Origin of the sequence: Morganella morganii (genome assembly GCF_019243775.1) — a bacterium.
In the GTDB taxonomy this organism is placed as follows: domain Bacteria; phylum Pseudomonadota; class Gammaproteobacteria; order Enterobacterales; family Enterobacteriaceae; genus Morganella; species Morganella morganii.
The window spans coordinates 2,414,589-2,529,931 of the sequence record NZ_CP069157.1; the positions used below are offsets into that span (position 1 = coordinate 2,414,589).

Below are 115,343 nucleotides of genomic sequence, written 5' to 3' on the forward strand. Positions count from 1 at the left end.
TTCCATACTCCTACGCTATAGACATAGACAGCAGAAATCCGGGAGATATGCTTCCATGCCGCAATCATGACCGTGTACTGACACTTCAGATTCATTACTTCGAAACAGCTGAACTCATGTTTAGAAATTACAATAAACTCAATCAGAAAATGAAAAAAAATGGCCATCTGAGCCAGCGGGAAGAATTTGATACGAGAATTTATTTTTCTGCATGGTTAGGTTTTTTAGGTGTGGTCTGTGAGGGCTTTCGAAAGTTAAACATACGAGTCCTGCTTGAAAATGATCGCCCTGCCAGCTTTAAAGACTTATTACCAATTTCGGATAGCATCAGAAAACTGATGAAAGAACATTCGGATCCACTCCGGATATACAGAAATAATATTTTTCATCTCAGAGAGAATACTGAATTTATTCGCCATTTTTTTGATACAGAAGTTGAACGCCTTTCATGGGCTCGTGAGTTACATTTGCTGCTTGCAAAGTTTTTCTCTCAGTACAGAGTCTGTTGTGAAGTACATTATGTATTTAATGGGCGCAAAGGTGAAAGCGATTTGACAAAGAAAAAAGTAATACGCCGTAAAAAAACCTCTGAACATTGACGGTTCATACCAATGAATTAAGCTATTTACTTTACCTCAAAACGGTGTTCTCTTTTCTTTACGGTTCACCTGAGCAAGACTCGGGTTTACCCACTGACAATGAATAAAGTTAATCAGGTCAAGAATAAGTCATTACTAATGATAACGGGGAATATTCCCCGTTTTTTATTTATCTGCGTGACAGTACACTTTTTATAAATCCAGTGACCGTTTCCACAGCAGGAAATCAAACTGCTCCAGACGGTCTGCTTTCACCTTATATTCCCCGCCTGCCGTTTCAATCACCCGCTCAAACAGCCCTTTACTGATTTCCGGCAATGGCACACCTTCTATTACCGGACCGCAGTCGTAATCGATCATGTCTGACAAACGCTGTGCGATAGCGCTGTTGGTGGAAATCTTGACGACCGGTACGATAGGGTTTCCTGTCGGTGTCCCCAAACCGGTGGAAAAAATAACGACGTTACAGCCCGCAGCCACCAGTCCGGTCACGGCATCCACGTCATTCCCCGGTGTGCAGACCAGAGACAGTCCGCTGTCCGGCATCGGTTCCGCATAATCACACACTGCACTGATTGGCGATTTTCCGCCTTTTTTCGCCGCACCGGTTGATTTAATCGCATCGGTAATTAATCCATCAGCAATATTTCCGGGGCTCGGGTTATCCGCGATAGTGGTATTAAAGAAGTTCGCGGTTTTCTCATACTGTCCCATCAGATCGAGGAATTTCTTTTTATCCTCAAAGCGGATGCAGCGTTTTACCATATCCCCTTCCGCACCGCACAGCTCCGGGAATTCCGCCAGACCGGAAGCGCCGCCAAGTGTCACCAGCCAGTCCGACACCAGTCCCATCGCCGGATTGCCGGAAATGCCCGAGAACCCGTCAGACGCCCCGCACTTCACGCCGAGCTTAAGATATGACAGCGGTACATCTGTGCGGCTCTGAGGTTTCACCGCTTTCATGCACTCATAGGTTTGTTTCAGCGCCGTCTGCATCATCTCTTCTTCGCTGTTCCATTCCTGCTGCCGGAAATAGAGCGCCGGTTTATCAAATGCCGGATTACGTGCTGCCAGCGACTCTTTGAACATCTTGCGCTGTGCTTTTTCACATCCCAGGCTGAACACGGTAATGCCGATCACATTCGGATGATCCGCATACGCAGCCAGTACATCACACATGGTTTTACTGTCAGAGGTGGCACCACCGCAGCCGCTGGTCACAGTAATACAGCGCACACCTTCAATATGCGGAAACAGCTTAGGTTTTGTGGTCTGCGCCTGTTCACCGGCGGTCAGATCCAGAGCGAAACTTTTCAGACTGTTATTGGTGTAACCCAGCGCCTCATTCAGCGCATCCGTCAGTTTGGTGACATTGCGGTTTTCACAGAACACCAGCGGGAAAATCAGCCAGTAGTTAGCTGTTCCGACCCGGCCATCATCACGTACATAACCTTTAAATGTCCGGTCCTTCCAGGCCGACACATCCGGGATCTGCCATTCATAGTCGCCGCTCTCCTCCAGTGATACCGGGGCGGCATAATGGCGGATATTATCCACGGTAATCACTTCCCCGCGGGCAATCGGTTTTGTTGCTTTCCCGACAGCGGTGCCGTACATGGAGACAATACCGCCTTCCGGCACTGCTTCCAGGGCAAACTTGTGTTTGGCTTTCACATCCGTGACCAGAGTGATTGATTCATCACCCCACTGATACACTTCACCGGCATGCAAATCCTTCAGTGCCACAATTAAATTATCAGTTTCATCAATACGTAATATCTTTTGCATAACTCACCTTCCGGTTATTGCCGCCAAAATGACGGCAACGAATCAGGATTATTTTTGTGTGTTCTTTTTCAGTAAGGCAATCAGGAGTGCACAGCCGACTGTGATCACCGCGAGTGTGATAATCCCTGCCGTATTGCTGTTCATCAGTTTATCCATTTCCACACGGATAATCGGTGCGAGGAAAGAACAGAATGCCCCCATGGTGGTACAGAACCCGATGCCGGCAGCCAGCGCAGGACCACTCAGTAACTGCGGCGGGAATGTCCAGAACACCGGTTGTACCGACAGAAAACCGACGGCGCTGAGACACAGCGCGGCGATGGCAAAGACCGGACTGGCAAAGGCGGATAATGCCAGACCAACTGCCGCTGCCAGCATACACATCACGGAGATAGCCACACGGCGGGACGGATTTTTATCAGCCAGACGCGGGATGTAATACACACCGAACGCCGAGCATGCCCACGGAATAGCCGCCACCAGAGACGCTTTAAACCCGAGACTCTGTCCCATCAGGGAAGCCACCTGCGACGGCAGGAAAAACATCAGCCCGTAGACCGAGATCTGGATGGTGCCGTAGATAAGTGCCAGGTGCCAGACCTTGATATTTTTCAGCGCGGACAGCACAGACGTCGTTTCTGTTTTCGCATTCTCACTGGCTAACTGCTCTGTCAGGGCTTTCTTCTCTTCCGCTGTCAGGAAGCGGGCTTTCTCCGGGCTGTCATCCAGCCAGAAAAAGGCGAAGACCCCGATAACAACCGCCGGTAAACCTTCAATCACAAACATCCAGAACCAGCCAGGACGCCCCAGCCAGCCGTGTAATTCCAGCAGTGCGCCGGATAACGGCGAACCAAGCGTCAATGCCAGCGGCACGCCGAGGACAAAAATGCCAATCACCGAGCCGCGGACTTTATTCGGGAAATAGATGGAGGCCAGTAACAAAATTCCCGGATAAAAGCCCGCCTCACCCAGTCCCAGCAGGAAACGCAGCACAATAAATTGCGTCTCGTTGGTCACGAACCCGGTCATTGCGGATAACACACCCCAGATAACCGTTGTAATACTCAGCCACTTTTGTGCACCGATTTTATTGAGGATCAGGTTTGCCGGGATCCCGAACAGTGCATAAGCAGCGAAGAAAATTCCCGCCCCCAGTGCAAAGGCGGAATCGGACAGCCCGATATCCAGTTGCATGGCATCTTTCGCAAAGCCCACATTCACACGGTCAATAAATGCCACAAAATACAAAATAAACATCAGGGGTACTAAACGCTTCCACGATTTCTGAATCGCGGAATTTAAAGCAGGATTGTCATAAGCTGTGATAGTCGCCATGATAATATTCCCTGTCGGTAAGATGTTCTGTCGTTATAATCAGGAAAAATCAGCGTGCTGTTTCAGCATCCGCCAGTATCTGCATCAGCTGTTCAGTCTGCTCCGCATTCAGGCTGCTGAATGGCGCTGTGCAGTAGTCTGACTGAATAATGCCCCGCATCTGTAATGCTTTTTTAAAGGTCGGGATAAACGGTGAGTGCACGCCGTAAACGGCCATCAGCTGATCCACTTTGCGCTGATGTGCCGCTACGGCAGCCATATCACCTTGTGCAAATACCGCCATCCAGGAAGCGAAGAACTCAGGCACAATATTGGATAACCCGCCGATACAGCCATTTCCCCCCGCCAGCACAACATGGGCGAAGTTATTGTCATAACCGGCATAAACCTCAAAATGCGGGATCTCTTTTTTTACCGTCTGAATAATCTGCGACGTATGTAATGTATCGGGGATCGTATCTTTCAGCCCGATAATATTCGGATAGCGATCCGCCAGACGCAGACACACCTCCGGTGACACCGAGTAACCGGTACGTTCCGGGAAGTTATAGATAAAAATATTGGCTGACGTTTTTTCCGCGACCGCGCTGTAAAACCGGTAAACGCCCTCATCATCCAGCGGGAAATAGTACGGGCTGATAATCATGACCCCGTCCACCCCCTGCTCATGAGCATAGTTCGCCAGCGCGGCGGACTCATTCACATCCGGGCGGCTGGTCCCGGCATACACTTTCATTCCCCCTTTGTCATAACTGCCGCATAACCTGATCAGTGTTTTTGAGCTTTCCATATCCAGTGAAAAAAACTCGCCGGTACTGCCCATAACCACAAATCCGGAGACATGCCCCTTCAGAGAGTCATACACCCGCTGGTTTTGTTCGGTATCAATCCGGCCTTTGTCATCAAAAATTGTTACGGCCGGCGTGATGTAACGGCTTTCCATACCCACATTGTTCATATATACAAACCTCGTTAATAAATAAAAACACAGGTAAGTAATCATGAAACTCTGAGTGAGTCAAATTTTGTACATTCGCTGAAAAAACAGGCTAACAGGCTGTTTTAATTGCGGTTGAAAACTATATCTGCGGAAAAACCCGATCCGGATTGCGGTTATTTATTATTTATCTGTGAGGAGCAGCACATTACGGGAACAATAAAGCGGATTGTCGTGATACCGGCAGGCAATGTCACAAACGGACACCCGGACATGATTTACTTAGCGGGGCTTTGTACCTAGAATAACGGCATAAACTGTCAGGGAGGTGAATTGATGTCAACGGAGCATATGCCGACAATACGGGTGTTAGAGGTACTCAGCGTTCTGGCGGCAGAAAACACCGGGATTTCCCTCACGCAGCTGGCCGGGAAGACCGGCATCTTAAAAGGCACGCTCTACCCGATTCTGAAAACTCTGGCAGAACGCCGTTATATTAATTATGACGAAAACACCCAGCTTTATTTTCTGGGTATCGCCTGCTCGATTCTTTCCCGTTCATTCTTTGAAAAATCGTACTGGCTGAAAATGGTGCACCGCGAGATGAATAATATTGTCAACGAGTGCAACGAAGTGTGCCAGATGGGTATATTAGATGGCCCGGATGTGCTGTATATCGATAAAGTGCAGTCTGCGCAAAAAGTTCAGTTAGTCTCCAATATCGGCACCCGCTTACCGGCGGTTTATTCTGCATTAGGTAAAGCGATGATATGCCATTACAGCGATGATGATATTCTCCGCTTATATCCTGACGGCTTTACCCCGCTGACAAAATACAGTATCACCACCATTGCGGAATTACGTCAGCAACTGGAAGAGGTCAAAATAAATCATTACGCCACTGACAACCGGGAAATAAACGAAGAAACCCGCTGCTATGCCGTTTCATTACGTCAGCGCAATAAAATTATCGCCGCTATCAGTGTCTCCGTCCCGACATTCCGCAGTAATGATGAAAAAAACAACCAGATTATCAGTGTATTACTCAGCAGCCGCGAACGTATCGAGCAGGAATTGCATACATTGCAGGATGTGGAGTTTTATCAGTAAGGGTAATACAGGACGTTTTAGTCCGCGGCGTTTTTTAATTGAAAACGGAGCTGAATTGCTCCGCTCTGCAGCCTTTAACTAAAATCAAAATGCAGACGTAATTTTTTACAATGCAGGCAGCGGAATAAATATCCCTGTGCATCGCTGTCCTTATGTAACAGGCCGGATAACTCTTCAACAGAAAAACCATATTCCTGAATATCATCTTCCAGAGAAACAAATTCATCCAGCCGGTCTTTTATATCATCCCAGCAAACATACCCGATAAATTCACAGGGCTCATTGCAATGTGCCAGCCACACTTCCTGCTGCCATCCCCGGTAACCGGGTGTGCGTTTAACCAGTTCATCCAGCATTTCATCCGGATACGGGTTAGTAGTGTGTGAAAATTCACCATCGTCATCATATTCACAGTCAATTCCTTCCACGCTGGCGCTATCCTGGAATTCACCCTCAAATTTCCGGCTGGCGGAACCATCCGCAATACACCACGGGCATAATGCATCAATGTCAGCGACAGAATAAAACGGATTTTCATAGTAGGTATCAGTAGATTGCTGACAGCAATCACACTTAACTGTCTTGTCGTCTGAAAAAGCACCGGTTCCGAGCGGATCGGGATGATATTTAAAAACAGGTAATTTTCGGTTGTTTGGTGTCATGGGGAGTCCTGTTCAGAAGAAAATTAAACCATTGTAATCATTCCGGGAAGCATCAGCTATGATGACTGACACAGATTTTAAACTGATGTTTTTTATTTTCCATACAAAAAATGATCTTATCATTCAGAATGTTAACTATTAATATCATAAACATTTATGAGTAATTTAAAAAATAAATGTCTTGTTTGCATTAACAACATAACCGCATTAATATTTAATGAATCAGTATTATATTAAATAAACAAAAAATATTAAAAACAACAAGGCCGGTTAAGTCAAACCGCCTTATTATACAAAGAATTATGGACTATCAACTTAAATCATATAGCCAGAGCAACAAGAAAAAATTTTCCTCTGTTTTCCTCATCCTGGTTCCTTTTGGTATTTGGATAGCATTCATGTATTGGTCTATGTTTTTAGGCCAAAGCGTTGTGTTATTTAAATGGTTCCCTCAATGGACTATTTCCGTCATTTTTGCTGCTGTTGTGGGGATAATCGGCGGGATTTGGAGTATTTGGCGTCGCCCGATAAAACAGGTATTTAAAAGTTTTCTCTGGAGCGGATTCTTTGGCCTGATATTAATTGTCCCTGTATTCGATGTCATGGCGTATTTACTGACAAACAAAACAATTCACTATCAGACTGAATATGAAATTACATCACCGGGCCCTGCCACCAGCAGATTTGGCCGGTGCAAACACGGCATATGGATAAAAGAAGTCTATACGGAACGGTGGAAATTGCTTTGTATCGATAATGCAAAACTGGCAACTCAGAAAGGCACAGATACGGTTTGGGTCACAACAAAAACAGGTCCTATTGGTTCATATATAGTTGATTACCAGTTCTCACCTTCCAGCCCTTAACTATGATTCATAATCAGGGGAGTTTTTATCGTATTGACCTCTGCTGTTTTCAGAACAGAGAATCTAATTATAGTTGTTCCATTTTAGGGGAAGTGGACAGAGTGACCAGCTCACGCTTAAAAGCGGGCTTTAAAGCTTTTTTCGATAACGTCCTTCAGCGCCCGGTTCTCGTCCTCAAGCTCCTTAATCTTTTTAATATCAGATGCTTCCATTCCGCCGTATCTGGCTTTCCAATTATAGTAAGTGGCTTCAGAAACACCGGCTTCCCGGCAGACATCTTTAACAGTTCGTCCGGCTTCAACCGACTTAATCACAACGATGATCTGATGCTCAGTAAAACGGGCTTTACGCATAGCGATCTCCTTAGTTGGCAGATTGATTATGCCGGAGGATCTCTAAATGTGAATGGCACGATTATGCGGGATGTTTACATAAATAAACTAATGTATTCACTGATGTCAGAGGAATAACTGAACCTACTGATAGTGTCATATCTCTGGTTAAGAACAGCAATGGCTGGAAAGCCAACTAACAGTTTCCTCTAAAGATCTGTGAAGAGCAGAGCTAGGGGCTTATGAGGGCGAGTTGCTGCCCTCATCTGAATTTAATCTTTTCTTATTCAGTCGTGAAGTCAACGAGTGTTAATTATATTTGTATTTGGCATATTTTTATATATATCAAAATATAATTTCCCAAGCAAATATTTTCTATATTCCCTTTTGTCAAATCTTAACATACTACTTTCTGAGTTATTTCTAAAATAGGATATCCCAGTAGATAAAGCATATTCAAAATTTAATTTTGCAGTTGCAAATTCTATTGCTTCTATTATCATCTCTTGATATCTTTCGTTTATCAAAAAAGTATTTACTGAATTTTTAATTGAAGAATTTTCCATATCGAAAGATATATTTATTTTTATTTTTTCGGGTGATGAAATTATTCCATCTATTAATGTAAAAACGCCATCATCATGTGTTAAAACGAAATTTATAACTTCATCATCCCATAATGGATTTAAATGTTCATTTGCGAAGAAATCAATTTTGCCTTTAAGGCTTGAGTTACATGAGCTACAACTTGGGATTAAATTATTAATTACCAATGCAAGGTGAGGAAAGTCATCCTTACTATAAAAATGGTCTAATGTAGGACGAAACCCTCGATTCTTTTTTTGTATCGAAAAAGCATATGCTTGATTGCAATACGGACATGTTCTTGTTATTGATTTTTTACATAACGTATATGCATTCCATGATCCTGTTTTTCTAACAAATTTATTGTAATTAAAAACAGATCTTATTTCTTTGTCAAATTGCTTCGATATATCTGGTGTTATTAACAATCTATTTTTGTAAGCTCTGTATATATCAATACTCTCCAATATATCTTGTTTACCTGCAAGTATTAATAAATGATGTACATCCATAATAAATTTTTTAGCTTCGTCTAGTCCTTCAGAACGATGAGTAGTTTTATCCAAAAAATCGCATATCAAATTATTTAAATAATGTGTATGTGGTTTTATTGCTTGTTCCCAGTTGTTTTTAATTGAAATAATCATATATGAAGACCTTCAAGCCTTATACTGAATAATTAAGCGTTCGATTTCGCTTTTTATTAGAGGATTGTCTATGTTATTTATAAGGTAATGATCTTTTTCAGTCAGTGTTTCATTAGGTATTTTATCGATGATAGCTTCAATTTTATTTGTTGCAAATTCCCCAATGGTTTTAGTTCCAAAAGATTCATTTAGTAAAATATAAAGAGGAGATGCAAAACCACTTAACGTAGCATTTTCAATTGGTAGCCTACTTATAAAATCTTTGGGAACGTCTGTCGCTAACAATGGAGAGTGTGAGGCTAGAATAAGTTGTAAATTATCTATGCGAAGAGATGTTTTTAATAATCCTAACATTTTATTTAAATTAGAAATATATTTCCTTTGCCAATCAAGATGCAAAAAAGCGTCCCCTTCATCTATTAATAATAGTATTGATTTAATACCTCTCTCTGAAAGTTTATTAATAGAATCAGAAATGGCACCAATTTGAGCTAGAATAGCAATTTGCCCAGAACTCATATCAGAAAAGTCAATTTTAAAAATATCATTTAAATTATATTCTGTTAATAATTTTTGCCCTTCGTAAGGATCTATTTCGAATTCCAACCTTAAAGTTGATTCATTAAATCTTGAATCTTTAATAATTTCATGACCTTTCACCGCATACTTTAAAATTCTTACTAAACTATCTATTTTCCTTTCACATTCTAAATATAATTTAGTTTCCCTTAACTTTTTATTTAAACGAATATTTAAATTAAAATATTTGTTCAATAATGGAATTACTACGTTATCACTGAATTGTTTCTTTGTACTTGCCCAATCTATTATGCTGAATATGTAAAAGAGTTTTTCTTCACCTGCATTATGAAGTATTTCATCAATCAGATGGGCGGAGCAACGCTGCATAATATGATCAATTTCTGCTTGAATATTTTTATTGGCACTGTACTTTATAGTGTCTGAATTATTACCATCCATATTAGCATCAATTTTTTCACGCAATGATAAAATATCAAGGAGACCGTGATTCAGCAGTATACTATTCTGGTTAAGATCTTTATTATCCAGAGCAATATTAAGTATTAATCTTGCAACTTTACTAATATTTGTCATCTTCATGGCAACAACTTTTGGATAAATACCAAAGTCAGATATTAAGTCCTTATATCCGACAAGGTCAAATACAGTATTTTTTCCATTCGGACTTGGAGATGCGTTAATAAACCTATTATCTCTGATATCCAACTTTGGTCTAAACGGCAATGGAGTGAAATATATAACCCCCCAGCTTCTAATTTCAGAATGATCTATTCTTTCTCCGCGAGAGTTTAATATTGTACATTCGCCTATTATTTGCATATTGTTTTTAGGGAAAAAATAGTTAATTACGCTGCATAAGAATTTGGTCTTCCCTGAACCATTTATACCAATAAGTAAAGATAAAGAATCCATGTCATAAATATTAATGTCATTATCACTAATATTTCTTAGTTTTATTTTAGTGCCATTCATTGTAATTTCACTAATCATAATTTCCTTTTAATGCTATTTTTAATGAGAAGTTTAGTAATTCAAGATTTATATTAAATAAAAATATCACAAAACTTGTTCATATTGCAATTCATATTTATCTGGAATTTTATGCTCTAACATTTGGTTTATCTATGTTCATTTTTGACGATTTAAATTGATTATTTTTAGGGTGGAAATCCATACCTTTACCTGACTCTAATTGAACTTGCTTGAGACGGCTTGGAAAGCGAGTTATCTCCTCCTTGGCTGGTTGATAGTTATCACTGTTAAATTTAGCTCGTTTCTCATGCTCAGAGCGTTGAACTGTAGTGGTTTAATAAATTTAGCCACCTAAACAGAGGTGATATGCTTACCTCAGAATGACACAGGTGCCTTGATCTCTTCCCTTTCTTCAGTACCAGTATAAAGTAGATTTTCCGGCCTTTCTTCTCCTGAAAAAAGAGGTCATCTGACATGAAAAAGACACGTTATACCGAAGAACAGATAGCGTTTGCCCTGAAATAGGCTGAAACCGGTACTAGGGTAGAGGAAGTGTGCAGAAAGATCGGTATTTCTGAAGCCACTTTTTACAATTGGAAATCAAAATACGGTGGTATAGAAGCTGCCGATATTAAATGGCTTAAAGAGCCTGAGGATGAGATTGTCAGACTTAAAAAGCTATTTGCGGAAGTCAGCCTGGAAAATAATGCTATGAAGGAGCTTTTTGCAAAAAAGAGCTGGTGATGACCGAAAAAAAAGACCTGCATTCAGGAATTAACTCAGTCAGGTTTATCGGTTATAGTCGCCTGTCGGTTATTCTCACTGCCCAGAACCACTTTTTACCTGATAAATACAAACTGGAGAATTAAGAATGATCCGGTTATTGAAGCGAGTTATACCGAACTGGAATTATCACCATGGGTCGGATTCTGGAAATGTTTTCACCGGATGCAACAGAAAAAGTACTCTTTTAATCATAAACAGGTTTATTGAGCGTTTTAACGGATCATTCCGCCGAGAGTTTTTAAATGCGTATTTGTTTAAATCGCTGAGTCAGGTGAAAGAAATGGCCTAGTTCTGGATGCAGGATTACAACCGGAACCGGACACATGAAAGCCTGAATAATCTTCCGTCAGAGCTTTACCAGAAGCAACTGGAAAACTCTAATCAGAACCATTTCAGATAAGGAGAAGTGGATAATCAGAACCAACACACCAAGCCAAAGGATAAAGTGACCAAAAAATATGCAATGGACGCTAAGTGGATATCAGAAAAGACAAAGGGGCTACGCTTTCGCGTAACCCCTTGTTTTATTTGGTGGAGCTGGCGGGAGTTGAACCCGCGTCCGAAATTTCTACACCTTCGGTACTACATGCTTAGTCTGGTCTTTACATTCGCTTGCCAGCTGCGGACAGACACGCCACTAACAAACTAGCCCGATTCGTTTTAATGCTTTCTCCCCGGGCAGGAAGTCCACACGATCTCTTTTGGGTTTGACCTCTCTTGATCCCCGTCCTAAGAGCGGAGGCTAGGGAGAGAGGGCTCAGAGCAGGTTATTAAGCTGCTAAAGCGTAGTTTTCGTCGTTTGCGACTATTTTTTTGCGGCTTTTATCGTGGCCAACCGCCCCACGGCATGCACCTTGGGTTTCGCAAATCCCGTCGAATCCAGAATCAGCCCCAAGTTGTGAAACGCAGTATATCAGAAAATCAGTACGGAATACCAGTACTTAACGCCCTGCGTGCTTCATAATTCTTGCTTTGTCTAATTTCCACTCACGTTCGCGGATGTCATCGCGTTTGTCGTGTTCTTTCTTACCTTTGGCAATGCCGATTTTGACTTTGCACCAGGCGTTTTTCCAGTACAGCGACAGTGCAACCACGGTGTGCCCGTCACGGTTGATTTTGCCGTACAGGCTGTCCAGTTCACGCTGGTTAAGCAGCAGTTTGCGTGTCCGGGTCGGGTCGCAGACAACGTGGGATGAGGCCACGCTGAGCGGTGTGAAGTTGGCACCAAACAGGAAAGCTTCGCCGTCACGGAGGATGACGTAACTGTCCCCCAGATTGGCTTTACCTGCGCGTAATGATTTGACTTCCCAGCCCTGCAGCGCCAGACCAGCCTCTATCTCTTCTTCGATAAAGTAGTCGTGACGGGCGCGTTTGTTCAGCGCGATGGTGGCAGAGCCTGGTTTGTGAACTTTTTTCTTTGTCATAATGACCACTATTATACGTTATGCACACCCGAAATAAATTGCTTATTTATCCGTCGCACGGTAAATGCTGCTATTTTAAGCGCCTTTGCGGGTTTTCTGTCCCTGTACGCTGTTTTTAACATGTCAGCGGGATTTGGCAAGTGCTTTTTGTGACAAACATCTTTGTTGTCATTAAGATACATTCTGTCATCAGCGCGCGCCGTATTGTGCATTTATCTCCGCGCCGGAGCACAGTATAATACGATTTAACAGGCGGCGATAATTTCCGCCGTTTCGTGATTTTTGACCGCAGGATGTGTTATGCCGCAAATTAGCCGCTCCGCACTGGTTCCGTTCAGTGTGGAACAGATGTACAACCTGGTGAATGATGTCCGTGCGTATCCGGAATTTTTACCGGGCTGCGTGGGAAGCCGTATTATCAGCCACGAACAGGATGAGATGACCGCGTCTGTGGATGTATCCAAAGCCGGTATCAGTAAAACCTTTGTGACCCGCAATCAGCTGACCAGCAATCAGCATATCCGTATGCAGCTGGTGGAAGGCCCGTTCCGTAAACTGATGGGCGGCTGGTCGTTTATTCCGCTGAGTCCTGAGGCGTGCAAAGTTGAGCTGAATCTGGATTTTGAATTCACCAATAAGCTGGTTGAGCTGGCCTTCGGCCGTATATTTAAAGAGCTGGCCGGTAATATGGTGATGGCATTTACCAAACGGGCAAAAGAGGTTTACCGTGTCTGATATTTCTGTCGAAGTCTGTTATGCCCTGCCTGATAAACAGTTTCTGATCCCGGTGAAAATAAACGAAGGCGCCACGGTGGAAGCCGTTATTCTTGCCTCCGGTATTTTAGCGTTACGGGATGATGTGGATTTAACGCAGAATAAAGTCGGTATTTTCAGCCGTCCGGCAAAACTGACCGATATTGTCAGTGATGGTGACCGCGTGGAAATATACCGCCCGCTGATTGCTGACCCGAAAGAAATGCGCCGTAAACGGGCAGCAGAAGCCAGCCGTAAGAAAAAAGAAGAGTGAGTCTGTATTCCCGCTGATTTCCGGTTTATTTACCGGGCCGGCGGGAAATAACTGTCCAGATTATCCAGCCCCTGTTTTTCCTGTGAAAATGTCACGGTGGTCTCTGTCTGACTGCGGGTAATGGTCAGTATCCACAGACTGTCAAAATCATCACGCGGCCAGGCCGGCATATACGAATAGTCCCCGCCGGTCTGTTTCAGAATATCCCTCACCACTTTTATCAGATTATCGTGTTCCCAGACCACAAAGACCGTGTGCCCGTGATGGGCTTTATCCAGCAATGCATCGCGCAGAGCTTTGGTTTCTTTGGCGTGAAATTCCAGATGCACCGGCAGTGACAGGCGGACAGCCACCGGAGTGATGGTCTGAAGGGAACGCAGCGAGTGACCGAGCTTGCTTTGTTTCGGTGCGGCGGCATACAGGGCATCCGCCTTTCCGTAACGGGCGATCAGGAGATCCGCCAGCGCCAGTGCGCGGTTTAATCCTTTGCCGGTTAACTGGCCGCTGTCGTTATCCGGTTTTTCGCCGTGGCGCAGAAAAACCAGTGTCTGTACTGAATGAGTCATCCGGCTGATACCTGATTTGCAGAATACGGATTTAAGAAACCGGACGTCCATGACAATCCCTTTTGTTTCCGGAAGGATTCAGTGTAATCGTCCGCCGCCGGTTAGCCTACTTTTTTGCAGGAATTTTTATTTTTCAGAGAAAATGCACTTTCCTGCTTATGTCAGTATGTTACCCCGCTTATTTTATCGTCATCTTTCATTCTCAGACAGTTTGACCCGTGAAAAAGAAAATAACAGGAAAAAACGCGGTTACGCCATTTTCGCCTTCCCGGTCAGGCTTTTTCATTCCGTTGACGGGTACACTATTTCGATGCCATTAATAAGGGAATATAACAGTATTACATAAAGGATATTATTTATGCGCCAGATTACAATCCGCTTAGCCGACCCTTCCGATGCAGCGGCGCTGTGCGATATGCACCAGGATTTTACGTCTTATGCCAATACCTTACAGATGCCGTACACCTCGCGGAAGTTCTGGGAACACCGGATGAGTCAGGGTGATCAGTCTGCCACCCGGCTGGTGGCGGTTGTTGACGGCGTGGTGGTCGGGCTGCTGGGTATCAATCAGAACAGTAATCCCCGCCGCCGCCATGTGGTGAATTTTGGTATTACGGTAAATAAAAGCTACCGCGGCCAGGGTGTCGGCAGTGCATTAATGCAGGCAATGATTGATTACTGTGATAACTGGCTGGGCATCCGCCGTATTGAATTAGAAGTATTTGCCAATAATCCGGACGGCCTGGCGCTGTATGAAAAATTCGGTTTTCAGCGCGAAGGGATTGCCCGCGATTATGCATTCCGCGACGGACGCTATGTCGATGCTATTCTGATGAGCCGGATAAACGACCAACCCAAATAACCGGATAATCCGGAAAGACGAAAACGGAAACGGAAACGGAAACGGAAACGGGAAATAATGTATGGAACATAAATGGGTCTGTATTCAGTGCGGGGAAAAAGAAATTCCGCAATACGCGGAATATTGTGATGAGTGTGCGGAAAAACGGATGTCGCGGATCGGCGGCTGGTTGTGGCTGCCGTTAATCACCCTTTTTCTGTCACTGGGTGCCGGTGGTTACACACTGAGTGAGTGGTATGATTTATATCAGCAAAATGCGGGGTATATTCCTGACCGCGTATTGCAGGTCATGTATATTAATATTGCTTTTACCATACTGACCATGCTGCTGATACTGACAACGCTGTATTATTTCTTCAGGCTCTCCCGTTATCTGCCGAAGCTGTTTATTGCCTTTATTCTTTTTGCCATCGCCTCGGAAGCCATTCAGGAAATCGTGCTGGTTAATCTGCTGGATGTTAATGTTGACTTCACTCTTTATTATCCGCTGATAAGATTGGTTATTTACGCTATCATCTGGGTTTCGTATTTCCTGGTGTCTGAACGGGTAAAAAGAACATTTGTTCATTAAATTAAGGGAAACAGCATGAATAAGTTTATTTTTCCGGCAATCGTTTGTGCCGCCACACTGGTCACACTGCCTGCGAATGCAGGTAAACTGCCGGATAATCCTTATTTATCGACTGCGGTACTCAGTAGTGCGGGTAGTGTCTACAGCTCTGTGATGATAAGCGGTGCGATTTTATCGCCGATCATTTTACCGGCTCAGCTGAGTGCGGAGTCTGTGGAAAACAATAAGAAAGAAAAAGTCACCACCATCACCGGCAAAACCGATAAAAATGAAGATGTCGCCCTGCTGGTTGCCACTGAAAAACTGGAGAAAACCCCGGTGAATCCGGGTGATAAACTGACACTGGAGCCGGCTGAAAAAGGCCCCGGTGCGTATCTGAAAAAGGACGGGAAAATCATTTCCCATATGGTAACTCAGGATGATCGTGAATTAACCCATCAGGAGAAGATGCCATAATATGCGACTGCTGAAATCCGTTTTTGCGGCTGCCCTGCTCACTGCGTCCGGCCTTGCATACAGCGGCAGTCAGAACTGTGCGGATAAATCCCCGCCCACGCCGCAGGAAGCCGCACAGCGCACCGCACAGGCCAAAGTACTGAATGACTGGCTGGAGAAACAGGGCGACCGGGTCGTTCTGCTGGTCCGTCAGGGTCAGGCACTGAGTGACTACGGGCTGAGCTTTTCCCATGCCGGTTATGCCGTACGGGAAAGGAACGGTACCTGGCGGGTGTATCATAACCTCAACACCTGCGGTACTGCGCAGTCTGAGCTGTGGATCCAGGGACTTTATCAGTTTATTGATGATGACCTGGCCGAGAATACCATCGCCACCCTGCACTTCCCGCCGGCCTTACAGTCCCAGTTGCTGAAAGTGCTGCGTGACCCGGAACTGCGCAAAGCCCTGCATAATCCGGCGTATAATATGGTGGCGCATCCGTTTGCGACCGACAGCCAGAACTCCAACGGCTGGGTGCTGATGGTATTCGCGGCAGCCCGCTCTCCGGGCGTGAATTCGGTTTCTGCCGGGGTAAACTGGCTGAAATCAGAATTCTATATCGGCTCCTCCGCCGAGGCCGGATTAATCAAACGGGCACTGGCGGACAGCCTGATGCCGCATATGTCCACTGACGGGCAGCCGGTGACCGGTATTGTCACCTTTAACTCCGGCGACAGCCTGCTCGGTTTTCTCAGCCGCTACGGCAAATTCCGGGTTGAGTGCAGTCACGGCAGCTTCGGCAGCGCCGTCTGTATGGTGCCGCTGCCGGAATAATTACCACCCCGGTTATTTTATATCCTGCTGCCATCGTTTCTGATGGCAGCATTTTTTCGTCGATTTTTTGTTCTCCTTCCCGTTTATGTGATTTCCCTCCCCGCTTTTGCCGACAACCTGTCCGTTATATTAAATTTTCTTTTCCTTTTATTTTCATTAATTTAGTTGCAAACAATTACTTTACCAGGCTAATAATAAATCATAACAAGAGCATGGCCTTTTATTTTAAAAACACCTTTAGCGGCAACTGCCAACACCACGTAAGACAGGGGAAACACCATGAGCAAACACGAAACGTCATCCGCGCCTCCGGCGCATGACCACGATTTTATGTTTACGCCCATACCGATGACACACCGCCGCGAGACCTGGAAACAGGTACTGGTCTGGATAGGTTTCGGTTATGTGGCAACCGGGTTATTTATCGGCGGGGCCCTGGCTGGGGCCAACGGCGGACCGGGAATGTCATTCCCGATGGCGCTGCTGGCTATCGCCATCGGGATGGGATTGTTGTTTATTCTCACCTCACTGCTCGGCATTATGGCGCAACGCACCGGGCTGAGCCTGGCGCTGATCAGCCGTTTTTCCTATGGCCGTTTCGGTGCGAACCTGCCGATGATTGCGATGGGGCTGCTGACCCTCGGCTGGTTTGCGGCGATCACCGGGATGGTCGGGGATATCTGGGGCACGTTCCTGGGCAATCCCAGCGGGATCATTGTCTTTAACCCGGCAGAGCACGGCTACAACGGTGTGCCGATCACCCTGGAAGTCTTTCTTTCCTGTGTCATCGCCGGTCTGCTGTTTACGTACACTTCACTGCACGGCATGAAAGGACTGGAAATTATCGCCATTCCGGTATCGCCAATTATTATGATTATCGCCGTTATCACCGGTTATGCGATGTTGCAGGAGGGCGGCGGGTTATCGGTCTTTATTGAGAATTCCAACCGCAATGAAGGGCTGATGCTCTCCACCGCGATCACGATGGTGGTCGGCAGCTGGATTGCCGGGGCGGTGATGGGCGTGGATCTGTTCCGCTTTAATAAGAGTATTTCTGCGGTATTCTGGGGATCGGCAGCCTGTTTTATTTTCACCAACCCGCTGCTCAATGTGGTCGGTTATATCGGCACCATGACGGTCGGGATGCCGAACTACATTACCTGGATGATCGAGAAAAGCTTCCTGCTGGCGCTGATCGGGGTGATCACCTGGACACTGTCACTGTGGACCACCAACGATGCGGAACTCTACTGTAACTCGCTCTATACCGGGCCGGTGCTGGATTCCGTTGGTGTGAAAGTGAATAAAAACGTCCTGATCCTGACCACGGGGATTATCGGCACCGTGCTGGGGGCTATCGGTTTTTACCAGATCTTCTTTGCTGATTTTATTAACTATCTCGGCATTATGGCACCGCCGCTGGCCGGGCCGCTGCTGGCGGATTACTACATCACCCGCAAATGCCGCTACGACATCACACAGATTAACAATCAGCCGAAATACAATTACGCCGGAGTGATCAGTGCGCTGGCCGGGATGGCTTCCGGTCTGGTGATGGCACTGAACAATATTCTGTCTGACTGGCCGACCGGCCTGCTGGCATTAGTTATTACCGTTATTATTTATCTGATATTGCATCCGCTGCTGGCGGCAAAAGCCACCTCACCGGCCACAGGGAGATCATAATGAAAAAAGTTTATCTGAATGAGTTCACCACTGAAGAGCTGAAAAACCGGTTCGATAAGGGCGAAATCGACAGTGCCATTACCATTTTCGGCAGCTGTGAGAGCCACGGCCCGCATCTGCCGCTCGGTCCGGATCTGTTTGTGCCGGAAGCCGTCGCCCGCCGTGCGGCACAGCGTTTATCCCGCACGATTGTGGTACCGGGTGTGCCGTTCGGCACTTCCGCACACTATAACGGCACACCGATGGCAATTAACATCCGCTTTGAAACAGTGATTGCGATTGCGGAAGATATGTTTGAGAGCCTGATTCAGTACGGCATCAAACACATTTTTGTCTTCAATGGTCACGACGGCAATATTCCGTCGCTGGATATCGCACAGCGGAATGTCAAAGCGCGTCATAAAGATGTGGTCTTTGCGTTCCTGCCGGCCTGGTGGTCCGTACTCGGCGGCCGTCTCGGGGAAAATTTCTTCCGTGAATGGAACGGTCTGGGGCATGGCGGTGAGGGAGAATCCTCCATTACCGCTGCGGTATGTCCTGATCTGTGCGACCTGAGCAAAGCGGTGCGCCAGATGCCGGAAGACAGCATCCGCCACGGCGATAATGTGCAGATTATGTGGGATATCACCGAGGTTTCAGTGACAGGTGCCACCGGCGATCCGACTTACGCCAGTATTGAGAAAGGCGAAAAAAATGCTGGATGCCCTGACTGACCTGGTGGTGGAAAGTATTGAGGCGCTGGAAAAAACCAACTGGAATTATGATTTACGCGCTAAGTAAAGAGTAAGGAGCCCCGCAATGCGGGCCTTTTTTTCAGAGTCCGGCAAATTCAGGGATTGGCGGTCGTCCGTGTGATTCCAGAAAATCCAGTACCCGGCGCGGGGTGACATTCAGGATGCGCGCTTCAGGAAACTCAATCTCCCGCAGCATAGTCACCACCCGCTTAAAATTACCCAGATAACCGGCATAGTGGGAATCTGAGCCCAGTGAGATCCAGCCGCCGTGGTCACGCACCGCCTCAGCAATCGCACGGCAATTTTTCTCGCTGCCCGCCCGCGAATGCAGAAATGAGGAGTTATTCATCTCCAGCGCCACATTGCACTCTTTTGCCGCCTGCACCACCGCATGAATATCCAGCGGATATTTCGGGTTTCCGGGATGGGTAATAATCTGCACTTTTCCGCTGCGGATAGTGGCGATCATCGCTTCGGTATTGGCGGCCTGCCCCTGCGGCTGCAACACCGGCTCGTGAAAACCGGCGAGGATAATATCCAGCTGCTGCGCCATTTTATCGGTGCAGTCCGTCTCTCCGGCCTGATTTTTAATATTAGCCTCAATACCGTACAGCAGCCCTGCACCGTTAATCATGCGCGGCAGAACCGGCATATTGGCAAAATGCCACGGATGCGGCCCGTCCGCCATTTCCGGCCCGTGGTCGGTGATCGCAAACAGGGTTATTCCTTTCTCCGCCGCTTCGGTAAAATATTCACGGACGGTACTATAAGCATGGGTACTGGCAACCGTATGGGCATGTAAATCAACCGGATATATCACTCTGCTCTCCTTTCTGCGGTTAAGCACCTCTTAACCCTATCAGATTCTGAAACGGGTCTTCAACCCGGCACACGGATTAACACACTGGCGGGTGTCAGGGTTATCATGCACTTTTTCCGTTCTGTAACAGCTGTTCAATCAGCGCGGGCAGTTCCGGATGGTCTTCATGCCAGACCGTGATCCCGTTTGTCTCAAACAGCGCCGTTGCCACACCGTTGCCGGATTTAAGCGTGCCGTCAAATGCGCCGCTGTAGAGCAGACCGCTGCCGCAGGACGGACTATTGGCTTTCAGGATCACATGTGTGATATTGCGTTGTTGCAGATGCTCCAGTGCCCGCAGTGCGCCCTGTTTAAAGGCATCTGTGACATCTTCGCCGTCACTGCCGGTAACCCGGGCGGTGCCCGCCCAGACATCACAGCCCTCACCGCCGGTGATTTCCGCCGGGGCGCGGGGCACCGGCAGACCGCCGAGGATTTCAGGGCATACCGGAACCGCCATTCCACTGTTCTGCAGCGCTTTCAGCGGGGCATATAATTTATGGCTGCCGTCGTAACGGACTGCTTCACCTGTCAGACAGGCACTGATTGCAATCATCATATTCTCGCCGTGTTTACCGGTATAATTCAGATAGTGATAATCAATACCTGATAGTAAATAACTTATGAGCGCGGGACAAGCCGGGCAGATGTCTCCTTTTGCCGGAAAAAATGCTAAACTCTGCACGATCACCTATTTAACCGGAGTATACCTCTTTATGCACGCACCCACCCCGTCAGAAAAACCGGTGTTATCCGTTTTTGATTTTGACGGCACGCTGACCCGCCGTGACAGCTTTGTTCCTTTCCTGCGTTTTGCCTTCGGGAAACGTGTTTTTTCCCTGCGGATGCTGCGTCTGGTTCTGCCGACACTGCGCTGCTTCTCACGTAAACTGACCCGCGACGAGCTGAAAGAAGTGCTGATCACCACCTTTCTGACCGGTACCGATGCCCGCTGGGTGGAGAAAAAAGCACAGGAATTTTGTGAACGTTACTGGCATAAGATGATGCGCCCGGAAGGTCTGCGCGCGGTGGCAGCGGAAATTGCATCGGGTGCGGAAGTCACACTCTGTTCGGCATCCCCGGAGCTGGTGCTGCGGCCGTTTACAGAGCGACTGGGGATCAAGCTTATCGGCACTCAGCTGGAAGAGAAAGACGGCATTCTGACCGGGAAAATCAACGGCAACAACTGCCGCTGCGGCCAGAAAATTGCCCGGCTGCAACAGGTTTACGGCGATTTATCCGCTTACCATATGCGTGCCTGGGGCGATTCACGGGGGGGATTATGAGCTGCTGTATGCCGCAGGCGAACCTCACTGGCGCCATTTTCACCGCAATCCGGCGAAATATGAAAAACGCCGCAAACAGTTTTCATCCCGCTGAAAACAAAAACGGGCTGTATCATACAGCCCGTCAATAATCACAGCGGCCGTTATTTCGGCATTTGCTGTTCCATCATAGCTTTAGCCCGGGCTAACGCATCAATACCCTGTTTACAGGCTGCATCCTGTGCATCAGCTGGTAATTCCATAAACTGCTTTTTGAAGTGATAATGCAGCACGCCGTAACCGGCAATTTTGCCTTCACGCCGCAGCACAAAACAGACTTTCTGCTCAATCCAGCTCCGGATCACCTCACAGCGTTGCGGCTCCTGTGCCGCAACGGTATCAAGGGCAATTAACGCCGTGAGATCCTGTTCCGTTGCCGGGGATATTTCCCCGGCGCTCCGGTTATTTGTCATCATGACGTTCAGGCATCCTCCTGAACAATGCCGGTTCCGGCCGGTTCAGATTTCTGTGAGGCCAGCAATTCAAGCAGTGCATACTGTTTTGCCGTCCGTTGTTCCGCTTTTTCCGCCAGAACAGCGGCTCTCGCCGGGTCACTACTGCTGAGGCGGTTAAAACGCTGCTCCTGATGCATCACCTCCGCCAGGGATTGTGACGGCGGACGGGAATCCAGTACCAGCGGCGCTTTGCCGGTTCCGTCACGACGCGGATCAAACCGGTACAGCGGCCAGAACCCGCTGGCGGTCAGGGCTTTCATCTGGTCGTAACTGAATGCCAGATCATAACCATGCTCCTCACACGGGCTGTAGGCAATAATCAGGGACGGGCCGGGATAGGATTCCGCTTCCTGAATCGCTTTCACCGTCTGATTCATCTGTGCGCCGATGGCTATCTGTGCCACATACACATTGCCGTACATCATCATGGACACGCCCAGATCCTTGCGGGATTTGCCTTTACCCTCCTCCCCGAATTTAGTGACGGCTCCCATCGGTGTCGCTTTTGATTGCTGGCCGCCGGTGTTGGAGTAACACTGGGTATCGAGCACCAGCACATTGACATTCTCACCGCTGCTCAGCACATGGTCGAGCCCGCCAAAGCCGATATCATAAGCCCAGCCGTCACCGCCGATCAGCCAGACGGATTTCGGCAGAAGGTAATGCGCATCCTCTGACAGCTCACGGGCTCGCGGATCCGGGTTATCCGCCAGTAATGTCCGCAGTTCCGTGATAGCCGCACGTTTTTCATCCGCAGACAGTGTCTCATCCGCCAGCCGCTGCCGTAATTCATCAGGCAGTTGGGCCGCAAAGGTCATCAGCAGACGTTTCACCCGTTTTTTGTGCTGGTCAGCCGTCAGGCGGAACCCCAGCCCGAACTCGGCATTATCCTCAAACAGCGAGTTGGCCCAGGCCGGACCGCGTCCCTCTTTATTGGTGGTGTACGGCGTGGTCGGCAGGTTACCGCCGTAAATAGAAGAGCAACCGGTGGCATTGGCGATCAGCAGTTGTTCGCCGTACAACTGGGTCAGCAGTTTGATATACGGCGTTTCACCGCAGCCCGCACAGGCGCCGGAGAATTCAAACAGCGGCGTGATAAGTTGTGATGTCCGGATATCAATGCGCTCAAGCTGGGATGCGGGAGTGTCCGGCAGTTGCAGGAAGAAATCAAAGTTGGCTTTTTCCTCTGCCAGATGCGCCAGCCGCGGCTGCATATTAATGGCGCGGACGGACGGATCCTCCCGGTCTTTTGCCGGGCAGACCTCATAACAGAGATTACAGCCGGTGCAATCCTCCGGGGCGACCTGAAGGACATAATCCATCCCTTTCATATCGCGGGATTTAACCGGCAGACGCTGCAGTGTATCCGGTGCACCGCTGAAATCCGCGGGATCGGCCACTTTGGCGCGGATAGCCGCATGCGGACAGGCCGCGACACAATAGTTGCACTGGGTACAGAGAGACGGTTTCCAGATGGGGATCATCTCTGCGATATTGCGTTTTTCCCAGCGGGTGGTGCCGGAAGGCCAGGTGCCGTCCGGCGGGAATGCCGATACCGGCAGGGCATCGCCGCGTCCGGCCAGCATCATGGCGGTGACGGTTTTGACAAAGTCCGGCGCGTTATCCGGCACGACCGGCGGACGCGGCTGACTGTGCGGATCCACTGCCTGTAACGGCACGCGGTGCAGTGCTTCCGGGGTGCGGGCTATCGCCATCAGGTTATCCTGAACGACACTTTCCCCTTTTTTGCTGTAGCTGCGGATGATCGCCTGCTGTAAATAAGACTGAATTTCCGCCGCCGGTAACAGAGCGGTCAGATGGAAAAACGCCATCTGCATAACGGTATTAATCCGCGCACCGAGGCGGCATTCACGGGCAATGCGGTAGGCGTTGATAACATACAGCTGCGCCTGTTTCTCCGCCAGAATCGCCTGAACATCCTGCGGGATATGGTGCCAGACCTCATCCGCCGGATACGGGCTGTTGAGCAGGAAAATCCCGCCCGGCGCCAGTTTTTCCGCCATTTCATATTTGTCGAGGAACTGCCACTGATGACAGGCAATAAAATCCGCCTGCCGGATCAGATAGGTAGCGCGGATCGGCTGTTCGCTGATGCGCAGATGAGAAACGGTAAGGCCGCCCGCCTTTTTCGAGTCATAGACAAAAAAGCCCTGGGCGTAATTATCTGTGTGACTGCCGAGGATCTGAATGGCATTTTTGGCCGCCGAAACCGTACCGTCACTGCCCAGCCCGTAAAACAGCGCACTGAGGCGGTGTGTGACCGGCAGCTCCGCCGGAACCGGTGCCAGGGACAGCCCGGTGACATCATCAATAATACCGGACGTAAAGCGGCGTTTCGGCGAGGTTAACGTCAGTTCGCGGAAAATCGCCATCACACAGTCCGGGTCAAACTCTTTGGATGACAGCCCGTAGCGTCCGCCGATAATACGCGGCAGCTGTGCCCGTTCCCCGTTCTGATACGCTTCGGCAAAGGCGGTCATCACATCCAGATAGAGCGGCTCCGCCTGGGCACCCGCTTCTTTGGTCCGGTCGAGCACAGCAATGTGCTGCACACTGTCCGGAATGGTATCGAGGAAATGCTGTGCGGAGAACGGCCGGTAGAGATGCACTTCCAGCACGCCGACTTTTTCGCCCTGCGCAATCAGTTTGTCTGCCACTTCCTCCGCCGGACCTGCGGCAGATCCCATCAGGATAATCAGGCGCTCTGCCTGCGGATGTCCGTAATACGTAAACGGCTGATAATAACGGCCTGTCACCTCACCAAATGCAGCCATCGCATCCGTCACATGCTGATAAACCGCGTCATACCACGGGTTAGTCGCCTCACGGGCCTGGAAATAGGTATCCGGATTGGCAGATGTGCCGCGTATTACCGGATGTTCCGGCGATAGTGCTCTGTCGCGGTGAGCGCGGATCGCCTCTGCCGGGATCAGTCTGCTCAGCTCCGCACGGCTGACAGCAATAATTTTGTTCATCTCATGAGAGGTACGGAAACCATCAAAGAAATGAATAAACGGCACGCGGCTGTTCAGTGTGGCTATCTGTGAAATCACCGCAAAGTCCTGAGCCTGCTGGACGCTGTTGGCACACAGCAGAGCACAGCCGGTCTGACGCACCGCCATCACATCCGAGTGATCGCCGAAAATAGAAAGGGCGTGAGTCGCGACCGTCCGCGCCGCCACATGCAGGACAAACGGGATCAGCTGACCGGCGATTTTATACAGGGACGGGATCATCAGCAGCAATCCCTGGGAGGACGTGAAAGTGGTCGACAATGCGCCGGTCTGAAGTGCGCCGTGAACGGTGGCAATGGCTCCGCCCTCTGACTGCATTTCCATCATGCGCGGGACATCGCCCCACAAATTGGGTTCCCCGGTCGCGGACCAGTGGTCAGCATATTCGGCCATGGTGGAACTCGGGGTAATAGGATAGATGGCGATCACTTCATTCAGCTGATACGCCATCCGGGCCACCGCCTGATTGGCATCAGTGGTGATCATGCTATGTATTTCGTTACTCACAATAAGACCCTTCATTTTTATTATTTTTTACAACATAACAGAATAAAAAATGCCGGATTATCGTGATTGTGGTTTGTTATCTGTCTGTAAGCGCGGTTTACTCCGCCGCCGTCAGTACATATTCCGCCGCTTCACAGCGGTATATTTCCGTGACCTGCGGACGGTCGCGCAGTGCCGGGAGTGAATCATCACTGACACTGAGGCGGATCCCCAGACCACAGGCTTTGCCCAGTGACGGCGGGATATCCGTCACGGTGAAAGGCTGCCCGGCCGCTGTGAGATGCTTGCGCATCGCCACCACACCGAGCATATTTTCAAATAAAATCAGATAGTCATTCATGAACGGATATCCCCGGAGGTCATGACGGCCTGTTTCTGTAACTGACGGATGCCGTAAATGGCCGCACCTATAGCACCGGCAAACTGCCCGTCCGGATGCGTGATAACCTCCGCCCCCAGGTGCTGTGAAAGCCGCTCACAGAACGTCTGACTGCGGCTGACGCCGCCGCTGAACAGCACAGACGGCACAGTACTCAGCCGCTTGGCAAACCCGGCGGTACGTTGTGCCATTGAATTCACAATTCCCGACAGAATCGACTCCGGCTCCACCCCGGCAGATCGCAGGCTGATCACTTCCGATTCGGCAAAGACCGTACACATGCTGGAGATAGCATGCGGCTCAATCCCGCGGATGGTGTCATCCACCGCCGTGATATCGGTGCCGAGTGTCCGGCTGATCACATCCAGAAAACGCCCCGTCCCGGCGGCACATTTGTCGTTCATCAGAAAATCCGTGAGATGCCCCTGTTCATCAAGCCGGATCACCTTGCTGTCCTGGCCGCCGATATCAATGACCGTGCGGGTCTGCGGATGCAGCCAGCGCGCCCCGATACCGTGACAGGAGATTTCCGTGACCTGTTTGTCCGCAAAGTCCGCCAGCTTGCGGCCATAGCCGGTGAGGGTCAGATACGGTTTGGTGTCACATTCACCGCAGAGGGTTTCCCAGGCTTCCAGAATCGCGGACTGCGGCCGGAACGGAGTCGGGATCAGGAAGCGGCGCAGGATCACGCCGCCGTCTTCATCACTGAACAAAATCCCTTTGGTGGCCGTCGAGCCCGAGTCAATACCGATACTCAGCATGACGCCTCCTTATAACATCTCAATAAAAGCGGCAATGCGGGTAGCAAGCTGACCGGTGTCAGAGGTGGAATAATCTGTCTCAATCGCCATATACGGGATATCGTGTTTTTCACGGATATGCCGGTTTATCAGCAGCGATTCCACCGCATAGGTGTGACAGGCCTGGAGGATCACATCAATCACCCCGTCCACCTGATAGTCCTGCACCATCTCACTGAGCATATTCAGACGCTGTGTGTTCGGTGAAATACAGGAGCAACCGATAGCAAGGTATTTTTCGGTCAGGGCATCATAAACATCGGCCTGCGGATTTTCATCCACACACTGTTCAGTGGCTTTCGCGCCTGTGCAGTTTTCATAACCGACCACCCAGCCGCCGTTCTCTTCGATAATCCGCACCACTTTTTCCGCCGCCCCGCCAATCGGGCAGCCGGTGATCAGAATGCGCGGACGCGGATCCAGCCGTTTACCGGCAGCATATTCCGCACGCACTTTGGCGGTCAGCGTTTCCAGCTCGCCGATCAGAGCGCGTTTATCAAATTTGAAGGTGGCACCATAGACCACACTGAGGATCTCACGGCCGGTCATCGCAGGCGGATTGAGTTGCCCGAGGTGGTAAAATTCGGTTAATGCACGGCGTTCGCGGTTGCGCAGATCGATAGCATCACGGATCCCCTGCTCTGTAATTTCACAGCCGAACTGCTCTTCCAGCCGTTTCTGAAAACGGATGATTTCCGAGCGCCAGAGTGCGACAGATTCCGCACTTTCACTGTTATTCGGCAGTTGCATCACATGGACAGGTTTAAATTCCGCCATATATTCATACATTTTCTTTTTGCCGTCGCAGGTAGTTTCACCGACCACGATGTCAGAAAAATAGAAGTAGGGGCATTTATCGGTTTTACCGAATCCGTAGCTGCTTTTGATCAGAGGACATAAGTTGCGGGGTAAGGTTTTTTCCGCTTCTTCAATGGTTTCATCACTGGTTGAACAGAGGGAGACAACCGCTGCACCGGCGGCCATAGCAATCTCCTGCGGCATAAAAGTGCAATAGGTTCCCACCAGCGGGACACCCTGCTCTTTCAGTTTCATTACAGTGAGAAAGCCCTGTTGGCGGGCATCGGAGAAATCAGAAAAGATCGACGGAAGTTGTGTGACTAATGACATAAGTAGACCTACCATTATCATTATTAAAGTGTGGCGCCAGAGTAGACCTATTAATAATAAGGATAATTGAGGTAAATCATATTCAGGGTGAATATCCCTGACGGGACTAAATTAACGTGATCTTAAATCACAACGCCCGGCAACGGAATTATCTGGCACCCTGCGTTGTCAGTCAGTAAGCTTCAGGGTAATCATAAACCTGACTGATATTTTACCCTGAGAGCTTCCTGATGATGATAACCCCCCACCGTACAACCACTGATACGGCTTCCTTTCACCTGACTCAGACGTGCTGTTTATAACAGCCGGATGCTGACGGAGGATATATGTTAACAGGAATGAATCATCTGACCCTGGCGGTCGCCGATTTGGATCGCAGCCTGCATTTTTACCGCGATATTCTGAAAATGACGCTGCATACCCGCTGGAAATACGGGGCTTACCTGACCTGCGGAGAACTGTGGATCTGTTTATCGGCAGATCCGGAAATCATTCACCGGCCTATTCATCAGGGTTATACCCACTACGCTTTCACCCTTCCTCCTGAGCAGTTCCCGGCTTTCCGCTCACTTCTCGCCGCTCATCAGATAACACTCTGGAAACGTAACCGCAGTGAAGGTGATTCCGTCTATTTTCTTGACCCGGACGGGCATCAGCTTGAGGCACATTCCGGCGGGATACAGCAGCGGCTGGATGCCTGCCGTGAAGCACCGTATGAAGAGATGATATTTCCGGCACCCGGGCAGATTAATGTGTAAGATGGGATAAACCCTTATCTTACGGAGACACTGCTATGTCTGATTACCCAGCCGTTCCCGGTGTGCTGTTTGTCGCCGGTTTTGGTCCGGTGACCCGCGATCCCGCCCGCAGCAAACACTTCTTTGCGGATACTGTCGGCCTGCCGCTCAGTGAATCTGAAGGCGTGCCTGATTACCTGACCGCAGATCACAGCCTGCACGGTGTGAAACACTTCGCGCTCTGGCCGCTCAGCCACGCCGCTGTCTCCTGTTTCGGACAGGACAGCTGGCCGTCGTCACATCCGGAGCCGCAGGCATGGGTCGAGTTTGAAGTGCGCGACCTGGCAGCGGCCACGGAATTTTTACAGTCACAGGGCTACCCGCTGCTGGTGGCAAACAGAACCGAGCCGTGGGGACAGTCCGTCACCCGTCTGCTCAGCCCGGAAGGTTTACTTGTCGGGCTGACTATCACTCCGTGGCTGCGGGATAACACCGGCGAATAACCGCCGGTGCCGGCTTGCTGTGATCCGCTACTGACGCAGACTGACAGCAATCCGGTTGAAGGCATTCATCAGCCCTGCCGCGATTGTCAGATCACTCATTTCCGCATCAGAAAAATGTGCCTTCACACGCTGCCAGGTTGCCTCATCAGTATTCTGAGCCGATAACTGTGTGACAGCTTCCGTCCATTCCAGCGCCGCCCGCTCGCGATCACTGAAACGTTCACTCACGCGCCAGCCCGCCAGTGCGTCAAGTTTCTCCTGAACCATCCCCCGCTTGCGCAGTGCCGCCGTGTGCATTTCCAGACAGAATGCGCAGCCGTTAATCTGGGATACCCGCAGATACACCAGCTCAACCAGTTCAGGGGATAACGCGCTGCTTTCCAGTGCATTTTTACAGGCAATCAGCCCCGCATACGCTGCCGGACTGAGTTTCGGATAAGATAAACGTAGTGATGACATAACAGACCTGCCTTGATCAGAGTGAAAAAGTATCCCGGAAACCGGGCGCTATACCCGGCAATAATCCCTGGTGATATAACCAGTCACCCCGCTATATTATGGATAAATTCACAGTATCGTTATCGTCATTGTGTGGTGGCGGTTAAAACGGTCCTTTAAAAATAAAGAAAGCCCCGGCGGCAATAAATCCGAAGCCGATAAGGTGATTCAGCGTGATGCTTTCACCCAGATAAGCGACAGAAAATACCATAAAGACACACAGAGTGATCACTTCCTGCATAGTTTTCAGCTCGGCGGCACTGTAGTACTGATGACCGATCCGGTTGGCCGGCACCGCCAGACAATATTCCGCCAGCGCAATCAGCCAGCTGAAAAAAATCACCGCAATAAGGGGCTTACCAACAAACTTCAGGTGTCCGTACCAGGCAAACATCATAAAAATATTGGAGAGAACAAGCAGAAAAATCGGGAGAAACTTCGCCAGCATAGGGGGATCCGTCAGTAAAAAATAATATCAGCCGCTATTTTACGCCGATCTCTGATAAACGGATATATGATCAGGATGATAGTTACGGAAACAAACTTTCCCGCTATGTACTTATAAAATTTGCATTATACGCGTATTCAGCCCTTTATTCTTTCTGCTGATTTCCGGAAGATTGTACTGAACTGATTGTGCGGATAACCGCATCCTATTACACTTAATATTTGTAAAAACAACTATCCTGTTTATGCGTTTATTAACTTTCTTATTATTTTTTGTCTCTTTATCCGGTTATGCCGCCGGAGGGTCACTGAACGGCTATTACAAATGTGAGATTTCATCCGCCAGTTATCAGCGAAAACAGGGCGCAATGCGCGATTTTTATTTTCCGGATAAACAGCGTGAATCCGTCGTTCTGTTTCATAATGACCGCTTTACGGTGCTGGATACGCAACCGTCCCCCTATCATTCCCCGGCACTGACACCGATTAAACAGTTTGCCACCATGTCAAAGCAGGATTTACAGGAGATCGGCGAAGATACCCTGATTTATGCCGGTACCTTCAGCGGACTCGCTTATTTCACACCGTCACAGCGGCGCTTTGTTTTCGGCTTAAATAAACGCACCGGCGGTAATAACGGCTCATTTCTGCTGGAACTGCAAAACTGCCGCCGGACAACACACTGAGCATCAGTCACACACCCGCATCACCACTTCCCGCAGCCAGCCGAGTGCCGCATCCCCTTCACTGCGCTGGTGCCATAACATCTGAAAACTGAGCGGCGCGATAGTCAGCGGCGGCGTAAATACCTGTAATGACGGGCTGAGTATATCCGGCAGCGCCCGCTGCGCCACCGTCAGGATCAGATCAGTGCCTTCCGGTAACTGCGAGGCAATCTGCCAGTAAGGAACAGAGACCGCAATGCGCCGCCGGTAATTGAGCAGCTGTAACTGCCGGTCAATCTCATTGGCTTCATACGGCTTCATGCTCGCCAGGATATGCGGGTGCGAGAGCCAGTCCGCCATCGGCATCGTGCCGTTGGTGCAGTATTGTTTATCCGCAACACTGACCATGGTGTCCGTAAAAACCGTTTTTGTGCGGAGAGTGTAATCTGTGGCTGTAAATACCCCGAAGGCCAGATCGAGACTGCCTTCCTGTAATTTTCCCTGCATCTCCTCGCGGCTGCCCTGCCAGATTTGCAAATCGACCTGCGGCGCGGCAGTCCGCAGATAACGGATCAGTTTTCCGCTGAAAATCGCCGCCCCGTAATCGGACATGGCGATATTAAACCGCCGCGTGCAATTTTCCGGCCGGAAATCCTGCTGTGCGATCAGGTCATCGAGCTGGCTCAGTGCCTGCGTCAGCGGCGCATACAGTGCTTCTGCCTTACCGGACAGATGATAACGGCCCTGTCTGCGGATAAGCAGCGGATCCTGAAATAAATCCCGCAGTTGGTTCAGTGTGTGGCTGACAGCAGGCTGACTACGGTGCAGAGACACGGCAGCCCGGCTGACATGGCGTTCACGCAGCAGTGCATGCAGGGTAACCAGCTGATTCAAATCTAATTTCTTTATATTATTCATGATACGAATAGTGCCCTATAAAATTGATCATTTCCGGTTCTGCCGGGGATCACCTATGATTGATGTTAATAAAACGTTAACCAGGGAGGCCACTATGTCAACCTTATCATTATCCGCTATTGCTTTGATTGTTTGTGCTTTTTTTGCCGGTGCCATAGTACCGGTGCAAGCGGTCAGCAATGCAGTGTTAGCACGCCATCTGGGTCATCCGTTATGGGCCAGTCTTGTATCATTATTAATCAGTATTATTGTTTTAGCACCGTTATTATTAATATTTAAAGTTCCGAAACCGGTGCTGAGCGCAGATTTACTGCATCAGCCGTTCTGGATCTGGCTCGGCGGGATAGCCGGAATGCTGTATCTGACCTCCGCTCTGATCCTGGTACCGAAAATCGGCGGAATTACCTTTTTCGTGATGGTGATTGCCGGTCAGCTGGTGATTTCCGCGCTGATTGAACACTTCGGTCTGTTCGGAATGCCGAAACAACCGGTTCAGATAGCCAAACTCGCCGGTATCGGCCTGGTGGTGGCGGGTGTGCTGGTGATGCAGTTTGCGGGTGAAAAAAAGCCCCGCGATACTGACAGCGGGGCAGGAAATGCAACTCAAATCGAACAGACAATAAAAAGATAGGTTTGGTTTCCCGGAATATTACTGCACAGCTTCAGCTTCCTTCTCCGCTTCCGGGCGGCGCGAAGGACGCTGTAATAAGAAGACACCACTCATAATCAGCACCATCGACAGAATCTCTGTCACGCCAAGCTGCTCATTGGCGGCGAGGAACCCGACAATCAGTGCCACCACCGGCGGGATATAGGTCACGGATGAAGCCACTACAGCCCCCAGATTCAGGATCAGATAGTAATACGTCAGATACGCCACCCCGGTGCCGAGCAATCCCAGCCCGATAATCAGCCCGAGGCTGGCAGTGCTGTCCTGCGCAATGGCGGTAATGCCGGTAAATGGCGTGATGCAGGCCAGGATCACCAACGCAAGGCCAATCTGATAGGTGGTCAGCGCCAGCGGAGCAATCTGTTTATCCGCAAGGAATTTTTTGGCATACACAAAGGAAATCCCCACACTCAGTGATCCCAGAATCATATAACCCACCCCGGCGAGACTGATACTCTCCCCGCTGACCTGCCACGGCTTGGCGATCAGAATCACTCCGGCAAAGCCAAGCATCAGCCCGCACAGACGCATTACCGTGATTTTTTCCTGACGCAGAAAAATCGCCGCGACAATAAACGAGAACAGCGGAATTGCCCCGCTGAGCACACCGGAGACGCCGGAGAGCAGTAATGAGGTGCCGGAAGCAAACGCCCAGTAATAAATCACCGTGGCCAGAAGCGCCATCACAAGGAAATGTCCGGTGTATTTCAGGTGCTCGCGGCGCACTGCTTTCTGCATCCACGCCATCACCGCAATCGGTACAAAGCCGCATAATACCCGCAGAAATACAATCTGTACCGGCGAAATCCACTCACTTGCCTGGCGCATAAAAATAAAGTTCGTTCCCCAGATAATGCCGAGGAACGCGAAGGCTGCTGCCGTTTTACTGTTCATACTATTGCTACCCCTTTTTTCTGATGGGGCTATTGTTCTGAATCCGGGGCTGTGCTACAACCGATTTAAATTACCTTATGAAAGAGAAAAACTATTTCATGAACCGTTATCCGCCGATGAAAGCCCTGCTGGCCTTTGAAGCCAGCGTCCGGCTCGGCAGCTTTATCAGAGCGGCAGAATTCCTGCATGTCACACCGGGTGCGGTCAGTCAGCAGATAAAAAAGCTGGAGGATGAGCTGGGCGTGATGTTGTTTCTGCGTGAGATCCGCAAACTGACGGTGACAGAGACAGGACAGAAATACTATCGCTTAATTCAGCCCGCGCTGGAACAGATCCGCGCCGCCGGTGAAACAATCCGCTATGCGGCACGCCATACCCTGACTCTGTCCATGCCGCCCGGGCTGGCCTCCAAATGGTTCTCTCCCAGGATGAGTGATTTTGTCCGCACTTTTCCGGGATTGGATCTGCATCTGAATGCCACAGCAGCGCTGGTTTCGCTGGAAAAAGACAATGTGGATCTGGCTGTCCGCTATACTGATTTATCCCGCACGCAACCGGCACGGGTGCTGTTATCTGACGCCCCCTGCCGTCTGTTTTGCCATCCCGCTTATGCCGCGCGGCTGTCACTTCACAGCCCGGCAGATCTGAAAAACGCGGTACTGCTGCACACCACACTCTATCCTTACTGGGACAGTTGGCTGGAACACTATGCCGGGATAGCGTCCGGCGGCACACCGTTCACCGCCGGACTGCATTTTGATCAGTTCTTACTGGCGATTGATGCGGCGGTGCATCAGCAGGGTATTCTGATTGCCAATGATTTCCTGCTGGAACACGAGCTGGCACAACAGACCCTTATTCCTTTGTTTCCGGAACTGACACTGCATTCCGGCAAAGGATTTTATCTGCTGCATAACCGCCACAGTGCCGATCAGGCGATGATCAGCGCCGTCAGTGACTGGTTTTGTCATGCATTTGCTCACACAGCGGAGAATACATAATAGAACCAGAATCTGTCACTGTGTGCCTTTTTCCTCTGCACCGCAGACGGGCAAACCGCCGCGTTTGCGGAAGCCTCTGTGCGGACAGATTATGTCAACGGCTGCCGCGAACCGGCCTCCGATACCTCACCGGATAACACCGCGTCGCAGCGGTTACACCGGGCTCCCGGGTTTACTGAAACCGAACGGGTGATCTTTTACTGTCAACCACTCGCGCCACTGCTGCCGCCAGACCATACCCATCTTCCAGGATGCCTGTGCAAAGTCAGTCAGCGGGTAAAACGTGACATCCGGATGCCCCGGATCACCGGCTTCGCCGGGCAGGAGAGCGACACCTGCACCGGCCGCCACCAGGGCAATCAGTGTCCGGATATCACTGCTGTAGTGCACCGCCTGCGGGGTAACATGATTAGCATCCAGAAATGCCGTTATCTGGTGATACAGCCCCGCGCCCCGGTTTTCATGCAATGTCAGCAGCGGATTGCGGGTGATCAGTGACAATTCCTGACCGGGCTGCACTACAGTTCCGGCCGGTACCGCGAGAGATAATGTTTCCTGCTTAAAGGCTACAGCTTCCGGGCAGTGAACCGTATTTTCCGGCAGCGGCAGGCGCATAAAGGCGATATCCAGTTCACCGGAAAGTAATTTTTCAGTCATCACCTGAGAGGGGAAATCATCCAGAGACACCTGCACATCCGGCAGCGTTCTTTGCAGCCGGCTGACAAATTCAGCCGCTTCTTTAAATGCCGAAATACCGAACCCGACATTCAGCCGCGCCGGTAACTGACGGCTCAGTCGCGCCGCATGATGCATAAACTCCCGGCTCTGTGTCACCAGCGCCGTGGCTGCCGGTAATAATTCAGCGCCCTCCGCCGTCAGTTGAGCACCGTGTCGTCCGCGCACAAACAGTGTCAGCCCGAGCCTGTTCTCCAGCAGTTTTATCTGTTTGGTCAGTGCGGGCTGGGTAATGCAAAGGACGGATGCCGCCTCATGATAATGTCCGCAACCGGCCAGAGTCACAAATGCCCGCAGTAAACGCAGATCCATGCTGATTATCCTGTCTGAGATGCCGGTCATGAGCATAACCTGACCGGCATCACCGGGCAATCATCCTTTCGGCCGGGGTTCCGCCGGAGCGACCACCACAGCGTCTTCCGCAAACCGGACTGTCCGCGCATCCCGTTCATAACCCTGATGCTGTGTCAGGATCTGATACAGCTCCGGACGGCGGCCGGTTATCCAGCGCCGCCCGGTGGACAGCGGCAGCAGTGTCAGGTCGAGATCAGCCACCACCATGTCATCCTCAACAGCCTGACTTTCCGCCACAACCCGCCCGTAAGGATCAATCACCATGGCATTACCGGTGCGGACTTCATCATCATCCTGTCCCACGCCGTTACTGAACAGATAAAATACCCCGTTATCATGCGCCCTTGCCGGCAGCCAGCGCATCAGCCAGCCGCGTCCGTGCTCTCCCTGAAAAGCCGCACGTAACGCTTCCGGATGTTTATCCCGTTCTTTCCACAGTGTCAGCGGAACCGGTTTCATTCCGTACGGACTGCGTGAACAGGTGCCGCCGGTCTGGTGCGGAGCCAGAATGATATCAGCCCCCATCAGTGCGCAGGCACGCGGATTTTCCACCAGGTTGTTGTCCCAGCAGATAAGAATGGCCGCTTTCACACCCCACGGTGTATCAAATACGGTGTATTGATTACCGCTGCGGATAACCGGATGCTCAAAGGCATGCAGTTTGCGGTGCGCATGATAAGTGCCATCCGGCATACAGGCCACATAGGTGTTATAGCAATGGCCGTCACCGCCGTCTTCAATCAGCCCCGCCCCGATAATCATACCGGTTTCCCGGGCGCGGGCGCAGAGATGCCGCAGTGACGGGCTGTCCGCCAGCGGCTCGCTGAGTGCGCGGACATCCTCATCCGGCAGTTTTGTCACATGCCAGTAGCCGGTGATGCACATTTCCGGCAGCACAAGAATCTGCACCTGCTCCGTGCGGGCGCGCTCAATAAACTTATCAATACAGGCAAGATTGTATTCTTTGTCGCCGGGGCGGTGCTGAAACTGCACAGTGGCGACCCGCAGTGCGGAAGGTGTGTTAACAGGCATTATCATGTCCTCATCAGATTGAACTCTCTGCCCCTATCACATCACAGCACAGAGAGTCCGTATAATGAGTTATCTGATTCGTCCGATAACCAACAGGAATGGAAAGTGAGGATTTATTCAGCCGTGCGGCGTTTCTGCTCCGCAATCCGCTCCATCATCTCCGTCTGGCGTTCTGCCAGACCACGGATTTGTTCCTCATAGCATGCGGTAAAGTCGGCAGGCAGCCGGGTAATTTCACCTTCCGCCACCTCGACCGGAGTGCCGGATTTATCCAGCCCCCAGATAATATTGCCGTCACCGACCACTTTCATCAGTGGCAGTACACCGGTAACTTCGTAATCAGCCAGCCGCTCACAGGCCGCCGTGACGGATGCCCACTCCGGCAGATCGGGGGTATCGAATCCGAGCAATACCACGCCGCGCCAGAACGTCCATGCCGGTCCCACAGAATAGAGTTCCGCTTCCGGCCAGAACTCTTCCCGGGCCATCACGCACAGACCGTTGGTACGCTGACAGAATGCAGAGTAATACGCCGGTACCGGCACGCCGGTCAGTGCCTCTGCTGCTGCGACAGCCTGCGGCTCCGGTGCGGGGGCGGCGACCACCTGAAAATAGTCGCTGTTGAGATCTTCCAGAATTTCCCATATACGCTGATGAAACTGTTCTGCTGTCATTGTCCTTCTCCCTGCTGATGGCGGATAACGCAGGCATACACACGCTGGTGTCCGCTGTCATCCTGTTCAATATACGCCCCCTGTAATTCCGGCGCGAAGCCCGGAAAGCGGTCGGCGGTCTCTTCCAGCGCGAGGAAATAGCGCTGAACCGGGGCTTCCCAGACTTCCCCCGGCACCACACACAAGACACCCGGCGGATACGGCAGAGCCCCTTCCGCCGCGATACGTCCGGCTATCTCTGACACCGCCACCCGTTCTGTATTGCCGCGGACAAATTCAGTATGTGCCGCTTTCGGCGACATCCGTACCGCCGGGAAACAGCGGCGGCGGAACATCTCTTTCTGGCGCTGTTTAACATTATGTTTCACAAACAGATCGTGCATTTCCTGACACAGCTGCCGCAGTGTATATCCCGCATAACGCGACGGATACGTGCGGCACAGTGACGGCAGGACGCTTTCCAGCGCCGCGTCGCTGTCCAGCAACTGCTCAAACCGGGCTATCTGCCGGATCAGCCGCTGCATTTTTTCCGGCGTTTCTGCCGGGGTCAGCAAAAACAGGATGGAATTCAGGTCACATTTTTCCGCGACAATCTGATTTTCGCGCAGGTAATACGCCAGAATCGTCGCCGGAACGCCGAAATCCTCATACTCTCCGCTGCTGACATCCACCCCGGGAGTGGTCAGTAATAATTTGCAGGGATCGACAAAATACTGATCGTCCGCATAACCCTCAAAACCGTGCCAGCGCTCGCCCGGCACAAAATTGAAAAAACGCCGGTCTGCAGCGATAACACCGGTTTCCGCCTCTTCCCACGGACGGCCGTCCACAGTATCGGGGATGAAGGGACGGATATGCTGACACGTCCGCAGCAACAGTTTACGGGCTTCAATCCCCGTTCTGACACACTCCGCCCACAGACGCCGTCCGGGTTCGCCCTCATGCATTTTCGCATTCACATCCAGTGCGGCAAACAGCGGATAAAACGGGCTGGTGGAGGCATGCATCATAAAGGCATTATTCATCTGCCGGAAAGAGACATAACGCGCCTGTCCTTTGATATGTTTATCTTTTTTATGGATCTGAGACGCCTGGGAGAACCCGGCCATCTGTTTGTGAACAGATTGCGTTACCAGAATGCCGGGGTCGTTTTCATTCAGTTCCAGCAGCATCGGTGAACACATCTGCATCACCGGGATAAACTGCTCATAGCCGACCCACGCGGAATCAAACAAAATGTAATCACACAGCGGGCCGATGCTGTCCACCACCTGACGGGCGTTATACACCGTGCCGTCATACGTCCCCAGTTGGATCACCGCCAGCCGGAACGGGCGCTTATCTCCCGCTTTTTCCGGTGCGGCTTTTGCCGCCAGTGCCCGCAGGTAATCCTCATCAAAACAGTGAGCATCAATGCCGCCGATAAAACCGAACGGGTTACGCGCCGCCTCCAGATAAACCGGTGTGGCACCGGCCTGGATCAGCGCGCCGTGGTGGTTGGATTTGTGATTATTACGATCGAATAACACCAGATCACCCGGTGTCAGCAAGGCATTCAGCACCACTTTGTTGGATGACGACGTGCCGTTGAGCACAAACCAGGTTTTGTCCGCATGAAAGACTTTCGCGGCATGCTGTTGCGCGGCCAGTGCTGCCCCTTCGTGGATCAGAAGGTCACCCAGCGCTGTATCTGCATTGCAGAGATCAGCCCGGAACAGTGCATCACCGAAGTAGTCGGTAAACTGCTGCCCGGCAGGATGACGGCGGAAAAATTCCCCGCCCTGATGGCCGGGACAGGCAAAGGAGATATTCTGCTGTGCGGTATAGTGTTTCATCCGCCCGAAAAACGGCGGTAACAGGCTCTCTTCACAGGACTGTGCCGCACGCAGAAGTGTGTCACCGACCGTACGGCTGTCATCGCGGCGGAGATCGATAACCCCGCTGATACCATCCGGCAGCGCCTCTGTTTCACCGCCGCTGAGCACCATAAAAACCGGCTGGCCGAAGCCCTGTTGCCGGATCCGCGCCAACTGGCCGTTGCCGGTATCTGCCGGTGCCACCAGACACACAGACACCGCCGTGAAATCACACTCACTGAGAGAAACCGTTTCAAACGGGAGATCCGGCATGTCGCTGAGCAGCTCACTGACCGCACATTTTTTCTTGTTCATGACAACCCTGCAAAGTCATCCCCGCTGACAACAGGTGTCAGCAGAGTACGGTACGGGAACCGGCAGGCAGACCGCCGGAAAAGCGGTCATCATAACATGCGGTGAGCCGGGCGCTACAACAGATTTTCCGGCATAATGTGATGGATAAGAAAGTGCTTAAATTGCTGATATTCTTCCGGATTAATAACCTGCGGATAACTCAGGATCACCAGCTCATGCGGCGGAAATTCCGGGCGGTAAGCCGGGTGATGATGAATATAGTCATTAACAGCAAAACCACAGTGCTGATAAAAACGCAGACGGCGTTGCGCCACCTCATCCGTCAGCGGATCAATCTCCAGAACAACCCGTTGTTTCTCCTGACAAAACAGTGACAACGCCCGTTGCCCGACTCCGCTGCCGCGCATCTGCGGCGCAATAGCAATGTGCTCAATATAAAACAGGGAACCCATCTGCCAGCAGCCGGTAAATCCGGCAAAGCGGTCATTATCCCTTATCTGATACAGATAATAGCCCGGCTGAGAAAACAGTTTTTCCCGCCCTGCCCGCGTGCGCTGTTCATGCAGCGGAAAAGCAGATTCATACAGCGGACGAATATCATCAAGTGCCGGATCAGCCGGTGAGGTAACCGGAAGTAATTGCAGCATAAAAAAGGTATCCAACCTGAAAAATGAGAATTACCTCACATTATCAGTAACGCCGGGTGACAGCAATCATCCCGGCAGCACCCGCAGAATCTTATGGAGTCACTTTCTGATTTGACCGGCTGTTTTCTGCATGCGGGAACCGGGTATCCGCCAGTTGAAAACGGAAATCATCGCGGTCAATCATGCCGGTGATACTGTCCGCGTCATACAGTTCAAGCGCAAACGCGGCCATTTCGTCACTGGTATGATAACGCCCGAAAGCCCGTTCATAATCATAAGAATCGGTATTATTCGCCACCTGACCAAATTCCGTCTGTGTGGCTGCCGGTGCCAGTACTTTTGCCCGCAATTTTGCCCCGTTGCGGATAAGCTCACGCGCCAGCCCTTCTGTATACGCACTGACAAAAAACTTCGTGGCGCAGTAAGTCACCGCAGAGGGAACAATCGTATAGCCGCCCGCCGAACTGATATTGATCAGCTGCGCACCTTCCGTATGCTGATAATCCTGTACATACAGCGCCGACAACACCATCAGGGCATTCACATTGAGGGCAAGCATCTTCTCCGCTTCCGCCACCGGCTGCTCTGCCACCGTACCGTAATAGCCGAAACCGGCATTATTAATCCACGCAATAATATTCAGTGAAGACAACGAGTGATACAGCGCCGCCGCATTGCCGGGCACGGACAAATCACACACGCGGATTTCAACCATGATGTCCGGGTTCTGCTGCATCAGCTCCGCCTTCAGTGTCAGTAATGCATCCTCACGCCGTGCCACCAGCACCACATTATTACCCCGGCGTGCGAAAGCAGCCGCGATTGCCCGCCCGATACCGGCGCTGGCACCGGTGATCACCACATAATTCTGATTGTTCATACAAACCTCCTTTGACATTAGTCCGCTGAGCGTAAAAGATAGAGTTCACTCGAGGTCAAGAGGTTTCTTGCATGCATTATTCCATCAGTGAGTTTTCTGCCTTAACCGGTTTCAGTATCCATACCCTGCGGTTTTATGAAAAAGAAGGCATTTTGATCCCGCAGCGCCGGGCAAATAATCACCGTTGTTATTCCGCCCGTGATGCGGAGTGGGTGACGTTTATCACCCGACTGAAAGAAACCGGCATGCCGCTGAAATCCATCAGACATTATGCGGATTTACGGGCTCAGGGAGAGGAAACGGCACAGGCGCGTATGGATTTACTGCTGGCACACAGCGGGGCATTACAACAGCAGATAGCGGTGCTGAATGATCATTTTCAGCACCTGGAACGAAAGATAGATTACTACCGCGATTTACTGGCCACGGCAGCAATCTGAGCCGCGTCAGTCCGCAGCACTGAGGCGGAATTTCTGTACGGAGTTCTGCAGCGCCTGTGTCTGTAATTCCAGCCCGGCGGCGGTTTCAGAGACATTGCTGACCAGCGAGGCATTCTGCTGGGTCACAGTGTCCATCTGGGTGATTGCAGTGCCGACCTGTAAGATCCCTTTGGTTTGCTCCTCTGACGCAATAGCAATTTCTTTCATGATCTCCGTGACTTCACCGGAGGCACGGACAATCTCCTCCATCGTTTCCCCGCCGCCGGCGACCAGTTTAATGCCCTGATCAACACGGGACACCGCATTGGCTATCAGCCGTTCAATCTCTTTGGCGGCATCCGCACTGTTGCTGGCCAGTGTCCGCACCTCACCGGCCACCACCATAAAGCCGCGTCCGTGGACACCGGCCCGCGCCGCTTCTATCGAGGCATTCAGCGCCAGAATGTTAGTCTGGAAAGCGATACTGTTAATCACATTGGTGATTTCAGCAATTTTGCGTGAACTCTCGGAAATTTCGTCCATTGTGCGGATAACCGCAGCGATCATCTCATGGCCCTGATGTGCCGTTGAGGACGTTACTTCCGCCAGTTCGCTGGCATGATGCGCATGATCCGCATTCAGTTTCACTGTCGCGGTGATCTCTTCCATACTCGCCGCTGTCTCTTCCAGCGCCGCCGCCTGCTGCTCGGTACGCGAGGAGAGATCCGTATTGCCGCGCGCAATCTCAGAAGCACTGTCGCGCAGGGTATCACTGCCTTCACGGATAGAACTGACCGCATCCCGCAGACTGTCCTGCATCTCACTGAGCAGCGGGAACAATTTACCGACACAGTTACGCCCGGCTGCGTCACTTTCCACCGGCTGGCTGAGGTCCCCCCCCGGCAATACGGCGGAAATGCTGACGGACATTGTTCAGCGGGCGCTGCATCATCTTCACCAGATAGCGGTCAGCAAAAATCAGGATCAGCAGACCAAACAGTGTGCCGCTGATAATCACAATCCGTGTGGTGGTCATCAGGCCGTCCACCAGGGTACGGGTCTGTTCGATCCGCGTCTCCGCCACCTGCGTAAATTCAAGGCTGGCAGCACCAAATTCTTTGCTCAGCTGCGGTGTGACATCATGGGACTGCTTACGGTAACCCGCCTGATCCCCCTGCTCCGCCAGCTGCATCTGAATTTTAACTCCCTCATCATAGAGTGTCTGCCAGCGGGCAATCACCTTTTCTGACATCTGCACATCCATCGGTCCCGGGGAAATCCGTTTCATCTCCGCCAGGTGCAGCCCCATATTCTCCATCGCTTCCGCAGACGGTTTTAAATCCGGTTCTTCCCCTTCCGCTTTTTTCTGCATTTCGCGGTTCAGCCGGGAAATAAACCGGAAATACTGGTCATTTCCCTGATTCAGTACCGTCAGCTGCCGGACTAGCTGACGATCGGTCGCATTGCCGTCAGACACTCTCGACAGTGACCAGTCACTGTAAAAACTGACACATCCGAGTGTCAGACACAAAATACCGAGTATCGACAGCATGACGAACCGGATGGATAAGTTTCGAAGTAACTGCATACAGTTTCCTTTAAGGGGCGATAAAATGATCTGGCAGGGCCATACGGATACTGTTATCGGCAGAAAATTCAAAAGTTATAATTTTTTGTGATTTTTTAAAATTTTGTTGTTTTTCAGGTTAATAGCTGCACGTTTTTCGGTGGATCAAGATATTTTTCTGTCTGTATGTCTCAAATTCACACAAAAACAGACAATTCCTGATAAAAAAAATACAAACTACTGCACACTACATACAGATATTTACACTCCTTGCGGATATAAAAGGTAAATTCATTTAATATTAAAAGGTTAACTTTTGTATCGCACGATAACTGAGCGATAACACTCTTTACCGGTAATAAAAAGAATGAACATAGACGGGCTTCGCGGAAGTATTATTCAGAGTCTGGTGTTGTGGATTGAGCAAAATCTGGAATCTGATTTATCACTGGATATCATTGCCGCACGGGCGGGTTATTCCAAATGGCATTTACAGCGCTTATTTAAAGAGCACACCGGTGTCGTGATCGGAAAATATATCCGTGCCCGACGCTTATCCTGTGCAGCAAAGGCATTGCGGATCACCCGCAGCAGTATTCTCGATATTTCGGTGAAATACCGCTTCGATTCACAGCAGACATTCTGCCGCGCCTTTAAATCCCAGTTTAATACCACCCCTTCCGCCTACCGCAAGAAAGCAGGCTGGGACAGTAACGGCTTCTGTTTTCCGTTACAGGCGGAAAACCTGATTCCGTTTCAGTCTGAACTGACCGAATTACCGGAAATGCTGTTAGCGGGCTCTCATCATTATCACCGGAAACATCTGTCTGACTGGCAGACTGAAAACCGGAAATTCCGGCGTGAATTTTGGGAGAAGTTTTTTAAGGAAGTGAATATTATTCCGGCGGATTTGTATGCCATACATGCCCCGTATGAATCAACCGCAGATGACATCAGTTATGCCTATACCACGGCGGTCATTCCGTCCGTATTATCAGCGGACAGCATCCGCCGCGCATCACTTTCTCCGGTGACCTTACCGGGCGGGCATTATCTCAGAATTACCATTGATCCGGCCATGCTGAAAAATCTGCCCGCTGATTACAACAATATTATTCATGCTGCCTATTCCGGCACGCTGGCAGAAATGAACCTGCTGCGCAGACGGGGCCCGGATATTGAACACTATAAACTGCTGCCCGCAGAGCGGCATGATGAGTTCATTGCCAACGGCTTACAGTATGTGGAAGAGATTAATTACTACATCCCGGTCATGCGATAACAACGCATTATGTACGGCTTGTGTGAAGACAGAAGCCGGCTGCGGCCCGGAAATACAGGCAAACTCCTGTCCACTCCGGCGGCACAGCTCACACCAGGGTGCATGAAAACGGATCACCGAAATCCCGTCACCGTGCTCAATACCGGCAAAATTGCTTTCTGTGTAGTCCGGTATCATAGGTTCTCTCCCTTCTCAGAATGAAAAATGACGGCATTCCGCCCCTCTGCTTTTATAGCGTAACCACCGAAAAATCTAAAGTCTTCCGGATAACCGCCGATAATAACCTGTAGCCCTCCGGCAATGCACATCACAACATAATGATTGATATGAGTTTTTTTCATACTGCAATACATTCTGTCTTTTTTATCGGATAAATTACTATTCGGCCTGTAATTACTCATAATATGTGTTAATTTGCATTTACGCTTTAAACTTGTGAACAGGCATATTGTGGTAATAATTTGTAATATTTCAGATGTTTTGTATTTAAACCGATATAACATCATGAAGTATAATGATTTTTATAATTTTACATTATGAAATATATGTTTTTATTGTGTATAATTTATGTTTAAAAAAACACAGAAATTTATAATTTTACCAATCACGACACATTTTTAGTGCAAATGATGACTTTGTTTTAAAAACAAAACAACAAATCATAACAAAATAACGATAAATTGTGTTTTTACATTATTTTATTTTTGATATAAACGCATTATTGATATTTTATCAAAAAAATGAATTATTGATTAAATTTTTTATTTATTTTTTATATTTTATAAATCAATAGATTAAAAACACATATATGTAAAAATAGTAGCTATGCATAGTAAATGAAGGTAATCTTCACTTACAAAAGAAATATAAATGTAATGGTAATTTTATTTACTTATTTATCAATAAATTACAAAATTAGTAGAAAATAAAAACATCTTTTTTTGAGAACCGTAAAAATTGTTAACATCTAAAAAAGATTACAACGATCAAAAAATCATTATTGATAGTTTTTATCAATCAATAATTGGCCTTTGATCGTTATAACTAACTTTACTTAGCCTGTGTAAGCGCTAATACTTAATCCCGAAATGCAACCACGCTTTTCCTGCCATATTTAATTATGACGGAATTCGGGTCTGTATTATCTGATTAGTTATTCAGAATACCTTGCATATTATTCCCATAAGAAACCCGGTAATTTTTGAGTACGACTCATGATGAATATAAATAAAATTGTTGGAGAACAAATCAGAGCACACAGAAAAGAACAGGGATTATCCGGTTCAGAATTAGGTGACAAATTAAAATTAAGTCAGCAGCAGGTTTCACGCTATGAGCGCGGGGAATGCAATATTCCGCTTGATATGCTGTTTACTATTTCACTTGTTCTGGAAGTGCCTTTTGTAAAGCTATTTGGTGATCTTAACAACAGCCGGGATTATATGTTTTAATTTTAGCATTTTACGTTTTTTCATTTCTGATACACACAACACTCAAATTGTATCTGAAGATTAACCTCTTCAGATGTAGTGGTTTACTATTCTGTTGAGATAGTAAAATTTGAAGATGGCGTTTATTTTTTAGGAATTCAGTATTATGAAATTAAATATTATTGGTGCATCTGTTGTATCCGCTTTATTATTCTCCGCTGCTGCATCAGCAGCAGATCCGGTAATCGTAAACGGCGGTACAGTTCATTTTACCGGGGAACTTGTTAACGCAGCATGTGCAGTCAGCACTGAAAGCAGCAACCAGACTGTGGAATTAGGTCAGTACCGTACTGCTAAATTAGCAGCTTCCGGTGACATGTCTACTCCGGTTCCGTTCAAAATCAAACTGGTTGACTGTGATCCGGCTGTGGCAACCACTGCTGCTGTTGCATTCTCAGGCCAGAGCATGACCGGCGACGCTACCTTATTAGCGGTTAACTCCGGGACTAACGCACCGGCTGCACAGAACGTCGGTATTCAGATCAGTGATACCGCATCTAAAGTATTATCTCCAAGCGGTGCTGATTTCTCAGCAACTAAAACCTTAATCCAAGGTACTAACGTATTAGATTTCACTGCCCGTTATGTTGCCAAAGGCGCAACTACCCCGGGTCAGGCAAATGCTGATGCAACTTTCGTTGTTAAATACGAATAATCAATTACCGAACGTAATTAATTAAATAAATAAAAACTCTCTCTGCACAGAATTATTTTTCTTAATTCTGACGACGGATTGTGCCTGTAACAGGGAGCGGAGAGAGTTTTATATATCACCTTCTGTATTATAAGCCACCCCGAAAAATGAAATACCATACTCTATGCGTTATTTCTGACAGAGAATATTAAGAGGTACTTTTGTGATTTCTGATTATTTTAAAAATAGTGCATTGATATTGTTTTTCACACTGATGTCAGGGTTTGCTTATTCAGCGTCAAATCAGAACTCAGGAATTGCACTGGGTGCAACCCGGGTCATTTATCCTCAGGATGCAAAACAAACATCACTGTCTGTGATTAACCACAGCCCGAAAGAACGTTTTCTGATCAACTCATGGGTTGATAACGACAATGGCAAAGAGAAAGATTTTGTTATCACGCCGCCATTATTTGTGATGGAGCCTGCCAGCGAAAATATTCTGCGGATTGTTAACCTGGCTCAGGATTTACCGAAAGACCGCGAGTCTGTTTTCTGGCTGAACGTAAAAGCGATTCCGTCCGTGGATAAAGAATCACTGGAAGGAAAAAACGTGCTCCAGCTGGCTATTTTGTCACGGATTAAATTGTTCGTCAGACCGGTAAATTTACCGATCCAGACAGAAGATGCGGCAGAAAAGATTACCATCACGCAGAAAAGCGGCACGATTACGATTGATAACCCGACGCCGTATTACACCACTTTCGTCAATATTATTTTAGACGGGCGTCCGCTTGAGAATGTCATGGTCGCGCCATTCAGTACCCATCAGATTGCCGGTAAAAACGGCCGTAAACTGACTTATCAGACAATTAATGATTACGGCGGACTGCGCAAACAGCGCGAAGTGAATCTGAATTAAGACATTCATTATTTTATTGTTGTCATGCAGGGAACAGGGTGAAATGAGTAACATCAAAAAGGTTTTCACACATACGCCGGTTTATTTTGCTGTGCTTGCCGCGGTAACGTGTTTTTTCCCTGCGGGAACCGCCGGTGCGAAACCTTCCTTTAACGCCGCGTTTTTAACCGATGACCTGTCTGACGCGGATGTCTCTGATTTATCCCGCTTTGAATCGGGCGGCTATCAGCCGCCCGGTACTTACCTGGTTGAACTGTCTGTTAATAATGACTTTGTTTCCTCCTCTGAAATCACCTTTACCGAACTGAAAAATAAAGAGGGTGAGCCTTATTTATTCCCCTGCTTCAGTGCGGAGACCATTATCGGTTTCGGGGTAAATATCGCCCGTCCGGAGGAATTAACAGAGCAGGATAAACAGTGCTTCCCGTTTACCGAAAAAATTCCCGGTTCAGAATATCACTTTGATTTTCAGAAACAGCGGCTGATGCTCAGTTTCCCTCAGGCCAGTCTTTCCGGGCAGGCCCGCGGCTATATTCCGCCGGACAGATGGGAATCCGGTATTCCGGCACTGTTTATGAACTATTTCGCGTCCGGGAATAACAACTCGGATAATACCAGCAGCTACTACGTGAACCTGAACTCGGGGTTTAACCTTGGTGCGTGGCAGTTCCGTCAGTCAAGCTCCTGGAATTACAACAAAAGTAAAAACACCAGTAACAGCCAGTGGCGCAGCCTGATGAACTATGTTCAGCGGCCGATTATTGCCCTGAAAAGCCAGCTGGTTATCGGTGACGGCAACTCGGACGGCAGTGTCTTTGATTCTGCCGGGTTCCGTGGTGTGCGGCTGTTTTCTGTCGATAATATGTATCCGGACAGCCAGCAGGGCTATGCCCCGACCGTGCGCGGTATGGCAAAAACGGATGCCAAAGTGGTTATCCGCCAGAACGGCTATGTGATTTATCAGGTCTATGTCCCGCCGGGCCCGTTTGTCATAAATGACTTAAACCCGGCCACCTCCAGTGGTGACTTACAGGTCACCGTCGAGGAGAAAGACGGCACTCAGCAGCAGTATATTGTTCCCTACTCCACACTACCGGTGCTCCAGCGTGAAGGCCGTGTGAAATATGATGTGATGGCCGGGGAATTCCGCAGCGGTAACAGCAACCAGGATAAACCGAAGTTTGTCCAGGCGACCCTGCTCGCCGGTCTGACACGGGATATCTCCGTGTATACCGGGACACAGCTGGCAGACAAATATAAATCTGTACTGGTGGGTGTCGGTCAGAATATCGGCCGCTTTGGTGCCTTCTCCTTCGATGTCACCCATGCAAACAGTGAACTGGCGGACGGCTCGAATCACAGCGGGCAGTCCTTCCGTTTCCTGTACGCGAAATCCCTGAACACCACCGGGACCACGTTCCAGTTATTGGGTTACCGCTATTCCACCAAGGGCTTCTATACCTTAAACGATGTCGCGTATAAGCAGATGTCCGGCTATGAATTTGCCCCGGACGGCGAGGATGGTGATGACGGCAAGCCGATCATTATTAATTATCACAACCTGCTTTATAACAAAAAAGGGCGCTTCCAGGTCAATATCTCGCAATCATTTGACCAGTACGGCTCGCTCTATATATCCGGTAACCAGCAGTCTTACTGGAACCGCAGCGGTAAAGATGAATGGTATCAGGCCGGGTATTCCAACAGCTGGAACGGGATAAATTATTCCGTTTCCCTGAGTACCACCAAAGCGCTGGAACTCAAAGAGCGCGATAACATGCTGTCGGTGAATGTGTCCGTACCGTTCTCCTCATTCTCGTCGCGTAATGCGCGCAGTAATGATGCCTTTAATAACGCGTATGCCACCTTCTCCGCCACCAATAACTCCGGCGGCCGCGAGGCTTACCGCGTTGGCGTGAACGGCACACTGCTGGAAGACAGAAACCTGAGCTATTCCGTCTCACAGGGGCATGTCAGCCAGCAGGGTTATAACGGCTCAGCGGGCCTGGATTATCAGGGCACTTACGGCGATTTCGGGATCAGCTATAACTACGACCCGGATCAGAATCAGCTGAACTACCGGGCCTCCGGCGCAGTGCTGCTGCATGAAAACGGATTGACATTCGGCCAGTCAATCAATGACACCACCGTGCTGGTCAAAGCACCGGGTGCCGCCGGTGTGGCGGTGGAAAACTACACCGGGGTGAAAACGGACTGGCGCGGTTACGCCATTATTCCTTATGCCTCGGCATACCGTAACAACCGTATTGCCCTGAATCCGGATTCATTTAATGACAATACGGAAATTAAAAATAATGTGCAGAACGTGGTACCGATCAGCGGGGCTGTTGCCCGCGCCACGTTTGATACCAGTATCGGGATCCGGGCGCTGCTCTCGCTGACCCACAACGGCAAACCGATCCGCTTCGGCAGTATGGTGCAGGAAACCGGCTCTCAGATCAGCAGTATTGCCGATGATGACGGACGTGTGTATTTAACCGGCCTGCCGCTGACCGGGAAATTACTGGTGCAGTGGGGGAATCAGCCGGGTGACCAGTGCACCGCGAATTATGATTTTACCCGTCAGGAAATCAAAGGGCCGTTACTGCGGACCGCGCTTGAATGTAAATAGAGAGTTAATGATGAAAAAGAGATACGCAATCCCGTTATTAATGGCATTTTTACCTCTTCCGGCGCTGGCTGTGGTATGCAGTAATGCGGCGGGCGGAACCAGTGAGGTCTTTTACGATCTGACCGACAGCTTTACCTCCGCCAATAACCAGGTGGGTCAGGTAAAAGTGTTAACCAAAAACTTCAGCGAACGGGTTGAGGGAATATGCCCTGTCCACTCCGGCAATAACCGGACAATGCGCAGCTATGTCGCCAATATGCCGGTGGTGGAAACGGAAGGATCCTATAAATACCTCCAGCTGAATGACTATCTGCGCGGGGCGATGAGTATTACCGACAGCTCTGCCGGTACATTTTACCCGCCGCAGGACTATGTTCTGATGGGCACACACCCGAACGTGACCAAGGGAAAACCGTTCGGCATTATGGACAGTAATTTTACCTTCCGCCTGAAAGTCACCCGCCGTTTCGTTGACCAGGTGGTGATCCCGAAAAAGACCTTATTTACCGTCTATGTCACGACGGCAAATACTGACCCGCTGAGCACGCCGGTTTATACCATCAGTTACAGCGGCATTATTAATGTACCGCAGCAATGCAAAGTCGGGGTTAATGATATTGTGGTGATTAACTTCGGTAAAATCGGTTCACAATTATTCAGCCAGGCCGGTGCCGGTAATAAGCCCGCTACGGTGAATAAAAAAACTCGAAAATATCGCGATTCAGTGTACCAACGTGGAAGCGAAAGCCTATCTGACATTGCGTATCGAAGCGGAAAAAGTTAACGGCAATATGATTGTCTCCGATAACCCGGATGTCGGTTTTATTGTCGGTGATCAGAACGGTAATGCATTAACGCCGAATAATATCGGCAGCGTTATTCCGTTCCAGCTCGACGGCGCAGGTTCGGCCCGGACAGCAATTACCGCCTGGCCTGTCAGTGTGACCGGCAATAAACCGAAAGAAGGTGTTTTCCAATCCCGCGGTTATTTACGCGTTGACTACGAATAACAGGCACGGCAATGAAGAAACACATTAAACAGGCTCTGCTCCCCCTGCTTTGCGGTAGTCTGCTGATCCATTCAGCCGCCGCTTATGAACTCGGCCGGGTCAATATTGAGTTGTCCGGTGAAATTGTCGCTTACAGTTGCGGGGTCGAAGTTTCCCAGGCAAATAAAAAAGTCGAACTGGGGCGCTGGGCACTGAAAAATTTCCGCGCCGCCGGTGATAAAACACAATCCATGCCGTTCAGTTTTCAGTTACAGAATTGTCCGCCCTCTTCTGCCGTCACCTTTGTCTTCAGCGGTAAGAAAGATAAGCAGGACAGCTCACTGCTGGCAATAAATGAGGGAGCAAGTGCTGCGGGCTCTGTGGCGGTGGAGATCCTCGACAGTCAGAAAAACCGGCTGCCGATGGAAACCAAAAGCCCGAAAATTGCCATGGATATTAACGGCAACGGGCAGGCACAATTTTATGCCAACTATATTGCCACCGGAAACCGCCCGACACCCGGCATCGCTGACGCGGATGCTACTTTTATGATTACCTACGACTAATCACGCTATATTTCATCCGGGGTATTTCCGTCTCTGCAAAATAACCGCAGAGACGGAAAACGGATTAAAAATGATACCGGATCCCGGCATACAGCAAATGTAATTTCACATCTGTATTGGTATAACCTGTCGCAGTATTAATCCCGTTGCAGGCAACAATTCTGTTTTCTGCCGACCCGGCATCGGTATAGGTATAACCGGTATCCAGCGAAATATTCTCATTAATATTCCACGAAATGCCCGCCCCCGCAGACCATGCCAGATTAGTGACATTTTTTGATGCCCCGGCACTGAGTGCCTGCCCGGCCACATTGGTATCCCAGGAAACATCATTACGGATAAATGCCGCACCCGCGCCTGCCATCAGATATGCGCTGATATCATTATTGACCGGAATATCATAATAGACATTCACCATCAGCGTACCGGCTTTTGTTTTCATATACAGCGAAGACTCTGACGGCAGCGGAAAGGTATTATTTTTCTGGTTATGCCAGTAACCGGAAACAGACGGTGAAAAAGACATCGTATCATCCTGCTTTCCGTAGTGCTGATAGGCAAGTTCAACACGGACAGGCTGATAAGTATCACCGGTAAACTGATATCCCACCGCTATCCCCGGTGAAAAAACAGTATCCGTTATATTTTTCAGATTTTCTTTTTCGATATTATATGACAGCGCACCTGCTGTCATACCGGATCCCTGTAACGAATTATCTGTTGTTTTTAATAACCCGGCACCGGCTTTAGCCGACATATAAAAACCCGGCTGTGACGCGGAAAATGCATGTGCGGAAGCCAGCGCCAGCAGGCAACCTGTCAGTAATTTATTCTTTATCATTATGTTGTTCCTGAAAAATTAATATTAAAGATATTCCAGCGTAAAGGTTGCCTGAGAATTAGCGGTTCCTGCCCCGACAGAATTAGCGGTGGCGACATATTGCGCATAAAATACCAGCGGAATATTCGTGGCGTCCGGCCTGAGCGGATATACAATCGTTTCTGTGTTGGGTTTTATAACATCCTTATTTCTGTCGAGAACAGAAATTCCGATATTTGTGGCCGTACTGCCGACATCCAGTCTAAATAAGGTATTATTGACAGGATCCACTGTACCTGAAAACTTCACTTTTACGCCCGAGGCCAGATGGCCGCAATCAATCAGCTCAATGAAAAACTGCTTCGGCGGCACACCCCGCGGTGTTTCCTGAAATTGTTTTACTGCCCAGGTTCCCAGGTCAACGGTCTGATTCATTGTCCCCGGTGTAATAGTGCAGGCATTAGAAACCAGATTAGCTTTCATAATTAAGTTAATACTGCCGATATCCGAAACAGCTGCCGGGCTGAATACCGCTGCCAGTATAAAAGCTAAAATACCTTTTATATTCCCTGTTCCGGAAAATTTACTGTTAATACTATTCATTACCGGTCTCCTCCGGAGAGTTACGGGAAATCAATCCGTAAGTAAGCCTGTGATGTTACCGGACCCTCATCAGGTCTGACGCCGGTCACGCTGGCCGGATAAACACGGATCCGTGCATTAGCCCGCGTATTTCCGTCGAGAGAAAAAGGAATAAAACTCGACAGACTATTGGGTGTCAGTTCTTTATCACTGCTGTCAGTAACAATAAACCCGACATCACTGTTATCGGAAATAACAATATTTCCCGCAACATTATTGGCCTGTAAACGCATATTCAGGTTTGTTCCTGATGCAATATTATCGCAGGTCACCGATAAGGTACTTTCCTTCGGATTAATATTCTGTGCTCTGGCACCTGCCGTTTTAAATGCGCCGGTTGATATATTCCCGAAATCCAAAATTACTGTTTGTCCGGCATTAATGGAGCATGTCTGCGGAACCGTAATATTCAGGGATAAATACACATTTTGTACCACCTGTGGAGAAGTACAATTATCCGGTTCACAAAAACCAAACTGCCCAATCAGGATATTTTTTGAATAGGTACCGCTGACAATTTTTCTGTCTATACGAAGCCGGCTCTGCCAGTCACGGGGGGTTATTGATAAATCATCCCCGGTCTGATGAACACGGGCCACGCAACCGGGACCATAAACTCTCTCATTAAACGGAACATAAATCGTTCCGGTATTACCGATACAGGGACTATCACGGGATAATGCCACTGAAATATAGTCATCCACCTTTTTAAACTGCCAGTTGGTTGCATGAGAGGGCGGTGCCGGAATCGGATCACCATTAAATTTCGCCCATTGCATAAGATAACCATTGTGCGTTGCTTTCATTCCTAATCCCGGTGTGGTAATCGCATTACTGTTTATCTGAGCACCGGTATCATTGTCATTTGATGCCAGATTTTGCTCTATCTTAAGATAGACATCATTACATCCGGAAGTACAGGTTACCGCATAGCTGTTTGCACAAACCAGAAGTAAACCTGATAATATAATATTACGCATAATTAAAACTCACTTTACCTGATTCGTGTTATAAACAGCGGGCACTGATATTACTGATCGGGGTATTATTTCCGGCCGTTAAATGATATTCAGCCGTGCATTGTGAATCTGCACTATTTCCCCAGGCAATATTCAGTTTTCCTTTTTCCGGCAGACCTGTCATAAATGCGACACCATCGTCACCGACAATATTTGCTTTACCGGTATGCTCATCGGTAACTATTGCCCCGAACGGCACCACTTTTCCGTTTTTCTGTAACAGTGTCACCATGGCTTTCAGACCGATACGGGATTTAAAATTCGCCTTAACAATAGCGCCCTGTACCGGAACCACATAATCCACGGCATTATCCAGTTCGGCATTATCCGGTAATGTGGTGACATCCAGTGCAACCCGGTTATTCCGGTAAGCGGTAGCATTCGGAATAACGGCATAACCGCGCCAGTCGGTGAAAACACCGGTTGCATTTTCAACAGAGGTATCTTTAACACCCGGTGCTTCAACCAATATATTGGTCTGGCCGAGCGGCTGACTTAATGTAATACCATTCTGATGTGCCAGAACACCGCCGCGGACCGTATAAGTCACCTGCTGCCAGTTTCTGCCGTAGTTATAACCGGCACCAGCCTCGCCGTATCCGCCCTGATAATTAACCGATGCACTGCCGGATGCCCCTTCACCTTTATTGGCATATCCCTGCTGAACATTATAATTAAGGTTATTATCCTCAAGTAACGTTCCTGATATCCCGAGCTGCTGAGAGACTTTATTCTTATCATCCCTTGTCAGCGTATACGTGGAATAAATGTTATTCCGGGATCCGGTAATATCCGCAGCATCCCCGCCACCGAACCAGCGACTCAGCGGCACCGAAATATTAAGGGCAATCCGCTTATCTTTATCTGCCAGTCCGACCGATTTATTTTGTGACCAGTTCACGCCATAGGTGATATCTTCCCAGTTGCCGTTAAAACCAAGCTGAAATGACTGATCACTTTCACTGGTTCCCCAGTAAGTCTGATGACTGCCGGTAATATATACAGAGCCGTAACCATCAAACTGCTGGCTGATATTGATCTGATACTGTCCCTTTTTGGTATAATAAAGGTTATGATAATCAATAATTTCTGCGTCTTTAAACTCAGGGCCATCCTGGGTTTTGATATTATAGCCGCTCATCTGTTTATAACTGGTTTCGCTTAATGTGTAATACCCTTTGGTGGAATAACGGTATCCCATCAACTGAAAGTTTGTTCCCAGTTCGTTCAGTGATTTGGCATATAAAAACCGGACAGATTGCCCCTGTTTATGCTCACCATTGGGTAAGCGACTGTTGGCCTGTGTAATATCCGCTGAGATCGCCCCCCATACACCGAGGTTTTTCCCGGCACCGGCAGAAAATGCCCAGTAGTTATCCGATAACTGTGTTCCGCCATATACCGTCACACCTTCTGAAAAACCGTGGCTGATAGTTCCCTGCCAGAAATCCGGGCTATTTTGCATGGATGAACCGGAACGGTATTCCCCTGCGGTTACTTCATATTTTGTCCGGCCTTCACGCTGTAACATCGGTACCGCAGAATACGGAACCGTAAACTGTGTGATCGTGCCGTTATTTTCTTTAACCGTGACATCCAAATTACCGCTGCTGGACGTTGCATACAGATCTTTAATTTCAAATGCGCCGGGGGAAACATAAGACTGATAAATAACATAGCCGTTCTGACGGATAGTGACCTGAGCATTGCTGTTGGCAACGCCTCTGACAGTCGGCGCAAAGCCGCGCATGCTGTCCGGCAGCATATTATCGTCAGAGGCCAGTTTTACCCCTCTGAATCCCACACTGTCGAAAATGTCATTTTCCGTAAAACTGTCACCAATGGTCAGCTGACTTTTCAGCGGAATAATCGCTTTCTGCACATAGGTGCGGATATTATTCCACTGGCTGTTATCTGTACGCCGGTCAGATGTGTAATTCCAGGTACTGGTATTTCTCAGCTGCCACGCACCGAGATTAATACCGCTGTCCAGGTTTAAAAAATAGTTATTATATCGTTCATCATTTTTGGTGTTTTTACTGTGGCTGCCGGTAAAACTATAGTTCAGCAACAGGGCTTTGATTCCCTCCTGCCATTCTGATGGCGGGATATACCCTCTGATATTATTGATGAAAGCAGCCTGCGGAATATCCACACGCAGCTTTTGTTCTTCAAAATCAAAACGGGTCTGTGATTTATCGTAAGTTGAGCTAAAATCCACACAACTGTCATTCAGTAATACCGCGTTACTGGTATCAATATTGTATTTTTTAAACCAATCCGTGGTTAAGCAGGGTATTAATCCGCTATCATCTTTGCCCTCTTTTATTTCTCCGTCTTTTTCATTACTGACAAATAAAATATCCTGTGTTGCCACATACTCCCCGTTGAGAAAAACTTCAACACGGTATTCACCCGCAGCCTGCCCCAGCCCCTTATCAAACCGGCTCAAATCGGCAACTTCATTACCATTATCTGACAAAAATGCAGGGTTAAAGAATTCATCTGCATAGCCGTTCTTAATAATGACCATATTGCCGGTTATCATTGCACATGAAAGCATTAACATTATCTTGTTAAATTTAAAGCATGGCAATCCTTTCAGCAGAGTTAATTTCTGCATAAAATGCGCTCCGTATAAAATAAGATAACAGTAGTTAATATGAATTAACGTTAATTACTGGTGTATTGGCACCATAGTCATTGATTGTCTGATATGATATTCCGCCGGCAGCAGGTTGTGCTGTATTAATTATTTTTTCAGCGAATGGCGCGACCATAAAACTCTCAATTTTCTGATTGCCAATCATCATATTAACAACGGTCAGGTAATACGGTGACGGGTTAGTCACATTTATTCCGCCGCTGATTCTGTTGAACTTCAGCATTTTATAAGCGTCACCCGCTTTTACCGGTAAGCCTGCCGGGCGGACAAACATTTTGATCCTGGCCAGAACGGCAATTTGCAGGACGTTTTTATCCGCAACCTGTTCACGATCAACGGACGGTATCGCTTTACTGTTCAGCCAGAATAAACTCTCTCTGTCTTTGGGTAAATCAGCACCTGTATTAATGATTTTTATCGTATTCTCACTCTTTGGTTTACTGACAAACAAAGGGGAGTCACAGTGAATACTTTCGTTTTTTTTATCTGAAGCATCATCTATCCAGGACTGAATCAGAAAGCGATTTTTTTCATCTGTATTCGTTACCGACAGAGACACCTGTTTTGCCTCCATCGGATAAATAATACGGGTTGCACCCAGTGCAATTCCGCCTGCTGATGCCACTGCCGGAAAAAGGAATACGATGATAAAAGAAAATAGTATTTTTCTCATATAAAATGCTGACCTGTACATTATTTAAATCCCCGCAGAGAGTATTTAATTATTATTTATATGTTAAATGAAACCATACTGATGCATTGGCTTTTCCGCCGGTTACCTGCATATCCGTTGCTCTGTATCTGGCATTAAAATGTAATACATTTTCACCTTCGTGAAAGTTGATCCATTTTGAGGGTATATTGTCAGGAATAATAATATCACCATCACTATCCAGAATAGCTATTCCCACACCCTTTGCGGCTTCATCACTGTCTTCAAGTTTAATTATTTGCGGATCTTTTTCATTAATATAACCAAAGACAGAAAGCCCCACTTTACTGCTTACCGCAGTACTGCAATTGGTTATCTCCAGCTTAAACGGAATATTACCTGAATAACTGCCGGTTCCCTTAAACTGATTTGTTCTGAATTCCCCCATATCAATAACATCATTTTCGCTGTTTGTTGAAAGGGTACACCCGGCTTCCACCAGCCCACCTCTTAAATGCACCATACCCCCGTCAATAATGGTATGCGTTTTATTTCCGGCATAAGCACCGGCAGAAATACCGCACAATAAAAATACCGTGCTGATTAATTTATGCATTTTTTACTCCAATCGGCAAACAGTGACCCGGTCACCCGGGCCACTGATAACGCGCTAACGGGTTCAGCAATAAAAGGCGACTTTATTGATACTGCATTGTAAAAGTGGCATCCGCGTCCGCGCCGCCCGGTGTTACCGTGGCTTGAGTTGAAATATAATTTGCGGAAAAATTCAGAACGTTGACGCCATCCACTAAGTTTTGTGCGGTTGAAAAAACAGAACCATCCGGTTTCACCACTTTCCCCAGGTGATCAGCAATCTGAATACCGACACCTTTCGCCGCACCGGCTGAACCGCCGCCGATATTACTGGTCTGCAATGCAGTCGGGTCATCTGCGGAAGATAATCCGGAGAATGAAACAGATGCTTTGGTGGATACGCTGGTATCACAGTCTTCTAATTTAATAGAAAACGGCACATCACCGGATTTTTTCCCTTTGGCATCAAAGAATGCAGTGCGGTACTGCCCCATATTGACCGTCTGATCAGTAGAGTCAGCACTGACAGCACACGCAGCATTCACAATTCGTCCGGTAAAGTGAACAGTACCACCGGTAACGGTTGCTGCCATGCTTAACTGACTTGCGGATAATACAGCGAGAGCAACCACAGACATAACTAAACGTTGTTTATTCAACATACGCTTTAATCCTCATTGTTAATTTTATTTGATGTTAAAATATTATTATTTGCGACAGACAGGTGAGTTTTTCCTGTAAAAAACCCATTTACTCCATGTTTTTTAATATTATCAGCTTCCCTCCTTTATTCTTAATTTCTGATATTGACTCATATTTAAATCAGAATAGAACAGTCCCAGTTCTTTAAAGATTCTGACAACCTCTTCAGATGTCATTCCTAATGAGGAAAAAAAACGGAAAAGGATAACGATATTGAAATTAGTTAATCCGTTCTCATAGCGTGATATTTGCTGCTGACTGATATTCAGCATTCCTGATAATTCCTGACCACTTATGCCCAGTTCTTTTCTTCTCAGACGTAACAAGGCTCCCAAATACTTATTGGCGTCATATTCGACAAAAAATCGCACAGTGTCTAGTGATTGCATAAATATACCTTATGCTTTTACAGAATATAAATTTTATAAATACTAATTGTAGTAAATGCTGTGATGCTCTTAATTTATTTACTTGCGACTAATAATACTGAGATTCAAACACGTTAATCCAATCGTTATTTACGCCTTTAATGTTCACCAATGATAGGTTTTACCTATTGATTTGTATTAATCCAATTACTGATAATTATACAAAATCAATAAAAATAAAGTTATTACTTATATATCATATAGTTAAAAAATAAGAGCTGTCATCAAAGTGAAACATTTTGTTACATATGTTAATTCCGTAAAATTTACCTATGTCAGATTTTACATCTTAAAAACAAGCGATTAATAACGAATTACTTCAATTTAGTCCTCACATGATTGAAATTAGATAAATAAAACTACATCTGAATGAATACTCAACACAAAATATTATTTACACTGGTTTATAAATTCCGTTTATTCATAATATGTGATTACACACTTAATTGTTGTTATTTTATTCAGACAGGTTTAAATATTGAGTAGATATATCTGTTTTCTGTAAATAAAAAAACCAGTTTAATTAAGAATAAGTTTTATTAAGAAATAATTTCTTCTGTTTTAATGTTCTTAATTGCGTTAAGTTAATTAAATAATACCTCTTATATTATTTCGAACCGCATAATAATTATGCTATATAAAAGATATCTGCCCGCATATCCTTCATCGCTTTCATTCCGACAGTACCGCAATTAATAAGCAAACCATTAAATAACCATAATATAACAATGGTTAATTATCATGTATTGTATACCTTCCCGGCAGCTCTTCTGCCGGCGGGTAAATCGTGCGGTTTCCTCTGAAGTTGCATCTAAAATACTTTTTATATTTTGAAAAGTATTTTAATATTGAGTATTAATCATGTGTTTAACTTCAGGAGAACACAGATGGAACGCATCATCATTCCGACTAGCTACATTCATGTCCGCAGCACCCCGCTCTGGACCAAAGAAACCGCACCGAAATCTATCTGGCAAAGACATCTGGATAAAGGCACCCGTCAGGGCGTTTATCCTAAACTGTCTGTTATGCAGGGCACGATTGTTTACTATTCCTATGCGGATGAAACCAGCCCCGAACCAACAGACACCCTGGTAATCCAAGCCGGGCAGTTCGGTGTCTTTCCGCCGGAAACCTGGCACCGGATAGAAGCGGTTACTGACGATACTGTGTTCAATGTCGATTTTTATGTCGCCCCAGAGATCCTGACCGAGGAGTAACACAATCATGAACGACGAAAACAAAGGCTTTTTATTAGAGCTGATAAATGAAAGTAACGGCCTGAAAGCGGAGAAACTCTTTCTGAATCCGAAAAAGTTATATATCCCTGAGATTGCAGCGGAGGAAATCGCGTTGCTGGTCAGTGAATTAGACAGCAAAGAAAAGATTAATGATGCGGCACTGATGGTCACCATGACCAATAAAAATAATGGTGTGTCAGTGGATAAAGACGTGGATTCTGCTGCTGAATTAGCCGATGCTGAAAACGCGGCGCAAATCGTCAAGGATCTGATTAATATTATCCGCGGCTACGATATGGATGAAGAAACCAATATCTGCGGATGGTAACTGCTCTGTCTGTACCGTGAGGGGAAAACCGGTTTCCCCTCCGGCATTGTGCATTATCCGGCGTGACGGATATCGTCATACTCACGGGTTTTATCAAACACGCTTTTGGCAAACGGACAAAGCGGAATAATTTTCCGCTGTTCACGACGCATTTTCTCAACCACTGCCGCAACCAGCTTATTACCGACTTTCTGCCCGCGCAGGCTGTCATCCACCATAGTATGGTCAATAATCGCCAGATTATCCCCGGTATACACAAAGGTGATTTCCGCTATCCGGCTTTTGCCGTCCTCAGAAAGAATATAAAAACTGGTTTCATCTTCACGAATATCCATCACTTATCTCCTGCGGCTTAAAATAATACTATATGCAAAACCGTGCGGATGAGAATACCGATCAGTGCTGCCGGGATCACATAACGGAATAAGCGGACAAACCGCGAACTGATGCCGAGAAAAATTCCGATCCCCGGTAAATCAAATGTCTGGATGAGTAAACCGGCAGATGCATTAATCTGATTGGCGGTTACCGCGCCCTGCTGTACCAGGTCAGATATCACCCCGAAATAGGCGGTCCCCCCCGCCACACATTTCACCAGGGCGGGCAGCACAAAACTGTCCGGAATATGCATAAAATTCAGTACCGGCATCAGAATATGGTGCAGCCATTCAATTACCCCGGCGGCCTGCATTAATCCGACAATGGATAATGACAGGATAAGCATCGGGATAGCTCCGAGTGCCAGGCGGATAGCATCCGCCCCCGCGCTGTTGATAACCGACAAAATTCCCTGATTATTCTGCTCCGCATCCGGCAGCGGCTCTGAGCTTGCGGTCTCTGTTGCGGATAACCGGCGACCGGTGACATACCAGGTAAAAGCCGCCGCACACAATCCCCCTGCAACCGAGATAATAATGGAGGTTGTCCAGTGCAGCCCGAACGGCATCAGCGGATAAAACACATTCCCCTGCCCCATAGCAAAACACATCGCCAGGGTGGCGGCCATATGGCGATCAGAGACACCCCGCTTATCCATAATCGCGAGTGTTGCCAGTGGTGCGGCAAAACTGACAAAGTTTATCTGGATCAGCGCGAATGCACTCATCCCGGTTAAGCCGAAAGGTTTGAGTAAAGGTGCCAGCCAGCGGACTATCACATCCAGCACGCCTCTGACAGACAGGTATTTCATTATGATCAGCATCACGACCATAATCGGTAATAAGGTATAAAGTGCGACATCAACGGAGGATTTACCCGCTGAAATGATAATACTGATGACATCCATGGAATGAATACGGAAAGTAACTGAATCGGTTTTCCGGATTATAACCCTGTGATTTCAGAAGTAATTCAATTTCTTGAAGTGGTTCAAATAAAGCAGATAAAAACAGCCAATCCTGTATTTGCAGATAATTCATTCAGCCGGATGCTATTTTGCGGGATCAATAACCAAAAAATAACCCTGCATGACAGACTGCCACCGTCTGCTGTATCTATCCGGCTGATTTACATCATAATTCAGAAAGATGACCAGAGCAGCGACAGCGGCATCACCAGTACCAGTGCCGGAAGCAGGTTAATCACCGCAAACATTTTAATACCGCAGATCCGAAGCCCGGTCGCGATTAATAATACCCCGCCCGCTGCGGTAAAGTCCGCCATCATAGCCGGTGTGGTAAACGGCATTAATAACGCACCGCTGCCCGCCAGTACCAGCTGAATAATCAGCATCGGTGCGGCAATAACCGACACCGCAATACCCAGTGAGCAGGCAAATATCATCGCGGTGAAAAAATCCATAAAAGCCTTGGTCAGCAGAACGGTCGGATCACCGGTCATGCCTTCATGCATCGCCCCGAAAATCCCGGTACCGCTGACACAGAACAGGAATATCAGCACCACATAGTTTTCGATAAAACTTTCCTGAGCCCCGCCCCGTGCCGGAAGCCGGGTCTTTATTTTACCGGCCACCGCATTAATTTTATTTTCCAGGCAACACAGTTCACCGATAACCGCCCCCAGCAGCACCGACAACACCATCACCGGCATATTGGCACATTTTATAATCAGCAACACCCCGATGGCGAGCGAGGCCAGGCCGAATACGGAGGGCATCGATGTCCGGATACGTTCCGGCAGCCGGTGGCTCAGCCCTGCCCCGGCAATTCCGCCAATTAATACTGCGGCGGCATTAATAAAAGGTCCGGTAACCAAAGATCACTCCTGCTTTTTTTTATTTGAATCTCATTATTATACGGAACCGGTACAATACTGTACGTGTACCCGTCTGCAAAACAGACGCAATAAAATAAAAACCGGGTATTGACTCTTACGTTACGTAAGGCCGCAGTCTGAGCCGCATTACAGGAGGGAAATATGTTACTTCAGGTTGGTGAAATTGCTGAGAAGACCGGACTGACAGTATCGAACGCCTTACCCGGATTCAGATATTGCGGCAGATAGGCGTCAAACTGAAGGACATCGGTAAAATACTCGGGGGTCACGACGGGGATATGGCGAATCTGCTGAAAGAGAGAGTCAGTGTATTAACGGCGCAGATGCAGGAATAAGAAAGTGTTTCACTGCGTACCGGTGAGCGATGCGACCTCAAATTTGCCTGTGAACAATTCCGTCTTTTTCTGTCCGGAAAAGTTCCGTGCAACGATTTTCAGGCCGCCATCATTTCGTTACCCTTTTTTAATTTCCATCCGCCATTGCGCATCACCGATTTGTTCAAAATCAGTAACTTCATGGCCGGCTTCTGCCGCCCAGCGAGGAATATTTTCCGTCGCCTGAGCGCAATCGTATTTGATGACCAGTACATCACCGGTCGCTAATGTTTCAATGGCTTTTTTTGCTTCAATTAACGGAAAGGGGCACAGGTGCCCGCGGGTATCTAATTCCAGCGTATTCATAGTTTCACCTTATTACTTTATTTTCTGAGGACGTATGATCGTAAAATAACTGACAATCCAGCTGCCGGCGATAATGCAGGGAATAAACGCCCAGCCCTGCCAGGAGAACCAGGCCGTATTGACTAAGGTATTTCCCAGCATACAGCCGCCGGCCAGGCCGCTGCCGATACCCATGAGTAATCCGCCGGTCAGGCTTTTTATCATCACGGGAAAACCCGGGTTGCGGAAACGAAATTCCCGGCTGCCTTTTGCGGCGATAAACGCCCCGGCAAAAATCCCGATCAGCAGATAACCCGCCCAGTTAAAGAATTTCAGGTCGCCGGCCGTCACCAGTGAAAATAATTGTGCGCTCGGGCCGCTGATCCCTAACCCGCCGACACGTCCGTCCGCCAGGCTTGAAGGCCAGGCAAGCAGAGCAATGACACCAATTATCAGGGCAGAAACAAACGGATGCCAGCGGGCTTCAAACAGCAGGTGAGCGACCCCGGTTTTCCGGGCTTTCATTTTGGGAATGTGAACAGATTTGTATTTATTCAGGTGACGATTCACCAGAAAAACCGTCAGCAGCACCAAAACAATAATCGCGATATACGGCGGGATATTCAGTGATTGTGTGATAGTCGGGGAATCCAGCTTCGGTGTGGTAACCGGAGAAAAGACCTGTTTTACGGCAGACTGACGGATAAACCAGCTGGCAATAATAAAACCGCCGACGGCTGTAATGCTGCCTGCCAATCCTTCCGCAGCCCGGTAATAAGCACCGGTTGAGCAGGACCCGGCAAATGCCATCCCCATGCCAAAAAGTAATCCGCCGGCCAGAGTTGCCAGCCAGGGAAATGTGCCTCCGGGGATTTTTGCAATACCGAAATAAGAAAAAATGAAGAGTCCGATACTCTGGACAGAGATGACAATCAGAATAGCAATCAGCATTCTGCTGTCGCGAAAGAGATAGAGATCACGCAAACCACCGGCTAAACAAAAGCGGCCGCGCTGCATAACAAAACCCAGTAATACCCCTAAGAATAAACCGGATAGATGAGATAAACTTATCATAGACATCGCTCCTTTAAGACCGTTATCTTAGCGAAATATCTTTTTGATTATTTGAGGAAAATCACAGAAAACGGAAATATTGTTTTTATGTGCGGAGGAGATAACCGGCAGGAGGACATTTTCCGGCTGACGATGACACCAGTAATCACAGGGGACTCATCTGCATCCGGCGGCTGCAGGCTTTTTGTGTTTCATTCAGCAATGATGTGGTATAAAAAACCACAGAGTGCTGTAAAACACCCTGTGGTCACATGGTATTAAATGTATTCCGTTTATTGAATCTGGCTTTCTGCTGTTTCAACTAAACCGATTAACCGGTTCCGCATGACAGCATATTTTTCTTTGACTAGAGCTTCGGCCTCTTTCTGATTATCAATTCTGATCACTCTCGCCGCACAGTATTTAGTTTCCGGTGTTTTGGATACCGGATCCAGATTATCCTGTGTCAGTTCATTACAGGCACCAATCCACCACTGATATGTCATATAAACCGCTGGTTTATTAATCGTTTCATTGATACTGCACCGGGACATCACTTTCCCTCTGCGTGACTCCACCCACACAATATCCTGGTCTTTAATTCCCAGCTTTCCTGCGGTTTCCGGATGCATCTGCACATATCCCGGTTCGTCAGCCAGAGATGCCAGCGCCTTACAGTTACCGGTCATAGAACGGCATGAATAGTGCCCGACCTCACGGACAGTGGAAAGGATCAGCGGATATTCATCATCCGGCAGTTCCGCCGGCTTCCGCCACGGTGCGGCAAACAGCAGTCCTTTGCCTGACGGGGTATCAAAGATGTTATTCTGATAGAGGTATGGTGTCCCCGGATGATCTTCTGACGGGCACGGCCACTGAATATGTGCCAGCCCTTCCAGTTTTTCATAGGTGACACCATAAAACAGCGGACACAGTTCTCTGAGTTCATCCCAAATCTCTTTGTTGTCAGTATAAGACATCGGGTATCCCATCTCTGTCGCCAGCAGACTGATAATTTCCCAGTCCCGTTTTACATTTCCCTGTGGTTCAATGGCTTTCTCAAACCGCTGAAAGCCCCTGTCCGCGCAGGTAAAGATACCGCCGTGCTCACCCCAGCTGGTTGACGGCAGAATAACATCGGCCTGCTCCGCTGTTTTGGTCATAAAGATATCCTGCACCACCACAAATTCCAGGGCATCAAACCCATTGCGGACGAGTTGTAAATCCGCTTCTGTCTGCAGCGGATCCTCCCCCATGATGTAATAGGCTTTTACCTTTCCCTCAATGGCCAGATGCGGGACTTCCGTAATACGGTAGCCCGCCTCAGGGTCAAGGGATTCATACGGGATCCCCCATGCCTGCGCAAATTTACGTCTGACATTTTCATCTGTCACATTCTGATAGCCGGGGAACATATTAGGCAGTACCCCCATATCACAGGCACCCTGAACATTATTCTGCCCTCTGACCGGTGCAACCCCCACACCGGGTTTTCCCAGATTGCCGGTTAATAACGCCAGTCCGGAAAGGCCTTTGACGACATCCACCGCCTGCCCGAATTGTGTCACCCCCATCCCCCACATAATGGTTGCGGTTTTTGCACGCGCATAGGTTCTCATCGCCTGACGGATTTGTGAGGCCGGAATGCCGGTAATATCCTGAACCACTTCAGGGCTGTAATCCTGAACGGCTTTTTTGTACTCCTCAAATCCCTCTGTAAACCGGCTGACATAATTTTTGTCATACAGATTTTCATCAATTAAGGTATAGGCGAACGCATTAACCAGCGCCATATTGGTACCGTTCCGCAGAGGAAGGTATTGTGTGGCAATTTTAGCTGTTTCTATTTTTCTCGGGTCGCAGACAATAATTTCCGCCCCGTTCTCTTTTGCTTTTATCACCCGGCGGGCGACAATAGGATGAGAATCCGCACAGTTATACCCGAATACCAGCAGGCAACCGGAGTGTTCAATATCCGCGATGGAATTGCTCATTGCCCCGTTACCCAATGTCACCTGTAATCCGGCCACTGACGGGCCGTGACACACACGGGCACAGCAATCCACATTGTTGTTACCCAATACTGCACGGGCAAATTTCTGCATCACAAAGTTGGTTTCATTGCCGGTTCCGCGTGAGGAGCCCGTACACATAATGGATTTTGCACCGTACTTTTCTTTGATCTGTTTCAGCCGGTGAGCGGTATAATTAATCGCCTCCCGCCAGCTGACAACTTCAAACGGTGCACCTTTTTCTCTGCGGATCATCGGCTGATTTATTCTGGCTGTCAGTAACTTGTTATCATTAAGAAAATCCCAGCCATATAACCCTTTCAGACACAGCTGCCCCTGGTTGGTAACACCATCAGCACCTTCTGCTTTGATTATTTTTCCGTTTTCAACACAAAGATTCAGTTTACAACCGGCGCCACAATACGGGCATACAGATATGACTTTATTCATTTGACGTCCTTTCCCCTGACCAGGGAGTAAAAGAGTAAGAAAAGAAATGTCATCTATGCATATTACATGCCAGTAAAAAATAGCTTTATAATCAATGAAGGATCGGTTTTTTGATGTGTCAGACAACGATAATCGACATTTTTGACGAAACGGGAAGGGAAATATTGCCGGAAAAAATATTGTGCTAATCAGCAGCATGATGCTGAATGCGGCGACGTCAGCTTCCGGCCGGAGTGGACAGTCCGCCTGAAGAAAATTATCTGAGAAAACTGTTTCGGTTCAGGGAACAGAGAAACCTTTTATTTATCACGGATAATTTTTTGTGAGAAAATCACACTTTATTACCATTAAATTAAGGGTATCTGAGGGATGAAAATTTTCGGTATTATTGTCGTTACAATCGGATGTATTTTATTACAAGGCTGCGATACTCAGGAAACGAAAGTCGTAAAATATATGAAGTGCAGGATTGCCGTTGATGAAATCGGAGATCAACAAGCGAAGGTTAATTTTCGCATGAATGGGGTAACATCTGTTTTTGGTGATGAAATACCTAAAATGAGCGGTTACGATAGTATGCGTTTACAGCAGGAAGCAAGAGATGATTTAAAAATGGATGTTCCGAACAAAAGACTCTCTGTGGAAAATTTAATCGATGAATATGAAAAAAGCTACTGTGCAGATATTCATCAGTCGCCGCAAAAAGGAAAAAATAAAAGAACTGAAATATATTTTAAACCTCTAACATTGTTAAAAGTTAAACATAAAACTCCGGTGACCCAATACGGAACGAATCAGACAAAGCGAAGTGGCACCATCATAATATCACGCCCTGCACTCTGTTATATCTGACTTCAGCGAAATTCATACTGTGCAGTTTGGTGAGGTTTTCGCTGATAGCCGGGCAAATAACGTTACTGTAAGGAATGATTTATCAGGAATTGAGAGACTTCAGGAGATACTGGGAGACGTTGAGATGGCGGAGGAGGAGAGATTCGAACTCTCGGACGGTTTCCCGTCGGCGGTTTTCAAGACCGCTGCCTTAAGCCGCTCGGCCACCCCTCCGCAATGACGTGCACTATAGTCCCCTCACTGTGCCTTGTAAAGTCCCGGATAGTTTAAATGCCGGAAATTTAGTCATTTCTCAATGTGTTAGCTGATTTTATCATCATTATCACCGCTTTCTTTCTTCTGATGCTTGGGGTAGCGGCAGATTTTTGCTACATTTTCATTCTCATTTTCAGCAGGTTCAGATTATGTTTGTGTTTGAAGGGCGTGAAATCGCCACTGACCCCCACGGCTATTTACTCAATGTGCAGGACTGGCAGGAAGCAATGGTGCCGCTGCTGGCTGAACAGGAAGAAATCACCCTGACAGAACAGCACTGGGAAGTTATCCGCTTTGTGCGGGATTTTTATCTGGAATTTAATACCTCACCGGCTATCCGCATGCTGGTGAAAGCCATCACACAGAAGTATGGCGAGGAGCGCGGGAACAGTCGTTATCTGTACCGCCTGTTTCCGAAAGGCCCGGCCAAACAGGCAACAAAGCTGGCCGGTCTGCCGAAACCGGTGAAATGTATCTGACCGCCGTTTATTCGTGGCGGACACGGAATACCGCAACTTCCCTGTAATCACAGGGGGTTGCGATGATATCTGTCACTTTCGCCCCCGGCGGCCCGCCCGCCTCCAGCCATGCGGTCATGGCCTCCAGCACACTTTCATCGCCATACGCTTCAATTTCCACACTGCCATCCTGACGATTGCGGACAAAACCGGTCACATTATGGCGTTTTGCCCAGTAAAACGTTTGATAGCGGAAACCAACGCCCTGAACGCGTCCGTATACGGCAAAATGTCGTCCGATCTTCATTATATCGCTCCTTTTTCCGAAAATGTCACTATTTTAATCTGTATCGCTGTCCGCCGGTTGTAATTTTACCCACTCCCCGATAACCTGAAATTGTCAGCTATTGCTGATTGCAGTGATAGGAAACAACAATCTGTTAAGGGATTGAATCTGTCATCAGTACCCCCCATATTAGTAACAGAGCAAAGTTTCTTCGGAGGTGATTATGATGATTTCAAGTAAGTTCGGTATCGGACAACAAGTTCGCCATAAGCTGCTTGGCTACCTGGGCGTGATTGTCGACATTGATGCTGAATACTCACTGGATCAGCCGGAAGAGGACGACATCGCATCCAATATGAACCTGCGCTCTGCGCCCTGGTACCACGTCGTGATGGAAGACGATAACGGTGAGCCTATCCATAGCTATCTGGCAGAAGCCCAGATCACCTATGAGATGGATGAAGACCACCCCGATAACATCACTATGGATGAACTGGCTGAGTCCATCCGCAACCAGTTACAGTCTCCCCGGTTGCGCAATTAACAATACGAAGAGCCCCGCCACTCACATGCCGGGGCTTTATTTTTACTTACTTTTCCAGCCCCAGACGCGGGATCTCAATTTTCGGGCAGCGATCCTCAACAAACAGCAGCCCGGCGTTTTCCGCCAGCGCTTTCGCCTCACTGCTGATAATCCCCTGCTGCAGCCACAGCACTTTCGCTTTTATGGCAATCGCTTCCTGCGCAATACCCGGTGCGGCATCCGCATTACGGAAAACATCCACCATATCCACCGGCTCCGGAATATCGGCAAGCGTGGCATACACCATCTGCCCGATCAGGGTTTTTCCCGCCAGTTTCGGATTCACCGGAATCACCCGGTATCCCTGTCCCAGCAGATACTCCATCACATGATAAACAGGGCGGTCCGGTTTATCACTCGCCCCCGCCACAGCGATCGTTTTTACCTGCTGAAGAATACCGGTCAGAAATGTGTCATTCATAGAAGCCTCTTTTATCATCCTGCGCAACAATCTGAGTTATAGCATACTGAATTGAAAATCACCTGTTGGCGGAACCCTTTTTTTCGCTTATGTTATTGAATAACATTTTATTCGCCGGAAAAGAGAGCGTTATGGAATCGACCACCCGAGTACTGACCAAGCATAAAAAAATCGCCCTTGTGGCTCATGATCACTATAAAACCAAATTACTGGACTGGGTTAAACGCAATCTGGCTAAATTAGAAGGCCATGAGCTGTTCGCCACCGGCACTACCGGCAAACTGATCAGCCGCGAAACCGGGCTTGAAATCACCGGCATGCTGAGCGGGCCGATGGGCGGGGATCAGCAGATAGGCTCAATGATTGCGGAAGGGAAAATTGATGTGCTGATTTTTTTCTGGGATCCGCTCAATGCCGTGCCTCATGACCCGGATGTGAAAGCGCTGCTGCGCCTGGCGACCGTCTGGAATATCCCGGTGGCAACCAATATGTCCACCGCTGATTTTATTATTCACTCGCCGGATTTCGATAACGATGTGGATATTGTTATTCCGGATTACAACCGCTATTTAAGTGAGCGGACTCAGTAACGGCTTTCTGCGGCGGTGATAATTTACCGCCGCTTCTTTCATATTTCAGGGCTTTTTCACCCGGCTGACGCCCATATCCGCCAGTTCTTCCGCGAAGCAGGACGGCGAGTCTTTGTCATACAGCAACCAGACCTGTTTTTTTGCCCGGGTCAGCGCCACATACATCAGGCGACGCTCCTCGGCATGTATAAACTCCTCTTCCCGCGGCAGTAATCCCTGCTCAATCACCGATTCCCGTGCTGCAGCCGGGAAACCGTCCCGTTCATCCGTCAGTCCGGTAATAATGACGTAATCCGCCTGCTGACCTTTCGAGGCATGCATGGTCATAAAACGGATATTGAGATGCGGCCAGCGGGTTGCTGCCACCGACAGAATCTCCGGTTTAAGGTGGTGATAACGCGCCAGGATCAGAACCGTTTCTTCTCCGGTCACATAACCGCTCATTTTATTCAGTAATGCTTCCAGCTGACTGTCCGGCAGTAACAGCACCGCTTTTTTATCCCCTTTCGTCAGGCTGTTCAGGGGTTTGGTTAACTGCTGCGGGTTACGCTGAATAAATTCGTTGGCGATCTCCCCGATACGGCTGTTAAAGCGGTATGTGGTATCCAGCGCACACTGTCCCCCTTCGCCGAAGACCGCGCTGAAATCCGTGGTCAGTGTCAGTTCCGCACCACTGAAACGGTAAATAGCCTGCCAGTCATCACCGACAGCAAATAGTGTGGTCTGCGGGTTCTGGGCCCGCAGGGCATGGATCAGTTTTGCCCGCAGCGGTGAGATATCCTGGAACTCATCCACCAGCACCGCTTTCCACGGCGAGATAAAGCGCCCTTTTTCAATCAGATTCACCGCCTGATGGATAAGCCCGGAGAAATCTGTCGCCCCCTCGTCTTTCAGGGCACTTTTCCAGGCTTTTAAAAACGGCGCCATCAGTTTGATTTGTTTTGTGAATTCCGGTACAATATCCGGCGGTGCGGACTCAATCATCACTTTCTGACTACCGCCGTTCATGCGCATCAGGCTCAGCCAGCGGTCAATCCTCGGCACCATGCGGCGGCACAGGGTTTCATCTTCCCAGTATTCCTCCTCATCCACCAGCCAGTTCATACTGCCGCTGATAAGTTCGCGCCAGCCTTTTGCCTGTGCTTTTTTCTCACGGCACTGAGTCTGCCAGACGGATTTAATCAGTTCATGACGGGCGGCTGTGTCACTTTCCAGCGCACTGATAACCGGCGATTTATTGGATGCTTCGCGGATAATATGCAGTGCGAGGGCGTGAAAGGTTTTACTGCGGATCTCTTCTGTGTGCAGACAGGTGCGGATCCGTTCATTCATCTCATCCGCCGCCTGCCGCCCGAAGGCGAGCATCAGGATCTGCTCCGGCAGCGCCTGCTGACGGCGCAGCAGCCAGCCTGCCCGTGCCACCAGCACCGATGTTTTACCGCTTCCGGCTCCCGCCAGTACCAGCACGGAAGGCTCACCATTAACCACCGCCTCACTCTGCGAAGTATTCAGCGGGGAGGATTCCACACTGGCAAAGAAATCCACGTAGGTTTCAAGGCATTGTTGTGTCCATTCGCGGTTGCGCTGACGGCGTTTTTCATCGGTGTGGCTGAGCCAGTCCAGACAAAACTGATAAGACTGTGCACAATTATCAAAACCGGCCAGACGCGCACGGGGCAGCGGCAGTGCCGCAAAGGCGTGCAGAATGTTGTCACGGAGTTTCTGACTTTCCGGTTGTGTCAGCCAGCGGTCGGCCTGAATCACCGACTTAATTTCACTGACCTGTTTATCCAGCACACCCGCGCTGACCACGCTCATCTCTTCACTCCAGCGTGACCAGATATCGGTAAGATACTGATAGAATTCCTGAGTTTCCTGCCACTGGGTACCGTGCAGACGCACAACCTGCTCATCCGGCAGTTCAAATTCCAGTTCGCCCCAGACGATACCGCGTTTACATTGAATATTGATTAACTCATTGAAAGGAATAACATACCGGTGTTTTGCCCCGCTGACTTCGATACCTGCGTTGAGTAACCGCACGCGGTTGTAAGGATGCCGGGCCAGTGTCTGCCCCATTTGTGTTGATTTTAATTCCATGTGTTCCGCACCGTTACAAGATTGAAATCAATATGTGATAAAACCAGATGTGGTAAAACGTATGCCAGCGCCATACCATTGCCATATTACAGGAAAGACACAATTAGTTTACTGCCAAATTCCCGTTAAGGGTATTTCTGACTCATTGAGGTTATTGTGCTTGCAGCGTTTCTCGGCTTCAGCCGGTATATTTATAACAGCCATTTTCTTTATTATTTCCGCATCCTGATTGCGCTGACAGGTACCACGCTGGTGCCGTGGCTGCTGCACATGTCGCCGAAAGTCACCATTGCCCTGACACTCGGGATGGTAGCCGCCGCACTGACAGACCTGGATGACCGGCTCGCCGGGCGTCTGCGTAATCTGTTTATCACGCTGATCTCTTTCTTTGTCGCGTCTGCGGCTATTGAACTGCTGTATGACCACCACCTCCTGTTTATGGCAGGACTTGCGGTATCAACCAGCGGGTTTATTCTGCTGGGTGCGCTCGGGCAGCGTTACGCCACCATTGCTTTCGGGGCACTGCTGATCGCGATTTACACCATGCTGGGTAAAAACCTGTTTGATGACTGGTATCAGCAACCGCTGTTACTGCTGACCGGTGCGGTCTGGTATAACCTGCTGACCCTGACCGGGCACCTGTTTTTCCCTGTCCGTCCGCTGCAGGATAATCTTGCCCGCTATTATATGCAGCTCTCCAATTATCTGGAGGCAAAAGCAAACCTGTTTGACCCGGATATAGAAGAAGATTATCAGCAGTCCGTCTTTGAACTGGCGATGGCGAACAGCGCACTGACGGAAGCCATGCATCAGGCAAAAATGACCCTGTTTTCCCGCCTGAAAGGTGACCGCGGCCAGCGCAGTACCCGCCATGCCCTTCATTATTACTTTGTTGCCCAGGATATTCACGAGCGGGCGAGTTCGTCTCATATCCAGTATCAGAATTTAAGCAATGAACTGCGTTACAGCGATATTATGTTCCGCTTTCAGCGGCTGATGACCATGCAGGGACATGCCTGCGCCGCTGTTGCGCAGGCCATTTTGCAGCGCCGCAAATATCACCATAACCCGCGTTTTGAGCGGACATTTTCTTATCTGGAAAACTCCCTCAACCTGCTGGAGCAGCAAAAGCCCGGTAACAGCAGTGTCATGGCTCTGCGCCATCTGCTGACCAACCTGCGCGGTGTCGATTCCCAGCTTAAAGGACTGACCGCAGAGCAGACTCAGCTTCCGGCGGAAAAGATGCAGGAAGATGCACGCCTGTCCAACGAAAACCTGCAGGGACTGCGTGATATCTGGGCGCGGGTCAGGCAGAACCTGACACCACGCTCCGCCCTGTTCCGCCATGCTATCCGGATGTCGCTGCTGCTGTGTGCCGGTTACGCCATTATCCTGACCTTCGATCTGACCCGCGGTTACTGGATTATGCTGACCAGCCTGTTTGTCTGCCAGCCGAACTACAGTGCCACACGACGCCGCCTGATGCTGCGCATAGTGGGGACTCTCGCCGGGATCCTTATCGGCCTGCCGATCATGTATTTTGTGCCGTCTTATGAGGGACAGCTTATTCTGATGGTACTGTCCGGGCTGATGTTCTTTGTGTTCCGCACCAGTCAGTACGCCCAGGCCACTATTTTTATTACCCTGCTGGTGCTGTTCAGTTTTAACCTGCTGGGTGAAGGGTTTGATATCGCCATCCACCGCATCATCGATACCCTGATCGGCTGCGGACTCGCCTGGTTTGCTGTCAGCTATATCTGGCCGGACTGGAAATACCGCCAGCTGCCGCTGGTGATTGACCGCACCATGCAGGCAAACGGCCGTTATCTGGAACAAATCCTGCAACAGTATTACAACGGTAAAACTGACAGCCTGGAGTACCGGGTTGCCCGTCGTGATGCGCATATCAGCGACGGGGAGTTTGCCTCTGTGGTAGCGAACATATCCTCAGAGCCGAGCAGTTACCGTACATCTCAGGATGAGGCGTTCCGCCTGCTCTGTCTCAACCACACCCTGCTCAGTTATATTTCCGCGCTCGGGGCTCACCGCACCAAGCTCACGGATGACACTATTCTGCGTCTGCTGAATGATGCCATCCGCTATATCGAGATCGCACTGCAAAAAGGACATCGGGAAGATTTGCAGATTCAGGCTATTTCAGATGCGCTCGCACAGCGTCTGGATAAATGTACCTGTGACAATAATAGTACCGAGCAGCTGGTGCTGGAACAGATTCGCCTGTTACTCAGCCTGACACCGGACATTACCGGGCTTATCCGGCAGATCAATGATAAAGAGCATAATCTGCAGCCTTCCGCCGGGCGGTTCCGCCGCAAAAAACAGACTGCGGCGGAAGAAACACCGGACAGCTGATGTCTTCCCGGGGAAAACATTTCCCCGGGATACCTGCGCCGTTTAGTTCAGCCGGCCATGCCAATGGATAAGATCCTCCCGCAGTGCTTTCGGTAATACCGCACTGTGGCACCCCTCAATGGCTCCCGCGATGGCAAACAGTAATTTCAGCTCATTCTGCGGCCGGGCTTTGACCTTCAGAAAGCTCGCTTTGGCACCCAGCAAATAGAGGTCATCCACCCGGCGGATCCCCGCCTGCCATAAGCGGCGTTCCAGAGCTCTGTCCACATTCGGCAGATCTTTAATCCGCGACGGCAGTTGCTGCTGTGACTGTGCATGTTCCCGTGCATGCAGGTAGGTCTGGTAAAAAAGGAACTCACTCTGCTGAGGGCACTGCCATACCGCGTCCGGAACACGGTAATAGTTAATCCGCATCGGCAGGATCCGCTTGGGATAAGTAAACCGGTCACTCAGTTCCAGCCGGCAGAACAGCTCGCGGGTGGCCTCTGTGCTTTTCAGCCAGAGCTGACTGTTGGCTATCAGTGCGAAAGTGACCCGGTCAATGGATAATCCCATACACCCGAACTGTGATTTCAGGCGGATCCGGCCGAACGGCTGTGTGCTGTGTTGAAGACGATCAAACTGAACATCTGACAATTTCAAATAATCCTTCATATTATCAGTCCTTTGAAAGCAGGTTAAACGTATCGTTGTGTCATTCCCTGACTGAGCTCAGCTGTCGCCACAAAATAAGGAATGTTTCCCCGATTGCCAACGATAAATTCGTATTTGTATCCGGCAAACCTGAATTTTGCGAGTTGTATGGAAAAAATTTACTTGATCTGAGCGGAATTGGATTATACTGTACACATATACAGCATCACTATGTGAGGTTAACTATGCGCCAGCAGGCAACCCGGGAATACGTCCCTGTTACACCGGCATCTGTGTCACCCGCCCTTGCGGGGGAACGCCGTCTGAACGGAATGGTCAGCGAACTGGTTTATCGCAATAATGATATCGTCCTGACCCACATTCTGCTTCCTTTATTACGTCAGCTTGCCGGGGAGTCCCGCTGGCTGTTATGGCTCTCTCCGGGTGCAAAACTTAACCGCACCTGGTTATCGCAGAATCAGCTGCCGGGTGATAAAATCATGCAGTTGTCCCGCATCCCGGCAATCAACAGTGTTGCCGCTATGGAGAAAGCACTCGCCAGCGGTAACTACAGTGTGGTTCTGGGCTGGCTGCCGGTACTGACTGAGCAGGAAAATGCCCGGTTACAGCGCGCTGCGGAACAGGGCAGCTGCCTCGGTTTTATTATGCGTCCGCAGGAATGGCATCATGACAGTGCACCTGTTGCACGACAACTGAATACATTACAAATTCACTCTTTCCCTTATCATTAAGGAAAATTAAGAATATTCTCAGAGTTTTTTACATGCCCGTATCATTTGCTCTGCTTGGTTAATAAAATTACACTATTTCAACGTGTTAAGCCAAATATCCAAAGAAATTGACTATTTTGTATGTTTATGAATCAGTACAGTTTTTTACATTTTTTTAGTCGAATTCCACAGGACAGGCTTGTAACTTTTATAGTTCGCTGTAGACTTTACACCGTTAAGGTAGTGCTTAAAATTCCCTGTTGGGAGCTATTTACTAAATAGCGCACATAATCCCTGACTATTTTTAAAAACCAAAGGCGATAATAAGGCATTAAGCCAGAGCCAATTTGGATGATAACGAGGCGTAAAATGAAAAAGACAGCTATCGCAGTAGCAGTGGCAGTGGCAGCTTTCGCAAGCGTTGCGCAGGCAGCTCCAAAAGACAATACCTGGTATACCGGTGGTAAATTAGGTTGGTCTCAGTATCAGAACACCGGTACTGGTTTTGACGGTGAAAGCTTAGGCAACACTGGTCCGGTTCATAAAGATCAGCTCGGCGCTGGTATCTATGCTGGTTATCAGCACAACCAGTACATGGGCTTTGAATTAGGTTATGACTGGTTAGGTCGTATGCCTTACAAAGGCGACGGTAACAACGGCGCATTCAAAGCACAGGGCGTTCAGCTGACTACCAAACTGAGCTATCCGGTAATGGATGACTTAGACGTTTATACCCGTCTGGGTGCAATGGTATGGCGTGCAGACGCAACCGCATCTATCGATGGTGAGCGCGTTAAAGGCAACGACACTGGTGTTTCTCCGCTGTTCGCACTGGGTACTGAGTATGCAATCACCCGTGATATCGCAGCTCGCGTAGAATATCAGTGGATCAACAACATCGGCGATAAAGAAACCACTATGGCACGTCCTGATAACGGCATGCTGAGTGTTGGTGTTGCTTACCGTTTCGGCCAGGATGAAGTTGCTGCACCAGTTGCAGAACCAGCTCCGGTTGTTGCACCAGTTGTTGAGAACAAACGTTTCACCCTGCGTTCAGACGTTCTGTTCAACTTCAACAAATCTACTCTGAAAGCTGAAGGTCAGGAAGCTCTGAACCAGCTGTTCAACGAACTGGCGTCAATCGACCCGACTCAGGGCAACGTCCTGGTTATCGGTTACACTGACCGCATCGGTTCCCAGAACTACAACCTGCCACTGTCTCAGAAACGTGCACAGAGCGTTGTAGATTACCTGGTCGCTAAAGGCATCCCAGCCGGCAGCATCCGTGCAGAAGGCCGCGGTAAAGAAGATCCTGTTACTGGCAACAAATGTGACAATATCAAACAGCGCGCTGCTCTGATCGAATGTCTGGCACCAGACCGTCGTGTTGAAATCGAAATCCAGGGTGTAACTGAACAAGTCTCTCAGCAGGCTGCTCAGTAAGTTCTGAATTCGGTTGTATGATGCAATGAATTGTATAAACCCCATCTCCGGATGGGGTTTATTTTTTGTCTGTTCCCAGCAGGCTTTGCAGATCTTCCTTCAGCGATGTCATCTTCGTCGCGTACTTTTCCTTGCGCTCCGCATCTTCCAGCAACTGCACAATCGTGTCCGATAAGGTACTGCCGCGCCGCTGTGATAACGCCGACAGCCGCTGCCAGACCAGAAACTCCAGATCAACCGATTTTTTGCGGGTATGCTGCTGCTCAGCATTAAAATGCCGCTTGCGCCGTGCGCGGATAGTCTGACTCATCCGGTTCGCCAGTCCCGGTGCCATATGTTTTTGTATCCACGCCGTCACTTTTACCGGATGTGACTCCAGTTTCAGTAACTGCGCCACTGCTTCCTCAGCCCGGCTTTTTTCCGTATAACGGGTAATTTCTTCACCTTCGCGGTGTTTTTTGACCAGATATGCCCACTTCCAGCCACATTCAAGATTCTCTAGTTGCTGATATTTCATGATTTTTCTCAGTGACAGGGTAACACTGACATAAGCATAGCAATATTCCCCGTAAAAAACCGCTCCTCTGCACAATTCTTTCCGCTCAGGACGGGTAAAAATAAACGCCGCGAGGATAGCTATCCGGCCTGCTTACGCGCTACAATGTCCCGCTATTTTCGTTACTATTCAAAGGCGGTGCTGATAACCGCACACTGCGGGGAGCACCAGATCCTGCCGCAACGATTAAATCCGACATTATCAAAAGCAGACAATACCGAGTGAATATTAAACAGCTGACCTGGCAGGCATTACTGCCTGATGAAAACAGTTACCACACCATCCTGCAAACCGCTTCTGAACTGCCTGCTCAGCAGGCTGATATCGTGCAGCCGCGTTTACAGGAAAGCCTGTCACTTTTCAGCCATCCGGCGGCAAAACGCCGTTTTATGCTGGTCAAAAGTGACGAAAGCGAGTGCTACCTGAATACCATAGCGCAATTACTGCCACCGGAAGTCAAAATCCGGCAAAAACGCACTATGGGCGGTGAATACCACTTCGATAATCACAGGTTTGTCTTTACACCGTCGGATAACGGCCATTTCAGTGCAGTGCAGCCGTTTGCTGTCTGTGACTGGATTGAACCGGAGCAGCTGTTCGGCCAGGTCTATACCCATCACCAGCATGTGCAGTTGCAGCCCGGTATTATTCATCAGGTTAATGGCGGCTTTCTGATCATGTCACTGCGCAGCCTGCTCGCACAGCCGCTGATGTGGCTGCGTTTAAAGCAGATGGTCTGCGCACAGCGTTTTGACTGGCTGGCTCACACCGAACAGCATCCGCTGCCGTTCCCGGTTGACAGCATGCCGCTTAACCTGCGGGTCATCGTGGTGGGCGATCGTCTGAGTCTGGATGAGTTTATGCTCTCCGAGCCGGAACTGAGCGAAGAAGCGCTGTACGGCGAATATGAATTTGATTGTCAGCTGGAAGAAACAGAACAGCTGACCGTCTGGTGTCAGTTTGTCAACGGGCTGCTGAAGCAAAATCAGCTGCCGCCGCTCAGTGCTGACGGCTGGTATGAGCTGCTCCGTCAGGGGATGCGTTTTCAGGAAGATAAAAGGACCCTGCCGCTCGACCTGACATGGCTGACCACTCTGCTGCGCGATGCCGCCACCCTGCTGCCTGCGGACACCATCACCGCAGAAGCGCTGCGCAAAATCAAAGACAACCGCAGCTGGCGCCACGGCTATCTGGCCGATCGCGGGCTGGATGAGATTCTTCAGGGTCAGGTGTATATCCAGACTCAGGGCAGTGCTGTCGGCCAGATCAACGGACTGTCCGTTCTGCAGTATCCGGGACACCCGGAAGCGACCGGAGAGCCCTCCCGTATCACCTGTGTGGCACATATCGGTGATGGTGAATTTGTTGATGTGGAGCGCAAATCAGAGCTTGGCGGTAATATTCACGCCAAGGGTATGATGATTATGCAGGCTTACCTGATTGCGGAGCTTAAACTGGAACAGCCGTTCCCGTTCTCCACCTCCGTGGTCTTTGAACAGTCCTACGGCGAAGTGGATGGTGACAGCGCCTCTCTGGCTGAGCTGTGCGCACTTATCAGTGCCCTCTCCTGGCAGCCGGTTGACCAGCAGATTGCCGTGACCGGTTCTGTTGACCAGTTCGGGTTTGTGCAGGCCATCGGCGGCGTAAATGAAAAAATCGAAGGTTTCTTCCGGCTGTGTCAGGCCAGAGGGCTGACCGGCAAACAAGGTGTGATTATCCCGGCCTCCAACGAGCGTCACCTGGTTCTGTCAGATGATGTGGTTGAAGCGGTACGTCAGGGTGAATTCCACATATGGACAGCAGGCCACGTCTCTCAGGCGGCCTCACACCTGATGAATATGCCGTACTATGAAGAGGACGGTAATCCGTCCGGAGAACACCTGTTAGCTATAATTCAGGATCGGATTTTCCTGGCGAACAATCAGGATAAACCAAGAAATTCGTGGTTTTCCCGCTGGTGGAAATAGCACAATTTTTATCTGATCGGACTTGTTCAGCGTACAAGTGTAAGCTATTGTGTAGCCTATCTGATAAACAAGGCAAAGATTGAGTTATGGTCGCAAAACAAGAATCCTACACAAAGCAAGAACTTGAAGCCTCAGGACGGGGCGAACTCTTTGGTGAAGACGGGCCGCCGCTGCCATCCGGCAACATGCTGATGATGGATCGCGTCATTAAAATGAGCGAAACCGGCGGGCATTTTGATAAAGGCTATATCGAAGCTGAGCTGGATATCAAACCTGAGCTGTGGTTTTTCGGTTGCCATTTCGTCAATGATCCGGTCATGCCGGGCTGTCTGGGCCTGGATGCCATGTGGCAGTTAGTCGGTTTTTATCTCGGCTGGCTGGGCGGCGAAGGGAAAGGCCGTGCACTGGGTGTGGGTGAAGTGAAATTTACCGGCCAGGTACTGCCGACCTCGAAAAAGGTCACCTACCGCATCCACCTCAAGCGTGTGATCAACCGCAAGCTGATCATGGGCATCGGTGACGGCGAAGTCTTTGTTGATGATAAACTGATTTACACTGCAACAGATCTGAAAGTGGGTCTTTTCAAAGACACCAGCGCGTTTTAATCTTTCCTGCCGTGGTGTTATTGGTGTTATCCGTAAAAAACCTCCGCACAGCGGAGGTTTTTTATCCTTCAAACCGGGTTACGCAATGACCGCCCTTTTATCGATGGCCTCGCGCCAGCCTCCCAACCAATGAGAACGTTCGTCAATTTTAAGATACGGGCAACTCTCTTTAGAACGTCCTAAAATACCCGCCTGATAACCTTTGGTTAATGCTCTGGCTAAACGATCACGCTTTTGTCTTTTCATGCCGTTACTTCCCTCATGTTATTCAGTGCTGAAAACAGGTTGATTTTTATTCAACCCATAATAGAAATACGCTTTCGGGCCGGAGTTTGCAAGTAAAGAAGGTTCAGGGTGTGTCAGTTCCGCTTTTCATAAAAATACACAATAAAAACAGGGCTGTTATTTTACCAGCGTAATCAGATTATTAGTTTTCAGGGGACCGTAAAGGTATTCAGAAGGATGTTTCAGACGAAATAAGAATCGTTTTAGCGATCAGCAGATTAAGCGGATTAATGTGGCGTGTTTCACAAATTTGTCATTTTGATGACAATTTACTCTCTGCACATCCGGTGCAGAGAGTAAACCAGCAATTACTTACGCAGCTCGTCAGCCACCGATTTTGATACCTGCGCCCAGCCTTCCCCCAGCGTACGTACCAGCGCCGGATAGCCGTTTTCCGCCTGTTCCAGTACCAGATTAAACGGGTGGCGGATAACCGCGTCACCGTGGGTGTAAATCCAGCTGCCCGCCACAATCACTTTGCCGTCATAACGGCCGTGGAAACCGGTGACAGTGACAGTCAGGGTATCCGGTTTACTTTCCAGCGGCTGCACCGAAACCAGTCTGTCCGGCAGTGCCTGACTGAGTTCCGTCGTCATTACTTCCAGCAACTGCTGCTCCAGCGGACCGGCCCATAAGTTAGTGCTGCCGATGTTGTATTCCACATCACTGGTCTGATAGACAATCCCGGCATTTCCCAGCACATCCCCGAGCGTGATACGCTGGATCCATAACTGAGGGTGGCGGTTGTCACTGCCGTTACTGCGGAAGCTGGTCTGTTCACTGCTACTGTCCGCAGCCACCACTGGTAACTGATAATACTGTTTCACCGGGGTGCTGCTGCACCCCGCCAGTACAAAAACGCCCAGGAATGCCAGTGCTTTTGTCAGTTTCTTCATCTTAATTCTTCGCCTTCTTAGGTTGCGGATCCGCCTGCGGCGCGGCTTCAAAGACCAGAGCATTGCTCTTGTTATTCAGGGTACGCAGTACCGGCTGTAATTCACGCAGAACCTGATCCAGACGCTGCATATCATCAACCAGTTTGTTGTACGCCGGTGACCCCGGCTGGATACCCTGCATACTGCGGTTCAGTTCACGCAGCGTGGCCTGCATATCTTTCGGCAGCGCTTTGAACTCTTTGCTGCTGAGTAACACATTCAGCTCAGACAGTGTTTTCTGTGCTTCAGCGATGGTTTTTTCGCTGGCACGCAGTGTCTCTGTCGCCTGTTTCATCATCGGTTCAATCGGCATGCCGTTGATTTTATCCAGCGCCGCCAGTACTTTTTGCTGCAGCTGAACCAGGCCACCGCTGGTGGTCGGCAGAATGTCATAATCCGCAATTTTCATCGGTGCTTTCCACGCCGGCTGATCCGGGTAGAAATCGAGATCAACATACAGTGCGCCGGTCAGTAAGTTACCGGATTTCAGTGAGGCGCGCAGCCCCTGCTGTAATGCGGTTTCCAGTTCCTGTGCCAGTTTGAAATCTTTACCTACATCTTTCTCGAAACGCTCGGGCTCGATATGGATCAGGACCGGGATGCGGAAATCCTGATCAAATGTCTGCCCCAGCCCTTTGGCGTAGAACGGAACCTGTGCCACTGTACCGAGACGGATACCGCGGAATTCCACCGGTGCGCCCGGAGACAGGCCGCGCACGGAGTCGGAGAAGAACAGCAGATAACTTTTATATTCGGTGTAGAGTGAATTTTGCGTGCTCTTCTGGTTATCAAACAGCTTAAACAGGGTCTTAGGATTGACTTCCTCACCCGGTTGCCAGCCGTCCGGCACATCAAAACTGACACCGCCGCTGAACAATGTGGAGAGTGAACCGACCTGCACACTCACGCCCTGCGAGGACATATCAAAGGCAATGCCGCTGTCCTTCCAGAAGCGGGCGTTGGTGGTCACCAGTTTGTCATAAGGTGCGTTGATAAAGAGCTCATACTGCATTTCCCGCTCATCAAGATTAAACTCGGCCGTTTCCACGGAACCGACACGGTAGCCACGGAACAGCACAGCATCCCCCGGATTCAGTTGTCCGGCCTGCTGACTGGTTAATATCACGCGGATCCCTTTGGCGTCCGGAGACGCCAGCGGCGGTGAATCAAGCAGTTCAAATTCATGGCGTTCGCCGCCGGTATTGGCAGGCTGCACCTGGATATACGCCCCGGAAAGCAGTGTGCCCAGCCCGGAGACCCCTTCACGGCCGACCGTCGGTTTCACCACCCAGAAAACGGTATCTTTGCGCAGAACGTCTTTCATCTCTGCGTTCAGGCGGGCCTTGATGATCACGCGGCTGTAACTCTGATCCAGCATGACGCTTTCGACCACGCCGACATCCACGCTGCGGCTTTTGATTTTGGTTTTACCGGCTTCGACCCCTTCCGCGTTATAAGTGATCAGGGTGATTTCCGGTCCCTGTCCGCGAAAGTGGCTGATAAGGATCCAGGCACCAATCAGTACCGTGACGATGGGAATTATCCAGACCGGTGACCAGCTTTTCAGTTTGCTGACCTTCGCTTCTGTCAAATCATCAGTTTTATCGTTCAACCTGAGGCTCCTTAGCACTCTCCGCCCGTTTTTTTTCAAGCCGATCCCACGTCAGACGCGGGTCGAACATTTCGGCGGCAATCATTGTCAGAATGACCACCATCGCAAATAAAATCACACCGATATCCGGATAGATGCTCATCAGACGCCCCATCCGCACCAGTGCCGCCAGTACGGCTATCACAAACACATCAATCATGGACCAGCGTCCGACAAACTCCACGATTTCATAAATAAAGTGCATCCGGCCGGGATCACGCCAGCCGTGACCTTTGGCATCCAGACACAGCCAGCCGATGGCCAGCATTTTCAGGCTCGGCACCATGATACTGGCGATAAAAATCACCATCGCCACCGGATAAGAGCCATCCCCCCACAGCAAAATCACCCCGGCCATAATGGTCGAGCCGAAATCACTGCCGAGGGATTCGGTGATCATAATCGGCATCAGGTTTGCCGGGATATATAAAATCACGGAGGTAAACAGCAGTGCCATGGTCAGTTGTAAGCTGTTCGGCCGCCGGGCATGACCCCGGCTGCTGCAGCGCGGACACTCATGCATATCTGCCGGCAGAATCGCCTGACAGGTACCGCACAGCCGCACCCCCTGACACAAACCGCCTTTTCCTGCCTCCAGCGCCACCGGCAGCGGCGGACGCGGTGCAATCCGCTGCCAGACCCAGTGTTTATCCAGGCACTGGAATGCCCGCACCTGCATCACACAGAACAGACAATATGGCAGAAAACTCACGCCCAGCCCGATATCCCCGTACGCCATCAGTTTCACGAAACTGACCAGCACACCGGCGAGGAAAATCTCCGCCATACACCAGGCACGCAGCCGGAACAGCAGCCGCGTGACCGGAATGGCCAGCGAAGGCGGCAGACGGATTCCGCTGCACAGTAAGGTAATGGCAAACAGGCAGAAGGCCGGTACCGCCAGCACAAATCCCATAAAGAACAGTGCCAGCCCGCCGTAGTTATCCCCGAACATCACAGACGGTATCTGATAAAGCGTGATTTCGCTTTCAATACCTGCCACTTTCATCGAGACAAACGGAAACATCCCGGCGAGTACAAACATCACCAGGCCGCTGAGTGCATACATCAGCGGCTGGCGGCGCGGTTCACGCCAGCGGGCGGCCAGGTGAGTGTGGCAGCGCGGACACTCGGCTTTGGTTCCCCGTTCCAGCTCAGGGATTTCCACCACCAGGTCGCACTGCGGACACAGCACCGTGACTGAATCATGTGAATGATGAGCACACACTGTTTCGTTATTTCTCCAAAATCACAGGCGGGATCAGTTCCCGCTCTGCATTGCTTCCAGCGTCTGCCAGCGCTCAAACGCCTCTTCCAGCGCATGCTCTTTCTCTGCCAGCAGCTTCAGCACTTTATCTGTTTCATCATGCGGCTGGTTAAAGAATTCAGGCGCACTGACCTGACTTTGCAGTTGCTGAATTTCCTCGTCGAGAGATTCCAGCAATGACGGCAGTTGTTCAAGTTCCCGCTGTAATTTATAACTTAATTTTGCAGATGTATTTGCTTTTTTAATGTTATCTTTACGTTTTTCTTCCGCCGCTTCCGGTTTCGCTGCTTTCTCCGCCGGCGCTTTCAGCGACTGAACCTGTGCCCGCTGCTGTTGTGCATCAAAGTAACCGCCGACATAACGCCCGATGGTGCCGTTACCTTCAAAAATCCAGCATTCGGTCACGCAGTTATCAACAAACTGACGATCATGGCTGACCAGCAGGACGGTACCCTGATAGTTATCCACCAGCTCTTCCAGCAGTTCCAGTGTTTCGACATCAAGGTCGTTGGTCGGTTCATCGAGGATCAGCAGATTGCTCGGTTTCAGGAACAATCTTGCCAGCAGCAGGCGGTTACGTTCCCCGCCGGACAGGGCCCGCACCGGCGTTCTCGCCCGTTTCGGGTGGAACAGGAATTCCTGTAAATAGCCGAGCACATGGCGCGGTTTGCCGTTAACCAGCACTTCCTGTTTGCCTTCCGCCAGGTTATCCATCACGGTTTTATCCGGATCCAGCGCTGCACGGTGCTGGTCGAAGTAAGCCACTTCCAGTTTGGTACCGATGTGTACACTACCGTCGTCCGGCTGTAAATCACCGAGCATCAGTTTCAGCAATGTGGTTTTACCGCAGCCGTTCGGGCCGACCAGGGCAATTTTGTCCCCCCGGTTTACCTGAGCACTGAAATGACTGACCAGATCCTTACCGTCAATACCATAGCTGATATCATCGATTTCAAAGACGATTTTGCCGGAGCGGGTCGCCTCTTCCACCTGCATTTTCGCTTTGCCCATCACCTCACGGCGTTCCGCGCGTTCGCTGCGCAGGGCTTTCAGGGCACGGACGCGCCCTTCATTACGGGTACGGCGGGCTTTGATGCCCTGACGGATCCAGACTTCTTCCTGCGCCAGCTTGCGGTCAAATTCCGCATTCTGCATCTCTTCGACACGCAGTGCCTCTTCCTTGGCCACCAGATAATCATCATAACTGCCCGGCCAGGAGGCTAATTTACCGCGATCCAGATCGATAATCCGTGTCGCCATATTGCGGATAAATGAACGGTCATGGGAAATAAAGACAATGCTGCCGCTGAAATTTTTCAGGAAGCTTTCCAGCCACTGGATGGTTTCGATATCCAGGTGGTTGGTCGGTTCATCCAGAAACAGCACTTTCGGCCCGCTGACCAGTGCACGGCCGAGTGCCGCTTTACGCAACCAGCCGCCGGACAGTGCGGATAATTTTTCATCCGCCGGTAATTCCAGGTGCGCGATCACATCCGCGATCCGGCTGTCGAGCAGCCATAAATTCTGAGTGTCTAAAATTTCCTGCAGTTCCGCCATTTTTGACAGATTTTTATCACTCGGGTCACTTTCCACTAATTTTGAGATCTGATGGAATGCCTTGATATGCTGCGCCTGCTCTGCCACCCCTTCGGCGACAAAGTCAAACACGGTGCCTTCCACATCACGCGGCGGATCCTGCTGCAGACGGGCAACAATCAGATCCTGTTCATAGATAACCGTACCGTCATCCAGCGGCTGCTCTTTGGTCAGCACACGCATCAGGGTGGATTTCCCCGCTCCGTTGCGTCCGACCAGACAGACACGCTCATTTTCTTCGATATGCATCTCCGCATTTTCCAGCAGCGGAGCATCACTGAATGCGAGCCAGGCGCCCGCCATATTAATCAACGACATAATTTCTGTTATTCCTCGCCTGCGTGGCGGATAAGCCAGCAGTTATGGATCTGACGGTTACGGGCAAAATCCTGTGACTGTGTTTTGGCGGTGATCTCCTGAGCAACCAGCCCCAGAGCATCCATACCGTCCTGATCTAATTTAAAACCGCGTTTGTTGTTGGAGAACATCAGGGTGCCGCCGCGGCGCAGCATACGTTTCAGATGTTTCATCAGGTCGATGTGATCACGCTGGACATCAAAGGTGTCCTCCATCCGTTTGGAGTTGGAGAACGTCGGCGGATCGATAAAGATCAGATCAAACTGTTCCGGGGTCTGTGCCAGCCAGCTCAGGCAATCCGCCTGAATTAAACGATGCTGTCTGCCGCTCAGGCCGTTGCTCTGCAGGTTGCGTTCCGCCCACTCCAGATACGTGCGTGACATATCCACAGACGTGGTGCTGCGCGCGCCGCCGAGACCGGCGTGAACCGTTGCCGAGCCGGTGTAGGCAAACAGATTGAGGAAGTCTTTGCCTTTGCTCATCTGTCCCAGCATTTTGCGGGCAATACGGTGATCAAGGAACAGACCGGTATCCAGGTAATCAGTCAGGTTAACCCATAACTGTGCGTTATACTCTTTCACCAGGAAGCTGTTCTGTTTCTCCGCCAATTTTTCATATTGCTGTTTGCCTTTCTGGCGCTGACGGGTTTTCAGGATCAGCTTGTGCGCCGGTAACTCCAACACGGCCAGTGTCGCGCTGATCACATCAAACAGGCGCTGACGCGCTTTGTTCGGATCCACGGTTTTCGGCGGCGCATATTCCTGAACCACCACATAATCCGCATAGCGGTCAACCGCGACATTATACTCAGGCAGATCGGCATCATAAAGGCGATAACATTCAACGCCTTCCTGCTTCGCCCATTTTGCTAATTTTTTCTCATTCTTGCGCAGGCGGTTGGCAAAATCCGCCCCGATATCCTGCGCTGTTGCCGGTGGTGTGTCACTTAACTGATAGTTTTTCTGCACACAGTCCAGCGGACCGTTTTTCGCCTTGAATTCACGCTCTGCACGCAGCTGCAGGCTGCTGAGGAGTTCCGGGGAAGCACTGAATAATGACAGACGCCAGCCGGGGAAACGGGTTTTCACCACACGGCCGAACACACTGTGCAGGGCAATCAGTGCCGGTTCGCTTTCCAGCCGCTCGCCGTACGGCGGGTTAGAAATAATGGTGCCTTTCGGGCCTTCCGGCAGCGGATTTTCCAGTTTGGTGGCATCTTTCTGCTGGAAAGTGATCAGTTTATCCACCCCGGCGCGGCGGGCGTTGGCGCGGGCCATATCCAGTACACGTTTATCAGTATCAGAGCCGAAGAAGCGCGCGGTTGCGCTGACCAGGCCGGCATTAGCGCGTTCGCGGGCTTCTGCACGGACAGATTCCCAGACCGCTTTATCGTGGCCGCCCCAGGCTTCAAACCCCCAGTGGTGGCGGTTCAGGCCCGGTGCACAATCAGAGGCAATCATCGCCGCTTCAATCAGCAGGGTGCCGGAGCCGCACATCGGATCCACCATCGGGGTCTCTTTTTGCCAGCCGGAACGCAGAATAATCGCCGCCGCCAGGTTCTCTTTCAGCGGTGCCTGACCGGCCAGTTCGCGGTAGCCGCGGATATGCAGGGAATCCCCGCTCAGGTCGATTGCCAGCGAGGCTTTTTCTTTATTGAGATAGACATTGATGCGGATATCCGGCTGCTGTTTTGCCACATCCGGGCGCGTGCCGGTTTTGCGGGTAAAGCTGTCGACGATAGCATCTTTGACTTTCAGTGCGCCGTACTGGCTGTTACGGATCTCATCGTTAGTCCCGTTGAAATGCACGGCAAATGTCTTGTCAGCAGAGAACACCGACGGCCAGTCAACGGACTGTACCGCGAGATAAAGATCCATGTCGCTATAGACATTAAACTCATTCAGCGGTAATAAAATACGGGATGCCAGACGACTCCACATCAGACACGTGTACATCGTACGCGGCTGCGCCCGGAAGTGAACGCCACCCTGCGTAATACTGAGATCCTCAGCGCCCAGTGTCGCTAATTCATTTTTTAAGAGTTCTTCGAGCCCGCGGGCGGTGCTGGCAAAATACGCGTTCATCATGGTTTACCGTTGAAATAAAAAATTGGAGCGCATTATAGCGGATCCGGGCGGTAAATCATAAAATTGACGTTCACCTTTTTCCGGATAAACCGGGATGCCATTGTGGTATTACTGATAATAACGAAAAGAACGGATAACAATGACGACAACACCCATCACACTCTCCCGTTTATACACCTTTCCTGTGAAGTCAATGAAGGGCATCCGCCAGTCACAGAGCCATGCCGGGGAAACCGGGCTGGGCTTTGACCGCAATTTTATGATAACGGATGAGACCGGAAAATTTATCACCGCCCGCCGCTACCCGCAGATGGTCCTGTTTACCCCGGTGCTGCTGAGCAACGGAATTTACCTGCGCAGCCCGGAGGGCAGCGGCGCCACGATCCTGTTTGAGGATTTCCGCCCTGATCACCTCCCGTGCGAAGTCTGGGGAAACCATTTCACCTCACTGCTTGCACCGGAAAAAATCAATCAGTGGCTGTGTCAGTTCTTTGATATCCCGGTACAGCTGCGCTGGCTCAGCCCGCAATCCACCCGCAGAGTAAAAAAATTCCGGACACTGCGGTGTCGTTTGCCGACGGTTATCCCTATCTGGTGGTCAATGAAGCCTCTTTCCGTGAGGTGCAGCGTCGCTGCGGTGCCGGTATTAAAATCGAGCAGTTCCGCGGCAATATTATTGTCACTGGTGCAGAGCCGTTTGCGGAAGACCGCTGGAAAACCATTCAGGTCGGTGATGTGGTGTTTGATCTGAAAAAACCGTGCAGCCGCTGTATTCTCACCACTGTCAGTACGGATAAAGGGATTAAACACCCGGAAATGGAGCCGTTCCACACCCTGCAAACCTTCCGGAAAGCCGCAGATAATGATGATGTGGATTTCGGTATGAATGCCATTGCCCGCAACAGTGGTGTGATTCAGGTCGGTGATACCGTCACCATACTGGAAACCCGCGAGCCGCGTCAGTATCAGGAACAGGAAGTGGAAAAGGTGCAGGCCGCGCCCGCACAACCGGAAGCAGCACTGGAACTGACATTCAACGGTAAACTCTACCCGGTGAATAATCAGCACGTCTTACTGGAGCAGCTGGAAGGCCATCAGGTCAATATTCCGTATTCCTGCCGTGCCGGTGTCTGCGGTTGCTGCAAAGTCACGCTGGTCTCCGGCGAAGTGACTCCGCTGAAAGCCGGGGCGATAAAAGAGAACGGCGATATTCTGGCATGCAGTTGTATTCCGAAAACCAATATTACTATTCGTCACGGATAACCGGCCGTCACGAATAACCGGTAAAAAAATACCCCCGGCAGATAAACTACCGGGGGTATTTCCGGCTGAATTGATCACTTATTAATAATAAGGATCCGCCGGGGGTTATATAACGTTATCTGATCCTGATTATGATCGTTTACCGGACAGCCTCAGACAGCTCTGCCCATTAATAAACTCCGTGTGACCGGGGTTCTTGGTAATAAACGATCATTCATGATCTTTATCGGATCACAAAAACACATGCTCCGATCGTGTAATTCAAGTACCGGATCAACCAGCAGACATAAACTGGCACTGTCCCCTGCTTCCGCCACAATAAAGTTGCTGCGCTGACGATTGTTATCCGCCACCACTTCAACCAGCTGCCCCTGCTCCGGTTTTGTCATTGCGCAGAACAATGAAAAATACCAGCTCTTCGGCATTTGCGGCTTTAAAAAACGCGATGCAATTAACGCATTCAGTGTTAATTCAGCACACTGCTGTGCCGGAATATCTAATTTTTTAATCTGTTCTTCAAAGATAAAAAATAACGCGGCATCATCAACAGAAAACGGGCTGTGACACCGTGCGTACGGCGCCAGCAGACGTGGTGCAAAATGGGAGCGGAATACCATTCCGTTGGCAAGATCCAGCATAATACGCTCATGCGTATCATCGTAATACCACTGCCATTGATCGTCAGGTTTTATTTTCATCTGATCACATTCCCGGCTAATACCTGATTAGCGATTTATATTTTCACTACACATTAAATAAAATAATTAAAAGTGATTGTTTGCTTTAACGTGCATTGCCTGTCAGTGACAATTTTTCAGGCAACATCTGAAAATATAAAAGAAACAGGGGGAAAAATAAACCCCCTGACAGGAATAATAGTGAAAATTACAGGCAATTTACAATATTTTTAATTAATTTGGGCCCGTGGTAGATAAATCCTGAATAGATTTGGATCAGAGATGCACCCGCTTCCATTTTTTCCCGGGCGGCAACCAGGGAATCTATTCCGCCGACACCGATGATTGGTAATTTCCCGTTCAGCTCTTTCGATAATAAACGGATAATTTCGGTGCTCTTACTCTGCACCGGGCGGCCACTTAATCCACCAGTTTCATTACAGTGATTTAATCCCTGCACTAATGAGCGGTCTAATGTGGTATTGGTGGCAATCACACCGTCAATATTATGGCGCACCAGGCTGTCAGCGACCTGAATTAATTCTTCCGCTGTTAAATCCGGGGCAATTTTTACCGCGACAGGTACATATTTTCCGTGCTTCTGATGCAGTTCCTGCTGCTTTATTTTTATTGCTGACAGCAGGTCATCCAGCATATCGCCGTATTGCAGTGTCCGTAATCCAGGGGTATTCGGTGAGGAGATGTTAACAGCGATATACCCGGCGTGGGTATACACTTTGTCCATACAAATCAGATAGTCATCCTTTCCCTGTTCAACCGGTGTACCTTTATTTTTACCAATATTAATTCCCAGAATACCGCCGAAACGGGCCTGTTTAATATTCTCAACCAGGTTATCCACCCCGAGGTTATTAAAACCCATCCGGTTAATTAACCCTTCTGCTTCGACAATACGAAACAGACGCGGTTTATCATTTCCCGGCTGTGGTTTCGGTGTGACCGTACCGACTTCAACAAAACCAAAACCCATTGCATCAAATGCTTCAATACATTCACCGTCTTTATCAAGACCGGCGGCTAATCCGAGCGGGTTTTTAAAAGAGAGTCCCATGCACTGAACGGGTTTGGTGGCGACATGCTGCTGAATAAGAAAACGGAAAGGAGAGCGGGAAAGACGTTTAAGCTGGTGAAAGGTGAATTCGTGGGCGCGTTCCGGATCAAGGCGGAACAGGGCCTTCCTGACTAGCGGATAATACATCTTAAATACCTTTTGCTATAGATATGTGTTTTCGGCACAACACGCCGTACCGGGCAATTTCTCTGTAACAAAATAGGTCGTGAATCATAGCTGAAACAGCGGGAGCCTATCTCAGGCGGCTATAATAGGTGAAATACGTCCGTTCTGCACGGCTTTTTTACGCAGTAAATGACGCACAAAGAATGTGCGTCATTTATTATCAGATCACCAGCGACCGGATGCCCCGCCGCCACCGCTGCGTCCTCCACCTCCGGATGAGGATCGGCTGCTGCTCCGGCTGCCCCCGCTGTAACCACCGCCGCTGCTGCCCCCGCCACGGCCGCCGCGCCCTGAACCACTGCCGCCTCCGCCGCCGACAGTAACAAAACCGAAATAGTGCCCGATCCCGACAAACATGCCGAATCCCACTCCCGCCACCACACCGGCGGCCAGACTCCCCTCTGAAAACAGTAATCCGAAAATAAAAGCAAATCCGCCGAACAGAAAACCAACACAGATTGAAACCCGCAGCTTCTGAGGCCGGACAATTTTCGTCAGTATCCGGTACAATCCGCCGAGCGTAAGCAGGAATAAGAAGAAGGCCGCGATAAACATGGTGAATGTCAACACTATCACCAGCCAGAACGGCAGAATCTGCAGGAACAGGAACTGACTCCAGCGCGGTAATTCTGTGTAGAGAAAATCTTCCCCGAAATGAATACCGTTTCCGGCCGGATTATTAAAGCCGCCGGCGTACCAGGTCAGATAAAGAATAATGGCGATCGGAATTGCCGCTTTCAGTTTAAAGCGTTTCACCATGCCATACAGGAAAGCGCCCCACAGATATGCACTCGCGGCCAGTACCGCACCAAGCACAATATCAATACAGCCGACGGGCCCTGCCTGTTTGGCAATAAAGAATGCCGGAGTGGTAACCGGTGGCAGTGGTTCATTGCGGACTCTGGCAATCAGCGCATCGACGGTATCATTAATACCACCGGCATAATTTCCCATTTTAAAATTCGGAATGAAATAATCCTTGAGAATACGGTTTGCCACCGCATCACTCACCGCTCCTTCCAGCCCGTATCCGACCTCAATCCGCATCGCGCGATCATCTGACGCCACCAGCAATAAGATTCCGTCATCAATATTGATACGACCAAGGCGCCACTGGCTAAAGACTTTTTCCGCATAACTTTCAATATCGCGCGACCCGGTAGTGTTCACCGTCAGTACCGCAATCTGCGTACCGGTCCGCTCGCGCAGTGCATTCAGTTTCTGCTCAATACTGCTGCGCTCACCGGCGGTCAGCAATCCGGCGGTATCGGTGACCGATCCCTGCATACGGGGAAATGTCTCCGTCTGAGCAAATGCCGTCACAGCAAAGAGCAGCAAAAACAGGGAAAATATCCCCTGTAACCAGCGACTGTACCGGTTTATTTCATTTCTCATCACGAAATCCTTTCTTTTATATACAGGTCGTCATTGGCCTGAGTTTACCGTATCCGGTTAAAAATAACGCCCTGTTACTGTGACAATGTATTGCAGTGCAAAAAAAAACACCTCCGGGGAGGTGTTTGTCTGAATCAGCTTCAGTGAAGTCGCTGACAGCGGGCAAAAACGAAAAGTCGCTGTAAATACCTCCCTGTACGCTCAGGCGCGTCATCCATGACGCGCATGCTTTTCGTTTCTCTGCCCGCTATCGCTCCTTTATCCGCAAAAGCAATGATCAGTTCTCATCCAGTGCTTTTGTGATTTTTTCAAACAGATCACCGGAGAGATTTTCCAGCCCTTTCAGGCGCAGCAATGCATCACGCATTTTGCTCTGACGGCTGTCGTCATACCGTTTCAGGCGGATCAGCGGTTCAATCAGACGTGACGCCACCTGCGGGTTACGGCTGTTCAGATCACAGAGGATCTCCGTCAGGAACTCATAGCCTTTACCGGATTTATCATGGAACGCTTTCGGGTTATTCATCACAAACGCACCGACCAGTGAGCGCACCCGGTTCGGGTTCGCCATGGTGAAGGACCGGTGAGTGAGCAGTGATTTCACATTATCCAGCACATCCGCATCCGGACGTGTGGCCTGAAGAATAAACCACTTGTCCATCACCAGACCATCCTGATGCCATTTGTTGTCGTAATCCGCCAGCAGTTTATCGCGGCACGGCAGCGCGGCCTTCACCGCCGCCGTCAGAGCCGCCAGAGAATCGGTCATATTGTCGGCCTGCGCATACTGTTGTGACACGCGCTTATCCGCCTGCGCTTTGTCCTCATCCAGTGCCAGATAGCCCAGACAAACATTGCGCAGATCACGTTTTGCAATATCCGCATGATCGATTTGATATGCCCCGGTTTTCATGCTGACATACACCGCATACAGCTCATCCGCCAGTTCACGGGCAAATGTGCCGGCGATATAGGTCATTACCGCATTAATTGCATCCGGATCCACCACCGGGAACCATTCCGCAACCTCGGTTTCTGACGGCAGGGTCAGAATCTGAGCTGCCAGTGCCGGATCGATCTGCTCATCAAGCAGCACTGCACGGAAAGCATCGGTTACCCCTTCCGGTAATTGCAAGTCTTCACCGGCCTGATAACGGCGGATGTTTTCCTTTATATGTGATGCCAGAAGAGACTGTGCGGCATCCCAGCGGGCAAATTCATTACGGGCGTGCTGCATCAGAAATGCCAGCTGTGCATCAGTGTACGGATAATCCACTTTCACCGGCGCGGAAAATTCGCGGAACAGTGACGGTACCGGCTTTTCACTGACATCATCAAAGGCGAAGGTCTGTTCATCACGGGTAATATTCAGTACTGAATGAAGCGGCTCCCCTTCATGACGCAGCGCAAGCACGTCGCCGTTACTGCCGTACAGTTCAATATCAAACGGGATATGCAGCGGCTGTTTGTCCTGCTGATCCGGTGTCGGCGGGGTCATCTGGGTCACATGCAGCTGATACTGTTTTTTATCCGCATCATAGCTGTCACGTACAGTCACCAGCGGCGTACCGGACTGGCTGTACCAGCGGCGGAACAGTGTCAGATCGACATTAGACGCATCTTCCATCGCCTGCACAAAATCATCACAGGTCGCGGCGCTGCCGTCATGGCGGTGAACATAAAGCTGCATCCCCGCCTGGAACTGCTCTTCGCCGAGCAGCGTGTGGATCATGCGGATCACTTCAGAGCCCTTCTCATACACCGTCAGCGTATAGAAGTTATTCATTTCAATGACTTTGTCCGGACGGATCGGGTGCGCCATCGGACCGGCGTCCTCGGCAAACTGAGCGGCACGCATCACGCGGACATTATTGATACGGTTTACCGGGCGGGAACCGAGGTCAGAGCTGAATTCCTGGTCACGGAAAACGGTCAGCCCTTCTTTCAGGCTGAGCTGGAACCAGTCACGGCAGGTGATACGGTTACCGGTCCAGTTATGGAAATATTCATGACCGATAACAGATTCAATCCCGAGATAATCTTTATCCGTCGCTGTTTCATTCTTCGCCAGCACATATTTGGAGTTAAAGACATTCAGCCCTTTGTTCTCCATCGCGCCCATATTAAAGAAATCAACAGCCACAATCATATAGATGTCGAGGTCATACTCGAAACCAAAGCGCTCCTCATCCCATTTCATGGCATTTTTCAGGGAGGTCATCGCCCAGCCGGCACGATCGAGGTTACCTTTGTCGACAAACAGCTCCAGCGCCACATCACGGCCGCTGCGGGTGGTAAAAGTATCGCGCAGCACATCAAAATCACCGGCCACCAGAGCAAACAGGTAACTTGGTTTCGGGAACGGGTCTTCCCATTTCACCCAGTGTTTATCCCCGGATTCCCCGGCATCAATCCGGTTACCGTTGGATAACAGATACGGATAACGGGCTTTGTCCGCCGTGATCCGGGTGGTGTAACGCGCCAGCACATCCGGGCGGTCAGGGTAATACGTGATATGACGGAAACCTTCCGCCTCACACTGTGTGCAAAGTGCATCACCGGACACATACAGCCCCTCAAGTGCGGTATTTTCCGCCGGGCTGATTTCATTAATAATTTGCAGGGTGAATTGTTCAGGCACATTCATAATGCGCAGCGAACCGGGTTCTTCGCGGTAATCTGACCAGACTTTGCCGTCAATGGTCAGCTGCTTCAGGGTCAGCCCCTCACCGGCAAGCACCAGCTCAGAGGCGTTGTCATTCAGGCGCTTCACCTGACTGACGGCAGTCACCACTGTCGTCTGCGGGTCGAGCGCAAAATCGAGATCAATATGGGTAATGGTATAGTCAGGAGCCTGATAGTCCTGACGATACTTCGCCTGCCGCTGTTGTGTCATGGTTTTCTCTTCACTGTTTTATTAAATGATTACAATTACGCTGTACTTAGGCTCTCATAATTCAGGCGCCGTGGTAAACGAAATTTTAGCAGTTTGTGATACGCCCTGATTTCCTGACGGTGCGGTACAGTACTAAATATGAATAAAATGTTAACAAATAATGTGATTGCGCGCTGAACATCACGCACAGGGAAAATAACGTGTTACTATACGCAGATAATAGTAAGCTATAACCTGTTTAGGTTGATTGCTCCGTGAGGATGCTGAAAGCGCCATGAATTCAGAAGCAACCCCGATTATCACATCACTGCTGGATACCGATGCGTATAAGCTGCATATGCAGCAGGCAGTGTTCCATCATTACCGTTCAATTCCTGTGGTCGCGGAATTCCGCTGCCGGAGCAGCAAACGGCTGGGGCAGTACGCAGATGAACTGCGCCGCCGGGTGGCAATGATGGCAGAGCTGTCAGTCAGTGATGACGAGTATAACTACCTGGCCCGCCTGCCGTTCTTTTCGGCGGACTACCTCGCCTGGTTCCGTCAGTTCCGTTTTGATCCGTCACAGGTAAATATCCGCTGTGACAGCAACGGCCAGCTGGCTGTCCGTATCAGCGGCCCGTGGGTGGAGGTTATCCTGTGGGAAGTGCCGTTGCTGGCGCTGATCAGTGAACTCGTCCACCATCATGAATCACCGCAGGTCACGCCGGAAGATGCCGTTATCCGTCTGCGTGAGCTGGTGGCGCGTTTTTATCAGGATGCCGAACAAGCCGGGCTGGATCTCAGCCGCTTTAAACTGATGGATTTCGGTACCCGCCGCCGTTTCTCTTTTGATGTTCAGAAAGCCATTGTCACTGAACTGAAACAGCATTTCCCGTATCTGGTCGGCACCAGCAATTACCTGCTGGCGGAAAAACTCGATCTGGAGCCGGTCGGCACCCAGGCGCATGAATGGTTCCAGGCACATCAGCAGATCAGTGCGGAACTGGCCAACAGCCAGCGCGCCGCTCTCCAAACCTGGCTTGATGAATATCCGGATCAGCTCGGTGTCGCACTGACAGACTGCATCACAATGGATGCTTTCCTGCGCGATTTCGATACCCCGTTTGCCCGCGCCTATCAGGGTCTGCGCCACGATTCCGGGGATCCGGTGGAATGGGGTGAAAAAGCCATTGCTCACTATGAAAAGCTGGGTATCGACCCGATGAGCAAAACGCTGGTCTTTTCAGATAACCTGGATTTCCGCAAAGCCCTCGCGCTTTATGCCCATTTCTGTGACCGGATAAATCTGGTATTCGGTATCGGCACCCGCCTGACCTGCAATATCCCGGATGTCGAGCCGCTCAATATTGTTATCAAGCTGGTGGAATGCAACGGTAAACCGGTTGCCAAGCTCTCTGACAGCCCCGGCAAAACCATCTGTGAAGATGATGAATTTGTCGATAAACTGCGCCGCGCATTTGATATTCCCCACGTTCAGCGCGCCTGCTGATCCCTCCTTTTATATACCTGCTCCCGGAGAACAGAAAAAGACGGTTATTTTTTCTGTTTTTCGGGCTGTTACCCCCTTAATTTCTGCTTGTTTCCTGAGAGTGAGCAAGTAACATAGTGAGATTGCCCGTTTGACGGCAACTGATGACTATTCTGTTACTCACATCTCAGAGGATGGCGGGTAACGCGTGTAACAGACCTATATATAAGAAGAGAGAGTTTCAACTATGAGCATAGCGCCTGTGGTCGATGTACTGCAAGGCCGTGTACCTGTTGACAGCGAAGTCACGGTACAGGGTTGGGTCCGTACAAGGAGAGATTCAAAAGCCGGGATCTCATTCCTCGCCGTCTACGACGGTTCCTGCTTTAATCCGGTACAGGCCGTCATCGAAAATAATTTACCTAATTATAATGATGAAGTGCTTCATTTAACGGCGGGCTGTTCTGTTGAAGTTACCGGGAAAGTGGTTGCTTCCCCGGGCCAGGGACAAAGCTTTGAAATCCATGCCTCACAGGTTCGTGTGGTCGGTATGGTTGATGATCCGGATACCTACCCGATGGCGGCAAAACGCCACTCTGTCGAGTATCTGCGTGAAGTGGCGCACCTGCGTCCGCGCACTAACCTGATTGGCGCGGTTGCCCGTGTCCGTCATACCTTATCCCAGGCATTACACCGTTTCTTCGACGAGCAGGGTTTCTTCTGGGTATCCACCCCGCTGATCACCACCTCCGATACCGAAGGTGCCGGTGAAATGTTCCGCGTCTCCACGCTGGATTTCCACAACCTGCCGCGTAACGACAAAGGCGAAGTGGATTTCAGCGAAGACTTTTTCGGCCGGGAAGCCTTCCTGACTGTATCCGGTCAGCTGAATGGTGAAGCTTATGCCTCTGCGCTGAGCAAAATCTACACCTTCGGCCCGACATTCCGTGCGGAAAACTCCAACACCAGCCGCCACCTGGCGGAATTCTGGATGGTTGAGCCGGAAGTGGCGTTTGCCAACCTGAATGATATCGCCGGTCTGGCCGAAGCCATGCTGAAATATGTCTTCAAAGCCGTTCTGGAAGAGCGCCGCGACGACCTCGAATTCTTTGCTGAGCGTATTAATAAAGAAGCAATCGAACGTCTGGAGCGTTTTGTCACTTCCGATTTCGCACAGGTTGATTACACCGACGCGATCAAAATCCTGGAAAACTGCGGCAAAACCTTTGAAAACGACGTGTACTGGGGCGTGGATATGTCCTCTGAGCACGAGCGTTACCTGGCGGAAGAGCACTTCAAAGCGCCAGTGGTCGTTAAAAACTACCCGAAAGCTATCAAAGCCTTCTATATGCGTGAAAACGAAGACGGCAAAACCGTGGCAGCGATGGACGTGCTGGCACCGGGAATCGGTGAAATCATCGGGGGTTCCCAGCGTGAAGAGCGTCTGGACAGACTCGATGCCCGCTTCGATGAACTGGGTATGAATAAAGAAGATTACTGGTGGTACCGTGATCTGCGCCGCTACGGCACAGTGCCGCACGCCGGTTTCGGTCTGGGCTTCGAGCGTTTGGTCTCATATGTGACGGGTGTCTCAAATATCCGTGAAACCATCCCGTTCCCGCGCACCCCGCGCAGCGCCACATTCTGATTTTCATCAAAAATATTGAATGTAAAAAGCCGGCCTTCAGGTCGGCTTTTTTTATGTCTGATGATCTGACTGTTCAAAAAGTTCCCGATTATTTACATTTTGAAATACTTTTTTGCTATTCGTTACAGATTCTTCGTTTTTGTAGCACTTTCAGGGTAGATAAAATATTTTACCAATGGAACACTGGTCGCCGACACAGACGACACTAAACTCTCATAAATAGTTCCAAATTTTTTTCAGAACTATTTCTGGCAGTGGCAGGTGTCCGAATAACACCAATGAGGGTAATAATAATGAAACGCAATATTCTTGCAGTGGTTATCCCGGCTCTGTTAGTTGCTGGTGCAGCAAACGCAGCTGAAATCTACAACAAAGACGGCAACAAAGTAGACCTGTACGGTAAAGTTGACGTTCGTCACATGTTCGCTAAGTCTGATGACAACGGCTCTAAAGAAGATGGCGACGATTCACGCGTTCGTTTCGGCATCAAAGGTGAAACTCAGATCACTGACCAACTGACCGGTTTCGGTCGTTTCGAAAACGAAATCAAAACCAACGGCGTTGAAGGCGACAACAAAAACAAAGTACGTTTAGCTTACGCTGGTTTCAAATTCGCTGAATTCGGTTCAATCGACTACGGCCGTAACTACGGTGTGGTATATGACACTGCAGCATGGACCGGCGTTCTGCCACTGTTCGGTGGCGACACCATGGCTCAGACCGACGTTTACATGACCGGTCGTAACGCTAACCTGCTGACCTATCGTAACACCGATTTCTTCGGTTACGTTGATGGCCTGAGCTTCGCTCTGCAGTATCAGGGTGCTAACGACGATAACTCTATCGCAAACCGCGGCGAAGCAATCAAAGATTCTAACGGCAATGTAATTGGTTACACTACCGATGCTAAAGCTAATGGCGATGGCTACGGTTTATCTACTGCCTATGATCTGGGCTGGGGTGTAACTCTGGGTGCTGGCTACTCTAACTCTGCTCGTCCGTTAGGTCAGCAGAATAGTGCAAATCCTTACGACGCTCAAGGCAAACGCGCTGAAGCATGGAACGTTGGTGCTAAATACGACGCTAACAACCTGTACCTGGCTGCTATGTACGGTGAAACCCGTAACATGACCAAATACGGTGATTACGACCTGATTGCTAACAAAACTCAGAACATCGAATTAGTGGCACAATACCAGTTTGATTTCGGTCTGCGTCCATCCATCGCTTACCTGCAGTCTAAAGGTAAAGACCTGAGCAACGGTACTAAAGGTAACGAAGATCTGGTTCAATACATCGACCTGGGTGCTTACTACTACTTCAACAAAAACATGTCTGCAGTTGTTGATTACAAAATCAACCTGCTGGACAACAATGACTTCACCCGCGGTGCTAAAATCAACACTGGTGATGTTGTTGGTTTAGGTCTGACCTACCAGTTCTGATTTAGCTTTAACGCTAAGTATGAATACAAAACCCACGGCTTGCCGTGGGTTTTTTGTTATCTGTCTTACGCGTTTTGTGATGTATTTTCATGCAAACCTCAACAGGACGTCACCCACTTCACAAGATCTTCGTCTTTTTTCTGTAAACAGTTGGCAAATGATTTACAGGGAGTTAACCTGATAACCTTGTGACAGTCCTCTTATCCGCACTATCAGATACTATTGGGATCAACAACTATGTTTGAGAATATTACTGCCGCGCCTGCCGACCCGATCTTAGGTCTGGCTGACAGCTTCCGTCAGGACCCCCGTGAAAACAAAATCAATTTAGGTATTGGTGTTTATAAAGATGAAACCGGTAAAACACCGGTACTGAGCTGCGTTAAAAAAGCGGAAAAGTATCTGCTGGATAATGAAACCACGAAAAACTACCTGCCGATTACCGGGATCCCTGAATTCGGAACAGTAACTCAGGCACTGCTGTTTGGTGATAACAGCGATATCATCACCGCCAAACGTGCCCGTACCGCACAGGCGCCGGGCGGCACCGGTGCGCTGCGTATCGCGGCTGATTTTATTGCTAAACAAACCAGCGCAAAACGTGTCTGGATCAGTAATCCGACCTGGCCTAACCATAACGGTATCTTTGCCGGTGCCGGTCTGGAAATCTGCACTTACAATTACTATGATGCCGAAAACCATTCACTGGATTTCAATGGCATGCTGGCAAGCCTGGAAGCGGCGCAGGCCGGTGATGTGATCCTGCTGCACGGCTGCTGCCACAACCCGACCGGTATTGACCCGACTGCTGAGCAGTGGGCACAATTATCTGTTCTGGTAAAAGAAAAAGGTCTGCTGCCGGTCTTTGACTTTGCTTATCAGGGCTTTGCTGCCGGTCTGGATGAGGATGCTCAGGGGCTGCGTATTTTCGCAAAATCTCATCCTGAAATGCTGGTGGCCAGCTCTTATTCCAAAAACTTCGGCATGTACAATGAACGTGTCGGTGCCTGCACCCTGGTTGCGGCTGATCCGGATACCGCTGATCGCGCGTTCAGCCAGATCAAAATCGTTATCCGCACCAACTACTCTAACCCGCCGTCACACGGTGGTGCTGTGGTAACAACAGTATTGTCTGATCCGGAACTGAAAGAAGAGTGGATCCAGGAACTGACCACCATGCGTGAGCGCATCAAGCGTATGCGCCAGCTCTTTGTGAACACCTTACAGGAAAAAGGCGCGAAGCAGGACTTCAGCTTTATTATCCGCCAGAACGGTATGTTCTCTTTCAGCGGCCTGACCAAAGAGCAGGTTGCACGTCTGCGTGATGAATATGCGGTCTATGCCGTCAGCTCCGGTCGTATCAACGTTGCCGGTCTGACACTGGAAAATATGGTTCCGCTGTGCGAAGCCATTGTTGCAGTGCTGTAATTTCGTTTTGACTATAAAAAATGCCTGGCTATGCCAGGCATTTTTATTTCTGCAATGATATTGCTTACCAGACCGGTTGCTCATCCTGCAGGAACGGATTTGTGCGGCGCTCTTCCCCGAGTGTGGACATCGGGCCGTGGCCCGGGATAAAACGGTACTCATCCCCTAACGGCAGCACTTTTTCTTTAATGGAACGGATCAGATCCTGATGATTACCGCGCGGGAAGTCACTGCGGCCGACGCCCCCTCTGAACAGCACATCACCCATTGAAATCAGTTTATCCTGCTTATCCACAAAAATAACATGTCCCGGTGTATGACCCGGGCAGTGCAGCACATCCAGCTCAATATTGCCGACAGTGACTTTATCGCCCTCTTCCAGCCACTGATCCGGGGTAAATGCACGACATGGCTCCACACCGAACATCTGGCTCTGCTGTGTCAGTCCGTCAATCCAGAATGCATCTTCCTTTTGCGGGCCGACGATCGGCACATTAAAGTGCTCTGCCACATCCGCAGTTGCGCCGACATGGTCAAAGTGACCGTGAGTCAGGAGAATTTTTTCCAGTTTCAGACCGCGTTGTTCAATTTCACGGATAAGACGCGGCGCTTCACCGCCGGGATCGACAATAGCAGCGGCTTTAGTTTCATCGCACCAAATCAGGGTGCAGTTCTGCATAAAGCCGGTGACAGGAATAATATGATATTGCATGACACAAAACTCCGGTTAAAGCGGGTAATAACAACAGATTACCACGTTCTGACCGGTCCTGTATCCATATGAACGAAATTACTGGACGGATAATAACCCACACCACCAGCCCGCATTTTCATGGCTGCTTTACGAACCTGACTTAACTGGATGCCCGGAATACGGAAATCCATTGCCTGGCCGCGGGTGTGATAACTTTTCTTCGCCACACCGGAGGTGGTTCTGCGCAGTTCATTATTGGTGACCAGAGAACGGTAACCGGACACCAGCTGAATAGGTTTATTGATGTTCATCATAACCTGCAACAGATACATCTGGTCAAACAGGTGCGGGTCAATGGTTTTGACTTTATTACTGCGGTGATCGCGGAACAGCTTGTTCAGGCGGGCCAGTTCAGAGCGGTTATAACGTTTACCATCAAAAAATTCTGCTTTCAAAAATTCACCGGTATTGAGGTTTTCAAACCGTAAAATTTTCGGCCGGGGCGTGGTCAGGGACGCAAATGCGTGATTCGGTAATAAAGCTAACCCCAGCGCCGCCGCACCAAAACCCAGCCATTTACGGCGGTCGTTATCAATTGTATCCATTGACGGTAATCACTCTTTATCTGATTAAATATTACATGGCCGGACAGCGATAATTGTGTTCACCGTTCAGACCCGCAGCGGATCGGTTTTGTCTATTTCTGTAAATTTCCGTCAGGTTATTTCAATATTAACGTCAATATGAAAAAAACAGCAATAAACAAAACTGACCGTCTATTTTTTACCGATTCAATCCCCCGGAGTCAAATAAAAAAAACACATTTTTACTCAGAAAGTAAACCTCACCGACATTTTCATGAACATCCGGTGTGTGGCGGGCACAATGCCGCATTCGCTGAGCCTTTGCCGGGGCGGTGATATGACAAAATTAATCATTTTTAGTTAATTAACAGAATGACAAAATATAATATTGCGCAGCGAATTATTTTTATCTGCACATCGTTTTTCGGTTAATTATATTTCAGAAGAAAAAAGCCGCTTATTTGTAATAAATAAGCGGCTTCATGTGATCAGCTTTTTATCAGGAAAGGCGTGATATCAGTTAATTTATCAATACCTTTCAGGCTGCTGTCATCGTAGCGGTAAATATCCGCGCGATATTGCGGGATATTCTCCGCATTTACCCAGGCAGTCTGATAATAGAGATAAACCGGAATACGGTTCGGGATAGAGACGTAACGGGTACTGCCCGCTTTCAGTGCACCATCCACACGGGTTTCGTTCCAGCCTGCGTCACCAAGGAGTATCGCCGCGAGATCTTTGGCTTTATTCACCCGCACACAGCCGGAACTGATGGCCCGCATGTTTTTATTAAACAGGCTGTGGTTCGGGGTATCGTGCAGATAAATCGCCTCTGAGTTCGGCATATTGAATTTATAGCGCCCCAGCGAGTTGGACGGGCCCGGTGCCTGGGTTATCCGGTACGGGAAGTTTGACGGCGTGATAACACTCCAGTCAATGCTGTACGGATCAACCACAGAGGCGTTGTTACTCCAGCCGTTATAGATGGTGTAACCACGGCTGCTGAAATAGCTCGGATCGGCCCTGCCGCGCGGTACAACATCCTGGCGGCTCATGGTCGGCGGAACCGTCCACGGCGGGTTAATCACCACATTATTCAGGGCGCTGGACATAATCGGCGTTTTGCGTTCCGCACGGCCGACAATGGTTCTGGATTCCAGGATCAGATTATTATCCACATAGAAATACAGGGAAAAATCCGGAATATTGACCAGAATAGCGGTCGGTTCATTGTCCGGTGTAATGCGCAGACGCTGAATATTCACCGCCATAATGGCAGCCCGCATCTGTGGTGTCTTATTCAGCCACTCACGGGTCTGTTTACCGATGACACCATCGGCTTCCAGGCCGTGCTGTAACTGAAACTGTTTAACAGCCGCCACCAACGTTTTATCATAAGCAGCACCGGCGCTCATCATGTCATTGGCAGAGATCAGATTAAAGCGGTGCAGGATCTCACGCAGAGCCCCGACAGATTCATGGCTTTCCCCCGGACGCAGTGTCCGGTTAATCACCATTTCCGGCCACGGCGCGGTATCCGCCAGTTCTGTCAGCATGGCTTTGCGCATCGGCTGATACATCTTATTCGCCGGTAACAGCGTATCGGTAAATGCTGCCAGAGTGCCGTTATGAGCCGCTGTATTCAGCCGTGCCAGTGACGGGGCACTGACAGCCGCAAACGTGAACGGACGGGCGCCGTACAGCCATTTATCGCCTTTGGTGCTCACGTTGTCGAGGTAATAGAGATAGCCCAGAGCCGCATCCGTTAAAATCATATCCCGCGCCAGCGGGGACAGATCCGGTTGTGCCAGGGCATTCAGCCAGGCCGTGAACTGCGGCTGGAATCCGGCAAGTGCGGCTTCCGCCAGCTGATTCTCCAGGGACAGACGTGCTTTTTCATCGGTCCACAGCGGTTTCAGCTGATGTTCCGCATAAATGTTTGTCAGTGTGTCGGTATAAAGTAATGGTGTTGCCGCCGGAACTTCACGGCGGATACTGTCAGCGACATCGCTCAGAGGCAGTGCATTAACACCGGCCACCGGCTCTGCGGCCTGTGTTTCTGTATTTTCCGGTGATTCTGAAAATGCTTTCAGATTTTCCACTTTGGCATCTGCTTCAGTCAGATGCGTTACCGGTGCTGTTGAGGCCCACGAAACAGGCGTCAGTAACAGTGTTCCTATCATGGCGGAAATGGGAACAACTTTTTTAACTCCCGTCACCATAACATCCCTCTCTTATTTTTTATTATGTCTGTTCCGGCCAATTGTTAATACTTATGGTCAGTATAGTAAATGTATCGTTTAAATGACTTCCCTGCTGATTTTACCTGTCAGAGAATAATTGAAAATAGGATAACGAAAAAATCGTAGAAAAAAGGCGCAAATACATCTTTTTAAGAGGAATACACTGCAATAATTACACAAACGCATGTACTGGGTGCGATGAAATACATCTCATTCTCTGCTTTTCTTCCCGGATAAACAAATCTGCGCCGGACAATAAACAACACAGACAAAAAAACTCCGCCGGGGGCGGAGCTGAGATGACTGACAGGTTATGATTAATATTCGGAATTAATAACCACTTCCTCGCCGAACTGACCGGCTTTCGGCAACGGCTGATACGAAGAGTTTGATGCGCGTAATACCCGGATACCCCGGATATTCAGTTCCCGCGCTGCGGCAATATCCGCATCCGCATCACCGTAATAAATTTTCAGTTTGTGATCACGCATCCAGCTGACTTTATTATTCTGCCCTTCCTCATCACCGGCAAAAATAACCGGGTTCATTTTATCTGCAGGAATACGCAGCCCTTCCTGCACATATTTGGTGACCGTTTCTGTTTTGGTTTTGCTGCGCCCGGTGATGAAATAAACGGTATCACCACGTTTCAGGTGCATCTGAACCAGTTCCATACCGGATTTTTTCGGCATACTGAATTTATCCCACTCATTATTCATTTTTTCCCAGAATTCCGGGTTTTTCAGATAACTGTAGTCGTTCGGGGAGTATTCCAGTTTGCCGCGGTAAAAGCCCGGGCTTGAGAATAAGACAGTGTCGTCAATATCAAAGCCCACCGCCATCGGCGGCTGCCCTTTCAGGCTCTCTTCAATCTGTTCAACCGAAATCCAGTGAATGGCATGCTGTTCTGCCAGCTGAGCAACGGTCACGCCGTCACTGACTTTTTCCGGCATGTACACTTTGGCATCAGCCACACTGTTGAGGCTCAGAGCGAGTGCCAGGGCACTCAGGGTGAGGGTCAGTTTACGCATTGTATATCCTTAATTTTCTGTGTCGATCACGCGGAGTGAGAATCTAACCATTCCGGTTTCATATTAACGTTATTCAGATCACACGGTGAGGAATCCCCGCCGCTTTATACCGGCTGACAGCCGCATGATTGTTCTGAATTCAGAACATTGTTTATCAATATCCGCACTACTCAGCTTTTCGCTTATGGATTAATTTTAATCCGCACAACAGAACGTTTCTGAGAAACACACTGTTTAAACAAAAATTACCATCAAATTACCATAAGTGAGGGTCTTAAAATGAGTAATCCGGCAAACTTTAATGGTCAGCGTCCTGTTATTAATCCTGATGATGCACTGATGTTGTTAATCGATCATCAGAGCGGATTGTTCCAGACTGTCGGCGATATGCCGATGACTGAATTACGCGCCAGAGCCGCTGTGCTGGCAAAAATGGCAACGCTCGCCAATATTCCGGTGATCACCACCGCGTCTGTGCCGCAGGGTCCGAATGGACCGCTGATCCCGGAAATTCACCAAAATGCACCACATGCTCAGTATATTGCCCGTAAAGGTGAAATTAATGCCTGGGATAACCCGGAGTTTGTGGCTGCAGTGAAAGCATCCGGTAAAAAGCAGTTAATCATCGCCGGTACCATTACCAGCGTTTGTATGGCATTCCCGGCGATCAGCGCCGTGGCTGACGGTTATCAGGTGTTTGCGGTAATTGATGCTTCCGGTACCTATACCAAGATGGCTCAGGAAATCACCCTGGCGCGCGTTGTCCAGGCTGGTGTGGTACCGATGGATACTGCAGCGGTGGCCTCTGAACTGCAAAAAACCTGGAACCGTGCGGATGCGGCAGAATGGGCACAGGCGTACACACAGATTTTCCCGGCCTATCAGTTACTGATTGAGAGCTATACCAAAGCGCAGGACGTTGTAAATAACAACGAGATTTTAGATTCACAGCGCTGATATAAAAAAACGGATGAGCGCACTGCTGCGCTCATCTCAGGCCGTTGACAAACCTGCAAGGGTTGGCAACGACCGACAGGGGTTGTAAAAATAAACCAGGAAAATCAATTTATTGATTTTCGGCTGATAACACAAAGCAGGAAAAACCACGTTTTATCCTGCTTTGTCTGCAATCACGGATGAGCACAGCAATGTGCTCATCCGCTTCAGAGAAAAGACCGGAGGGAGAAATTAATCCTGCTCTTCTTCCCCGTCATCCTCCTCTTCCGTCACCGGCTCAGGCAATGCTTCCGGTGCCGGCGTTGGTTCCGGCTGGCCGAAGCCGCGCAATCCCACCACATGCACATGTTCCTGATTATTGAAGACTTTACGTACCAGTTTGTACGTTGTGCCTTTCTCCGGACTGATATTTTCTGGTGCCGCAATAATCAGCTGCATCTGTAAGCGATCGCACAGCTCAAACAGGGTGGCTATAGATTTCGCATCCAGACGCGCTGCTTCATCCAGGAACAGCAGACGGCACGGCGAAATATCTTTGCTGCGCAGACGGCGGGATTCTTCTTCCCAGCTCTGCACCACCATCACCAGAATGGACATCCCGGTACCAATCGCCTCACCGGTGGATAACGCGCCGCTCTCGGCTTTCAGCCAGCCGTCAGAACCACGGTTGACTTCCACTTCCAGCTCGAGATAGTTACGGTAATCCAGCAGTTCCTCACCGATGGTCTGCGGCAGACGCTGCCCCATATCCACCTGCGGGTTCAGACGCTGATAGAGTTTCGCCATCGCTTCAGAGAAGGTCAGACGCTGGCTGGCGAACAGGTCCTGATGCTGCTCGTGCTCTTCGGACAGCACATCCAGCAGTATCGCGTGGCTTTCGCGGATATTCACATTCAGGCGCACCCCTTTGACCTGACCGAATGCCACGGCCTGCAGGCCCTGGTTAAGCATGCGGATACGGTTCTGTTCGCGCTGAATAGTTTTGCGGATGATATTGGCCACACTTTTCGAGCTGATCGCCAGTTTCTGTTCACGGGCGGTCAGTTCGTCGGTCAGCCGTGCCAGCTCGATTTCCATCTGTTCAATAGCGTCAATCGGATCATCAGTTTTGATAATATCCTGGCGGATACGTTCGCGCAGGTGGCGGTACACTTCGATAAAGAACTGTACTTTGCGTTCCGGACGCTTCGGATCTTCGGACAGGCGCAGTGCATCACGCAGATGTTCGTTATCCGCCACGGCCTGACGCAGTGCACCGAGGGCTTTATCCGACATGGAACGCAGTGTGTCCGCATCTTCATAAGCCAGCTCACGGCGGTGGAGGCGGCGCTCAACGCCACTTTCTTTCACCATCCGCATCACCGCACACCAGCCCGCTTTGGCGGTCACGACCTGCTCGCGGAGCTGCTGGTAATCGCGCTCTGCTTTGCGCAGACGTTTTTGCAGATTATCCATTTCCGACTCGCCGATCCCCAGCTGTTTTTCCAGCTGATTGATACGGGCGCGGTTATGGCTGACCTGGTTGTACAGTTCATCACGGCGCACACGGGCACGCTCTTCCGCATTGGCATCCGCCTGAACACCAATTTCGCTCATTTCGCGCTCAAGTTCGCGCAGCATGTCCGATTTGGTTTCATACGAGCTGCGCAGTGAGGCCAGAACCTGATTGAACTCCGCGCATTTGGTCTGCTGCTGGCGCAGCATCTCACGTGTACGGGCACGATCAGACTCCGCGTGTTCCAGACGCTGACGCAGTTTGTCATTAAGATCGGCATTTTCTGTCAGCATGCCGGCGGATCCGCCGTAATTAAAGTGCTGACGGCGCTGCGCGACTTCTTCCAGGGCAAACGCCTGCTGACGGGCCTGCTGCTGCACCTGTTTCGCGTTTTCATAATCGCGGATCAGAGCTTCATGCTGCTCCGGATCACTCTGGAGAACAGCTACCATCGGCTCCAGTTTGCGCAGCGCTGCACCGTACTGCTGAATATGACGGGCGGATTCCTGTGCATCCGTCAGCGCATCACGGATCTCATCCGCGCGATCTGCCAGTGTTTCATCAAGCAGCAGAGCGGTATTCGGGATCAGACGGTTAAGGATGCTCAGATTTTCTTTGATCTGCGCATACTGCTGACGGGCAACGGCAGTCTGCTCCTCAAACTGTGCCAGCTCGCGCTCCAGCTCATTACGGCGCTGATTCAGTGTGCGGATTTCCGCTTCCGGGTCAGCCTCAAAGGCCACTGAGATATTTTTGCCGACAAAACGGCTGAATGCCTGATGAGCACGCTGCATTTTCTGGACATCAAAAGAGAGTGTCGCCAGGCGTTCTGCCAGCTCATCCCGTTCATGTTCCAGCACTGCCAGCTGATTTTCCCGCGCCGCACGGCCGAACAGCGGCACAGACGGGAAGCGGGAGTAACGCCACTGGCGATCGGTGCTGCGCACCAGCACCGCACGCTCCAGCTCTTCGGTGGTGAAGACGCTGTCATCAAAGGATTGCGGATCCCCTTCAATCAGATAGAGATCTTCCGGACAATCATCGAGGGCATCCAGCATCGGACGCACGGCGCTGAGATCCGGCACCACAATCGCATGGCGCGCCGGGCCGTATAAGGCGGAGAAATACGGTGCGTCATCAATCGTGATGTCGTCATAGATTTCCGACAGCAATATACCACCGAAACGCTCTGCCAGGCCAAGCATACGGCCATCTTCCGCGCCGCTCGGCTGACTGAGCCGTTCAATATCTTTTTCCAGCTGTGCTTTTTTCAGCGCGATTTCATCACGCTCAACAGTCACTTCGCGCTCACGCTCCAGCAACTGCTGCATATATTCAGTGACATCATTGGCGCTGGTGAACGTCTCATGAGACTGCTCACACAATTGCGTCAGAGCTTCCTGCGCCGCCAGCCACGCCGGGGCTTTGACGGTCAGGGACTGGATTTGCTGCTTCAGCTGCTCAGTCTGCTGACGCATTTCCATACGGCGCTCGCCGCTTTCACTGACACTGACACTCAGGCTTTCCTGCTGCGCCTCAAGGGTCATCAGCATCTCATCGAGCCCGTCCGCCTCAACCTGCTGCCCGATGCGTTTGCAGAAATCATCCAGCGATTTCTGCGCATTGTGCTGGCTGTGCAGACGCTGTTCCAGTTCAGATAACTGCTGGCGCAGCGGCTGGACGCGGTCGGCCATCATCTGCTGTGACGGCAGTTCGCGCAATAATTCACGGGCGGTCTGGTAAGCTTCACTGCGGCTGACTTCACCGACCACCGATTTCACCAGTTCATAGGCCTGAGAGAACTGGCTGTGTGCGGCCTGCGCCACACTCATTTTCTGCTCAAGCACTAACAGGGATTCGGTTGCCTGCTCTTCGCGGGCGCGGAAGGTTTCCAGCCATTCATCCAGTGAATCAATATCCAGCTGCGGCAGCTGACACACCGCTTTGGCGCGTTCCAGCGCCTGTAATGCCTGCTGATACTGAATGGCGCGGGTCTGCTGAACATCCAGCGCCTGCTGGTAATCGGCCAGTTGGCTTTTCAGCTCATCCACTTCTTCTTCCGCAACATGGTTGCGTTCTTCATATTCCGCCAGCTGTTCTGCGGCTTCTTCCGCCACTTCAGTCTGTTCTTCCAGACGGAATGTCAGCTCTTCGACATCAGCCTGATAACGGTCAATTTTTTCCTGCTGACGCATGGCCGTCTGCACCAGTGTCAGATGATCACTGGCTGCCTGGTAATCCGTTTCCAGATCGGCGGATGAGGCCGTCTGCTCCGCCAGCTCGCGGGACATTTCCACCTGACGGAACTGTTCGCTGATCAGCTGTTTGCGGCTGCCGAGCAGTTCCCGGCGCACAGAGAGTGCCTGGTCGATATGCACACGGCGCTCATTGGCGTGACGCATATAATCTGCAGAAACATACGCGGTCGCTTCAGTGATCAGGTGTTTGAACAGGTCACGGTCAGACTGGGTAACGCGGATAGCTTCCAGTGTGATACGGTTTTCGCGCAGTGCCCCTTCCATATCCTGGAAGGCTTTGCGCACCCCGCTGTTCTCCGGCAGTAAATAGTCACGCAGGGAACGGGTGATAGCACTGGAGATACCGCCGTAGAGCGAAGCTTCGATCAGGCGGTAGAATTTGCTGCGGTCGCCTGCAGAACGCAGACGTTTCGGGATAACACCCAGCTCGAACAGAACCGAATGGTAATCAGTAATCGAGTTAAACTGTTTGAAATGCACACCTTCGATATCATCCAGGCGGGCTTTCAGGTCATTCAGCGGCAGAACCCGCACCTGGCGTTCACTCAGCTGTTCGCTGACAATCTGTGTCGGGGAATACTGTGTCGGTAATCCCTGAATCATAAAGGATTTGATATCGACTTTTTTATCACGTCCGGCAATCTGCTGAAGACGCACCCCCACCAGCACACGCTGATGGCGGGAGTTCACCACATCCAGCATGGCGTAGCACACGCCCGGACGCAGTTTACCGTGCAGACCTTTATCACGGGAACCGGATGTTGCCCCGGCTTCAGTGGTGTTACGGAAGTGCAGCAGGGTTAAATCCGGGATCATGGCGGTAATAAAGGCCGCCATAGTGGTGGATTTACCGGCACCGTTACCGCCGGACAAGGTGGTGACCAGCTCATCCAGATCAAAGGTGCGCGCAAAAAAGCCGTTCCAGTTGACTAACGTGAGCGAGCGGAATTTACCACGTTCAATCATTCTTCATCCTCCGCTTCATCCGTCGCGTTGTCATTATCAAATTCTTCATTATCATCGTCCTGATCCTCAGGGCGCGGGTGTTTTTCATCTTCCGCCAGAGATTGGGCCTCACCGTCGCGGATAAGACGCAGCTGCGCCTCACGCGGGTCATCCCCGCTGCGGACATCCGCTCCGAAGCGGAAAACGGATTCGGCAATCACAAACTGGCTGTTATCCGCAGAGACAAACGTGATCATCCCCAGGCGGCGCAGACGGTTCAGCGCACCACGGGTTTTTTCCAGTAATTTCTGTTTGTCCAGGTCAGAGCCGGTGGAGCGGTTATTCACCACTTTCAGTAATTTGGCTTCATCCGCCAGTGACAGCAGTTCCTCATAGAGCTCTGCCGTGGAGAAAATACCCTGGTTGGCGAGACGCTCCGGGCTGAGATACAGATAGCACAGCACTTTACCGACCAGCATTTCCAGTTCGGATAACACCGAGCGCGGGATCAGTGTGCTGGAACGCGGGCGCAGATAGAAGAACCCTTCCGGTGCACGGACCAGTTCCACGTTATAACGGGCGTAAAAGCCTTCCAGTTCATCCTGGAAATCCATCAGAAAGGCATGATTATCCAGATCATCCACGCCGATATGGCGGCCTGCGCGCAACTGGCTGTCAAGTTCCGGAAAAAGGTTGTTGGCAAGTGCCTGAGCCAGCTTTGCTGACATAAATTGTTCAATATGTGTCGATGACATGTGCCTGCACCTTCGCTCCGTATTCATTAATTGCTGACCATTCCGCCGGGATGCCTGAGAAATCAGCATCAGCCACCCCGAGGCGGACAGCCTGATCCACGATAATCCGTGCCACATCGAACTGGCGGCTGCGCGGATATTTCGCGAGGTAATCACGCAGAACCGCACCCAGATCCAGCGGCTTCGCCTGTGCTTTATACACAGCCAGCGCAGTTTCCATCATGGCGGCAAGCTCTTCGTTGACCTCGCTGAACTCTTCATATTCCAGATCCGGCGGTAATTCCCCGGTCACTTCGTCATCACGCAGTGCCATCTCTTCGTCACGCATATCCAGCAGGCGATCCGCATTAGCCACATTAAGAGCCCACGGCGAGTCAAAATAGTGCTGTACAGAATGGCGCAGACGCTGCGAGAAAATACGGTTTTTATCCATATCGATAGCGGTACGGATAAATTTATGGACATGGCGGTCATAACCAATCCATAAATCAATAGATTGCTGGCCCCAGCTGATAATGCGGTCGAGCTTGGCCTGCAGATCAAAAATCAGCTTATCCACCAGTTCAGAGCCGGTGGCGGCACTCATATTGGCATCCTGGATACGCAGCAGGTTCGCCTGTAATTTGTCACCGGCGGCTTCGAGCGTATCCTGCAGTTCCCGCAGTGTGAGAGAGGTTTCTGACAGCAACTGTTCACAGTTGGCAATCGCGGCCTGCCAGTCCTGATTCAGCAGTTTGGCGATATCGTCTTTGACGCCGTTTTGCTGCTCATCCATAACGCGCTGCGACATATCAATGCTGTCGAAGATCTCCGCCACGGAATATTTCAGCGGGGCAAACACATTACGGTGCCAGTGGAATTCATCCCCGCCCTCTTCGGCGGCATCTGCCGCGCGGCTCAGTTCACCGGCCACAATCGAGAGCTGCATGGATAAACGCAGTGAGGAAAATTCACGCTGACGGATGTAATAATCGCTGATGCCGATCCCGAGCGGGGTCAGCCGGTAAATCGCATTACCCTCAAAGATATCACTGGTAAAGCGGTTAAATATTTTCTGGCGCACCATATCATTGATGGCATTGTTCGCGCGGACCGCAACAGATTCCGTTGTCTGTTCAAAGCCTTTGCAGACTTCGCGGAAGGCATCCACCAGTTCCCCCTCGCTCATTTCACCGTCGATGCGCTCACTGTTGAGCACCGCAACAGACAGTAAAAAAGCCAGCCGTTCCGGCGGCAGCGCGATGGAGAAATCATTCTTTCGCGCCCATGCCACGAGTTCCGGGACTGTTTGGGTAAACTCACTCATTGTCCATCCTTCTGATCGGTTTTCGTGCCATAACGTGAATATAGCGGCCTAAGCTGATATAAGGCTCCTGACGGCAATAGCGTTGCTCCAGTGCCAGCAGCGCTGGGAAATCACGGTTTTGTAACTGGCGGCTCTGCAGATAATCATGGAAAACCCGCACGCCGGTTTTTGCCTCAATCGTCAGACGGCAATCATCCAGCCACTGATAAACCTGTTCCGGCATAAGGGGATTCTGCGGCGATAACGAACGCTTGCGGCGGCGCTGAATTTCCGGGGTTGCCAGATGAAAATTGCCTAATATCGCATTTCGCATCACAAGTCCGTTCGCATTGTAAAACATTAACGATAATGCACCACCGCCCGCTATTATAGCGGTCAGTGCTTCAATTGCACCTTTTTGATCTGTGATCCACTCCAAAACGGCATGAAATAATACCAGATCAAACGCCCCTTCAGTGTGAAGTGCGATATCCTGTGCCGCACAATGAATAAAGGACATATTTTCTGCCACGCCGTCATCCAGCGCGGCCTGTTGTGCGCGGGCAATCATCTCTTCTGACAGGTCGCACAATACCACCTGATGCCCCAGCGCAGCCAGACGGCGGGAGAAAAAACCGTCACCGCCGCCCGCATCCAGAATGCGCAGCGGACCCGGTTTCAGCCGGGTCAGTAAGGCGTCCAGATCCTGCCAGACCACCGCTTCGCGGATTTGCCCTTTTGTTGTGCCATAGATATTGCGGGTGAATTTCTCCGCGATATCGTCAAAATTACGATCAACCATGAAAACCTGTGTTCAGTTCCGGGGGATATTTCGGGTCAGTCTGCGGCGGTTTCCCGCGCAATCCGGCTATCTTCAATTGTATTGCCGGGCAGAGCAGTGCAATATGCAAAGTCGGTAACTATTGTGTCACAGACGTGTCTAATGTCACCCGATTTGTGCAGACTCCTG

Annotated in this window: 103 protein-coding genes, 1 tRNA gene, 1 other RNA gene and 6 pseudogenes (1 of these 111 only partly in view); 44 read left to right on the forward strand and 67 right to left on the reverse strand. The window is 49.7% G+C overall.

Features of this window, described 5'->3' with window-relative positions:
* Window positions 1-599 carry the 3' portion of a DUF6896 domain-containing protein gene (locus JL661_RS11680; RefSeq protein ID WP_062772436.1) on the forward strand. Its footprint begins 397 nt before the window's first position, so 599 of the gene's 996 nt are visible here — the last part of the coding sequence; its start codon lies beyond the left edge, outside the window; its stop codon occupies window positions 597-599.
* Between the two features lie 192 nt (window positions 600-791).
* Here JL661_RS11680 and JL661_RS11685 read toward each other — a convergent pair whose 3' ends face one another.
* The 3 genes from JL661_RS11685 to JL661_RS11695 are packed head-to-tail and all read right to left on the reverse strand — an operon-like array spanning window position 792 to window position 4,665.
* The gene (locus tag JL661_RS11685; protein ID WP_062772433.1) at window positions 792-2,387 is read right to left on the reverse strand and encodes a UxaA family hydrolase; all 1,596 of its coding nucleotides are present in this window, start codon (window positions 2,385-2,387) and stop codon (window positions 792-794) included.
* A 48-nt stretch (window positions 2,388-2,435) separates the two neighbouring features.
* Entirely contained in the window at window positions 2,436-3,722 is a 1,287-nt protein-coding gene (locus JL661_RS11690) for an MFS transporter (RefSeq protein WP_062772430.1), read from the reverse strand.
* A gap of 49 nt (window positions 3,723-3,771) precedes the next feature.
* Window positions 3,772-4,665 carry a dihydrodipicolinate synthase family protein gene (locus tag JL661_RS11695; protein ID WP_174525722.1) on the reverse strand — a complete coding sequence of 298 codons (894 nt, stop codon included), beginning with the start codon at window positions 4,663-4,665 and terminating at the stop codon, window positions 3,772-3,774.
* A gap of 330 nt (window positions 4,666-4,995) precedes the next feature.
* Between JL661_RS11695 and JL661_RS11700 the strand changes: the two genes are divergently transcribed.
* Window positions 4,996-5,769, forward strand: a complete 774-nt coding sequence (locus tag JL661_RS11700; RefSeq protein WP_036416913.1) for an IclR family transcriptional regulator — start codon at window positions 4,996-4,998, stop codon at window positions 5,767-5,769.
* A gap of 74 nt (window positions 5,770-5,843) precedes the next feature.
* Here the strand turns inward: JL661_RS11700 and cbrC are convergent, their stop codons facing one another.
* Complete coding sequence (gene cbrC, locus JL661_RS11705; protein ID WP_036416915.1) at window positions 5,844-6,431, reverse strand: PF03691 family colicin E2 tolerance protein CbrC; 588 nt, start codon at window positions 6,429-6,431, stop codon at window positions 5,844-5,846.
* Between the two features lie 302 nt (window positions 6,432-6,733).
* On the opposite strand from cbrC, the gene JL661_RS11710 reads away from it, so the two are divergent.
* On the forward strand, window positions 6,734-7,297 hold the full coding sequence (locus tag JL661_RS11710) for a hypothetical protein (RefSeq protein WP_036416919.1): 564 nt from the start codon (window positions 6,734-6,736) through the stop codon (window positions 7,295-7,297).
* A gap of 106 nt (window positions 7,298-7,403) precedes the next feature.
* On the opposite strand, the pseudogene JL661_RS11715 reads toward JL661_RS11710, so the two are convergent.
* The 3 genes and pseudogenes from JL661_RS11715 to JL661_RS11725 all read right to left on the reverse strand — a co-directional run.
* Window positions 7,404-7,650 (reverse strand): annotated as a pseudogene (locus JL661_RS11715) (transposase); the annotation flags it as partial.
* Between the two features lie 278 nt (window positions 7,651-7,928).
* Entirely contained in the window at window positions 7,929-8,861 is a 933-nt protein-coding gene (locus JL661_RS11720) for a hypothetical protein (protein ID WP_036416928.1), read from the reverse strand.
* Between the two features lie 12 nt (window positions 8,862-8,873).
* On the reverse strand, window positions 8,874-10,394 hold the full coding sequence (locus JL661_RS11725; RefSeq protein ID WP_062772424.1) for an AAA family ATPase: 1,521 nt from the start codon (window positions 10,392-10,394) through the stop codon (window positions 8,874-8,876).
* A 456-nt stretch (window positions 10,395-10,850) separates the two neighbouring features.
* Here JL661_RS11725 and JL661_RS18460 point away from each other — a divergent pair.
* A pseudogene (locus JL661_RS18460) lies at window positions 10,851-11,111 on the forward strand (transposase); the annotation flags it as partial.
* Between the two features lie 136 nt (window positions 11,112-11,247).
* A complete protein-coding gene (locus tag JL661_RS18465) occupies window positions 11,248-11,451 on the forward strand; it encodes an integrase core domain-containing protein (RefSeq protein ID WP_247718666.1) in 204 nt (67 codons plus the stop codon).
* A 240-nt stretch (window positions 11,452-11,691) separates the two neighbouring features.
* Here JL661_RS18465 and ssrA read toward each other — a convergent pair.
* Window positions 11,692-12,055, reverse strand: a transfer-messenger RNA (tmRNA) gene (gene ssrA, locus JL661_RS11735).
* 48 nt (window positions 12,056-12,103) lie between these two features.
* Complete coding sequence (gene smpB, locus JL661_RS11740) at window positions 12,104-12,586, reverse strand: SsrA-binding protein SmpB (RefSeq protein WP_004238509.1); 483 nt, start codon at window positions 12,584-12,586, stop codon at window positions 12,104-12,106.
* 300 nt (window positions 12,587-12,886) lie between these two features.
* Here smpB and JL661_RS11745 point away from each other — a divergent pair, with 300 nt between their 5' ends.
* Together JL661_RS11745 and JL661_RS11750 are read left to right on the forward strand one after the other, a co-directional pair.
* Window positions 12,887-13,321, forward strand: coding sequence for a type II toxin-antitoxin system RatA family toxin (locus JL661_RS11745; protein ID WP_004238510.1), 435 nt, complete (start codon window positions 12,887-12,889; stop codon window positions 13,319-13,321).
* Window positions 13,314-13,613, forward strand: a complete 300-nt coding sequence (locus tag JL661_RS11750; protein WP_015422599.1) for an RnfH family protein — start codon at window positions 13,314-13,316, stop codon at window positions 13,611-13,613. Before JL661_RS11745 ends, JL661_RS11750 begins: the two co-directional genes overlap by 8 nt.
* 29 nt (window positions 13,614-13,642) lie before the next feature.
* Here JL661_RS11750 and JL661_RS11755 read toward each other — a convergent pair whose 3' ends face one another.
* A complete protein-coding gene (locus JL661_RS11755; protein WP_225310102.1) occupies window positions 13,643-14,179 on the reverse strand; it encodes a histidine phosphatase family protein in 537 nt (178 codons plus the stop codon).
* Window positions 14,180-14,537: 358 nt separating this feature from the next.
* On the opposite strand from JL661_RS11755, the gene JL661_RS11760 reads away from it, so the two are divergent.
* The 6 genes from JL661_RS11760 to JL661_RS11785 all read left to right on the forward strand — a co-directional run bounded on the left by JL661_RS11760 (window position 14,538) and on the right by JL661_RS11785 (window position 19,281).
* A complete protein-coding gene (locus JL661_RS11760) occupies window positions 14,538-15,041 on the forward strand; it encodes a GNAT family N-acetyltransferase (RefSeq protein WP_036416932.1) in 504 nt (167 codons plus the stop codon).
* A 61-nt stretch (window positions 15,042-15,102) separates the two neighbouring features.
* A complete protein-coding gene (locus JL661_RS11765; RefSeq protein ID WP_004241876.1) occupies window positions 15,103-15,612 on the forward strand; it encodes a DUF2569 domain-containing protein in 510 nt (169 codons plus the stop codon).
* Window positions 15,613-15,627: 15 nt separating this feature from the next.
* Window positions 15,628-16,068 carry an STM0539 family protein gene (locus tag JL661_RS11770; protein WP_036416935.1) on the forward strand — a complete coding sequence of 147 codons (441 nt, stop codon included), beginning with the start codon at window positions 15,628-15,630 and terminating at the stop codon, window positions 16,066-16,068.
* Between the two features lies 1 nt (window position 16,069).
* Entirely contained in the window at window positions 16,070-16,882 is an 813-nt protein-coding gene (locus JL661_RS11775; RefSeq protein ID WP_036416937.1) for a DUF2145 domain-containing protein, read from the forward strand.
* 279 nt (window positions 16,883-17,161) lie between these two features.
* Complete coding sequence (locus JL661_RS11780; protein WP_046024271.1) at window positions 17,162-18,568, forward strand: purine-cytosine permease family protein; 1,407 nt, start codon at window positions 17,162-17,164, stop codon at window positions 18,566-18,568.
* Window positions 18,568-19,281, forward strand: coding sequence for a creatininase family protein (locus JL661_RS11785; RefSeq protein ID WP_247718667.1), 714 nt, complete (start codon window positions 18,568-18,570; stop codon window positions 19,279-19,281). Before JL661_RS11780 ends, JL661_RS11785 begins: the two co-directional genes overlap by 1 nt.
* 100 nt (window positions 19,282-19,381) lie before the next feature.
* Here the strand turns inward: JL661_RS11785 and JL661_RS11790 are convergent, their stop codons facing one another.
* Both JL661_RS11790 and JL661_RS11795 read right to left on the reverse strand, forming a co-directional pair.
* The gene (locus JL661_RS11790; protein ID WP_062772640.1) at window positions 19,382-20,119 is read right to left on the reverse strand and encodes a phosphatase; all 738 of its coding nucleotides are present in this window, start codon (window positions 20,117-20,119) and stop codon (window positions 19,382-19,384) included.
* Window positions 20,120-20,225: 106 nt separating this feature from the next.
* Window positions 20,226-20,720, reverse strand: coding sequence for a 2-thiouracil desulfurase family protein (locus tag JL661_RS11795; protein WP_073970183.1), 495 nt, complete (start codon window positions 20,718-20,720; stop codon window positions 20,226-20,228).
* A 157-nt stretch (window positions 20,721-20,877) separates the two neighbouring features.
* On the opposite strand from JL661_RS11795, the pseudogene JL661_RS11800 reads away from it, so the two are divergent.
* Window positions 20,878-21,541, forward strand: a pseudogene (locus tag JL661_RS11800) (HAD family hydrolase).
* A 49-nt stretch (window positions 21,542-21,590) separates the two neighbouring features.
* Here JL661_RS11800 and JL661_RS11805 read toward each other — a convergent pair.
* From JL661_RS11805 to JL661_RS11825, 5 genes are all read right to left on the reverse strand, one after another.
* Complete coding sequence (locus JL661_RS11805; RefSeq protein ID WP_062772421.1) at window positions 21,591-21,902, reverse strand: DUF5339 family protein; 312 nt, start codon at window positions 21,900-21,902, stop codon at window positions 21,591-21,593.
* Window positions 21,903-21,907: 5 nt separating this feature from the next.
* Window positions 21,908-25,462 carry a pyruvate:ferredoxin (flavodoxin) oxidoreductase gene (nifJ, locus tag JL661_RS11810; protein WP_062772418.1) on the reverse strand — a complete coding sequence of 1,185 codons (3,555 nt, stop codon included), beginning with the start codon at window positions 25,460-25,462 and terminating at the stop codon, window positions 21,908-21,910.
* Between the two features lie 118 nt (window positions 25,463-25,580).
* Complete coding sequence (locus tag JL661_RS11815; RefSeq protein WP_004238527.1) at window positions 25,581-25,823, reverse strand: putative Se/S carrier-like protein; 243 nt, start codon at window positions 25,821-25,823, stop codon at window positions 25,581-25,583.
* Window positions 25,820-26,623, reverse strand: coding sequence for an acyl-CoA dehydratase activase (locus tag JL661_RS11820; protein WP_004241861.1), 804 nt, complete (start codon window positions 26,621-26,623; stop codon window positions 25,820-25,822). The genes JL661_RS11815 and JL661_RS11820 overlap by 4 nt, the downstream gene beginning before the upstream one ends.
* Before the next feature lie 9 nt (window positions 26,624-26,632).
* Window positions 26,633-27,790, reverse strand: coding sequence for a double-cubane-cluster-containing anaerobic reductase (locus tag JL661_RS11825; RefSeq protein ID WP_062772415.1), 1,158 nt, complete (start codon window positions 27,788-27,790; stop codon window positions 26,633-26,635).
* Between the two features lie 326 nt (window positions 27,791-28,116).
* Here JL661_RS11825 and fosA13 point away from each other — a divergent pair, with 326 nt between their 5' ends.
* On the forward strand, window positions 28,117-28,548 hold the full coding sequence (fosA13, locus tag JL661_RS11830) for a FosA13 family fosfomycin resistance glutathione transferase (RefSeq protein ID WP_004238530.1): 432 nt from the start codon (window positions 28,117-28,119) through the stop codon (window positions 28,546-28,548).
* A 35-nt stretch (window positions 28,549-28,583) separates the two neighbouring features.
* Window positions 28,584-29,030, forward strand: coding sequence for a VOC family protein (locus JL661_RS11835; RefSeq protein ID WP_032098439.1), 447 nt, complete (start codon window positions 28,584-28,586; stop codon window positions 29,028-29,030).
* Between the two features lie 27 nt (window positions 29,031-29,057).
* Here the strand turns inward: JL661_RS11835 and JL661_RS11840 are convergent, their stop codons facing one another.
* Together JL661_RS11840 and JL661_RS11845 are read right to left on the reverse strand one after the other, a co-directional pair.
* Window positions 29,058-29,489: a carboxymuconolactone decarboxylase family protein gene (locus tag JL661_RS11840; protein ID WP_032098440.1), complete on the reverse strand. Its 432-nt coding sequence runs from the start codon at window positions 29,487-29,489 to the stop codon at window positions 29,058-29,060.
* Window positions 29,490-29,631: 142 nt separating this feature from the next.
* Window positions 29,632-29,976 (reverse strand): DMT family protein, encoded by a 345-nt coding sequence (locus JL661_RS11845; protein WP_036416952.1) that lies wholly within the window; start codon window positions 29,974-29,976, stop codon window positions 29,632-29,634.
* A 244-nt stretch (window positions 29,977-30,220) separates the two neighbouring features.
* On the opposite strand from JL661_RS11845, the gene JL661_RS11850 reads away from it, so the two are divergent.
* On the forward strand, window positions 30,221-30,661 hold the full coding sequence (locus JL661_RS11850) for a hypothetical protein (protein WP_004238535.1): 441 nt from the start codon (window positions 30,221-30,223) through the stop codon (window positions 30,659-30,661).
* A 3-nt stretch (window positions 30,662-30,664) separates the two neighbouring features.
* Here JL661_RS11850 and JL661_RS11855 read toward each other — a convergent pair whose 3' ends face one another.
* Window positions 30,665-31,534, reverse strand: a complete 870-nt coding sequence (locus tag JL661_RS11855; RefSeq protein WP_225310103.1) for a LysR family transcriptional regulator — start codon at window positions 31,532-31,534, stop codon at window positions 30,665-30,667.
* A gap of 118 nt (window positions 31,535-31,652) precedes the next feature.
* Here JL661_RS11855 and JL661_RS11860 point away from each other — a divergent pair, with 118 nt between their 5' ends.
* Complete coding sequence (locus JL661_RS11860) at window positions 31,653-32,189, forward strand: DMT family transporter (protein WP_036417147.1); 537 nt, start codon at window positions 31,653-31,655, stop codon at window positions 32,187-32,189.
* 18 nt (window positions 32,190-32,207) lie between these two features.
* On the opposite strand, the gene JL661_RS11865 is transcribed toward JL661_RS11860, so the two are convergent.
* A complete protein-coding gene (locus JL661_RS11865; RefSeq protein ID WP_004238538.1) occupies window positions 32,208-33,122 on the reverse strand; it encodes a DMT family transporter in 915 nt (304 codons plus the stop codon).
* A gap of 98 nt (window positions 33,123-33,220) precedes the next feature.
* Between JL661_RS11865 and JL661_RS11870 the strand changes: the two genes are divergently transcribed.
* Window positions 33,221-34,123 (forward strand): LysR substrate-binding domain-containing protein, encoded by a 903-nt coding sequence (locus JL661_RS11870; RefSeq protein WP_223302375.1) that lies wholly within the window; start codon window positions 33,221-33,223, stop codon window positions 34,121-34,123.
* A gap of 153 nt (window positions 34,124-34,276) precedes the next feature.
* Here the strand turns inward: JL661_RS11870 and JL661_RS11880 are convergent, their stop codons facing one another.
* From JL661_RS11880 to JL661_RS11905, 6 genes are all read right to left on the reverse strand, one after another.
* On the reverse strand, window positions 34,277-35,170 hold the full coding sequence (locus JL661_RS11880) for a LysR family transcriptional regulator (protein ID WP_062772634.1): 894 nt from the start codon (window positions 35,168-35,170) through the stop codon (window positions 34,277-34,279).
* Between the two features lie 60 nt (window positions 35,171-35,230).
* On the reverse strand, window positions 35,231-36,244 hold the full coding sequence (locus tag JL661_RS11885) for a nitrilase family protein (RefSeq protein WP_062772412.1): 1,014 nt from the start codon (window positions 36,242-36,244) through the stop codon (window positions 35,231-35,233).
* Between the two features lie 113 nt (window positions 36,245-36,357).
* Window positions 36,358-36,918 carry a hypothetical protein gene (locus JL661_RS11890; protein WP_062772409.1) on the reverse strand — a complete coding sequence of 187 codons (561 nt, stop codon included), beginning with the start codon at window positions 36,916-36,918 and terminating at the stop codon, window positions 36,358-36,360.
* On the reverse strand, window positions 36,915-39,089 hold the full coding sequence (gene speC, locus JL661_RS11895) for an ornithine decarboxylase (protein ID WP_062772407.1): 2,175 nt from the start codon (window positions 39,087-39,089) through the stop codon (window positions 36,915-36,917). Before speC ends, JL661_RS11890 begins: the two co-directional genes overlap by 4 nt.
* Before the next feature lie 113 nt (window positions 39,090-39,202).
* The gene (locus JL661_RS11900; RefSeq protein WP_062772404.1) at window positions 39,203-39,736 is read right to left on the reverse strand and encodes a GNAT family N-acetyltransferase; all 534 of its coding nucleotides are present in this window, start codon (window positions 39,734-39,736) and stop codon (window positions 39,203-39,205) included.
* Window positions 39,737-39,827: 91 nt separating this feature from the next.
* On the reverse strand, window positions 39,828-40,616 hold the full coding sequence (locus JL661_RS11905; protein WP_062772400.1) for an SDR family NAD(P)-dependent oxidoreductase: 789 nt from the start codon (window positions 40,614-40,616) through the stop codon (window positions 39,828-39,830).
* Window positions 40,617-40,687: 71 nt separating this feature from the next.
* On the opposite strand from JL661_RS11905, the gene JL661_RS11910 reads away from it, so the two are divergent.
* On the forward strand, window positions 40,688-41,056 hold the full coding sequence (locus tag JL661_RS11910; protein WP_004241842.1) for a MerR family transcriptional regulator: 369 nt from the start codon (window positions 40,688-40,690) through the stop codon (window positions 41,054-41,056).
* A 6-nt stretch (window positions 41,057-41,062) separates the two neighbouring features.
* Here JL661_RS11910 and JL661_RS11915 read toward each other — a convergent pair.
* Window positions 41,063-42,623: pseudogene (locus JL661_RS11915) on the reverse strand (methyl-accepting chemotaxis protein).
* Between the two features lie 346 nt (window positions 42,624-42,969).
* On the opposite strand from JL661_RS11915, the gene JL661_RS11920 reads away from it, so the two are divergent.
* Window positions 42,970-43,884 carry an effector binding domain-containing protein gene (locus tag JL661_RS11920; RefSeq protein WP_062772397.1) on the forward strand — a complete coding sequence of 305 codons (915 nt, stop codon included), beginning with the start codon at window positions 42,970-42,972 and terminating at the stop codon, window positions 43,882-43,884.
* A gap of 173 nt (window positions 43,885-44,057) precedes the next feature.
* Here the strand turns inward: JL661_RS11920 and JL661_RS11925 are convergent, their stop codons facing one another.
* Window positions 44,058-44,225: a hypothetical protein gene (locus JL661_RS11925; RefSeq protein WP_004241836.1), complete on the reverse strand. Its 168-nt coding sequence runs from the start codon at window positions 44,223-44,225 to the stop codon at window positions 44,058-44,060.
* Window positions 44,226-45,098: 873 nt separating this feature from the next.
* Here JL661_RS11925 and JL661_RS11930 point away from each other — a divergent pair.
* The 6 genes and pseudogenes from JL661_RS11930 to sfmF all read left to right on the forward strand — a co-directional run bounded on the left by JL661_RS11930 (window position 45,099) and on the right by sfmF (window position 51,117).
* The gene (locus tag JL661_RS11930; RefSeq protein ID WP_004241835.1) at window positions 45,099-45,335 is read left to right on the forward strand and encodes a helix-turn-helix domain-containing protein; all 237 of its coding nucleotides are present in this window, start codon (window positions 45,099-45,101) and stop codon (window positions 45,333-45,335) included.
* Window positions 45,336-45,480: 145 nt separating this feature from the next.
* Entirely contained in the window at window positions 45,481-46,029 is a 549-nt protein-coding gene (gene fimA / locus JL661_RS11935; RefSeq protein WP_032098450.1) for a type 1 fimbrial major subunit FimA, read from the forward strand.
* A gap of 205 nt (window positions 46,030-46,234) precedes the next feature.
* Window positions 46,235-46,930 (forward strand): fimbria/pilus periplasmic chaperone, encoded by a 696-nt coding sequence (locus JL661_RS11940; protein ID WP_370531216.1) that lies wholly within the window; start codon window positions 46,235-46,237, stop codon window positions 46,928-46,930.
* A gap of 43 nt (window positions 46,931-46,973) precedes the next feature.
* On the forward strand, window positions 46,974-49,562 hold the full coding sequence (gene fimD, locus JL661_RS11945) for an outer membrane usher protein FimD (protein ID WP_062772394.1): 2,589 nt from the start codon (window positions 46,974-46,976) through the stop codon (window positions 49,560-49,562).
* A gap of 7 nt (window positions 49,563-49,569) precedes the next feature.
* A pseudogene (locus JL661_RS11950) lies at window positions 49,570-50,572 on the forward strand (fimbrial protein).
* 11 nt (window positions 50,573-50,583) lie between these two features.
* Window positions 50,584-51,117, forward strand: coding sequence for a fimbria assembly protein (sfmF, locus tag JL661_RS11955; RefSeq protein ID WP_062772391.1), 534 nt, complete (start codon window positions 50,584-50,586; stop codon window positions 51,115-51,117).
* 64 nt (window positions 51,118-51,181) lie between these two features.
* Here the strand turns inward: sfmF and JL661_RS11960 are convergent, their stop codons facing one another.
* The 8 genes from JL661_RS11960 to JL661_RS11995 form a co-directional block, all read right to left on the reverse strand.
* The gene (locus JL661_RS11960) at window positions 51,182-51,958 is read right to left on the reverse strand and encodes an outer membrane protein (RefSeq protein ID WP_062772388.1); all 777 of its coding nucleotides are present in this window, start codon (window positions 51,956-51,958) and stop codon (window positions 51,182-51,184) included.
* 24 nt (window positions 51,959-51,982) lie between these two features.
* Entirely contained in the window at window positions 51,983-52,540 is a 558-nt protein-coding gene (locus JL661_RS11965) for a fimbrial protein (RefSeq protein WP_062772385.1), read from the reverse strand.
* Window positions 52,541-52,560: 20 nt separating this feature from the next.
* Complete coding sequence (locus tag JL661_RS11970) at window positions 52,561-53,559, reverse strand: fimbrial protein (RefSeq protein WP_062772382.1); 999 nt, start codon at window positions 53,557-53,559, stop codon at window positions 52,561-52,563.
* Between the two features lie 28 nt (window positions 53,560-53,587).
* Entirely contained in the window at window positions 53,588-56,161 is a 2,574-nt protein-coding gene (locus JL661_RS11975; RefSeq protein WP_250148832.1) for a fimbrial biogenesis usher protein, read from the reverse strand.
* 94 nt (window positions 56,162-56,255) lie between these two features.
* On the reverse strand, window positions 56,256-56,936 hold the full coding sequence (locus tag JL661_RS11980; RefSeq protein ID WP_218480973.1) for a fimbria/pilus periplasmic chaperone: 681 nt from the start codon (window positions 56,934-56,936) through the stop codon (window positions 56,256-56,258).
* Window positions 56,937-56,988: 52 nt separating this feature from the next.
* The gene (locus JL661_RS11985; RefSeq protein WP_062772377.1) at window positions 56,989-57,531 is read right to left on the reverse strand and encodes a fimbrial protein; all 543 of its coding nucleotides are present in this window, start codon (window positions 57,529-57,531) and stop codon (window positions 56,989-56,991) included.
* Between the two features lie 82 nt (window positions 57,532-57,613).
* Window positions 57,614-58,171: a type 1 fimbrial major subunit FimA gene (gene fimA / locus JL661_RS11990; RefSeq protein ID WP_062772374.1), complete on the reverse strand. Its 558-nt coding sequence runs from the start codon at window positions 58,169-58,171 to the stop codon at window positions 57,614-57,616.
* A 111-nt stretch (window positions 58,172-58,282) separates the two neighbouring features.
* Window positions 58,283-58,600, reverse strand: coding sequence for a helix-turn-helix domain-containing protein (locus JL661_RS11995; RefSeq protein WP_032098453.1), 318 nt, complete (start codon window positions 58,598-58,600; stop codon window positions 58,283-58,285).
* Between the two features lie 926 nt (window positions 58,601-59,526).
* Here JL661_RS11995 and JL661_RS12000 point away from each other — a divergent pair.
* On the forward strand, window positions 59,527-59,859 hold the full coding sequence (locus tag JL661_RS12000) for a TehB family protein (protein ID WP_062772372.1): 333 nt from the start codon (window positions 59,527-59,529) through the stop codon (window positions 59,857-59,859).
* Between the two features lie 7 nt (window positions 59,860-59,866).
* The gene (locus JL661_RS12005) at window positions 59,867-60,208 is read left to right on the forward strand and encodes a DUF1869 domain-containing protein (RefSeq protein ID WP_004241819.1); all 342 of its coding nucleotides are present in this window, start codon (window positions 59,867-59,869) and stop codon (window positions 60,206-60,208) included.
* 53 nt (window positions 60,209-60,261) lie between these two features.
* On the opposite strand, the gene JL661_RS12010 is transcribed toward JL661_RS12005, so the two are convergent.
* The 6 genes from JL661_RS12010 to fdhF all read right to left on the reverse strand — a co-directional run bounded on the left by JL661_RS12010 (window position 60,262) and on the right by fdhF (window position 66,617).
* Window positions 60,262-60,543, reverse strand: coding sequence for a GNAT family N-acetyltransferase (locus JL661_RS12010; protein WP_004241818.1), 282 nt, complete (start codon window positions 60,541-60,543; stop codon window positions 60,262-60,264).
* A 17-nt stretch (window positions 60,544-60,560) separates the two neighbouring features.
* A complete protein-coding gene (locus JL661_RS12015; protein ID WP_004235888.1) occupies window positions 60,561-61,493 on the reverse strand; it encodes a nucleoside recognition domain-containing protein in 933 nt (310 codons plus the stop codon).
* 233 nt (window positions 61,494-61,726) lie between these two features.
* A complete protein-coding gene (locus JL661_RS12020) occupies window positions 61,727-62,422 on the reverse strand; it encodes a DUF554 domain-containing protein (protein WP_036414286.1) in 696 nt (231 codons plus the stop codon).
* A gap of 473 nt (window positions 62,423-62,895) precedes the next feature.
* Window positions 62,896-63,123 (reverse strand): sulfurtransferase TusA family protein, encoded by a 228-nt coding sequence (locus tag JL661_RS12030; protein WP_004235884.1) that lies wholly within the window; start codon window positions 63,121-63,123, stop codon window positions 62,896-62,898.
* A gap of 12 nt (window positions 63,124-63,135) precedes the next feature.
* Window positions 63,136-64,176, reverse strand: a complete 1,041-nt coding sequence (locus JL661_RS12035) for a YeeE/YedE family protein (protein ID WP_004235883.1) — start codon at window positions 64,174-64,176, stop codon at window positions 63,136-63,138.
* A 272-nt stretch (window positions 64,177-64,448) separates the two neighbouring features.
* A complete protein-coding gene (gene fdhF, locus JL661_RS12040; protein ID WP_062772369.1) occupies window positions 64,449-66,617 on the reverse strand; it encodes a formate dehydrogenase subunit alpha in 2,169 nt (722 codons plus the stop codon).
* Between the two features lie 369 nt (window positions 66,618-66,986).
* On the opposite strand from fdhF, the gene JL661_RS12045 reads away from it, so the two are divergent.
* Window positions 66,987-67,469: a hypothetical protein gene (locus JL661_RS12045; protein WP_218480975.1), complete on the forward strand. Its 483-nt coding sequence runs from the start codon at window positions 66,987-66,989 to the stop codon at window positions 67,467-67,469.
* A gap of 125 nt (window positions 67,470-67,594) precedes the next feature.
* On the opposite strand, the gene JL661_RS12050 is transcribed toward JL661_RS12045, so the two are convergent.
* A tRNA-Ser gene (locus JL661_RS12050) sits at window positions 67,595-67,682 on the reverse strand.
* Window positions 67,683-67,873: 191 nt separating this feature from the next.
* Here JL661_RS12050 and tusE point away from each other — a divergent pair.
* Window positions 67,874-68,203 carry a sulfurtransferase TusE gene (gene tusE, locus JL661_RS12055; RefSeq protein ID WP_004241806.1) on the forward strand — a complete coding sequence of 110 codons (330 nt, stop codon included), beginning with the start codon at window positions 67,874-67,876 and terminating at the stop codon, window positions 68,201-68,203.
* A 7-nt stretch (window positions 68,204-68,210) separates the two neighbouring features.
* Here tusE and JL661_RS12060 read toward each other — a convergent pair whose 3' ends face one another.
* Window positions 68,211-68,489: an acylphosphatase gene (locus tag JL661_RS12060; RefSeq protein ID WP_004235877.1), complete on the reverse strand. Its 279-nt coding sequence runs from the start codon at window positions 68,487-68,489 to the stop codon at window positions 68,211-68,213.
* A 202-nt stretch (window positions 68,490-68,691) separates the two neighbouring features.
* Between JL661_RS12060 and hspQ the strand changes: the two genes are divergently transcribed.
* On the forward strand, window positions 68,692-69,012 hold the full coding sequence (gene hspQ / locus JL661_RS12065) for a heat shock protein HspQ (RefSeq protein ID WP_004235876.1): 321 nt from the start codon (window positions 68,692-68,694) through the stop codon (window positions 69,010-69,012).
* 46 nt (window positions 69,013-69,058) lie between these two features.
* Here the strand turns inward: hspQ and JL661_RS12070 are convergent, their stop codons facing one another.
* Window positions 69,059-69,472 carry a CoA-binding protein gene (locus JL661_RS12070; protein ID WP_004235874.1) on the reverse strand — a complete coding sequence of 138 codons (414 nt, stop codon included), beginning with the start codon at window positions 69,470-69,472 and terminating at the stop codon, window positions 69,059-69,061.
* 131 nt (window positions 69,473-69,603) lie between these two features.
* On the opposite strand from JL661_RS12070, the gene JL661_RS12075 reads away from it, so the two are divergent.
* Window positions 69,604-70,062: a methylglyoxal synthase gene (locus JL661_RS12075; RefSeq protein WP_004241804.1), complete on the forward strand. Its 459-nt coding sequence runs from the start codon at window positions 69,604-69,606 to the stop codon at window positions 70,060-70,062.
* Window positions 70,063-70,107: 45 nt separating this feature from the next.
* On the opposite strand, the gene helD is transcribed toward JL661_RS12075, so the two are convergent.
* On the reverse strand, window positions 70,108-72,162 hold the full coding sequence (helD, locus tag JL661_RS12080; RefSeq protein WP_062772363.1) for a DNA helicase IV: 2,055 nt from the start codon (window positions 72,160-72,162) through the stop codon (window positions 70,108-70,110).
* A 156-nt stretch (window positions 72,163-72,318) separates the two neighbouring features.
* On the opposite strand from helD, the gene yccS reads away from it, so the two are divergent.
* Window positions 72,319-74,535, forward strand: coding sequence for a YccS family putative transporter (yccS, locus tag JL661_RS12085; RefSeq protein ID WP_062772360.1), 2,217 nt, complete (start codon window positions 72,319-72,321; stop codon window positions 74,533-74,535).
* Between the two features lie 42 nt (window positions 74,536-74,577).
* Here the strand turns inward: yccS and JL661_RS12090 are convergent, their stop codons facing one another.
* Entirely contained in the window at window positions 74,578-75,189 is a 612-nt protein-coding gene (locus tag JL661_RS12090) for a TfoX/Sxy family DNA transformation protein (protein ID WP_004235870.1), read from the reverse strand.
* Between the two features lie 224 nt (window positions 75,190-75,413).
* Here JL661_RS12090 and sulA point away from each other — a divergent pair, with 224 nt between their 5' ends.
* Both sulA and ompA read left to right on the forward strand, forming a co-directional pair.
* A complete protein-coding gene (gene sulA, locus JL661_RS12095; protein WP_062772357.1) occupies window positions 75,414-75,920 on the forward strand; it encodes an SOS-induced cell division inhibitor SulA in 507 nt (168 codons plus the stop codon).
* Window positions 75,921-76,268: 348 nt separating this feature from the next.
* Entirely contained in the window at window positions 76,269-77,342 is a 1,074-nt protein-coding gene (gene ompA / locus JL661_RS12100; RefSeq protein ID WP_032098458.1) for a porin OmpA, read from the forward strand.
* A 58-nt stretch (window positions 77,343-77,400) separates the two neighbouring features.
* Here ompA and matP read toward each other — a convergent pair whose 3' ends face one another.
* Window positions 77,401-77,859 carry a macrodomain Ter protein MatP gene (matP, locus tag JL661_RS12105; protein WP_015422583.1) on the reverse strand — a complete coding sequence of 153 codons (459 nt, stop codon included), beginning with the start codon at window positions 77,857-77,859 and terminating at the stop codon, window positions 77,401-77,403.
* Between the two features lie 260 nt (window positions 77,860-78,119).
* Here matP and JL661_RS12110 point away from each other — a divergent pair, with 260 nt between their 5' ends.
* Both JL661_RS12110 and fabA read left to right on the forward strand, forming a co-directional pair.
* Window positions 78,120-79,865, forward strand: coding sequence for an AAA family ATPase (locus tag JL661_RS12110; protein ID WP_015422582.1), 1,746 nt, complete (start codon window positions 78,120-78,122; stop codon window positions 79,863-79,865).
* Between the two features lie 86 nt (window positions 79,866-79,951).
* On the forward strand, window positions 79,952-80,470 hold the full coding sequence (gene fabA, locus JL661_RS12115; protein ID WP_004241796.1) for a bifunctional 3-hydroxydecanoyl-ACP dehydratase/trans-2-decenoyl-ACP isomerase: 519 nt from the start codon (window positions 79,952-79,954) through the stop codon (window positions 80,468-80,470).
* Window positions 80,471-80,548: 78 nt separating this feature from the next.
* On the opposite strand, the gene rmf is transcribed toward fabA, so the two are convergent.
* The 6 genes from rmf to rlmKL form a co-directional block, all read right to left on the reverse strand.
* Entirely contained in the window at window positions 80,549-80,716 is a 168-nt protein-coding gene (gene rmf / locus JL661_RS12120) for a ribosome modulation factor (protein ID WP_015422581.1), read from the reverse strand.
* Window positions 80,717-81,063: 347 nt separating this feature from the next.
* On the reverse strand, window positions 81,064-81,651 hold the full coding sequence (pqiC, locus tag JL661_RS12125) for a membrane integrity-associated transporter subunit PqiC (protein ID WP_004241795.1): 588 nt from the start codon (window positions 81,649-81,651) through the stop codon (window positions 81,064-81,066).
* A 1-nt stretch (window position 81,652) separates the two neighbouring features.
* A complete protein-coding gene (pqiB, locus tag JL661_RS12130; protein ID WP_062772354.1) occupies window positions 81,653-83,302 on the reverse strand; it encodes an intermembrane transport protein PqiB in 1,650 nt (549 codons plus the stop codon).
* The gene (gene pqiA, locus JL661_RS12135; protein WP_015422580.1) at window positions 83,292-84,569 is read right to left on the reverse strand and encodes a membrane integrity-associated transporter subunit PqiA; all 1,278 of its coding nucleotides are present in this window, start codon (window positions 84,567-84,569) and stop codon (window positions 83,292-83,294) included. The genes pqiB and pqiA overlap by 11 nt, the downstream gene beginning before the upstream one ends.
* Before the next feature lie 33 nt (window positions 84,570-84,602).
* Window positions 84,603-86,522: an ABC transporter ATP-binding protein gene (locus tag JL661_RS12140; protein WP_004241793.1), complete on the reverse strand. Its 1,920-nt coding sequence runs from the start codon at window positions 86,520-86,522 to the stop codon at window positions 84,603-84,605.
* 8 nt (window positions 86,523-86,530) lie between these two features.
* Window positions 86,531-88,645 (reverse strand): bifunctional 23S rRNA (guanine(2069)-N(7))-methyltransferase RlmK/23S rRNA (guanine(2445)-N(2))-methyltransferase RlmL, encoded by a 2,115-nt coding sequence (gene rlmKL, locus JL661_RS12145; protein ID WP_032098462.1) that lies wholly within the window; start codon window positions 88,643-88,645, stop codon window positions 86,531-86,533.
* 196 nt (window positions 88,646-88,841) lie between these two features.
* Between rlmKL and JL661_RS12150 the strand changes: the two are divergent.
* A pseudogene (locus JL661_RS12150) lies at window positions 88,842-89,911 on the forward strand (MOSC domain-containing protein).
* A gap of 152 nt (window positions 89,912-90,063) precedes the next feature.
* Here the strand turns inward: JL661_RS12150 and JL661_RS12155 are convergent.
* The 4 genes from JL661_RS12155 to pepN all read right to left on the reverse strand — a co-directional run bounded on the left by JL661_RS12155 (window position 90,064) and on the right by pepN (window position 96,137).
* A complete protein-coding gene (locus JL661_RS12155) occupies window positions 90,064-90,609 on the reverse strand; it encodes a cell division protein ZapC (protein ID WP_004235855.1) in 546 nt (181 codons plus the stop codon).
* Window positions 90,610-90,796: 187 nt separating this feature from the next.
* On the reverse strand, window positions 90,797-91,807 hold the full coding sequence (gene pyrD / locus JL661_RS12160) for a quinone-dependent dihydroorotate dehydrogenase (protein ID WP_062772351.1): 1,011 nt from the start codon (window positions 91,805-91,807) through the stop codon (window positions 90,797-90,799).
* A 204-nt stretch (window positions 91,808-92,011) separates the two neighbouring features.
* The gene (locus tag JL661_RS12165) at window positions 92,012-93,241 is read right to left on the reverse strand and encodes a TPM domain-containing protein (RefSeq protein ID WP_004235853.1); all 1,230 of its coding nucleotides are present in this window, start codon (window positions 93,239-93,241) and stop codon (window positions 92,012-92,014) included.
* A 277-nt stretch (window positions 93,242-93,518) separates the two neighbouring features.
* A complete protein-coding gene (gene pepN, locus JL661_RS12170) occupies window positions 93,519-96,137 on the reverse strand; it encodes an aminopeptidase N (RefSeq protein ID WP_036416987.1) in 2,619 nt (872 codons plus the stop codon).
* Window positions 96,138-96,411: 274 nt separating this feature from the next.
* On the opposite strand from pepN, the gene pncB reads away from it, so the two are divergent.
* From pncB to JL661_RS12190, 4 genes are all read left to right on the forward strand, one after another.
* Complete coding sequence (gene pncB / locus JL661_RS12175; protein WP_032098465.1) at window positions 96,412-97,626, forward strand: nicotinate phosphoribosyltransferase; 1,215 nt, start codon at window positions 96,412-96,414, stop codon at window positions 97,624-97,626.
* A gap of 226 nt (window positions 97,627-97,852) precedes the next feature.
* Complete coding sequence (asnS, locus tag JL661_RS12180; protein ID WP_004235849.1) at window positions 97,853-99,253, forward strand: asparagine--tRNA ligase; 1,401 nt, start codon at window positions 97,853-97,855, stop codon at window positions 99,251-99,253.
* Between the two features lie 293 nt (window positions 99,254-99,546).
* Window positions 99,547-100,698, forward strand: a complete 1,152-nt coding sequence (locus JL661_RS12185; RefSeq protein WP_073970178.1) for a porin — start codon at window positions 99,547-99,549, stop codon at window positions 100,696-100,698.
* Between the two features lie 237 nt (window positions 100,699-100,935).
* Entirely contained in the window at window positions 100,936-102,126 is a 1,191-nt protein-coding gene (locus JL661_RS12190) for an amino acid aminotransferase (protein ID WP_004235846.1), read from the forward strand.
* A 64-nt stretch (window positions 102,127-102,190) separates the two neighbouring features.
* Here JL661_RS12190 and JL661_RS12195 read toward each other — a convergent pair whose 3' ends face one another.
* The 4 genes from JL661_RS12195 to aphA form a co-directional block, all read right to left on the reverse strand.
* Window positions 102,191-102,838, reverse strand: coding sequence for an MBL fold metallo-hydrolase (locus tag JL661_RS12195; protein ID WP_062772348.1), 648 nt, complete (start codon window positions 102,836-102,838; stop codon window positions 102,191-102,193).
* Between the two features lie 38 nt (window positions 102,839-102,876).
* Window positions 102,877-103,425 carry a peptidoglycan L,D-endopeptidase MepK gene (gene mepK, locus JL661_RS12200; protein WP_004235843.1) on the reverse strand — a complete coding sequence of 183 codons (549 nt, stop codon included), beginning with the start codon at window positions 103,423-103,425 and terminating at the stop codon, window positions 102,877-102,879.
* Window positions 103,426-103,892: 467 nt separating this feature from the next.
* Window positions 103,893-105,626, reverse strand: coding sequence for a L,D-transpeptidase (gene ldtD, locus JL661_RS12205; RefSeq protein ID WP_062772345.1), 1,734 nt, complete (start codon window positions 105,624-105,626; stop codon window positions 103,893-103,895).
* Window positions 105,627-105,964: 338 nt separating this feature from the next.
* The gene (gene aphA / locus JL661_RS12210) at window positions 105,965-106,678 is read right to left on the reverse strand and encodes an acid phosphatase AphA (protein WP_004235840.1); all 714 of its coding nucleotides are present in this window, start codon (window positions 106,676-106,678) and stop codon (window positions 105,965-105,967) included.
* A gap of 279 nt (window positions 106,679-106,957) precedes the next feature.
* Between aphA and JL661_RS12215 the strand changes: the two genes are divergently transcribed.
* On the forward strand, window positions 106,958-107,635 hold the full coding sequence (locus JL661_RS12215; protein ID WP_004235839.1) for a hydrolase: 678 nt from the start codon (window positions 106,958-106,960) through the stop codon (window positions 107,633-107,635).
* Window positions 107,636-107,866: 231 nt separating this feature from the next.
* Here JL661_RS12215 and mukB read toward each other — a convergent pair whose 3' ends face one another.
* From mukB to cmoM, 4 genes are read right to left on the reverse strand one after another with little or no spacing between them, the layout of a single operon-like run.
* Window positions 107,867-112,354: a chromosome partition protein MukB gene (gene mukB, locus JL661_RS12220; RefSeq protein WP_062772342.1), complete on the reverse strand. Its 4,488-nt coding sequence runs from the start codon at window positions 112,352-112,354 to the stop codon at window positions 107,867-107,869.
* Window positions 112,351-113,088: a chromosome partition protein MukE gene (mukE, locus tag JL661_RS12225; protein WP_062772339.1), complete on the reverse strand. Its 738-nt coding sequence runs from the start codon at window positions 113,086-113,088 to the stop codon at window positions 112,351-112,353. The genes mukB and mukE overlap by 4 nt, the downstream gene beginning before the upstream one ends.
* A complete protein-coding gene (gene mukF / locus JL661_RS12230; RefSeq protein WP_036416998.1) occupies window positions 113,069-114,394 on the reverse strand; it encodes a chromosome partition protein MukF in 1,326 nt (441 codons plus the stop codon). Before mukF ends, mukE begins: the two co-directional genes overlap by 20 nt.
* A complete protein-coding gene (cmoM, locus tag JL661_RS12235) occupies window positions 114,387-115,175 on the reverse strand; it encodes a tRNA uridine 5-oxyacetic acid(34) methyltransferase CmoM (RefSeq protein WP_004235834.1) in 789 nt (262 codons plus the stop codon). Before cmoM ends, mukF begins: the two co-directional genes overlap by 8 nt.
* Window positions 115,176-115,343: the final 168 nt, after the last annotated feature.

What these genes read in the sequence shown, in the direction of transcription:
- JL661_RS11880 (WP_062772634.1), bottom strand. Translation starts at nt 35,170, where the DNA reads ATGGATCTGCGTTTACTGCGGGCATTTGTGACTCTGGCCGGTTGCGGA.
- JL661_RS11690 (WP_062772430.1), bottom strand. Translation starts at nt 3,722, where the DNA reads ATGGCGACTATCACAGCTTATGACAATCCTGCTTTAAATTCCGCGATT.
- smpB (WP_004238509.1), bottom strand. Translation starts at nt 12,586, where the DNA reads ATGACAAAGAAAAAAGTTCACAAACCAGGCTCTGCCACCATCGCGCTG.
- JL661_RS11725 (WP_062772424.1), bottom strand. Translation starts at nt 10,394, where the DNA reads ATGATTAGTGAAATTACAATGAATGGCACTAAAATAAAACTAAGAAAT.
- pepN (WP_036416987.1), bottom strand. Translation starts at nt 96,137, where the DNA reads ATGACACAACAGCGGCAGGCGAAGTATCGTCAGGACTATCAGGCTCCT.
- cbrC (WP_036416915.1), bottom strand. Translation starts at nt 6,431, where the DNA reads ATGACACCAAACAACCGAAAATTACCTGTTTTTAAATATCATCCCGAT.
- matP (WP_015422583.1), bottom strand. Translation starts at nt 77,859, where the DNA reads ATGAAATATCAGCAACTAGAGAATCTTGAATGTGGCTGGAAGTGGGCA.
- JL661_RS11905 (WP_062772400.1), bottom strand. Translation starts at nt 40,616, where the DNA reads ATGAACAATCAGAATTATGTGGTGATCACCGGTGCCAGCGCCGGTATC.
- aphA (WP_004235840.1), bottom strand. Translation starts at nt 106,678, where the DNA reads ATGCGTAAACTGACCCTCACCCTGAGTGCCCTGGCACTCGCTCTGAGC.
- JL661_RS11775 (WP_036416937.1), top strand. Translation starts at nt 16,070, where the DNA reads ATGCGACTGCTGAAATCCGTTTTTGCGGCTGCCCTGCTCACTGCGTCC.
- hspQ (WP_004235876.1), top strand. Translation starts at nt 68,692, where the DNA reads ATGATGATTTCAAGTAAGTTCGGTATCGGACAACAAGTTCGCCATAAG.
- JL661_RS12195 (WP_062772348.1), bottom strand. Translation starts at nt 102,838, where the DNA reads ATGCAATATCATATTATTCCTGTCACCGGCTTTATGCAGAACTGCACC.
- JL661_RS12005 (WP_004241819.1), top strand. Translation starts at nt 59,867, where the DNA reads ATGAACGACGAAAACAAAGGCTTTTTATTAGAGCTGATAAATGAAAGT.
- JL661_RS11770 (WP_036416935.1), top strand. Translation starts at nt 15,628, where the DNA reads ATGAATAAGTTTATTTTTCCGGCAATCGTTTGTGCCGCCACACTGGTC.
- ldtD (WP_062772345.1), bottom strand. Translation starts at nt 105,626, where the DNA reads ATGGTGACGGGAGTTAAAAAAGTTGTTCCCATTTCCGCCATGATAGGA.
- JL661_RS11815 (WP_004238527.1), bottom strand. Translation starts at nt 25,823, where the DNA reads ATGAATGACTATCTGATTTTATTTGAAAATATGCTCGGTGTGGTGGCG.
- JL661_RS11825 (WP_062772415.1), bottom strand. Translation starts at nt 27,790, where the DNA reads ATGTCATTAGTCACACAACTTCCGTCGATCTTTTCTGATTTCTCCGAT.
- ompA (WP_032098458.1), top strand. Translation starts at nt 76,269, where the DNA reads ATGAAAAAGACAGCTATCGCAGTAGCAGTGGCAGTGGCAGCTTTCGCA.
- JL661_RS11785 (WP_247718667.1), top strand. Translation starts at nt 18,568, where the DNA reads ATGAAAAAAGTTTATCTGAATGAGTTCACCACTGAAGAGCTGAAAAAC.
- JL661_RS11840 (WP_032098440.1), bottom strand. Translation starts at nt 29,489, where the DNA reads ATGTCATCACTACGTTTATCTTATCCGAAACTCAGTCCGGCAGCGTAT.
- JL661_RS11980 (WP_218480973.1), bottom strand. Translation starts at nt 56,936, where the DNA reads ATGAGAAAAATACTATTTTCTTTTATCATCGTATTCCTTTTTCCGGCA.
- JL661_RS12140 (WP_004241793.1), bottom strand. Translation starts at nt 86,522, where the DNA reads ATGTCGTTGATTAATATGGCGGGCGCCTGGCTCGCATTCAGTGATGCT.
- JL661_RS12070 (WP_004235874.1), bottom strand. Translation starts at nt 69,472, where the DNA reads ATGAATGACACATTTCTGACCGGTATTCTTCAGCAGGTAAAAACGATC.
- fabA (WP_004241796.1), top strand. Translation starts at nt 79,952, where the DNA reads ATGGTCGCAAAACAAGAATCCTACACAAAGCAAGAACTTGAAGCCTCA.
- JL661_RS11925 (WP_004241836.1), bottom strand. Translation starts at nt 44,225, where the DNA reads ATGAAAAAAACTCATATCAATCATTATGTTGTGATGTGCATTGCCGGA.
- JL661_RS11860 (WP_036417147.1), top strand. Translation starts at nt 31,653, where the DNA reads ATGTCAACCTTATCATTATCCGCTATTGCTTTGATTGTTTGTGCTTTT.
- JL661_RS11720 (WP_036416928.1), bottom strand. Translation starts at nt 8,861, where the DNA reads ATGATTATTTCAATTAAAAACAACTGGGAACAAGCAATAAAACCACAT.
- JL661_RS11765 (WP_004241876.1), top strand. Translation starts at nt 15,103, where the DNA reads ATGGAACATAAATGGGTCTGTATTCAGTGCGGGGAAAAAGAAATTCCG.
- JL661_RS11890 (WP_062772409.1), bottom strand. Translation starts at nt 36,918, where the DNA reads ATGACAGCAGAACAGTTTCATCAGCGTATATGGGAAATTCTGGAAGAT.
- mukF (WP_036416998.1), bottom strand. Translation starts at nt 114,394, where the DNA reads ATGAGTGAGTTTACCCAAACAGTCCCGGAACTCGTGGCATGGGCGCGA.
- mukB (WP_062772342.1), bottom strand. Translation starts at nt 112,354, where the DNA reads ATGATTGAACGTGGTAAATTCCGCTCGCTCACGTTAGTCAACTGGAAC.
- JL661_RS11885 (WP_062772412.1), bottom strand. Translation starts at nt 36,244, where the DNA reads ATGCCTGTTAACACACCTTCCGCACTGCGGGTCGCCACTGTGCAGTTT.
- sulA (WP_062772357.1), top strand. Translation starts at nt 75,414, where the DNA reads ATGCGCCAGCAGGCAACCCGGGAATACGTCCCTGTTACACCGGCATCT.
- JL661_RS12010 (WP_004241818.1), bottom strand. Translation starts at nt 60,543, where the DNA reads ATGGATATTCGTGAAGATGAAACCAGTTTTTATATTCTTTCTGAGGAC.
- JL661_RS11780 (WP_046024271.1), top strand. Translation starts at nt 17,162, where the DNA reads ATGAGCAAACACGAAACGTCATCCGCGCCTCCGGCGCATGACCACGAT.
- asnS (WP_004235849.1), top strand. Translation starts at nt 97,853, where the DNA reads ATGAGCATAGCGCCTGTGGTCGATGTACTGCAAGGCCGTGTACCTGTT.
- fosA13 (WP_004238530.1), top strand. Translation starts at nt 28,117, where the DNA reads ATGTTAACAGGAATGAATCATCTGACCCTGGCGGTCGCCGATTTGGAT.
- JL661_RS11805 (WP_062772421.1), bottom strand. Translation starts at nt 21,902, where the DNA reads ATGATGACAAATAACCGGAGCGCCGGGGAAATATCCCCGGCAACGGAA.
- JL661_RS11930 (WP_004241835.1), top strand. Translation starts at nt 45,099, where the DNA reads ATGATGAATATAAATAAAATTGTTGGAGAACAAATCAGAGCACACAGA.
- JL661_RS12190 (WP_004235846.1), top strand. Translation starts at nt 100,936, where the DNA reads ATGTTTGAGAATATTACTGCCGCGCCTGCCGACCCGATCTTAGGTCTG.
- JL661_RS11900 (WP_062772404.1), bottom strand. Translation starts at nt 39,736, where the DNA reads ATGCTGCAATTACTTCCGGTTACCTCACCGGCTGATCCGGCACTTGAT.
- JL661_RS11870 (WP_223302375.1), top strand. Translation starts at nt 33,221, where the DNA reads ATGAACCGTTATCCGCCGATGAAAGCCCTGCTGGCCTTTGAAGCCAGC.
- JL661_RS11760 (WP_036416932.1), top strand. Translation starts at nt 14,538, where the DNA reads ATGCGCCAGATTACAATCCGCTTAGCCGACCCTTCCGATGCAGCGGCG.
- tusE (WP_004241806.1), top strand. Translation starts at nt 67,874, where the DNA reads ATGTTTGTGTTTGAAGGGCGTGAAATCGCCACTGACCCCCACGGCTAT.
- rlmKL (WP_032098462.1), bottom strand. Translation starts at nt 88,645, where the DNA reads ATGAACGCGTATTTTGCCAGCACCGCCCGCGGGCTCGAAGAACTCTTA.
- JL661_RS11745 (WP_004238510.1), top strand. Translation starts at nt 12,887, where the DNA reads ATGCCGCAAATTAGCCGCTCCGCACTGGTTCCGTTCAGTGTGGAACAG.
- JL661_RS11685 (WP_062772433.1), bottom strand. Translation starts at nt 2,387, where the DNA reads ATGCAAAAGATATTACGTATTGATGAAACTGATAATTTAATTGTGGCA.
- JL661_RS11975 (WP_250148832.1), bottom strand. Translation starts at nt 56,161, where the DNA reads ATGCTTTCATGTGCAATGATAACCGGCAATATGGTCATTATTAAGAAC.
- fimD (WP_062772394.1), top strand. Translation starts at nt 46,974, where the DNA reads ATGAGTAACATCAAAAAGGTTTTCACACATACGCCGGTTTATTTTGCT.
- JL661_RS12030 (WP_004235884.1), bottom strand. Translation starts at nt 63,123, where the DNA reads ATGAATACGCTGGAATTAGATACCCGCGGGCACCTGTGCCCCTTTCCG.
- JL661_RS12035 (WP_004235883.1), bottom strand. Translation starts at nt 64,176, where the DNA reads ATGATAAGTTTATCTCATCTATCCGGTTTATTCTTAGGGGTATTACTG.
- nifJ (WP_062772418.1), bottom strand. Translation starts at nt 25,462, where the DNA reads ATGATCACCACTGATGCCAATCAGGCGGTGGCCCGGATGGCGTATCAG.
- pyrD (WP_062772351.1), bottom strand. Translation starts at nt 91,807, where the DNA reads ATGTATTATCCGCTAGTCAGGAAGGCCCTGTTCCGCCTTGATCCGGAA.
- JL661_RS11850 (WP_004238535.1), top strand. Translation starts at nt 30,221, where the DNA reads ATGCGTTTATTAACTTTCTTATTATTTTTTGTCTCTTTATCCGGTTAT.
- JL661_RS11995 (WP_032098453.1), bottom strand. Translation starts at nt 58,600, where the DNA reads ATGCAATCACTAGACACTGTGCGATTTTTTGTCGAATATGACGCCAAT.
- JL661_RS11845 (WP_036416952.1), bottom strand. Translation starts at nt 29,976, where the DNA reads ATGCTGGCGAAGTTTCTCCCGATTTTTCTGCTTGTTCTCTCCAATATT.
- JL661_RS12015 (WP_004235888.1), bottom strand. Translation starts at nt 61,493, where the DNA reads ATGGATGTCATCAGTATTATCATTTCAGCGGGTAAATCCTCCGTTGAT.
- speC (WP_062772407.1), bottom strand. Translation starts at nt 39,089, where the DNA reads ATGAACAAGAAAAAATGTGCGGTCAGTGAGCTGCTCAGCGACATGCCG.
- fdhF (WP_062772369.1), bottom strand. Translation starts at nt 66,617, where the DNA reads ATGAATAAAGTCATATCTGTATGCCCGTATTGTGGCGCCGGTTGTAAA.
- JL661_RS11920 (WP_062772397.1), top strand. Translation starts at nt 42,970, where the DNA reads ATGAACATAGACGGGCTTCGCGGAAGTATTATTCAGAGTCTGGTGTTG.
- JL661_RS11755 (WP_225310102.1), bottom strand. Translation starts at nt 14,179, where the DNA reads ATGACTCATTCAGTACAGACACTGGTTTTTCTGCGCCACGGCGAAAAA.
- mukE (WP_062772339.1), bottom strand. Translation starts at nt 113,088, where the DNA reads ATGTCATCGACACATATTGAACAATTTATGTCAGCAAAGCTGGCTCAG.
- JL661_RS12000 (WP_062772372.1), top strand. Translation starts at nt 59,527, where the DNA reads ATGGAACGCATCATCATTCCGACTAGCTACATTCATGTCCGCAGCACC.
- JL661_RS11710 (WP_036416919.1), top strand. Translation starts at nt 6,734, where the DNA reads ATGGACTATCAACTTAAATCATATAGCCAGAGCAACAAGAAAAAATTT.
- mepK (WP_004235843.1), bottom strand. Translation starts at nt 103,425, where the DNA reads ATGGATACAATTGATAACGACCGCCGTAAATGGCTGGGTTTTGGTGCG.
- JL661_RS12215 (WP_004235839.1), top strand. Translation starts at nt 106,958, where the DNA reads ATGAGTAATCCGGCAAACTTTAATGGTCAGCGTCCTGTTATTAATCCT.
- JL661_RS11960 (WP_062772388.1), bottom strand. Translation starts at nt 51,958, where the DNA reads ATGATAAAGAATAAATTACTGACAGGTTGCCTGCTGGCGCTGGCTTCC.
- fimA (WP_032098450.1), top strand. Translation starts at nt 45,481, where the DNA reads ATGAAATTAAATATTATTGGTGCATCTGTTGTATCCGCTTTATTATTC.
- JL661_RS11970 (WP_062772382.1), bottom strand. Translation starts at nt 53,559, where the DNA reads ATGCGTAATATTATATTATCAGGTTTACTTCTGGTTTGTGCAAACAGC.
- helD (WP_062772363.1), bottom strand. Translation starts at nt 72,162, where the DNA reads ATGGAATTAAAATCAACACAAATGGGGCAGACACTGGCCCGGCATCCT.
- JL661_RS11865 (WP_004238538.1), bottom strand. Translation starts at nt 33,122, where the DNA reads ATGAACAGTAAAACGGCAGCAGCCTTCGCGTTCCTCGGCATTATCTGG.
- JL661_RS11700 (WP_036416913.1), top strand. Translation starts at nt 4,996, where the DNA reads ATGTCAACGGAGCATATGCCGACAATACGGGTGTTAGAGGTACTCAGC.
- JL661_RS12060 (WP_004235877.1), bottom strand. Translation starts at nt 68,489, where the DNA reads ATGAAGATCGGACGACATTTTGCCGTATACGGACGCGTTCAGGGCGTT.
- JL661_RS12185 (WP_073970178.1), top strand. Translation starts at nt 99,547, where the DNA reads ATGAAACGCAATATTCTTGCAGTGGTTATCCCGGCTCTGTTAGTTGCT.
- JL661_RS12045 (WP_218480975.1), top strand. Translation starts at nt 66,987, where the DNA reads ATGAAAATTTTCGGTATTATTGTCGTTACAATCGGATGTATTTTATTA.
- sfmF (WP_062772391.1), top strand. Translation starts at nt 50,584, where the DNA reads ATGAAGAAACACATTAAACAGGCTCTGCTCCCCCTGCTTTGCGGTAGT.
- JL661_RS11965 (WP_062772385.1), bottom strand. Translation starts at nt 52,540, where the DNA reads ATGAATAGTATTAACAGTAAATTTTCCGGAACAGGGAATATAAAAGGT.
- JL661_RS11820 (WP_004241861.1), bottom strand. Translation starts at nt 26,623, where the DNA reads ATGCTGAGTATCGGTATTGACTCGGGCTCGACGGCCACCAAAGGGATT.
- JL661_RS12155 (WP_004235855.1), bottom strand. Translation starts at nt 90,609, where the DNA reads ATGAAAATAAAACCTGACGATCAATGGCAGTGGTATTACGATGATACG.
- JL661_RS11695 (WP_174525722.1), bottom strand. Translation starts at nt 4,665, where the DNA reads ATGGAAAGCCGTTACATCACGCCGGCCGTAACAATTTTTGATGACAAA.
- fimA (WP_062772374.1), bottom strand. Translation starts at nt 58,171, where the DNA reads ATGTTGAATAAACAACGTTTAGTTATGTCTGTGGTTGCTCTCGCTGTA.
- JL661_RS11835 (WP_032098439.1), top strand. Translation starts at nt 28,584, where the DNA reads ATGTCTGATTACCCAGCCGTTCCCGGTGTGCTGTTTGTCGCCGGTTTT.
- JL661_RS12075 (WP_004241804.1), top strand. Translation starts at nt 69,604, where the DNA reads ATGGAATCGACCACCCGAGTACTGACCAAGCATAAAAAAATCGCCCTT.
- JL661_RS11985 (WP_062772377.1), bottom strand. Translation starts at nt 57,531, where the DNA reads ATGCATAAATTAATCAGCACGGTATTTTTATTGTGCGGTATTTCTGCC.
- rmf (WP_015422581.1), bottom strand. Translation starts at nt 80,716, where the DNA reads ATGAAAAGACAAAAGCGTGATCGTTTAGCCAGAGCATTAACCAAAGGT.
- JL661_RS11910 (WP_004241842.1), top strand. Translation starts at nt 40,688, where the DNA reads ATGCATTATTCCATCAGTGAGTTTTCTGCCTTAACCGGTTTCAGTATC.
- JL661_RS12165 (WP_004235853.1), bottom strand. Translation starts at nt 93,241, where the DNA reads ATGAGAAATGAAATAAACCGGTACAGTCGCTGGTTACAGGGGATATTT.
- cmoM (WP_004235834.1), bottom strand. Translation starts at nt 115,175, where the DNA reads ATGGTTGATCGTAATTTTGACGATATCGCGGAGAAATTCACCCGCAAT.
- pqiC (WP_004241795.1), bottom strand. Translation starts at nt 81,651, where the DNA reads ATGAAGAAACTGACAAAAGCACTGGCATTCCTGGGCGTTTTTGTACTG.
- JL661_RS18465 (WP_247718666.1), top strand. Translation starts at nt 11,248, where the DNA reads ATGATCCGGTTATTGAAGCGAGTTATACCGAACTGGAATTATCACCAT.
- pncB (WP_032098465.1), top strand. Translation starts at nt 96,412, where the DNA reads ATGAATTCAGAAGCAACCCCGATTATCACATCACTGCTGGATACCGAT.
- JL661_RS12090 (WP_004235870.1), bottom strand. Translation starts at nt 75,189, where the DNA reads ATGAAGGATTATTTGAAATTGTCAGATGTTCAGTTTGATCGTCTTCAA.
- JL661_RS11795 (WP_073970183.1), bottom strand. Translation starts at nt 20,720, where the DNA reads ATGATGATTGCAATCAGTGCCTGTCTGACAGGTGAAGCAGTCCGTTAC.